105 protein-coding genes and 2 pseudogenes (1 of these 107 running past the window's edge) are annotated in these 114,497 nt (G+C 57.4%); 59 read left to right on the forward strand and 48 right to left on the reverse strand.

What is annotated here, in order from left to right; all coding sequences use genetic code 11:
• Positions 1–220: 220 nt before the first annotated feature.
• Both ACR0AZ_RS00005 and ACR0AZ_RS00010 read right to left on the reverse strand, forming a co-directional pair.
• Positions 221–1,168 carry a DMT family transporter gene (locus ACR0AZ_RS00005; protein ID WP_480666464.1) on the reverse strand — a complete coding sequence of 316 codons (948 nt, stop codon included), beginning with the start codon at positions 1,166–1,168 and terminating at the stop codon, positions 221–223.
• 592 nt (positions 1,169–1,760) lie between these two features.
• Positions 1,761–2,174 (reverse strand): ester cyclase, encoded by a 414-nt coding sequence (locus tag ACR0AZ_RS00010; RefSeq protein WP_480468876.1) that lies wholly within the window; start codon positions 2,172–2,174, stop codon positions 1,761–1,763.
• Positions 2,175–2,328: 154 nt separating this feature from the next.
• Between ACR0AZ_RS00010 and ACR0AZ_RS00015 the strand changes: the two genes are divergently transcribed.
• The 4 genes and pseudogenes from ACR0AZ_RS00015 (at position 2,329) to ACR0AZ_RS00030 (ending at position 7,489) form a co-directional block, all read left to right on the forward strand.
• Positions 2,329–4,917 (forward strand): GAF domain-containing protein, encoded by a 2,589-nt coding sequence (locus ACR0AZ_RS00015; protein WP_480468877.1) that lies wholly within the window; start codon positions 2,329–2,331, stop codon positions 4,915–4,917.
• Positions 4,918–5,546: 629 nt separating this feature from the next.
• A pseudogene (locus ACR0AZ_RS00020) lies at positions 5,547–5,900 on the forward strand (c-type cytochrome); the annotation flags it as partial.
• Between the two features lie 111 nt (positions 5,901–6,011).
• Positions 6,012–6,488, forward strand: coding sequence for a DUF411 domain-containing protein (locus ACR0AZ_RS00025; protein ID WP_480468878.1), 477 nt, complete (start codon positions 6,012–6,014; stop codon positions 6,486–6,488).
• 230 nt (positions 6,489–6,718) lie between these two features.
• Complete coding sequence (locus tag ACR0AZ_RS00030; RefSeq protein ID WP_480468879.1) at positions 6,719–7,489, forward strand: TIGR01458 family HAD-type hydrolase; 771 nt, start codon at positions 6,719–6,721, stop codon at positions 7,487–7,489.
• Positions 7,490–7,714: 225 nt separating this feature from the next.
• On the opposite strand, the pseudogene ACR0AZ_RS00035 reads toward ACR0AZ_RS00030, so the two are convergent.
• From ACR0AZ_RS00035 to aptA, 8 genes and pseudogenes are all read right to left on the reverse strand, one after another.
• Positions 7,715–7,822, reverse strand: a pseudogene (locus tag ACR0AZ_RS00035) (integrase); the annotation flags it as partial.
• A gap of 231 nt (positions 7,823–8,053) precedes the next feature.
• Positions 8,054–8,464, reverse strand: a complete 411-nt coding sequence (locus ACR0AZ_RS00040; RefSeq protein WP_480468880.1) for a universal stress protein — start codon at positions 8,462–8,464, stop codon at positions 8,054–8,056.
• A gap of 136 nt (positions 8,465–8,600) precedes the next feature.
• On the reverse strand, positions 8,601–9,893 hold the full coding sequence (locus ACR0AZ_RS00045; RefSeq protein WP_480468881.1) for a TRAP transporter large permease: 1,293 nt from the start codon (positions 9,891–9,893) through the stop codon (positions 8,601–8,603).
• The gene (locus ACR0AZ_RS00050; RefSeq protein WP_480666465.1) at positions 9,890–10,504 is read right to left on the reverse strand and encodes a TRAP transporter small permease; all 615 of its coding nucleotides are present in this window, start codon (positions 10,502–10,504) and stop codon (positions 9,890–9,892) included. Before ACR0AZ_RS00050 ends, ACR0AZ_RS00045 begins: the two co-directional genes overlap by 4 nt.
• Positions 10,505–10,576: 72 nt before the next feature.
• Positions 10,577–11,596 (reverse strand): TRAP transporter substrate-binding protein DctP, encoded by a 1,020-nt coding sequence (gene dctP / locus ACR0AZ_RS00055; RefSeq protein ID WP_480667131.1) that lies wholly within the window; start codon positions 11,594–11,596, stop codon positions 10,577–10,579.
• Positions 11,597–11,670: 74 nt separating this feature from the next.
• On the reverse strand, positions 11,671–12,780 hold the full coding sequence (gene ald / locus ACR0AZ_RS00060) for an alanine dehydrogenase (protein WP_480666466.1): 1,110 nt from the start codon (positions 12,778–12,780) through the stop codon (positions 11,671–11,673).
• A gap of 25 nt (positions 12,781–12,805) precedes the next feature.
• Entirely contained in the window at positions 12,806–14,317 is a 1,512-nt protein-coding gene (locus ACR0AZ_RS00065) for a CoA-acylating methylmalonate-semialdehyde dehydrogenase (protein ID WP_480468884.1), read from the reverse strand.
• A gap of 34 nt (positions 14,318–14,351) precedes the next feature.
• Complete coding sequence (gene aptA / locus ACR0AZ_RS00070; protein WP_480468885.1) at positions 14,352–15,674, reverse strand: omega-aminotransferase AptA; 1,323 nt, start codon at positions 15,672–15,674, stop codon at positions 14,352–14,354.
• Between the two features lie 155 nt (positions 15,675–15,829).
• On the opposite strand from aptA, the gene ACR0AZ_RS00075 reads away from it, so the two are divergent.
• The gene (locus ACR0AZ_RS00075) at positions 15,830–16,384 is read left to right on the forward strand and encodes a cupin domain-containing protein (RefSeq protein WP_480468886.1); all 555 of its coding nucleotides are present in this window, start codon (positions 15,830–15,832) and stop codon (positions 16,382–16,384) included.
• A gap of 423 nt (positions 16,385–16,807) precedes the next feature.
• Here the strand turns inward: ACR0AZ_RS00075 and ACR0AZ_RS00080 are convergent, their stop codons facing one another.
• Entirely contained in the window at positions 16,808–17,020 is a 213-nt protein-coding gene (locus tag ACR0AZ_RS00080) for a hypothetical protein (RefSeq protein ID WP_480468887.1), read from the reverse strand.
• Between the two features lie 86 nt (positions 17,021–17,106).
• Here ACR0AZ_RS00080 and ACR0AZ_RS00085 point away from each other — a divergent pair, with 86 nt between their 5' ends.
• The 3 genes from ACR0AZ_RS00085 to ACR0AZ_RS00095 all read left to right on the forward strand — a co-directional run bounded on the left by ACR0AZ_RS00085 (position 17,107) and on the right by ACR0AZ_RS00095 (position 18,451).
• A complete protein-coding gene (locus tag ACR0AZ_RS00085) occupies positions 17,107–17,328 on the forward strand; it encodes a helix-turn-helix domain-containing protein (RefSeq protein WP_480468888.1) in 222 nt (73 codons plus the stop codon).
• Between the two features lie 413 nt (positions 17,329–17,741).
• Positions 17,742–17,879, forward strand: a complete 138-nt coding sequence (locus tag ACR0AZ_RS00090) for a hypothetical protein (protein ID WP_480468889.1) — start codon at positions 17,742–17,744, stop codon at positions 17,877–17,879.
• 71 nt (positions 17,880–17,950) lie between these two features.
• Positions 17,951–18,451 carry a hypothetical protein gene (locus tag ACR0AZ_RS00095; RefSeq protein WP_480468890.1) on the forward strand — a complete coding sequence of 167 codons (501 nt, stop codon included), beginning with the start codon at positions 17,951–17,953 and terminating at the stop codon, positions 18,449–18,451.
• 534 nt (positions 18,452–18,985) lie between these two features.
• Here the strand turns inward: ACR0AZ_RS00095 and ACR0AZ_RS00100 are convergent.
• The gene (locus tag ACR0AZ_RS00100) at positions 18,986–19,627 is read right to left on the reverse strand and encodes a TetR family transcriptional regulator C-terminal domain-containing protein (RefSeq protein WP_480468891.1); all 642 of its coding nucleotides are present in this window, start codon (positions 19,625–19,627) and stop codon (positions 18,986–18,988) included.
• Between the two features lie 190 nt (positions 19,628–19,817).
• Here ACR0AZ_RS00100 and ACR0AZ_RS00105 point away from each other — a divergent pair, with 190 nt between their 5' ends.
• The 7 genes from ACR0AZ_RS00105 (at position 19,818) to ACR0AZ_RS00135 (ending at position 28,619) form a co-directional block, all read left to right on the forward strand.
• On the forward strand, positions 19,818–20,681 hold the full coding sequence (locus ACR0AZ_RS00105) for an ABC transporter permease (RefSeq protein WP_480468892.1): 864 nt from the start codon (positions 19,818–19,820) through the stop codon (positions 20,679–20,681).
• Positions 20,678–21,472 (forward strand): ABC transporter permease, encoded by a 795-nt coding sequence (locus tag ACR0AZ_RS00110; RefSeq protein WP_480468893.1) that lies wholly within the window; start codon positions 20,678–20,680, stop codon positions 21,470–21,472. Before ACR0AZ_RS00105 ends, ACR0AZ_RS00110 begins: the two co-directional genes overlap by 4 nt.
• Positions 21,473–21,492: 20 nt before the next feature.
• On the forward strand, positions 21,493–22,608 hold the full coding sequence (locus tag ACR0AZ_RS00115) for an ABC transporter ATP-binding protein (protein ID WP_480468894.1): 1,116 nt from the start codon (positions 21,493–21,495) through the stop codon (positions 22,606–22,608).
• A complete protein-coding gene (locus ACR0AZ_RS00120) occupies positions 22,605–23,660 on the forward strand; it encodes an ABC transporter substrate-binding protein (RefSeq protein ID WP_480468895.1) in 1,056 nt (351 codons plus the stop codon). Before ACR0AZ_RS00115 ends, ACR0AZ_RS00120 begins: the two co-directional genes overlap by 4 nt.
• Positions 23,661–23,752: 92 nt before the next feature.
• Positions 23,753–25,840: an FAD-dependent oxidoreductase gene (locus tag ACR0AZ_RS00125; protein ID WP_480468896.1), complete on the forward strand. Its 2,088-nt coding sequence runs from the start codon at positions 23,753–23,755 to the stop codon at positions 25,838–25,840.
• Positions 25,827–27,026 carry an aromatic ring-hydroxylating oxygenase subunit alpha gene (locus tag ACR0AZ_RS00130; protein ID WP_480468897.1) on the forward strand — a complete coding sequence of 400 codons (1,200 nt, stop codon included), beginning with the start codon at positions 25,827–25,829 and terminating at the stop codon, positions 27,024–27,026. Before ACR0AZ_RS00125 ends, ACR0AZ_RS00130 begins: the two co-directional genes overlap by 14 nt.
• A 24-nt stretch (positions 27,027–27,050) precedes the next feature.
• Positions 27,051–28,619, forward strand: coding sequence for a trimethylamine methyltransferase family protein (locus ACR0AZ_RS00135; protein ID WP_480468898.1), 1,569 nt, complete (start codon positions 27,051–27,053; stop codon positions 28,617–28,619).
• A 62-nt stretch (positions 28,620–28,681) separates the two neighbouring features.
• Here ACR0AZ_RS00135 and ACR0AZ_RS00140 read toward each other — a convergent pair whose 3' ends face one another.
• The gene (locus ACR0AZ_RS00140; protein ID WP_480468899.1) at positions 28,682–30,076 is read right to left on the reverse strand and encodes an aminotransferase; all 1,395 of its coding nucleotides are present in this window, start codon (positions 30,074–30,076) and stop codon (positions 28,682–28,684) included.
• Positions 30,077–30,155: 79 nt separating this feature from the next.
• Between ACR0AZ_RS00140 and ACR0AZ_RS00145 the strand changes: the two genes are divergently transcribed.
• Positions 30,156–30,851 (forward strand): TetR/AcrR family transcriptional regulator, encoded by a 696-nt coding sequence (locus ACR0AZ_RS00145; RefSeq protein ID WP_480468900.1) that lies wholly within the window; start codon positions 30,156–30,158, stop codon positions 30,849–30,851.
• A gap of 59 nt (positions 30,852–30,910) precedes the next feature.
• Here ACR0AZ_RS00145 and ACR0AZ_RS00150 read toward each other — a convergent pair whose 3' ends face one another.
• The 5 genes from ACR0AZ_RS00150 to ACR0AZ_RS00170 form a co-directional block, all read right to left on the reverse strand.
• Positions 30,911–31,897 carry a zinc-dependent alcohol dehydrogenase family protein gene (locus ACR0AZ_RS00150; RefSeq protein WP_480666468.1) on the reverse strand — a complete coding sequence of 329 codons (987 nt, stop codon included), beginning with the start codon at positions 31,895–31,897 and terminating at the stop codon, positions 30,911–30,913.
• Between the two features lie 76 nt (positions 31,898–31,973).
• Positions 31,974–32,819: an enoyl-CoA hydratase/isomerase family protein gene (locus tag ACR0AZ_RS00155; protein WP_480666470.1), complete on the reverse strand. Its 846-nt coding sequence runs from the start codon at positions 32,817–32,819 to the stop codon at positions 31,974–31,976.
• A gap of 91 nt (positions 32,820–32,910) precedes the next feature.
• Positions 32,911–33,699 (reverse strand): SDR family NAD(P)-dependent oxidoreductase, encoded by a 789-nt coding sequence (locus tag ACR0AZ_RS00160; RefSeq protein ID WP_480666471.1) that lies wholly within the window; start codon positions 33,697–33,699, stop codon positions 32,911–32,913.
• 13 nt (positions 33,700–33,712) lie between these two features.
• Positions 33,713–34,678 carry an LLM class oxidoreductase gene (locus tag ACR0AZ_RS00165; protein WP_480666472.1) on the reverse strand — a complete coding sequence of 322 codons (966 nt, stop codon included), beginning with the start codon at positions 34,676–34,678 and terminating at the stop codon, positions 33,713–33,715.
• A gap of 12 nt (positions 34,679–34,690) precedes the next feature.
• Positions 34,691–35,467 (reverse strand): CmcJ/NvfI family oxidoreductase, encoded by a 777-nt coding sequence (locus tag ACR0AZ_RS00170; protein ID WP_480666473.1) that lies wholly within the window; start codon positions 35,465–35,467, stop codon positions 34,691–34,693.
• A 107-nt stretch (positions 35,468–35,574) separates the two neighbouring features.
• Here ACR0AZ_RS00170 and ACR0AZ_RS00175 point away from each other — a divergent pair, with 107 nt between their 5' ends.
• Positions 35,575–36,486, forward strand: coding sequence for a LysR family transcriptional regulator (locus tag ACR0AZ_RS00175; protein WP_480468906.1), 912 nt, complete (start codon positions 35,575–35,577; stop codon positions 36,484–36,486).
• A gap of 463 nt (positions 36,487–36,949) precedes the next feature.
• On the opposite strand, the gene ACR0AZ_RS00180 is transcribed toward ACR0AZ_RS00175, so the two are convergent.
• Positions 36,950–38,098, reverse strand: a complete 1,149-nt coding sequence (locus tag ACR0AZ_RS00180; RefSeq protein WP_480666474.1) for an aromatic ring-hydroxylating oxygenase subunit alpha — start codon at positions 38,096–38,098, stop codon at positions 36,950–36,952.
• A 93-nt stretch (positions 38,099–38,191) separates the two neighbouring features.
• Between ACR0AZ_RS00180 and ACR0AZ_RS00185 the strand changes: the two genes are divergently transcribed.
• The gene (locus ACR0AZ_RS00185; RefSeq protein ID WP_480468908.1) at positions 38,192–38,803 is read left to right on the forward strand and encodes a TetR/AcrR family transcriptional regulator; all 612 of its coding nucleotides are present in this window, start codon (positions 38,192–38,194) and stop codon (positions 38,801–38,803) included.
• Positions 38,804–38,807: 4 nt separating this feature from the next.
• Here ACR0AZ_RS00185 and ACR0AZ_RS00190 read toward each other — a convergent pair whose 3' ends face one another.
• From ACR0AZ_RS00190 to ACR0AZ_RS00210, 5 genes are all read right to left on the reverse strand, one after another.
• Complete coding sequence (locus tag ACR0AZ_RS00190; protein ID WP_480468909.1) at positions 38,808–39,728, reverse strand: ion transporter; 921 nt, start codon at positions 39,726–39,728, stop codon at positions 38,808–38,810.
• 34 nt (positions 39,729–39,762) lie between these two features.
• Positions 39,763–40,968 carry a low temperature requirement protein A gene (locus ACR0AZ_RS00195; RefSeq protein ID WP_480666475.1) on the reverse strand — a complete coding sequence of 402 codons (1,206 nt, stop codon included), beginning with the start codon at positions 40,966–40,968 and terminating at the stop codon, positions 39,763–39,765.
• Positions 40,969–41,145: 177 nt separating this feature from the next.
• The gene (locus tag ACR0AZ_RS00200) at positions 41,146–41,799 is read right to left on the reverse strand and encodes a DsbA family oxidoreductase (RefSeq protein WP_480468911.1); all 654 of its coding nucleotides are present in this window, start codon (positions 41,797–41,799) and stop codon (positions 41,146–41,148) included.
• A 3-nt stretch (positions 41,800–41,802) separates the two neighbouring features.
• Positions 41,803–42,522, reverse strand: a complete 720-nt coding sequence (locus ACR0AZ_RS00205; protein ID WP_480468912.1) for a glutathione S-transferase family protein — start codon at positions 42,520–42,522, stop codon at positions 41,803–41,805.
• The gene (locus ACR0AZ_RS00210; RefSeq protein WP_480468913.1) at positions 42,509–43,117 is read right to left on the reverse strand and encodes an NAD(P)H-dependent oxidoreductase; all 609 of its coding nucleotides are present in this window, start codon (positions 43,115–43,117) and stop codon (positions 42,509–42,511) included. Before ACR0AZ_RS00210 ends, ACR0AZ_RS00205 begins: the two co-directional genes overlap by 14 nt.
• Before the next feature lie 130 nt (positions 43,118–43,247).
• Between ACR0AZ_RS00210 and ACR0AZ_RS00215 the strand changes: the two genes are divergently transcribed.
• The gene (locus ACR0AZ_RS00215) at positions 43,248–43,616 is read left to right on the forward strand and encodes a winged helix-turn-helix transcriptional regulator (RefSeq protein WP_480666476.1); all 369 of its coding nucleotides are present in this window, start codon (positions 43,248–43,250) and stop codon (positions 43,614–43,616) included.
• A 368-nt stretch (positions 43,617–43,984) separates the two neighbouring features.
• Here ACR0AZ_RS00215 and ACR0AZ_RS00220 read toward each other — a convergent pair whose 3' ends face one another.
• Positions 43,985–45,316 (reverse strand): sensor histidine kinase, encoded by a 1,332-nt coding sequence (locus ACR0AZ_RS00220; protein ID WP_480666477.1) that lies wholly within the window; start codon positions 45,314–45,316, stop codon positions 43,985–43,987.
• A 41-nt stretch (positions 45,317–45,357) separates the two neighbouring features.
• Positions 45,358–46,026, reverse strand: coding sequence for a response regulator transcription factor (locus ACR0AZ_RS00225; RefSeq protein WP_480468916.1), 669 nt, complete (start codon positions 46,024–46,026; stop codon positions 45,358–45,360).
• 139 nt (positions 46,027–46,165) lie between these two features.
• Here ACR0AZ_RS00225 and ACR0AZ_RS00230 point away from each other — a divergent pair, with 139 nt between their 5' ends.
• The 6 genes from ACR0AZ_RS00230 (at position 46,166) to ACR0AZ_RS00255 (ending at position 52,777) form a co-directional block, all read left to right on the forward strand.
• Positions 46,166–47,254, forward strand: coding sequence for a tricarboxylate transporter (locus ACR0AZ_RS00230; RefSeq protein WP_480468917.1), 1,089 nt, complete (start codon positions 46,166–46,168; stop codon positions 47,252–47,254).
• Between the two features lie 79 nt (positions 47,255–47,333).
• Positions 47,334–49,364 carry a tripartite tricarboxylate transporter permease gene (locus ACR0AZ_RS00235; RefSeq protein ID WP_480666478.1) on the forward strand — a complete coding sequence of 677 codons (2,031 nt, stop codon included), beginning with the start codon at positions 47,334–47,336 and terminating at the stop codon, positions 49,362–49,364.
• Positions 49,361–50,428 (forward strand): isocitrate/isopropylmalate dehydrogenase family protein, encoded by a 1,068-nt coding sequence (locus ACR0AZ_RS00240; RefSeq protein WP_480666479.1) that lies wholly within the window; start codon positions 49,361–49,363, stop codon positions 50,426–50,428. The genes ACR0AZ_RS00235 and ACR0AZ_RS00240 overlap by 4 nt, the downstream gene beginning before the upstream one ends.
• Positions 50,425–51,513 (forward strand): 4-oxalomesaconate tautomerase, encoded by a 1,089-nt coding sequence (locus tag ACR0AZ_RS00245; protein WP_480468920.1) that lies wholly within the window; start codon positions 50,425–50,427, stop codon positions 51,511–51,513. The genes ACR0AZ_RS00240 and ACR0AZ_RS00245 overlap by 4 nt, the downstream gene beginning before the upstream one ends.
• 50 nt (positions 51,514–51,563) lie before the next feature.
• Positions 51,564–51,800: a hypothetical protein gene (locus tag ACR0AZ_RS00250; protein ID WP_480468921.1), complete on the forward strand. Its 237-nt coding sequence runs from the start codon at positions 51,564–51,566 to the stop codon at positions 51,798–51,800.
• The gene (locus tag ACR0AZ_RS00255; RefSeq protein ID WP_480468922.1) at positions 51,797–52,777 is read left to right on the forward strand and encodes a D-2-hydroxyacid dehydrogenase family protein; all 981 of its coding nucleotides are present in this window, start codon (positions 51,797–51,799) and stop codon (positions 52,775–52,777) included. Before ACR0AZ_RS00250 ends, ACR0AZ_RS00255 begins: the two co-directional genes overlap by 4 nt.
• Here ACR0AZ_RS00255 and ACR0AZ_RS00260 read toward each other — a convergent pair.
• A complete protein-coding gene (locus ACR0AZ_RS00260; RefSeq protein ID WP_480468923.1) occupies positions 52,746–53,810 on the reverse strand; it encodes an AbrB family transcriptional regulator in 1,065 nt (354 codons plus the stop codon). The two genes, ACR0AZ_RS00255 and ACR0AZ_RS00260, sit on opposite strands and share 32 nt — an antisense overlap.
• A 78-nt stretch (positions 53,811–53,888) precedes the next feature.
• Between ACR0AZ_RS00260 and ACR0AZ_RS00265 the strand changes: the two genes are divergently transcribed.
• The 3 genes from ACR0AZ_RS00265 to tcuB are packed head-to-tail and all read left to right on the forward strand — an operon-like array spanning position 53,889 to position 57,032.
• The gene (locus tag ACR0AZ_RS00265; RefSeq protein ID WP_480666480.1) at positions 53,889–54,569 is read left to right on the forward strand and encodes a GntR family transcriptional regulator; all 681 of its coding nucleotides are present in this window, start codon (positions 53,889–53,891) and stop codon (positions 54,567–54,569) included.
• Positions 54,570–54,580: 11 nt separating this feature from the next.
• Positions 54,581–55,975: an FAD-dependent tricarballylate dehydrogenase TcuA gene (gene tcuA / locus ACR0AZ_RS00270; RefSeq protein WP_480666481.1), complete on the forward strand. Its 1,395-nt coding sequence runs from the start codon at positions 54,581–54,583 to the stop codon at positions 55,973–55,975.
• Entirely contained in the window at positions 55,965–57,032 is a 1,068-nt protein-coding gene (gene tcuB / locus ACR0AZ_RS00275; RefSeq protein WP_480656928.1) for a tricarballylate utilization 4Fe-4S protein TcuB, read from the forward strand. The genes tcuA and tcuB overlap by 11 nt, the downstream gene beginning before the upstream one ends.
• A 136-nt stretch (positions 57,033–57,168) precedes the next feature.
• Here the strand turns inward: tcuB and ACR0AZ_RS00280 are convergent, their stop codons facing one another.
• From ACR0AZ_RS00280 to ACR0AZ_RS00310, 7 genes are all read right to left on the reverse strand, one after another.
• Positions 57,169–58,680: a mannitol dehydrogenase family protein gene (locus tag ACR0AZ_RS00280; protein WP_480666482.1), complete on the reverse strand. Its 1,512-nt coding sequence runs from the start codon at positions 58,678–58,680 to the stop codon at positions 57,169–57,171.
• Positions 58,680–59,453 (reverse strand): L-iditol 2-dehydrogenase, encoded by a 774-nt coding sequence (locus ACR0AZ_RS00285; protein WP_480666483.1) that lies wholly within the window; start codon positions 59,451–59,453, stop codon positions 58,680–58,682. The genes ACR0AZ_RS00280 and ACR0AZ_RS00285 overlap by 1 nt, the downstream gene beginning before the upstream one ends.
• Positions 59,450–60,454, reverse strand: a complete 1,005-nt coding sequence (locus tag ACR0AZ_RS00290) for an ABC transporter ATP-binding protein (RefSeq protein WP_480468929.1) — start codon at positions 60,452–60,454, stop codon at positions 59,450–59,452. The genes ACR0AZ_RS00285 and ACR0AZ_RS00290 overlap by 4 nt, the downstream gene beginning before the upstream one ends.
• Positions 60,455–60,466: 12 nt before the next feature.
• The gene (locus tag ACR0AZ_RS00295) at positions 60,467–61,297 is read right to left on the reverse strand and encodes a carbohydrate ABC transporter permease (protein WP_480666484.1); all 831 of its coding nucleotides are present in this window, start codon (positions 61,295–61,297) and stop codon (positions 60,467–60,469) included.
• Positions 61,298–61,309: 12 nt separating this feature from the next.
• Positions 61,310–62,176 (reverse strand): carbohydrate ABC transporter permease, encoded by an 867-nt coding sequence (locus ACR0AZ_RS00300; RefSeq protein ID WP_480666485.1) that lies wholly within the window; start codon positions 62,174–62,176, stop codon positions 61,310–61,312.
• A gap of 108 nt (positions 62,177–62,284) precedes the next feature.
• Positions 62,285–63,586 (reverse strand): ABC transporter substrate-binding protein, encoded by a 1,302-nt coding sequence (locus tag ACR0AZ_RS00305; RefSeq protein WP_480468932.1) that lies wholly within the window; start codon positions 63,584–63,586, stop codon positions 62,285–62,287.
• 95 nt (positions 63,587–63,681) lie between these two features.
• Entirely contained in the window at positions 63,682–64,707 is a 1,026-nt protein-coding gene (locus ACR0AZ_RS00310; protein WP_480468933.1) for a LacI family DNA-binding transcriptional regulator, read from the reverse strand.
• Between the two features lie 120 nt (positions 64,708–64,827).
• Here ACR0AZ_RS00310 and xylB point away from each other — a divergent pair, with 120 nt between their 5' ends.
• The 8 genes from xylB (at position 64,828) to ACR0AZ_RS00350 (ending at position 73,274) form a co-directional block, all read left to right on the forward strand.
• Entirely contained in the window at positions 64,828–66,264 is a 1,437-nt protein-coding gene (xylB, locus tag ACR0AZ_RS00315) for a xylulokinase (RefSeq protein WP_480666486.1), read from the forward strand.
• A gap of 347 nt (positions 66,265–66,611) precedes the next feature.
• Positions 66,612–67,625: a GlxA family transcriptional regulator gene (locus ACR0AZ_RS00320; RefSeq protein ID WP_480666487.1), complete on the forward strand. Its 1,014-nt coding sequence runs from the start codon at positions 66,612–66,614 to the stop codon at positions 67,623–67,625.
• A gap of 135 nt (positions 67,626–67,760) precedes the next feature.
• Positions 67,761–68,900 (forward strand): aromatic ring-hydroxylating oxygenase subunit alpha, encoded by a 1,140-nt coding sequence (locus ACR0AZ_RS00325; RefSeq protein ID WP_480666488.1) that lies wholly within the window; start codon positions 67,761–67,763, stop codon positions 68,898–68,900.
• The gene (gene betC, locus ACR0AZ_RS00330; protein WP_480666489.1) at positions 68,897–70,432 is read left to right on the forward strand and encodes a choline-sulfatase; all 1,536 of its coding nucleotides are present in this window, start codon (positions 68,897–68,899) and stop codon (positions 70,430–70,432) included. The genes ACR0AZ_RS00325 and betC overlap by 4 nt, the downstream gene beginning before the upstream one ends.
• The gene (locus tag ACR0AZ_RS00335) at positions 70,429–71,223 is read left to right on the forward strand and encodes an SDR family NAD(P)-dependent oxidoreductase (protein ID WP_480468938.1); all 795 of its coding nucleotides are present in this window, start codon (positions 70,429–70,431) and stop codon (positions 71,221–71,223) included. The genes betC and ACR0AZ_RS00335 overlap by 4 nt, the downstream gene beginning before the upstream one ends.
• Before the next feature lie 13 nt (positions 71,224–71,236).
• Positions 71,237–71,608 carry an aldehyde dehydrogenase family protein gene (locus ACR0AZ_RS00340; RefSeq protein WP_480468939.1) on the forward strand — a complete coding sequence of 124 codons (372 nt, stop codon included), beginning with the start codon at positions 71,237–71,239 and terminating at the stop codon, positions 71,606–71,608.
• A 26-nt stretch (positions 71,609–71,634) separates the two neighbouring features.
• The gene (locus tag ACR0AZ_RS00345) at positions 71,635–72,348 is read left to right on the forward strand and encodes an SDR family NAD(P)-dependent oxidoreductase (protein WP_480666490.1); all 714 of its coding nucleotides are present in this window, start codon (positions 71,635–71,637) and stop codon (positions 72,346–72,348) included.
• Positions 72,348–73,274: a 3-hydroxyacyl-CoA dehydrogenase NAD-binding domain-containing protein gene (locus ACR0AZ_RS00350; protein WP_480468941.1), complete on the forward strand. Its 927-nt coding sequence runs from the start codon at positions 72,348–72,350 to the stop codon at positions 73,272–73,274. The genes ACR0AZ_RS00345 and ACR0AZ_RS00350 overlap by 1 nt, the downstream gene beginning before the upstream one ends.
• 7 nt (positions 73,275–73,281) lie before the next feature.
• Here ACR0AZ_RS00350 and ACR0AZ_RS00355 read toward each other — a convergent pair whose 3' ends face one another.
• Complete coding sequence (locus tag ACR0AZ_RS00355) at positions 73,282–74,382, reverse strand: Gfo/Idh/MocA family protein (protein WP_480666491.1); 1,101 nt, start codon at positions 74,380–74,382, stop codon at positions 73,282–73,284.
• Between the two features lie 12 nt (positions 74,383–74,394).
• The gene (locus ACR0AZ_RS00360) at positions 74,395–75,105 is read right to left on the reverse strand and encodes a GntR family transcriptional regulator (RefSeq protein WP_480666492.1); all 711 of its coding nucleotides are present in this window, start codon (positions 75,103–75,105) and stop codon (positions 74,395–74,397) included.
• Between the two features lie 106 nt (positions 75,106–75,211).
• Here ACR0AZ_RS00360 and ACR0AZ_RS00365 point away from each other — a divergent pair, with 106 nt between their 5' ends.
• The 6 genes from ACR0AZ_RS00365 to ACR0AZ_RS00390 are packed head-to-tail and all read left to right on the forward strand — an operon-like array spanning position 75,212 to position 80,789.
• Positions 75,212–76,366, forward strand: a complete 1,155-nt coding sequence (locus ACR0AZ_RS00365; protein WP_480666493.1) for an LLM class flavin-dependent oxidoreductase — start codon at positions 75,212–75,214, stop codon at positions 76,364–76,366.
• Complete coding sequence (locus ACR0AZ_RS00370) at positions 76,366–77,256, forward strand: aldo/keto reductase (RefSeq protein WP_480666495.1); 891 nt, start codon at positions 76,366–76,368, stop codon at positions 77,254–77,256. Before ACR0AZ_RS00365 ends, ACR0AZ_RS00370 begins: the two co-directional genes overlap by 1 nt.
• Before the next feature lie 20 nt (positions 77,257–77,276).
• Entirely contained in the window at positions 77,277–77,771 is a 495-nt protein-coding gene (locus ACR0AZ_RS00375) for a flavin reductase family protein (protein WP_480666497.1), read from the forward strand.
• Positions 77,772–77,824: 53 nt separating this feature from the next.
• A complete protein-coding gene (locus ACR0AZ_RS00380; RefSeq protein WP_480468946.1) occupies positions 77,825–78,412 on the forward strand; it encodes a TRAP transporter small permease in 588 nt (195 codons plus the stop codon).
• The gene (locus tag ACR0AZ_RS00385; RefSeq protein WP_039540899.1) at positions 78,413–79,702 is read left to right on the forward strand and encodes a TRAP transporter large permease; all 1,290 of its coding nucleotides are present in this window, start codon (positions 78,413–78,415) and stop codon (positions 79,700–79,702) included.
• 25 nt (positions 79,703–79,727) lie between these two features.
• Positions 79,728–80,789, forward strand: a complete 1,062-nt coding sequence (locus ACR0AZ_RS00390; RefSeq protein ID WP_480468947.1) for a TRAP transporter substrate-binding protein — start codon at positions 79,728–79,730, stop codon at positions 80,787–80,789.
• A 31-nt stretch (positions 80,790–80,820) separates the two neighbouring features.
• Here the strand turns inward: ACR0AZ_RS00390 and ACR0AZ_RS00395 are convergent, their stop codons facing one another.
• Positions 80,821–81,291 (reverse strand): tetratricopeptide repeat protein, encoded by a 471-nt coding sequence (locus ACR0AZ_RS00395; RefSeq protein ID WP_480468948.1) that lies wholly within the window; start codon positions 81,289–81,291, stop codon positions 80,821–80,823.
• Between the two features lie 84 nt (positions 81,292–81,375).
• Here ACR0AZ_RS00395 and ACR0AZ_RS00400 point away from each other — a divergent pair, with 84 nt between their 5' ends.
• From ACR0AZ_RS00400 to ACR0AZ_RS00410, 3 genes are all read left to right on the forward strand, one after another.
• Complete coding sequence (locus tag ACR0AZ_RS00400; RefSeq protein ID WP_480666499.1) at positions 81,376–82,575, forward strand: cytochrome-c peroxidase; 1,200 nt, start codon at positions 81,376–81,378, stop codon at positions 82,573–82,575.
• Positions 82,576–82,651: 76 nt separating this feature from the next.
• A complete protein-coding gene (locus ACR0AZ_RS00405; protein ID WP_480468950.1) occupies positions 82,652–84,037 on the forward strand; it encodes a bifunctional enoyl-CoA hydratase/phosphate acetyltransferase in 1,386 nt (461 codons plus the stop codon).
• Positions 84,037–85,212 carry an acetate/propionate family kinase gene (locus ACR0AZ_RS00410; protein WP_480666500.1) on the forward strand — a complete coding sequence of 392 codons (1,176 nt, stop codon included), beginning with the start codon at positions 84,037–84,039 and terminating at the stop codon, positions 85,210–85,212. Before ACR0AZ_RS00405 ends, ACR0AZ_RS00410 begins: the two co-directional genes overlap by 1 nt.
• Before the next feature lie 208 nt (positions 85,213–85,420).
• Here the strand turns inward: ACR0AZ_RS00410 and gph are convergent, their stop codons facing one another.
• Entirely contained in the window at positions 85,421–86,095 is a 675-nt protein-coding gene (gene gph, locus ACR0AZ_RS00415; RefSeq protein ID WP_480666502.1) for a phosphoglycolate phosphatase, read from the reverse strand.
• 224 nt (positions 86,096–86,319) lie between these two features.
• Here gph and hemP point away from each other — a divergent pair, with 224 nt between their 5' ends.
• Complete coding sequence (gene hemP / locus ACR0AZ_RS00420) at positions 86,320–86,487, forward strand: hemin uptake protein HemP (RefSeq protein WP_480666503.1); 168 nt, start codon at positions 86,320–86,322, stop codon at positions 86,485–86,487.
• Complete coding sequence (locus ACR0AZ_RS00425) at positions 86,484–86,960, forward strand: hypothetical protein (RefSeq protein WP_480666504.1); 477 nt, start codon at positions 86,484–86,486, stop codon at positions 86,958–86,960. Before hemP ends, ACR0AZ_RS00425 begins: the two co-directional genes overlap by 4 nt.
• A 44-nt stretch (positions 86,961–87,004) precedes the next feature.
• On the opposite strand, the gene ACR0AZ_RS00430 is transcribed toward ACR0AZ_RS00425, so the two are convergent.
• From ACR0AZ_RS00430 to ACR0AZ_RS00450, 5 genes are all read right to left on the reverse strand, one after another.
• Entirely contained in the window at positions 87,005–90,070 is a 3,066-nt protein-coding gene (locus tag ACR0AZ_RS00430) for an aminotransferase class III-fold pyridoxal phosphate-dependent enzyme (RefSeq protein ID WP_480666505.1), read from the reverse strand.
• Between the two features lie 110 nt (positions 90,071–90,180).
• A complete protein-coding gene (locus ACR0AZ_RS00435) occupies positions 90,181–91,053 on the reverse strand; it encodes an NAD(P)-dependent oxidoreductase (RefSeq protein ID WP_480468956.1) in 873 nt (290 codons plus the stop codon).
• 91 nt (positions 91,054–91,144) lie between these two features.
• Positions 91,145–91,534 (reverse strand): Cu(I)-responsive transcriptional regulator, encoded by a 390-nt coding sequence (gene cueR, locus ACR0AZ_RS00440; protein WP_480468957.1) that lies wholly within the window; start codon positions 91,532–91,534, stop codon positions 91,145–91,147.
• On the reverse strand, positions 91,531–94,005 hold the full coding sequence (locus ACR0AZ_RS00445) for a heavy metal translocating P-type ATPase (protein WP_480666506.1): 2,475 nt from the start codon (positions 94,003–94,005) through the stop codon (positions 91,531–91,533). Before ACR0AZ_RS00445 ends, cueR begins: the two co-directional genes overlap by 4 nt.
• Positions 94,006–94,111: 106 nt before the next feature.
• Positions 94,112–94,744, reverse strand: a complete 633-nt coding sequence (locus ACR0AZ_RS00450) for a pyridoxamine 5'-phosphate oxidase family protein (protein WP_480468959.1) — start codon at positions 94,742–94,744, stop codon at positions 94,112–94,114.
• Between the two features lie 204 nt (positions 94,745–94,948).
• Here ACR0AZ_RS00450 and ACR0AZ_RS00455 point away from each other — a divergent pair, with 204 nt between their 5' ends.
• Entirely contained in the window at positions 94,949–96,106 is a 1,158-nt protein-coding gene (locus tag ACR0AZ_RS00455; RefSeq protein WP_480468960.1) for an acyl-CoA dehydrogenase family protein, read from the forward strand.
• A 155-nt stretch (positions 96,107–96,261) separates the two neighbouring features.
• Positions 96,262–97,014 carry a nuclear transport factor 2 family protein gene (locus ACR0AZ_RS00460; RefSeq protein WP_480666507.1) on the forward strand — a complete coding sequence of 251 codons (753 nt, stop codon included), beginning with the start codon at positions 96,262–96,264 and terminating at the stop codon, positions 97,012–97,014.
• Position 97,015: 1 nt separating this feature from the next.
• On the opposite strand, the gene ACR0AZ_RS00465 is transcribed toward ACR0AZ_RS00460, so the two are convergent.
• Complete coding sequence (locus tag ACR0AZ_RS00465) at positions 97,016–97,906, reverse strand: LysR substrate-binding domain-containing protein (RefSeq protein WP_480666508.1); 891 nt, start codon at positions 97,904–97,906, stop codon at positions 97,016–97,018.
• 180 nt (positions 97,907–98,086) lie between these two features.
• Here ACR0AZ_RS00465 and ACR0AZ_RS00470 point away from each other — a divergent pair, with 180 nt between their 5' ends.
• Genes ACR0AZ_RS00470 through ACR0AZ_RS00480 form a run of 3 tightly spaced genes read left to right on the forward strand, consistent with a single transcriptional unit; the run spans position 98,087 to position 102,624 of the window.
• On the forward strand, positions 98,087–100,279 hold the full coding sequence (locus ACR0AZ_RS00470; protein WP_480666509.1) for a dehydrogenase E1 component subunit alpha/beta: 2,193 nt from the start codon (positions 98,087–98,089) through the stop codon (positions 100,277–100,279).
• Positions 100,276–101,310 carry an ACP S-malonyltransferase gene (locus ACR0AZ_RS00475; protein WP_480666510.1) on the forward strand — a complete coding sequence of 345 codons (1,035 nt, stop codon included), beginning with the start codon at positions 100,276–100,278 and terminating at the stop codon, positions 101,308–101,310. Before ACR0AZ_RS00470 ends, ACR0AZ_RS00475 begins: the two co-directional genes overlap by 4 nt.
• 42 nt (positions 101,311–101,352) lie before the next feature.
• Positions 101,353–102,624, forward strand: a complete 1,272-nt coding sequence (locus ACR0AZ_RS00480; protein WP_480666511.1) for an NAD(P)/FAD-dependent oxidoreductase — start codon at positions 101,353–101,355, stop codon at positions 102,622–102,624.
• A gap of 2 nt (positions 102,625–102,626) precedes the next feature.
• Here ACR0AZ_RS00480 and ACR0AZ_RS00485 read toward each other — a convergent pair whose 3' ends face one another.
• Positions 102,627–103,328, reverse strand: coding sequence for an SDR family oxidoreductase (locus ACR0AZ_RS00485; protein ID WP_480666512.1), 702 nt, complete (start codon positions 103,326–103,328; stop codon positions 102,627–102,629).
• 103 nt (positions 103,329–103,431) lie between these two features.
• Between ACR0AZ_RS00485 and ACR0AZ_RS00490 the strand changes: the two genes are divergently transcribed.
• Positions 103,432–104,283 carry a LysR substrate-binding domain-containing protein gene (locus tag ACR0AZ_RS00490; protein WP_480666513.1) on the forward strand — a complete coding sequence of 284 codons (852 nt, stop codon included), beginning with the start codon at positions 103,432–103,434 and terminating at the stop codon, positions 104,281–104,283.
• Here ACR0AZ_RS00490 and ACR0AZ_RS00495 read toward each other — a convergent pair.
• The gene (locus tag ACR0AZ_RS00495; RefSeq protein ID WP_480468968.1) at positions 104,274–105,176 is read right to left on the reverse strand and encodes a LysR family transcriptional regulator; all 903 of its coding nucleotides are present in this window, start codon (positions 105,174–105,176) and stop codon (positions 104,274–104,276) included. The genes ACR0AZ_RS00490 and ACR0AZ_RS00495 overlap by 10 nt on opposite strands.
• A 77-nt stretch (positions 105,177–105,253) precedes the next feature.
• On the opposite strand from ACR0AZ_RS00495, the gene ACR0AZ_RS00500 reads away from it, so the two are divergent.
• The 5 genes from ACR0AZ_RS00500 to ACR0AZ_RS00520 all read left to right on the forward strand — a co-directional run bounded on the left by ACR0AZ_RS00500 (position 105,254) and on the right by ACR0AZ_RS00520 (position 112,431).
• A complete protein-coding gene (locus ACR0AZ_RS00500; protein ID WP_480666514.1) occupies positions 105,254–108,466 on the forward strand; it encodes a reductive dehalogenase in 3,213 nt (1,070 codons plus the stop codon).
• 129 nt (positions 108,467–108,595) lie between these two features.
• Positions 108,596–109,462: an FAD binding domain-containing protein gene (locus ACR0AZ_RS00505; RefSeq protein ID WP_480666515.1), complete on the forward strand. Its 867-nt coding sequence runs from the start codon at positions 108,596–108,598 to the stop codon at positions 109,460–109,462.
• Complete coding sequence (locus tag ACR0AZ_RS00510; RefSeq protein ID WP_170408211.1) at positions 109,459–109,938, forward strand: (2Fe-2S)-binding protein; 480 nt, start codon at positions 109,459–109,461, stop codon at positions 109,936–109,938. Before ACR0AZ_RS00505 ends, ACR0AZ_RS00510 begins: the two co-directional genes overlap by 4 nt.
• A complete protein-coding gene (locus ACR0AZ_RS00515; RefSeq protein WP_480468971.1) occupies positions 109,938–112,193 on the forward strand; it encodes a xanthine dehydrogenase family protein molybdopterin-binding subunit in 2,256 nt (751 codons plus the stop codon). The genes ACR0AZ_RS00510 and ACR0AZ_RS00515 overlap by 1 nt, the downstream gene beginning before the upstream one ends.
• Positions 112,186–112,431, forward strand: a complete 246-nt coding sequence (locus ACR0AZ_RS00520) for a MoaD/ThiS family protein (protein WP_480468972.1) — start codon at positions 112,186–112,188, stop codon at positions 112,429–112,431. The genes ACR0AZ_RS00515 and ACR0AZ_RS00520 overlap by 8 nt, the downstream gene beginning before the upstream one ends.
• Here the strand turns inward: ACR0AZ_RS00520 and ACR0AZ_RS00525 are convergent.
• Together ACR0AZ_RS00525 and ACR0AZ_RS00530 are read right to left on the reverse strand one after the other, a co-directional pair.
• Complete coding sequence (locus tag ACR0AZ_RS00525; RefSeq protein WP_480666516.1) at positions 112,428–112,874, reverse strand: hypothetical protein; 447 nt, start codon at positions 112,872–112,874, stop codon at positions 112,428–112,430. The two genes, ACR0AZ_RS00520 and ACR0AZ_RS00525, sit on opposite strands and share 4 nt — an antisense overlap.
• Positions 112,875–113,002: 128 nt before the next feature.
• Entirely contained in the window at positions 113,003–113,875 is an 873-nt protein-coding gene (locus ACR0AZ_RS00530) for a LysR family transcriptional regulator (protein WP_480468974.1), read from the reverse strand.
• Between the two features lie 100 nt (positions 113,876–113,975).
• On the opposite strand from ACR0AZ_RS00530, the gene ACR0AZ_RS00535 reads away from it, so the two are divergent.
• A protein-coding gene (locus ACR0AZ_RS00535; RefSeq protein ID WP_480666517.1) for an aldehyde dehydrogenase family protein crosses the window boundary here: on the forward strand, positions 113,976–114,497 show its 5' portion. The gene runs 921 nt beyond the window's last position; the window shows 522 of its 1,443 coding nt (coding positions 1–522); its start codon is at positions 113,976–113,978; the stop codon falls past the right edge of the window.

The following is a 114,497-nucleotide window of genomic DNA, read 5'->3' on the forward strand; positions in this document are numbered from 1 at the left end:
GGATCGTTGCCTCGGTTCGATTGATAACAGCCGTCGAAGGTGACGATTTCGTCACCGTGGGTACGCTCACGATACCAGAAATCGGTGCCTTCCCGCTGGTTTGCGAAGGGCCGTAGCCGTCCGATAATGCGCAATGTTCGAAGATCAGCTCGGCGGAAGCGATCATCTTAGATTCTGCTTTGCTCAAAAGTCGTAAAATGGGCCGCGAGCGCGCGTAGCCTTAGATTGGAGGAGCTGCGCGCTCTGTGACCAACTGTCTGGCTGCGACCCTTTCGCGATGTATCATGTACAGCCCTGCACCGATGATGATGCCAATACCAATTAGGCTAAGCGTGTTAGGAAAGTCTTTGAAAACAAGATAACCGAACAAAGTCGCTACCGGCAGCTCAAAGTACTGAAGTGGGGCCAGTGTGGCAGAAGGCGCGAAGGAAAGAGCATATGTCATCATCATGTGGCTCACAGTCGCAAAAAAACCAGCCCCGAAAAGCCACAGAAACGCGATTTCTGTCGGCCAAACAAGATCAAAAAGCTCGGAGCCAGAACCCTGCGCAACCATTAAGGTCGGAATACAAAACAAACTGGCAATCAGGCCAGTGTGGAATTGTAGAGCCACGGGGTGCATCCGTCGCGACAATCCCCGCGTTATAAGAATGTAGAAAGCGAAAGCGAATGCCGTACCTAGCGGAATTAGTGCGACGCTGCCAAAGGCCGCGAAACTAGGTTGGATGACGAACAATACACCAACAAACCCCACAAGAGCTGCCCCGACACGACGAGGACCGACGTCTTCACCAAGATAAAACTTGCCGACCAACAGGACAATAAACGGGGCTACAAACACAATTGCCAACGCATCGGCAAGTGGCATTACTCGGATTGCCGCAATGAAGCAAAAGGTCGCGAACAGCAAAAGTAACGATCGGAATACAATTACCAACAACGCGCCGCGCGCCACACGCAGTGAAAGTCCCATTACCAAGACAAACGGAGCCATGAGCGCGCACTGCACTACAAAGCGAGCAGCCGTTATCTGCCCAACTGGCACACTGGCCGACGCGAGTTTTGCAGCAACATCCAGCAAAGGAGCAGTCAGGCAAAATCCAAGCATCAGCGCAACGCCAGCAAGGGTGCGATCCGTAGATTGAGTCATGGAATCAGCAGAGGTCATCCCACTATCTAGGAATGTCGCCAAACGCGTGTCTGTTCTCAATGCGACGCCAGGCAAAAGTCCCGCAATACGCGAGTTCTGGTAGGGTTTGAATTTTTTGCGCCCGCAGCGAACGGAAGGTTCAACGGGCCGCACAGCAGCATCAGATGGCCGGGTTCAAGGTCTGCTATGGGCCGTCACAATCGAAACGATTTGAGCCTCTCAAAACTAGTTTCGAACTGCAACAGAGACCCGCAGCGAGGCCAAGCTGATTAATACCGAGGGACGGCTGAACTTCAGCTTCAGCAGTACTCAGGTACTTCGCCTTTCTGGATCATTACATGCAACAAATGAGATCTGACGCCTGGCCAGTCTAAATGGTGATGATGAAGATCGTCAGCTCCTAGGCTGGTGATCACTGGTACCACCGAGTGTATCTAGTTGGCGCTGACGCCAGACACGGTGTGTTCGCAACTTTTGGAATCCGTTGTTCTTTTTACACGTCTATAAATCAACCAAAAGACAGGGCAGCTTGGGAAGCGCTCGTGGCAAGCGCTTCACTCATTTTAATAAGAATAATTCATGAGCTGATGTGATCACAAGCGCGAAATGTTCAACCCCAACCCAGTTGCTTTAGCGCGTTTGCGTCGTTCCAAACTTTGGTCATATGGGTGATCTTTCCGCCAGCGAACTCTAAGGCATAAACATAGTCGGAAGCGACAGTCGCGCCCGTTGGGGGCACAGGGCCACCTTCGCCGGATTGCGTTCCGTGAAAGACTGCAAAGGCCAATACGACGTCTCGTTCGTTATCTTGGGCGAAGCCTTTCAATTCGTATTTCCCGTCGGGGATTGGCGTCAGTAAGCCCTTCATCCATTCCGCATAGGCTTGAACCGTGTGAACATCCGCCAAGGCGTCTGACTGGCAGGAGAAGCTGGCATTAGTTTCGCAGTAAGGCGCGCAGCTATCCCAGCCCTGGCCTGTTTCGCAGGCTTCGAAGAATGCCTTAGCGTTTTTGGTCATACTCATCTGGTTGTCTCCTTTGTCTGAACGCCGAGAACGATCTCCGCGTCTTCGTAGACTAAACATGAACAACGACAGGCTCCGGCGATATCGTCCAGATGAACCACTTGATGCAGGAGGGATGTAGGGTATCCTCCTCCTACATTTGTACGGGGGTATAATGTCCGAACAGATCGAAGAGGTTGAAACGCTTTCCAAGCGAGAGCAAGAAGTCGCCGCTGCCTATGCTAATGGTGCAAGCTATAAGGAAATCGCTCGCGATCTCGGCATCTCACCCACCACCGTCAGATCTCATCTTCGCACCGTTTACAGCAAGCTGAATATCACATCGAAAATTGCGCTGGCAAAATTACTGGTCGATCCGGCGGGGCCAGTTGCAAATGCTGACGAGGTCGCGCTGAAGGCCGATCTGGCGCTTGAACTTGATGACGCAATGCGCCGCGAGCGAATGATGGCGGATGTTCTGAACCTTATCAACCGCCGCGACACCATATTGGAAGAAGTGCTTGATGCTCTTCTCGAGTACGCGCTCGACATTTGTGAAGCTGAATTTGGGGTCCTCTTTGAGCATCACGGCGATTTGGCCTTCAGCGAGATGCGCTCGCTCGGAATCACAAAGGGGTTCAGTGACTGGTTCGCCGAACAGGGCGTATTCACCCCTTCCTCCACCACTGTACTCGGACGGATGGCGGTCAGCCGCGAAGTTGTGAACGTTGTGGACGTTACGGCTGAAGATCCGGCCATTCAGAACACGCCCCTGAGAATCGCTACGAGAGAGCTGGGCAAAGCCCGGTCCTTCGCCGCAATCCCTATCATTTCGGGCGATCAGTTGATCGGTGCTTTCACAGTCTATCGAACCCGTTTGCATCCATTCAATGACCGAGCACTGGAGTTGGCCCAGGCCTTTGCCGATCAAGCCGCAGTTGCAATTGAAAACGCGCGCCAGATTAGCGCGATGGAGTCACGACTTGCTCAGGCCGCCGCAACCCGCGAAATCCTTGATGCGATCAGCAACGCCAGCGATGATGAAAGCCCCGTATTTGACGCTATTCTCAAAAATGCTCGAAAACTTTGCGAAGCACCGTTCGCGGCGCTGATCCTGGGTCGCGAAGCGGATGAGTTTCAGACCATGATCGCCCATCATGGAGCTATTCAAAGCACAGAGGACATCTACGCCCAAAAACGGGTTCCAATGGATCCCGAAAAATCTTTCGCAGCCCGTGCAATCATTGAAAAACGCCCGATCCACCTTCCTAATATGAAGGACACAGATGAATATCGGGCAGGCGTGCCAAATATTGTAGAGGTTTGCGATCTTCAGGGCATTCGCACAAATCTATTTGTGCCTCTGATCAAGGACGGCGAGGGGATCGGTTGCTTTATCATCTTCCGGCACGAAGTCCGTCCATATTCGGATGAACAAATCGCCTTGGTAGAAACTTTTGCCGCACAGGCGGTTATTGCCCTGGAAAATGTGCGCCAGTTTCGAGAACTTCGCGACAGGTTGGAACGTTCTTTTGCAACGCGCGAAATTATGGAAATGATGAGCCGTGTGCGAGAAGACGAACAACCGATCTTCGAGGCCATACTCGATAATGCGACCCGACTATGTGGGGCTCCGAATGCATCATTGATCCTGGGCCGAGAAGGCGATGCTGCGCAGGTTATGGCTGCGAACCGCGGCTCGACACCTGAGACGCTCGCCCACTATCATAGTGGCGCGGTTCCAATGGACCCGGCAGACTCATTGGTTGCGCAGGCGATAGTTGAGCAGCGCACGATCCTGATTGACGACATGCGAGAGACAGAAGGGTATCGTTCCGGCCATGACCGCTATGTCATGCTCGTTGAACGACAGGGCATCCGTACCAACCTCTTCGTTCCTCTTTTGAGTCCTGACGGTGGCGTCGGCTGCTTTATTCTCTGGAAGACAGAAAAGGAACCGTTCACTGCTAGCCAAATATCCCTGGTTGAGACATTCGCCGCACAGGCCGCCGTCGCGCTTGAAAATGTGCGTCAGTACAAGGCGCTCGAATCGCGCACCGCTGAGGTTCAATCTTTGAATACTTCGCTTGAGGCGAAGGTTGCGGAGCAGGTTGATGAGATCGCGCGGATCGGCCGACTAAAACAGTTCCTCTCTCCGGCCGTAGCCGAGACCTTTGTATCTTCGGGAAATGAACAAGGTCTATCCTCCCATCGTGCACTGATCGCCACGTTGTTCTGCGATATTCGAGGCTTTACGGCCTTTTGTGAGACTGCAGAACCGGAAGAAACCATTGAGGTCTTGCAAGCATATCACGAGCAAATGGGTGTGTTGATATCAGAATATGGCGGTGGCGTTGATAAACGAATGGGCGACGGGATTATGGTTATCTTTAACGATCCGCTGCCATGCGACGACCCCGCCGGAGATGCGGTCCGGCTCGCTATAGCTATGCGGGCGAAAATGCGCGAGCTCGCAGCGAAATGGAAGAAGCTTGGCCACCGGCTAGGGTTCGGAGTAGGAGTTTCAATGGGTTACGCGACGGTTGGCATGGTCGGCTCCGCCGGACGATTCGACTACACGGCGTCTGGAACCGCTGTGAACGCTGCCGCTCGCCTCTGCGATATCGCCAAAGATGGAGAGATTCTGATCTCACCACGCGCTTGGGCCGCAGTCGAAGATGACATTGAAGCGGAAAGCCGTGGCGCAGTTGAAATGAAAGGCATCCGCGAACCGATGGAAGTGTTCGCAGTTTCGGACCAGTGACCAACGCCACCTAGCATCACCACCGACCGCAAAAGCACTCATTTTCTCTCAGCAATGTTCGCCCAAGCCACTGTATGTCCAATCCTTGGTGGTTACGTTGAGCCAGAAACCGTATCTTATCAGATACCCGGCAGATCAGGAGTGAGATGCTGTTAGATTTTTCAACAATTGGCTCGTATTTATGAGAGGTTTAATCGCTGCCAGCGTTGGCGAAAGCGGTTGCTGACGCAATCAAGTTGAACGGTGGCATCAATACGCAGCCTGCGAGGCTGGGAGTAACCAAATTTCGCTACTGCAGCGAATGTTTCCTCCGACGGACCGCACCGCAGCGGCGATACTCGCTGTCCAATGGCGGGATTGGGCCGTCATCTTCAGCCCCGTTTCACCCCATCTACAATATGCTGCGCCCGCTCCGGGGTCGTCTTTGAGCCCTTCTATATCGACGCTACGCCTCGTATGGACGGCTATCGCGACCTATCTGATGAACGAACATGAAGGGAGATGAGGCAATGAAAACCAGAACAATCTGTGCATTTGCCTTGGTCGGTTTTGTCGTCATCGCTACTGCGGTCGCCTGACTCGCGCCTTCAGGCACACAGACTAAACCGCCAGAGCAACCGAAAGAGTTCGATGTTGAGGAAGGTTCGGTGCTTTATGTCGAGTTCTGCGCGTCCTGCCACGGTGCCGATCTGGAAGGGCAGCCCAACTGGCGTGCTCCGAATGATGACGGCACAATGCCTGCACCGCCGCGTGACGAGACCGGCCATACCTGGCACCACGGGGATGCGCTGTTGTTTGACTACACCAAACAGGGTGGTGATGCGGCGTTGGAAGCCCGCGGCGTGTCCGATTTTGCCAGTGGCATGCCGGGATTTGGCGATAGCCTGAGCGACCAGCAGATCTGGGACATCCTGGCATATATCAAATCCACCTGGCCTGAGCGCATCCGCGAGATGCAGGCGGTACGCACCGAAAGCGAATAGATGCTGGGCGGCTCATGATTGCCCGCTTGACACATATCATGACACTTGCCCGCGGTTTCGGTCACAAGATCCAAAGTCACACCGCAGCCGCGAACACGGAAAGGAATTGACATGACCACCCCGACACTCGACCGCCGCTTTTTCCTGGCTGGCCTTGGTGCCTCCGGCACTGCTCTGGTCACGCCGGCTTTGGCAACGACTAAACCGCTGGTGCAGGTCCTCAAGGATCCCACCTGCGGGTGCTGCGGCGCCTGGATTGACATCATGCAACGCGAAGGATTCGAGGTGGAGGTGCAGAACGCATCTTGGGAGACCTTGTCGCAATATAAAACCACCAAGGGTATCCCGGATGAGATGGCCTCCTGCCATACTGGCCTGGTCGAGGGATACGTCATCGAAGGCCATGTGCCGCCAACCGATATCCGGCGCCTTCTGGCCGAGCGCCCTGATGCAGTGGGGCTGTCCGTGCCCGGCATGCCCTACGGCTCGCCCGGTATGGGGCCGGAGAGCGAACGGGAGGCCTATTCGGTCTTCCTGATCCGCAAGGTTGGCGCAACAAAAGTGTTCAATCACTACGAGGCATCGTGATCGGCGATGTTTGTGTCAAACGCAAAATGAATTGCGTTCGTTTAGGTTACCTTTGCAGTCGCAGTGAATGGCAGCAATGTGGGTAGCGATTGCAGCAACTGAAGAGCGGGTACAAGGTCGGCTTTGGGCCATGGATACCATCGATGCGGAGACAATTTTCAACCGAGTTCGCGCTCGATTGGGTCTTCTGCTTGATTAAAGCAGAAGACCTGCACTAGCATTGAGGTATCATGGCTAATGGTCTTCTCCTTGATATATCGGGTGTTCTTTACAACGGAACGCAAGTGATCTCGGGTGCCAAGGAAGCAGTGGTTCGATGCAGAACGGAAGAGACCCCAATCCGTTTTCTCACAAACACCACTCGCAGACCCAAGCGGCTAATTGTCGAAAGACTGAATCAATTCGGCTTTGCGGTCGACACGAACGAAGTCATCACTCCTTCTCAGGTTGCATGTGACTGGTTGAATCAAAACGGGTATTCTCCTCACTTTTTGGTGCATCCAGATCTGAACGAAGACTTCGACAAAGTCGTTTCGGGAAAACCTGTCGCTGTGGTCGTAGCTGATGCGGGACCGTACTTTGACTTCGAAAGCCTAAATGCAGCGTTTCGCAATCTTGACCAAGGTGCCCCGTTCTTGGCGCTTGCAGCGAACCGCGTGTTTCGCGATGCCGACGGAGCACTTAGCCTTGATGCCGGAGCTTTCGTCCATGGCCTTGAATACGCGGCTCAAGTTGAAGCTCTTGTCCTTGGAAAGCCATCAGCAACGTTTTTCCAAGCAGCTTCAGACAGCATGGGACTGCCTCTCGCGGAAGTCATCATGATAGGCGATGACGCTGAAAACGACGTCGCTGGAGCGCTAAGAGCGGGTGTTGGCAAAGCCATTCTGGTACGCACCGGTAAGTATTGTCCTGGCGAGGAAAAGCGATACGACCCAGCACCTTCCTTCGTGGCAGATGACATATCCGAGGCAGTTGATTGGGTTATGGTGGGTGGGATTTAACGCCCTCTGAGTTGCGCGTTGCATGAGTTCCGCCAGCCTCCGATTTTCCGCTCGCAACAAACGGCAGGTTTGACGGGCCGCACCGCAGCTTCGAAGTTGCCCACTGGACGGCAGGATTGGGCCGTCCTAACCGAGGCCTGTCGTCAAAATATTTCACATGCAGCGCTTGGCCATATTGAAGAGAGCGAGGTCGCGATTGTTCTCTGCGAGCTATAATCTTACTCAAATTGCCCAGACGTGTTTGGGTTTTAACGGCCGTTTCTGACCGACGATGCGTCCCTTGTTCCAAGCTGGGCGAAGCGCGCGAAAGGCAGGTAAGTTTGGTGTTTCCATAACTGATCCTCCGATCCGCCATGCCCGCCCACAACGACAACCCGACGTTGACGAAAGAGGATATCACAAGATGCCGCGTTGCCGCCGAGGTCGGCGGTGAGCCCTACCTCTCAAATGTCGCAAAGTGAAATTCTGGTAGTTGCGTCAATAGCAGACCTTGGTCGCAGTGTGACGTGCTCATCACCGCAGATTTCAAAGGACAGAGTTACTGACACGCTGCGGGCGCCAGAGTCACAGACGGAGTACATGCACCGAACACTGAGCGTGTCGAACGACGAGAGCGGCTGTTGAACCCAAAAAGAACTCTTTCATCCCAGGTTTGTGCGAAGCAAGGACGATACAATCGATGCCATGTTTGTTTGCATACTCGGTGATCGCTCTCCCTGCCGATTGACTCTCTATCAAGACAGAAGAAATCTCAGTTTCGTTTTTTAAGCGCTCGGCTAAACGCGCCTTTGCTTTTTGGAGAGATTTTTCTGCGATCCCTTCATCCATATAGTACATTATCTGTCTGTTTGGGGGCTCATGGATGTGCGCGGCAGTGATTTTTCCACCTTCCGACACAAGGGCGTGTGCCGCTGAAAGTGCGTGATCACTGATGCCGTGTTCCAGAGACAGCGCGACTAGGATGTTTTTGTACATTTCGAACCTCTGTTTTTAGATTCCGGTTTTCTGCTGTGAACCAGTCTCTCCAACGTCTTCTTTGGGAGATCAGGCACCCCAACCGTAAGAATGGGGTGCGTACTGTTCCGTCTTGGGCTTTTGCGCTTTCCGTCCATTATCTGCTGAGCAGGAGGTCAGGTAGGAAGAGGGCCAACTCTGGTACAAAAGTTGTCAGCATCAGCGTCGGAAGCCAGGCAAAGACTATGAAGATTAAAGTCGGCCACAGCATGCGCGAAACCGGCTCATCACAGACCTGAGCTCCAAGGTAGAGTAGTGGCGCAGTTGGAGGGGTGATGTTCGCCATTCCCAGATTCACGCCAATCACGGCCGCAAAATGGATCGGATCCATGCCGGTGCTCTGTGCGATGGGCAGTAGGATCGGTGTCGCCAGAAGTAGGCCCGAGATATCATCCATCAACATCCCGATCAGGATCATCACCACGTTGATCATCAGAAGGATGACAATCGGGTTGTCCGACACGGAATAGACCAGATCCTTGGCCAACTGAGGGGCGCCTTGCGAGATTAGGTTGTCCGACACGATCAGAACCATGAAGATCATGACCATGACCACGCCAATCGTAACACCGGAATTCTGGATCGTGTGTGCCAGTGTTTTCCAAGTCAGACCGCGGTAGAAGTAGATCGCGATCGGGATCGAGTAGACCACGGCGATACCGGCGGCTTCGGTCGGTGTCATGATACCGCCATAGATACCACCCAGAATGATCAGCGGCATCATCAGCGCAGGTCCGGCCAAACGTGCCTGTACTCCAAAGGTCGGTAAAAACGGTTTAGGACGTTCCGTCAGATCGATGTCGTCATACTTCCGCAGCATGAACTGATTGACCACAATCAGAAGCGTAATCAGGATGATCGCGGGAATGACCGTAGACAAAAAGCACTTCAGCACGTGCTGCTGTGCAACCCAGCCATAAAGAATGTGAGACGAACTCGGTGGGATCAACAGACCCAAGGGGCTGGCCGCCACGATCAGAGCTGCCGATTGCCCACCCGGATAGTTGGCCTTTTTCAGGTGGGGCATCATGATGCCGCCGATACAGGTCAGCGTTGCATTGGCACTACCGGAAATGGAGCCGAACACACCGCAGGCCAGCACTCCAGCAGCGCTCAATCCTCCTTTGATATGGCCAATGAACATTTCAGCCAGAGAGACAAGGGGGGCGGCGATTTTGCCTTTTTCCATGATGCCACCGGCGATCATGAAGAGTGGGATCGCCAGAAGTACAAGTGATCGGATACCTGTAGAACCGGTGGGCAAGTAACCGGTGATGGATTGATCTCCGACAAGGGCGATGAAAATCAAAACCGATCCGAATGCCACATAAACGCTGACGCCCAACAGCAACATAAAGCAGACGATTAGGAGACTTCCTCCGATGATCATTGGGTTTCTCCTTTTTGCATTTCTGATCTCAAGGGAAGCCCGAGCCCCTTGCGGATGTGTACGTACAAGTATGCCGCCGTGAACGTCGCCATGAGGCCAAAGGCAATCATGATCGCTATCCGCCAGGTCACAAATGGAATGCGCAGCACCGGGGTTGCGCGCAGCCGGGGGAATGAGAAGTCATCAAGCAGCGAGACGTAACAGGCGTACATGAGGAAAAGGATCACAAGCACCTCGACTGTCAGCACGACAAAGCCGCGCCACCAAATCAACCGAGGGTTTTGGATCACAATGCCAAGAATGTCCGCGTTGATGTGCAGGTTACGGGCAGAGGCCAGAACAGCACCTGCAAAAAAGCCGATGATGCTGATACCCAAAAGCCATTCTTCGTAGGCAAACAGATCACCGCCAAATCCATACCGGATGACAACAACTGCCCCAAATGTGAACGCCATCAGGAAACCGGCAAACATAACTATCTGCCTCATGACAAAAGCCACTGCTTTCAGCGGATACCCGACAATAACCGGCAACTCGTCAGTGATTTTTTGCGAGCTCTTCTTTTCTGCGCTTTCGACGACCAATGGACGTTCAACTTCTGAATTAGACATCTTTCTCCCTCCCTTTGTTGAGCTAAAGACCAAAAAAGGGCCAACTGATTTGCTGGCCCTTTTTCTAAGTGTTTATTGCTGTTCTTTAGCTGCCAGCAGGCGGTCGATGATGTCCTGACCGACGTTTTGTGCCATCGCTGGCCAGACCGTTTCCTGGACATGAGCGGCCATCGCAGCTTGTTCTTCGTCGCTCAGGCGCAGGATGGTGTAGCCTTTGTCGAGCAATTTCTGGCCGAACACTTCGTCATTCTCACGGTTATAGGCGAAGAAGTCTTCGGACGCCTTGGTCATCGCGGCTTGCAGCGCGGCGCGCTGTTCGTCGTTCAGCTTGTCGAGTGTCCGCTGCGACGCGTAAAAAGTCGTCAGTTCTGAGATTGAGTTGTACTCCACAAAGTGGGTGCCAACATCTGATTTGGCGAAGATGGAATAGGTCGCGGTCTTGGTGCAGCAGATTGCTCCATCGACAATGCCGGCCTGAAGCGCGGGGAAAATGTCACCCCATGCCATGGTGGTCGCCTGGTAACCCAGTTCTTCCACCATCGACTTCACGACGCTGGATGACCAGACGCGAATGTTCATGCCCTTGTCGTCAAAAGTATTCCAGTTCTGGGGCTCTTGCGACGAAACGATGCCGATGAACCCTTCCGGATTCTGCGCCATGACGCGCACGCCATATTCGTCGGTGATCTCTTGCAGGATGGTGTTGAACTCGGAATCCATGTTCAGAAGCGTGCTTTCCATGTCATCCCAGCCGCCCAGCAGGAACGGCATTGACAAGAATTCCAGGCGTGGATCGGTATCGGCATAGATGAACGCCGATGCCAGGTCGATATTGCCGCGGGCAACATCTTCAAACAGAGCTTCACCAGAACCCAACTGGTTTGCCGGAAAGACTTCTACAGTCAGTCCGACATCCGCAGCTGCAACATCCGCTGCGACCTGTTCCATCATTTTTGTGCCTTGGTGATCGATCGGGAAGACACCTGCAAAACGCAGTGTCATGTCTTCCGCTGCAGCGGTTGTCGAAAGCGCGGTTGCCGCAAGCAAAGCGGCACCACCGATCGCGCCGAGGGCGCGGCGGTTAATCTTCATAATCATTAAGGTTTCCTCCTCAGTGGTGTGCGTCCCTCCGCATTGCGTGCGGCGGGACATTTCTTTGCTTCAGTTCAGCAAAGTTCCGGGGCGATGAACTCGTATCCAAGGTCATCGGCCACAGCCTTGTACGTCACCTTTCCGTGGGCCACGTTCAGGCCGTTCATCAGATGGCGATTGTCTGCGAGCGCCTGCTTCCAGCCGTTGTTGGCAATAGCCAGAGCGTGCGGCAGCGTGACGTTGTTCAGTGCATAGGTCGAGGTTCGGGCGACTGCGCCCGGCATATTGGCGACGCAGTAATGAACCACATCGTCGACAACGTAGGTGGGCTCTGCGTGAGTGGTAGCTTTGGACGTTTCAAAGCAGCCGCCCTGGTCAATCGCCACGTCCACGACGACCGCACCGGGTTTCATTTTCGAGATCAGCTCGCGTGTGACTAGCTTGGGTGCAGCAGCACCCGGGATCAGTACAGCACCGACAACCAGATCGGCATTGGTGACTTCTTCCTCCAATGCGGCTTTGGTCGAATAGACAACCTTGGCGGACGCCTCGAAATGGTTCTCCAGCTTCTCAAGCACTGCCGGATTGCGGTCCAGAATGGTCACGTCCGCGTGCAAACCGACGGCCATTTGAGCAGCGTTGAACCCAACAACACCGCCGCCGATAACCACGACTTTGCCGGGCTTCACGCCGGGCACGCCGCCCAGCAATACGCCCAGACCGCCCTTTGCTTTCTCCAAAGCGCTGGCACCGGCCTGGATAGACATGCGACCGGCAACCTGGCTCATCGGTTTCAGCAGGGGCAGACCGCCATTGTCGTCGGTGACGGTTTCATAAGCGATGCATACAGCGCCCGAGTCGACCAGATCTTTGGTCTGTTCCGGGTCGGGGGCCAGATGCAGATAGGTATAGAGGATTTGACCTTCGCGCAGCATAGTGCGTTCAACGGCCTGAGGTTCCTTCACCTTCACAATCATCTCCGCATTGGCGAAGATATCCGCTGCGGTTTCGGCAATCTCCGCGCCAGCGGCACGATAGGCATCATCATCAGCCCCAATGCCTGTGCCGGCGTTGGTCTCGACGATGACGTTGTGACCATGAGAAACCAGTTCGGCTACGCTTTCAGGGGTCAGGCCAACACGGTACTCGTGGTTCTTGATTTCCTTGGGAACACCAATGAACATATTCTTCACTCCTTGGAACGGATGATCATTTTGCGGTTGGCATGACGAACTCGGCACCTTCCGAGATACTTTCGGGCCAGCGCTGCATGATGGATTTCTGCTTGGTGTAGAAACGCACACCCTCCTCGCCATAGGCGTGCATGTCGCCGAACAGGCTCTTCTTCCAGCCGCCAAAACCGTGCCAGGCCATCGGAACCGGGATCGGAACATTGACGCCGACCATGCCGACCTGAACCTGCTTGCCAAACTCACGTGCAGCATTGCCGTCGCGGGTGAACAACGACACGCCGTTGCCAAACTCGTGGTCGTTGATCAGTTGCAGGCCTTCGGCGAAGTTCGAGACGCGGACGCAGGACAGAACCGGGCCAAAGATCTCTTCCTTGTAGATCTTCATGTCGGGGGTGACGTTGTCGAACAGGGTGCCGCCCAGGAAATAGCCTTGCTCGTGGCCTGCGACGGTAAAGTCGCGGCCATCGACCAGCAGGTCAGCACCTTCTGCAACGCCAGAGTCGATGTAGCCCTTGATCCGGTCGCGCGCAGCAGCCGTCACGATCGGTCCCATCTCGGCGTCCAGCTCTAGGCCATTCTTGACCTTCAGAGTTTCGGCGCGCTCTTTCAGGACCGGCATTAACTTATCGGCAGCATCACCAACCAGCAGAGCAACCGAGATCGCCATGCAGCGTTCGCCTGCCGAGCCAAAGGCTGCGCCGATCAGGGCGTCCGCAGCCTTGTTCATGTCGGCATCGGGCATAACCAGCATGTGGTTCTTTGCGCCACCCAGAGCCTGAACGCGTTTGCCGTGCCGCGCGCCAACTTCATAGATGTAGTTCGCAATCGGGGTCGAACCGACGAAGGACACGGCCTTGACGTCGTCGTTCTCCAACAACGCATCCACGGCGACCTTGTCACCTTGTAAGACGTTGAACACACCATCGGGGAAACCGGCTTTCTGCATCAGATCCGCATACAGCAGCGCTGCGGACGGATCGGTCGGCGACGGCTTCAGGATAAAGGTATTGCCCGCGGCGATGGCGATCGGGAACATCCACATCGGCACCATGACCGGGAAGTTAAACGGCGTGATCCCGGCGACAACGCCCAATGCCTGACGCGTGGTCCAGTTGTCCATGCCAGTGGAAACCTGCTCCGTGTAATCGCCCTTGAGGAGTTGCGGAATACCGCAGGCAAACTCGATGATATCAATACCGCGCTCGACTTCACCTTGGGCGTCCGTGAACACCTTGCCATGTTCGACGGTGATGGCACGCGCCAGATCGTCTTTGTGCTCGCGCACCAGAGCCAGAAAGTTGTTCATAAGACGGGCGCGGCGGATCGGCGGTGTGTTCGACCAGTTCGGGAACGCTGCTTTTGCCGCGGCCACTGCGTCGTCGACTGTCTGGACGTTCGCCAGCGACACTTCGCCGGTTTGCACACCGGTTGCGGGATTGAAAACCGGCTGCGTATTCTCACCAGATGGAGCGGTGATTTGGCCATTAATGTAGTGGCCGATCAAAGCGATCGGGGATGCATCTTTCATGATGTCAGTCCTTTTTGGGGTTAGAAGTCAGGGGTTATGGCAGGTCAGCCAATACCTCTCCAAGTGTTTGACAGAGTGTCGCTATTTCGGGTTCCGAGATGATCAGTGGTGGAGATAAGGCAATGATGTCTCCGGTGACGCGGATCATTATTCCGGCGTCCCAGGCCCGCTTCATCGCGTCATAGCCCCTAGCACCTGGTGCGCCTTGTCGCGGCGCAAGCTCAACCGCGCCCACCAATCCCAGATTGCGGATATCGATGACATTCGGCAGGTCTTTGAGGCTGTGAAGCTGATCCTCCCAGGGCTGAGCCAGTAGAGCTGCTCGGCGGAACAGGTCGTTCTGTTCATAGCTCCTCAGAGTTGCCAACGCGGCGGCACAAGACACCGGATTGGCAGAGTAGGTATAGCCGTGGAACAGCTCAATTGGTGCGTCTGCGTTTGCCATCGCCGAGTCATATATCTTGTCGGATACGATGACCGCTCCCATCGGAATAACACCGTTGGTCAGGCCTTTGGCCGTCGTGATGATGTCCGGCTTCACATCAAAATACTCCGATGCTGTCGCCGCACCCAAGCGACCAAAGGCGGTGATGACCTCATCGAAGATCAGCAGAATGCCATGGCGGTCGCAGATTTCCCGTAGCCGCTTCAGATATCCTTTCGGCGGCAGAAGCACACCAGTGGATCCGGCCATCGGCTCAACGATCACTGCTGCAATGGTCGATGCATCGTGAAGCGCGACCAATCGTTCCAGATCATCCGCCAGCTCCGCACCGTGCTCCGGGCAGCCGCGTGAAAAGGCATTTTTTTCTGGATCATGCGTGTGGCGCAGATGATCCACTCCTGTAAGGAGTGTTCCGAAATGCATCCGGTTCTTCACGATACCGCCGACCGAGATACCGCCGAAACCGGTACCGTGGTAGCCACGCTCACGCCCGATCAAACGCGTGCGCGCGCCGTCACCGCGCATCCGGTGGTAATGCAGCGCGATCTTCAGCGCCGTATCGACGGACTCGGAGCCAGAGTTGGTGAAGAAGGCGTGGTTCATTCCCTCAGGCATTATCGCAGTCAGCTTTGTCGACAACTCAAACGCCTGAGGGTGGGAGAACTGAAAGTTCGGTGCGTAATCCAGCTCGTGCACCTGTTTTTGCACCGCTTCAACGATCAACGGATCACGGTGACCTGCATTGACGCACCACAATCCGGCAGTACCATCCATAACCTTCCGACCATCAGAACTGGTGTAATACATCCCCTCGGCAGCTTGGATCATTCGGGGCTCGCGAAGGAAATCACGATTGGCTGAAAACGGCATCCAGAACGATGACATTGTGTTGGGTTGATCGAGCACGTTCATTCCTCGTGAAGCAGATTTTCATTTGATGACAAATCCTTGCAGAGTTCAGGTCTTCCGCACACCCGGCTTTATTTTAATCTGTAAGTTATTGAAAAAAATCGTTGCGCCCTTAGAATGCTTTCGATCCGAAGCAAGAAATCACCAGAGTAACGGTTTTGTCATCAGATCTCGAAACAGCACGTCGTCTAAAGTTGATTCGGACGACCAAGGGCCTCAGTCAACGCGAAATGGCCAAACGCGCGGGAGTGGGTAGCGGAACGATTTCTCAAATCGAAAGTGGTTCAACTCAGCCTTCCGTGGCGCTGCTCAAAAAGATCCTTGCTGCAGTAGACGTAAATTTGGGTTTTTTCTTCAGTTTTGAATTGCAAAACGAGGAGTCGTTTTTTTACCCGCATGAAAGAATGCGCGACCTTGGATCCCCCGGTGTTTCATATTTGCTTGTCGCAGGAGAGCGCCGAGACAGAAAACTCCAGATGCTCATAGAAGAGTACGATGTCGGTGCCGACTCGGGTCGATCTGAACTGTCGCACGAAGGAGAGGAATGTGCGGTTGTGATAGAGGGCCGTCTTGAAGTGACGGTAGATGGGCAGTCCAGGGTTCTGGGCCCCGGGGACGCATACTACTTCTCAAGCATATTGCCACACAGGTTTCGAAATGCCGGAGATACGCCCTGCAAAGTTATTAGCGCATGCACTCCTTCGTCGTTCTGAATAAATGAAAGAGCTCTTTTGTGGGCTTTCTCAATATTTCGCGGGACGGTCAAATTCGATAACCGACTCAGAATGCAGAAATGAAATCGAAATTCACGATCAAGAGCCAATTGTCGCTTTTCTCACGCGATCCCAGACGGCGGGCTTTTTTGTTCTCGCGATTGCAGCGAATGTCCGGAATGCGGGCGCGGTTGCAGAAATCCAACGTAGTACTCAAAGTCGGCTAAGGGCCGTTGGTGCTAAACGATACCAAATCGATGTCGTTCGGAATTTGGCAAACGACGGCCTGTTGTCGGATCGAACAGTTTCCCGGTTTCGGTATACATAATCCTGGCTTGTTCGTTGATTTCTTCGACGCTTCCCCGAGCTTGCTGTGACCTCGCATCCCGGCACATCTTCACCGGTTCTCCGCGTACCCGTACCTCAAACAGAGTTCCATCTCTGCGGATCGCCCAGCCAAAAAAATGAAAGCTGTGCATTCAGTCTGGAAAGCGCGAGGTGGCGTCTGAACTTTGAACCGAGACCGGCGCCGGGCATGCTGTTGATTGCGGCTAGGCGGGATTTGGCAATCCTGCGTATCTCCGCAAATTGTTCTGAGTTGGCTTCGATCTTGCTGTCAGGGTACGCATCAAACATGTGAACATCCTCAGAATAAAGCCTTTCCCACGAAATGATACGATAAGTCCGTAGACGATTAGACATCTTTCTTGCCGTTTCAGGGGATGAGAAATCGGTTCACAGCAAATGATTTCGGGAACAACCTGAGATCTGCCCGCAAGGCGCAAGGCTACTCGCAGGAGAGCTTTGCCCACGCAGTGGATCTGGACCGTATATATATTGGTGGTTTTGAGCGCGGAGAGAGAAATCCCGGTCTCAATACCGTCATCAAAATAGCCGACGCTCTGAATCTTGATGTCGCGGACCTCTTCCGGTTGAAAGAATAAGCCGCACCTTCCTGGAGCCTACATATCTACACCGGCTTCCAAATGTAAATCAGCTGTTGCCAACTCCTCTTTCCCAGCACCTCTCCTGGTCTCAAAGACAGTTCAGTGCGGCAGTCCCGTGTTGTGGCCGTCTGAGCTCACAACGCATCGATGGCGTGACCGCCGCAAGGCATTTCCCTCGTCTAGAAACGTCTGTTTCACTACTTAAGCTAATAACAGAATTGAACATTCACGTAGAGCGCTCCTAACGTAAGTTAATAATCAAAACTAACATCGGAAATCAAGCATTTACGGGGTGTTTGGAGTCGGATTGGCTCTTGATTGCCCGACGGAGATGCCCCTAGGATCGGGGGTGTTGGAACGTTCGTTTCAACACCGGCGTAAAAGCCAGTCCCGGACGGAGGCCACGAGCCATGGATGCCAACAAAATGCGCCAGCAGATTGTGAAACTGCATCTCGGGATGGTTCAGATAACAATCACCGAGCTCGCCGAGAGCATCGGGCACGCAGACTGCTTCTGTTCTGCGCAGGGACTCACGATTGAAATTTGACTCGGTATTGACGCGATGCACAAGGCCGATGACTGTGAAGAACAGTGTAGCGGTGACTGCTAGGATACTTAATGAACTGGGACGAATTAGAAGCGAAGATCGCAATGGGTGACCGAGATGCGATGGCTCAGTATCTTGCAGCATCACTTTCACAAAACTTAACAAAAGCGGAGCTTCGACGTCGTTATAGTTTGGTCTGGGAAGCCGATCACGGCAATGACACAATGGTTCTTCGCAACCTGGCTATTATTGCCGCAGCGGCAGGTGAATTCAAGAAAACTGCTGCTCTAGCGCAGGATCTACTGCTAGAGTCCTTTTTTGCTGATGCCCTTCATTCCGCACTGGCGTTGAGAAACTATGGTAAGGATGAACAGCGAAGCCAGGCCGATGAAATAATTTCGCGCCTAGCAAGCCTCGGGCACATTAGATCACAAGTTCTGGTGCGCTCATTTTCTTCAGCTGAACAGGGCATATTCAAGAAGTTTGGTTTCCAAGTTTTCAGAATTTTCAAGATCCTTTATGCAACGGCATTGTTTGCCAAGAACCCAAATGATCCCCGAATTTCAGTTTAACTGGCAGTGCTCCAATCTCAATTTTGCCAGATGTCGGCTGAGGCCTAGTGGAATTGCCCTCGCTCAATACGGGAGTCGATCTATTGATTGGTCAAGATCCTGGCTAGATCGCACCGCCTTGCGCGTGCGGCCCTAATTTCCAAAAGCCGCCGTTGGTGCACGCGCAGCGAATAGCCGGAACGTCCGCACTACCAACTTTTAAGAACGCTACGGCGAACGGCGGCTCGCCGGATCATTGATACGCCGCTTCTATTCAGATTGTTGGTTCGGACTCTAGCAAAACCTAGAGCAACCGAGTGACGATTTGCTGTTCAAGGAGGAGCGGCGAGGCCTTCGATCGCTTCACTAAATGAAAGTAATTCATTCTGAAATTTTTGATCAGTCTACCGCGCCAATGTGATAAGAGTGTGTTGATAAAAAAAGGTTTTTCATGTGCGGATAGGTAATGTCAGATGGAGCGCCACAGTTTGTGGAACTGTGGTGCGTCAGGCGACACGGCCATTATTGTCACCAAATGACCTCTAGCCGCAGATTTCATTCGAACATCAAGGCGCCGGTCAGGTCAAAGTGCTTGGGGAACATCGCTCGTAAAAATCGGAACACAATTCTCATTGCCTCGTTACGATCAAATGAATCCGGATGGAGCAGGTAGTCGGTCCACATACCTTCCAGCATTGCGAGTGTGCCATGAGTTGCGTCGCGTGCGACCTGATTGGGGTCTTCGAGTTCAGCTTCTTTCGCAATGCGAGCGAAAGCGTTGAAAACCAGATTTCGAAGCTTTGCATCGCGCGTATCTGAGAAGGCAGCGATTGCGGCTCTGTTTCGGGCCTCACCTCGAAATGCATACCAAATGGAGACATTCTTCTTGTTGAGGATGGTTTCGCTCAAATCACCCCGAACAATCATCTCGATATGTTCCTGGCCAGTTTGTCCGGTTGTTTCCAGCAAAGAGTTGATGCCACTGTAGTATTGTTCGGACGAGTGACGGGCAGCTGCATCCACGAGGTTGTCTTTGCCGCCGAAATGAAGGTGAATCATGCCGCGGGATAACTCGGCACGTTGAATGATTTCACTGACTGAGGTCTCGGAAATTCCCTTCTCGGCAACCGAGTCGAGTACTGCCTCGATCAGAGATAGGCGGTTCCGTTCACGAATTTCTTGGCGTCTTCCAGTCATTTGGTCAGGCGGTTCTGTTTGTTTTCAGTCTCTTGCGGTGCCTTCTAGCGGTTCATGCGAAATTGGCCAGCTCCGCTTGTGAAAATATCAGTTGACACAGCCAGTCCGAAAATTCCAGATTTAAATGGACGATTGTCCATTTTGTGATGAATGTCGTTGTGCCACCGAAAACAAAGTTCAGCAGGGAAGTATGGCCGGAGTCATAAGAAGTGAAACGGGCAAGGGCCTGGCACTGAGCGCACCTGCGACGCTCTATGTCGGCCTGCTTGTGGCCGTGCCTCTTTGTATTCTTGTCGCCTACAGCTTTTGGACCCAGACCTATGTCGAGATTGACCGGACACTGACCTGGGCGAATTACCAAGAGGCGTTCACTGACCCCTTGGTTCGGCACCTGATGATCCGGTCGGTTGCGATTGCGGGTGCGGTGACGCTGGCGACCGTCTGTCTGGCCTATCCGATTGCTTATTTCATCGCGTTTCGGACGCAAAAGAAGACGCTTTGGCTATTGCTGATCACCATTCCGTTTTGGAGCAGCTATCTGCTGCGGGTGTTCAGTTGGAAGCTGATCCTCGGCTTTAACGGTGTGATGAACTCGGCTTTGATTTCTCTGGGGCTGATACAGGAACCGCTGACATTTCTACTCTATAACGAATTCGCCGTTGTCTTGACGCTCGCCCACGCCTGGGCGCCATTTGCGATCCTGCCGATTTATGTGTCGCTGCAAAAGATCGACCGTAGCCTTTTGGAAGCCGCAACCGACCTTGGCTGCAGCAAACTCGAAAGGTTTGTCCGCGTGACTTTGCCCCTGACAGTGCCGGGGATCATCGCGGCTTGTCTGATTATTTTCATCCCTACGGTGGGGGATTACGTCACCCCGGCTCTGGTCGGCGGATCGCAGGGCAAAATGGTGGCCAATTTGATTCAGGTGCAATTCGGTGCCGCCAATAACTGGCCGTTGGGTGCAACGCTATCTCTGCTTGCCATGCTTTCGGTCGGCTGCGTCGCAATCCTGTTCGTGGTGGTCGTCACCGCACTGGGGCGGAGGATCCGATGAGCAAGGCATTTCGTATCCCTTGGCTGCTTGTCTATGCAGTCGCTTACCTGGTGTTTCTCTATCTGCCGGTTCTGCTTTTGCCGCTGTTTTCGTTTAACGACGGAACCATCGTGGCCTTCCCGCTCAAAGGGTTCACGCTGAAGTGGTACGCGCAGTTGGGTCAGCAGGACACGCTGCTACAGGCGATGGTGAATTCGCTGATCGTCGGGTGTGTGACCGCTCTGATGGCAACGTCTTTGGGGCTGTTCGCCGCGCGGGCCTATGTTCGATACCGTTTCGCGGGACGGGAAGTGTCCGAAGGGCTGGTCATGCTCCCGCTGGTCATCCCCGGCATCATTGTTGCAAGTTCGATGTTGGTTCTCTTCATAAGTATCGGGTTGAAACCATCGCTGACAACCGTGATCCTTGGCCATGTTTTTGTGGCGCTGCCCTTTGCAGTTTCGATCATGAAATCCGCTTTTGACGATTTTGACCAGTCTCTGGAAGAAGCTGCCTTCGACCTTGGCGAAAGCGTTGTGGGAACATTTCGGCGCGTGACCCTGCCAATTGTTGCACCCGGCATCATTGCCAGCCTGCTGGTGACATTCACCGTGTCTTTTGACGAGTTCGTGCTGGCCTTTTTCCTGTCCGGCAACAGCCCGACATTGCCGGTTTATATCTGGAGCCAGATCCGCTTCCCGGCAAAACTGCCCAACACACTGGCACTGGGGTCGCTGCTTTTGATGTCCTCAGTCCTGCTGTTGTTGATTGCTGAGTATTTCCGCCGCCGTTCCACACAATCCTCGGATTGAAGCCAAAGGAAACGAATATGATGAGCGAACAGAACATCATCGAAATTCAGGGCGTCGAAAAACGCTTTGGCTCCTTTGTGGCTGTGTCCGATCTGAACCTCACGTTGAAAGAGGGTGAGTTCTTTTCGCTGCTTGGTCCTTCGGGCTGCGGAAAGACAACGGCTTTGCGTATCATTGCAGGTTTTCAGGATCACGAAGAGGGCGAGATTCGGATCGATGGTCGGACGATGGGAGAGGTGCCTGCTAACAAACGTCCCACCAATATGGTGTTTCAAAGTTATGCAATCTTTCCGCACCTGAATGTTGGCGACAATGTCGGGTTCGGCTTGCGCAAGACAAAGCTCTCGCGCAAGGAAATCAACGAGCGCGTCGCCGAAGCGCTTGAGATGGTCGAGCTTGGCGGCTTGCAGGACCGCAAGGCTAATGAGCTGTCTGGCGGCCAGCGCCAGCGTGTGGCGCTCGCTCGTGCGCTGGTTATGCGGCCGAAGGTGCTGCTGTTGGATGAGCCCCTTTCCGCGTTGGACAAGAACCTGCGCGAAGCCATGCAGCTGGAAATGCGCCGCCTTCAGCAAAAGCTTGGAATTACCTTCGTGATGGTCACGCATGACCAGTACGAGGCGATGACCATGTCTGATCGGATCGGTGTCATGTTCGCCGGACAGCTCAAGCAGGTCGACAAGCCGGAGGTCCTGTATTCTCAGCCATGTAATCGCGAAGTGGCGTCTTTCATCGGCGGAATGAACTTTCTGAATGCTGAGGTGACGGCTGAGAATTCGGAAGCGTTGGAAGTAGATGTTCAGGGTTTTGGCCGGATGACGATCGGGGTGAACCCCAATGTTCAGGTGCATGACAAGGAACTGCTGGTCGGCGTTCGGCCCGAGCAATTGGAGATCAGCGCGAAACAGCCGGATGGGTATGACGCTTATGTACAGGGCGAGGTGTCGGACGTCGCCTTCTATGGTGAGAGCGTCCACTATTACGTGCGTATTGACGGAATGCCCGAAAGCATCGCCGTCGCAGTACCAAACTACTTTCACACAGTCGATCACACCCGAGGCGATACCGTCTGGCTTGGCGTTCAAAGCGCCTCGGTAATCGACTTAGGCAAACGAGAATCTTTGGGAGGAGACACATGAATAAAACAGCATCACTTACGGCAGCAGTCATTGCCACCTTTACCGCCAACCAAGCGCTGGCCAATGCAGCCGATCTGACCGTCTTTGACTGGTCCGGATATGAGGATCAGGGCTTCTACGGCGATTATGTCGAAAAATACGGCGGCGCACCCAGCTATACCTATTTCGGCAGCGTGGAAGAGGCGTTTACCAAGCTTCAATCCGGGTTTGAGGCTGATCTGGCCCATCCCTGCACAGACGCGCTGAGAAAGTGGGTTGCGGCAGATATGCTCAAACCGATCGACACCAGCAAGCTGGCAAACTGGGACAAGCTGATGCCCAAGATCAAAGAGGTCGACGGCATCACGATTGACGGGCAGACCTACATGGTGCCGTTCGAGTGGGGCAACACGGGTCTGATCTATCGCACCGATATGATTTCGGCGGATGATGTATCGCTGCAATTGCTGATGGACCCTGCCTATCAGGGCAAAGTTGCCATTCCGGACGCCGCCTCCAGCGCCTTTGCCATGGCCGCGCTGGCAACCGGTGCCTCCAGCTATACCGATATGAGCGACGAGGAATTCCAGAAAGCGGCGGATTACCTGCGTGCCATACACCCCAATATTCGCTTTTATTGGTCTGATGCGGGTCAGTTGGATCAGGCAATCGCCAGCGGAGAGGTTACGCTGGGTTGGGGTTGGAACCAATCAGAGCTGAACCTGATCTGGAATGAGACGCCCGCGGTCATGATGCGCGATGTGGATAAGGGCATTGCCACGTGGGTGTGTGGCTATGTGCATTTGAAGTCCTCCAAACAATCCGACGAGCAGGTCTATGACATGCTGAACGCGCTCAGCTCTGCTGCAAGCGGCAAATACATCATCGAAAGCTGGGGGTATGCCCATTCCAACGAGGACGCGTTTGCGCAGGCGGATCCAGCGCTGATCGAAACCTATGGGTTCTCGGACGTTGACAGCTTCTTTGACGGCAGCCTGTTCTTCGACGCGGTAAACCCCGAGCTTGAAGCCAAGATGTTGAAGGAGTTCGAACGCATCAAAGCAGGCTTCTAAAAACACCTTAACGACACAGCAGGGAATGGCAGGGCAAGCGGCCCTTCCATTCCGGCAGAAATATTTCCAATTTTTCTGGAGGAAGCGCGGCGATGTCAGGCGCTGACGGATACTCTGTTCTCTTCGAACCGGTTCAGATCGGGCCGGTGACAGCCCGAAACCGTTTCTACCAAGTGCCCCACTGCAATGGCATGGGGCATTTAAGACCGCAGGCCGAAGCCGCCATGCGGGCGATGAAGGCCGAAGGTGGTTGGGCTGTTGTGTCCAATCAGGAGACGGAAATTCACCCCACGTCTGATCTGTCCCCTTATGCCGAAAACCGGCTTTGGGACGAGCGGGATATTCCGGCGCTTCGCCTTATGACCGAAGCGGTGCATGACAAGGGTTCACTGGCGGCCATTGAGTTGGCGCATAACGGCCACCATGCGCAAAACCACCTGAGCCGGGCGCCCTTACTGGCGCCTTCAGAACTCTCCTTACAAACCGCCTACCCAAAGCAGGCACGGGCGATGGACAAGTCTGACATTCGCGAGTTTCGCAAATGGCACCGCGCGGCAGCACGGCGCTCGCGCGAGGCAGGCTTTGACGTTGTGTATGTGTATGCCGGGCATCACATGACCCTGCCGCACCACTTTTTGTTGCCGCAGTTCAATGACCGGACCGATGAATACGGCGGCTCGTTAGAGAACCGGGTGCGGCTAACACGAGAACTTCTGGAAGAGACCAAAGAAGAGGTTGGGGACGATTGCGCCATCGCCATCCGTTTCGCGGTTGATGAAATGCTCGGGTCCGATGGGATGCAAGCGCGGGAAGAAGGTCGTGCTGTTGTCGAGTTGCTGGCAGAGTTGCCGGATTTGTGGGACGTAAACGTTGCGGATTGGAGCAACGACTCTGCGACAACTCGCTTTGAGCCTCGAGACGGCTTTCAAACCTCATACATCGAATTCGTCAAACAGGTGACCTCCAAGCCCGTTGTAGGTGTCGGGCGACTTTCTTCCCCGGATTTGATGGTATCGCTGGTCAGGAGGGGCATTCTTGATTTTATCGGCGCAGCACGTCCATCGATTGCCGATCCATTTCTTCCCAACAAAATCAAAGAGGGTCGCGTCGAAGAAATTCGCGAGTGTATCGGCTGTAACATCTGCGTTTCATCCGATGCGCTGGGCGTTCCTATCCGGTGTACGCAAAACCCGACGATGGGCGAAGAGTGGCGGCGAAAATGGCATCCTGAGATCATAGAGCGCCGTGGAAAAGAGGAATCCGCGCTTGTTGTTGGCGGTGGGCCAGCCGGTCTTGAATGCGCCATGCAGCTGGCGCGCCGGGGCTACGAGGTCACCCTGGCCGAAGCGAAACAAGAGCTTGGTGGCCGCGTGTTGCAGGAGTCTGGCCTGACCGGGCTATCCGCCTGGAAACGCGTGACGGATCACAGAATCTACGACCTGCAGCAACGCGGAAATGTTCAGCTGTTTACCGACAGCCGCTTGTCAGCAAGTGAGGTTGTTGAACTGGGCATTCCGAATGTCTTTTTGGCAACCGGGGCAATATGGCGGCGCGATGGTCGCGGGAAATCCGCGTTTCAGGGCGTTTCAATAGGCGCAGGCTCTCAGGTTTTCACGCCGGACGACGTCATGTCCGGGATAATGCCGGCGGACGGCTCAATTATGGTCTACGATGATGATCAAGCTTATCTCGGCGGAGTGCTGGCGGATCACCTGGCTCAGGCCGGGCGAGAGATCGTCTTTGCAACGCCGGCCTCAATGGTTTCGCCGTTTACCGAGTTGACGCTGGAACAGACCAAAGTACAGCGCAGCCTACTGGAAAAAGGCGTTCGGCTGCTGTTGTCACAAACCTTGGCCAGCGTTGCGCCCGGTCAGGTGACATTGCGGTGCGCTTATACAGGGCGAGAACAATCCATCGAATGCGGTTCTGTGGTGTTGGTGACGCAGCGCGCGCGCGAAACCACCCTCTACGATGAGCTGCGAAGCTTGGCCGACAACCAGCTGACAAAGCTGGAACTGATTGGTGATGCCGCGAGCCCCGGATTGATAGCGGACGCCGTTTATTCTGGTCACATGGCAGCCCGAAACTTCGAACGTGATCCGGACCATATCGACCGTGAGTTTTTCCGTCGGGAGGTCGTTTCCCTTGAAACGAGTGAGGTGCGCTATGCCAAAGGATGACTTGCAAGTAATGCGCGACTTGATGGGCGCACAGCGGGAAGGGTTCGCGTTGCCGCGTCATTTCTATACGTCTCAGGCAGTATACGAAAACGATATCCGAACGTTCTGGAACCGCAACTGGATCTGGGTCGGCCATGTCAGTCAGATTGCCGAAGTCGGTGACTACTTCCTGTTCGACTATGGGCCCGAGTCCATCATTGTCGTTCGGGATCGCGAGGGCGAGGTGCGTGCGCATCTGAACGTTTGCCGCCACCGGGGATCGCGGGTTTGCATTGAACAAAAGGGCAAGGCGCGCAACTTCATATGCCCCTATCATGCGTGGACTTTTGACCTGAATGGTAAGCTACGAAACGGACGGTCAATGGGGTCAGATTTTGATCCGGATCAATATGGGTTGTTTCCGGTTCAGGTGAAGATCTTCCAAGGTCTGATTTTTGTCTGCACAGCAGAAGACGCCCCGTCGCTGGATACTGCGTTGGAGAGGTTGGCCCCTCTGTCAAATCCGTTCGATTTTGAGAATCTGAAAGTCGCCCATGAAGCCTCGTATCCGGTTCCTGCGAACTGGAAACTGGCCTTGGAGAATTATTTGGAATGTTATCACTGCGCGCCATCCCATCAGGACTATTCACGCAGCCATTCGCTGAAAGACCCCGCTCAGGTTCTGGAGTTCAGTGGGGCTCTTCATGAGCGGATGGAAGAAGCCGGAATTCCCTTGGAGGAGTTGGACGTGACCGGAGAAAACGCGGTCGCGCCGGGTGCAGATGTCTATTGGCGGCGCTACCCGCTATTCCCCGGCTATTTGACTGGCAGCAAGGACGGCGCCCCACTGGCACCACCCTTGGGTGAGTTAAAAACTCATGATGGCGGAGCCACCGATCTGGGGATTGGGACGCTGAACTACTTCCTCGTCTATGCAGATCACGTGGTTGGGTATCGGTTTGTCCCGCGTGCCTTGCAGGAAACTGATATTCAGATTGTCTGGTACGTGCGCGGCGATGCTGAAGAGGGTCGCGATTATGATAAGGATGCCCTGACATGGCTGTGGCATGTCACATCGCTCGATGACGAACGGATCATCCGTCACAATCAGGAAGGCGTAAACTCCCACCGCTTCGTGCCGGGACCGCTGTCCGAGATGGAATGGAGCATTCCCGGTTTCTATCACAACTATTTCAGCATGATCTGACACGCTCAGAATTCGGAGAAAACCATGACAGAGTTAACGCAGCGCAGATCAAGACGGCGCGGGGGCGGGCGTGAAGCGCGAGCCGCCGTGCGGACCAGCAATGCCGCCTCGCAGGCAATCTGGCCGGGCATTTCAGGTGGGCGATACAAACCACTGTCGGACGCCGATATGGCGCGTATTCACGAAGCTGCGCTCAGCATTCTGGAACGCACCGGGGTAGGGGACCCCACACGAGAGGTTCTCGATCTCGTGTTGCCCAAAGGGGCAACGGTGAACGCGCATGGCAGGCTGTGTTTTCCCCGCGCCCTGATGGAAGACATTTTGGCCAAGGCCGCCAGTGAATTCTATGTGCACGCGCGCGGATCGCGGGCGGGCAAGGACGACATGCACTGCACCAAGGACAAGGTGTATTACGCAAACTCCGGAACAGCGGTGACTACATTCGATGCGGACACGCGCAGTTACCGGCCATCAACGCTCAAGGATATTTACGATTTCACTCGCCTGGTCGACCGGCTCGACAACATTCACATGACCGGTGATACGGTTCTGGCAACGGATGTGCCGCAGGACTACGAGCACGATATGAGCATGCTCTACGCCATCTTGGCGGGTAGCGAGAAGCCATCTTGCCTGACGTTCCGTACGCGCGAGCATATTCAGGACGCGATCCATCTGTTCGATCTGGCATCGGGTGGCGAGGGCAAGTTTCTTGAAAAACCCTCGGTCATTTTTGGAGGCTGCCCCATCGTTTCGCCGCTAAGGTTCGGGCGGGAAAATCTGGAAATCCTGATCGATACAGCGAAGATGGGGTTGGTTTGCGACTTGGCTGTCCCGCCGCAGGCCGGGGCGACGTCGCCTGCGCCGCTGGCGGGCACCTTGGCGCAGGCTGTAGCCGAAACTCTATCCTGCGTCGCCATCGCAAACCTGATCAACCCGGGGACCCCAGTGGTCTTTGCGGCTTGGCCCTTCATCACCGATCTGCGCACCGGCTCCTTTACAGGCGGCAGCGGTGAGCAGGCACTGATTTCAGCTGCGGCCATCCAGATGGGTAACTTCTACAACCTGCCCACCAGTGTCGGATGTGGCATGACGGATTCCAAGATCCCCGATGCGCAATACGGTCTGGAAAAGGCGCTGACATTCGCTTTGGCGGCCCACGCCGGAGCCAACCGGCTCTGCGAGTTCGGCGGGATGGTTGGCAGCCTGATGGGATGTAGCTTTGAGTCCATGGTCATCGATAACGAGGCTGCGGGCATGATCTCGCGAACGCTTCGCGGGATTGAAGTGAGCGACGACACGCTTTCGATCGATGTCATCCATGAATGCGCAATCGACCCCGGTCATTTCCTCGGCAACGCGCAGACCTTGCAATACATGGAAACCGAGTATGTCTATCCGACCCTGATGGACCGGGAACTGACTGATACCTGGGAGAAAGCCGGTCGTCAGGACATGTTCGAGCGGAGTCGGTCGATAGTGGAGGATATCCTGTCCAATCACTATCCAAACTACTTTGGCAGCAAGGTGGATGAAGAGGTTCGATCCAAGTTCCCGATCAAATTGCCGCCCGAGGCGATGCGAGCGGGCTAAGCGCTGCTGAGGGCGACGAAGGCATCGCAAATCGTAATATTGCGATGCCACTCTGTTGTAATCTAAGCTCGAAAAGCACCCTGGTGCGTCAGGTCTTCCGTCGCCAGCCGGATACCCTTTTCGAGGATGTCGAACATCCGGTTCAATTCATCTTCCGTAATGATTAGCGGTGGAGAAAACACACACATGTTGATGATCGGCCGCAGGATCAGCCCATTCTCCTGACAATGCCGATCAATCAACGCGCCCACCGACTTATCGAGATCCAGCAGATTGTGGGCATTGGCGTCGGCAACACATTCGACGCAGCCAACCAACCCCATGCCGCGGGTGTCGCCAACGAGCGGTAAGTCTCCCAAAGTGCGAAGGCGTTCTTCAAACAAGGGTGATATCGCACGGACATGCTCCAGAACGCCGTCGCGTTCCATGATTTCGATTGTCTTCAGACCCGCTGCCGCACTCACCGGATGACCTGAATAGGTGAAGCCGTTCGAGAATGTCGCGTTTTGTGCGTTCTCACCGCTCACGTCTTTGATCAGTCGGTCAGAGATGATGCAGGCCCCCATGGGTACATATCCAGACGTCATGCCCTTGGCGCAGGTGATGATGTCGGGTTGAATCCCAAAGACATCTTTGGAAGCAAACCAATATCCCAGCCGCCCGAATCCGGTCACAACCTCGTCCGATATATACAGGACATCGTATTTCCGACAGATTTCCAGACAGCGCTTATGATACCCTTGCGGAGGAACAATGACTCCACCAGAACACAGGATCGGTTCTGCGATGAAAGCCGCGACCTTGTCTGCCCCGGTCTGCAGGATCATGTTTTCCAGATCAGCGATTTTTTCATCCAGAAAGTCTGCGATCGTCTGACCGGTGCGGCGGGTATACGGGTTCACGTTCGGCAGGAAGCGCGTCAGGTGAGAGGCTTGGTCCAGCCACCCTTTGTCGCGCTCTTTCCCGGATACCGAAGCCGCCAGGTAGGTCGATCCGTGATAGGCCTTCTGCCGCGATATAACGATTTTCTTTTCTGGTTTGCCCAACAGGTTGTTGCGAAACTGTACAAAACGCAGAGCGCTATCGACAGCCGTTGAGCCGCCGGTCGTGAAAAACACATGGTTCAGATCTCCCGGTGTTCTCTTGGCGATCTCATGTGCCAATTGGGCCGGAGCAGAGTTTGCGTTGTTGAATGGCGAAAAATACGCCATCTCTTTCGCCTGCTTGGCCATTGCATCAGCGATCTCGGTGTTTCCATAGCCCAGCTGAACGCACCACATCCCGGCAGGCCCATCTATCAGGCGCTTTCCGTCCTCTGTCACGACATGAACGCCAAGCCCACTTTCGGTGAAGGTCCGTTCATTTTGACCCAGATATGACATCCCCTCCCACGGGTGGAGGAAATGTTCGTTGTCCCAATCACGTATGGACGGAAAGCCGGAGTTCGATGGGATCATGTAGCACCAGGATGTAATATATATCACAAAATGAACAAATATTCATTCAATGTCAATTCTTGAACTTCTGCTCCACTAGATGCGAGAAAACAAAGAGCGAGCGCCCCAGCGAAGGACAAACAAGATTACTCTCGAACCAGATACCCCAACCAATGCTCGCGATCTGAGTAGGTTGCAGAACCGAAAGCAGCTGATCCAGGCGGCTGCGGACTCCATCCATAAGTACGGAATTCGCGGAACGACTTCGGCGAGAATTCAGGAATTGTCAGGCTTGTCGCGGGGAATGGTGAATCTGCACTTTGGCTCCAAAGAGAAGCTGCTTCTCGCTGTGGCCGAGGATTTGTCGGCGCGCTATGTGGGGCAGTGGAAGGCAATCGCAGACGATTCAGAGCTGGACGCTGCTGAAAAGCTGATTTCCATCATTAAGGCGGATTTCGACCCCTTGGTTCTTAATGCGAGGGACGTTGCGATCTGGTTCTCGTTTCGGGCTGAAGCGCTCTCGAACCCACACGTATTTCCCTTTATCGACTCACGAGACAAAAGTTTCCGAGCGGTGGTTCTGGCGCTGTTGGAGCAAATAAAGAACGATGGTGAATACGAGGACGTAGACGCCAAACTTGCAACAGACGCGTTGATTGCTTTGCTGGAAGGGCTGTGGACCGATTACCATTTGCACTCAGATATCTTCAAATCCGAGGAGGCCTTGAGGATCTGCTTGTTTATTCTGCAATCGATGTTTCCAAAACACTTTGCCGGTTCTGATCTGCTCCTCTGAAGAGCCCTCGTCTTGGCGCACACGATCATTGAGTGCGCACCAATCTCAGTTGGATCAAATTACAGCTCTACAACAACTTTCCCGACCGCATCCCCATTCGTCAGATGTGCATGAGCGGCGCCGACATCGGCCCACCCAAACTTCCGCTCGTCAACAATGGGTTTGAGCCCGCCTGCATCCGCCAGATCCGCCAGTGTCCGCAGGATGTCGCCATGGGTTTGCCGCCCGACATCATGCATCATTGGGATCAACATGAAGACGACATGTAGGGACAGGCCTTTGAAATGCGCAGGCGTTAGATCAATCTCGACCATCGCAACCGTTGAGGCGACATGGCCATTGAGCTTGGCTGCTTCAAATGAGTTCGTCATATTTGCCCCACCGACGCTGTCAAACACCACATCGAAGCCCGCGCCACCAGTGTGCGCGGCCACGTAGTCTTCGACCTTTTGCGTTGTGAAATCCAAGGGACGCGCACCCAGTCCTCCGATCAGGGCCAACTGATCAGCACCGCGACCTGTTGCGGACACGGTTGCGCCAAGGTGGCGGGCGATTTGCACGGCGACATGGCCAACATCACCAGCGCCGCCCTGAACCAGCACGGTTTGCCCCTCGCCAACACCGGCACGTGTCAGCCCTTCGTAGGCGGTGATGCCGACGAGAGGCAGAGCCGCGGTTTCTCGCATGCTCAGCGTCTTGGGTTTGTGGGCAATCAGGCGCGCATCTGCGTTAATGTACTCCGCCAAAGCGCCCGGGAAATCCATCAATCCACCAGCGCAACCATACACCTCATCGCCTATGGCAAAACTTGTCACACCGTCGCCAATCGCAACGACCGTGCCAGAGAAATCCATACCTAGCACAGCAGGCAGCCCGGGGGACAGAGGCAGCTCTGCGCCCATGCTTCGGATCATCGTGTCGACAGTGTTGACGCTGGTCGCAGCCACTTTGACGACCACATGTCCAGATGTCGCGACCGGGTCGGGCATCTCGGCAAGCTCGAACGGCGCGTCGGGTCCGTAGGATTTCAGAACCATTGCTTTCATTGGGATGTTCCTTTTCTGATGCCACGTCAGAAGATGCGTCGAAACCGGACGCCCTGACGTGATCAAGTCGTTGGGATTAGCTGATGTCCTGCACCTGCATCACCAGATCGCTCCATTTGCGCTGGTTTTCGATGTCGTGTTCCAAACCTTGTTCATCCGCGATGGTGAAGCGTTTGACAGCCGGGGTCTTGCTGGTGGCCTGATAGAGCCAATACGCTTCGGCTTTCAGCGCTTCATCAATGGGCTTGTCGATGGATTCATAGACCATCTGCTTGCAGGCATTGATCGCCTCGGCTGGGAATTTTGCGATCCGTTCGGCCAGCGCCGTCACATAGGGGCCAATCTCATCCGGCTCCAAAGCCTTGTTGATGGTGCCCAGACGCTCTGCATCATCCGCGTCATAGTCTTGCGCGCTCAAGATGATCTCAAGTGCTTTGCCAAGGCCGGTTTGGCGCGCCATGCGCGAGGCACCTCCGCCGCAGGGCAGGATGCCCATTCCGACCTCCATCTGCATGAACTTGTACTTTCCCCGCGCAGCAAAGCGCATGTCGAGCGCCAACGCCAACTCATGCCCGCCACCGCGTGCAAACCCTTCCAGCTTTGCGATGGTGGCTTGCGGCACCTTACTGATCCGTTCGCAAGCCGATTGCAGGTCCAGGAGCTGAGCGTCCTCGCGGGATACCGCCTCGGTCGACATGTCCTTGAGCAGGTCGGTATCGTAGTGGCAAACCCAGATTTCCGGGTTGGCGGATTGAAAGATTACAACCTTGGTATCGCGGTCGCGCTCCAACCGCATGGCCAGGCTGTTGAGGTCTGCCAGCATTTCCTGGCCTTGCACGTTCACGGAGCCAAAGTTGAATGTCACTGTGGCGATGCCGTTTTCGACGGCTACGTCAAAAGTTTGAAAATTCTCGTACTTCATCAGGCAGTCCTTTCTGGGGCCTCGACGCGGCACGCGTGAGGGAGAGGGAGAGGTAAAGATGGATGTGTTTGGCGCTAGCGCGCCGCTCGGGTCAGCTCGTCTGGTTGATCAAGCCTCTGATGGTGTTCATGACATCGGCAGCGTGACCTTTGTCGAGCGCTGCGGCATGTGGATCCGCGAAATCCCCACTGTCATTGTCAAAATAGGCACCTGAAGCGTCGGCGAACCGCGCACCCAGAGCCGCATCAATCAGAATAGCAGCGCCAGTGCTCATGTCGTTCCCGGCAACGCCAAAGCCCTCTTTCACCATCTTTGAGGCCAAAAGTGATCCGGGATTTACAGCAACCATCACCGGCGCATTGGATAGTGTTTTGACCCATTCCTGGGTCCAGATGGTGATCGCCAGCTTGCTTTGGGCATAGGCTTCCATGTCCGTCAGCAGGATATTGCCTTGCATGGCCTTGATGTTGACCGGGGCCTGTGCGGCCGATGACAGGTTCACGACGCGCCCGTCGGCGGGAATGATCGGCAGTAGCAATTCGGTCAGCAGATAAGGCGCAAGCGTGTTCACGACAAAGCGGATGTCCTGCCCATTCTCAAGCACGGTTTGCGGAGCCTTCAGCACGCCCGCGTTGTTGATCAACACATCCAGATTGTCATGTTTGGCACGCACATTTTCGGCCAGCTTTCGAACTGCGGACAGATCGCTCAGGTCAGCGGCATAGGTTTCGACGTCACCTCCGACTTCGGTGGCGGTGCTCTCCAATTTTGATGTGCTGCGTCCATGCAGGAGCACTTTATGTCCGTCGGAGGCCAGTTTCTTTGCCGTGAGCAGGCCAATGCCGTCGGTTGAACCTGTAATGAGAATAGTCTTGGTCATCGGGTCTGATCCTTTAGGAAAAGTCAGGCAGTACAGCGTCCGCCAGATGTTCGAGGGTTGTGTCGACGGGGGCTTGATTGAACCTTAGGTTCAGTGCGACGTGATTGACCCCGAGCGCTTCAATCTCGCGCAGATAACTGCGCAGAAAATCAGTTCCAGACTGAAACCCAAGGTGGATCGGGCGCGGAGGCGCAGCGGGATCGGCAACAACATCGACATAGAGTGATTGCATGACTGGTTTGTCTGGTTGGCCTGCAGCCTTCACGCGTCTTCTGTAATCCGCGATGACCTGGCCCTGAGCCGCCGCGTTCCGAGGATAGGTCATCCAACCGTCTCCGTTCTGCGCCACCCAATCAGGTGTTTGTTGGCTTCCGCCGGTGATTAGCATCGGCAGGCGGGTGCCATGCGGCTTTGGCAACAGATCAATACCGCCAGACAGAGTGCCCCGCGCGCTTTCATACTTGGGATAGGTCGATCCGACCGTGCGGATGTAGTCAATGCTGTCGCGGAAACGAGCCCCACGATCGTCATAGCTCTGGTTCATTGCCGGGTACTCCTCGGGCCGATCACCGGAAGCAACGCCCAACAGCAACCGCCCACCCGAGAGCATATCCGCTGACGCCGCTGCCTTGGCGACATGGGCGGAGTGACGCAATGGTAGGATCACGCTCGCCGTTCCAAGCGCAATCTGATCCGTCACCGTGGCGAGCGCACCCAGATAGACAAATGGATCGAAAACCTGCCCGGGATCCCCGAAGCTCGGAACATTGAAGGGCACGTCGCGCAGCCAAAGCGCGGCAAACCCAAGTTCCTCTGCCCTCTGAGCCGCTTCTAGATGTCTCCGCAGTTTCGGCTCGGCACCGACTGCGTATGCTTCGAGCGGCAGCACGAGGCCAATGCTCAACCGCCCGGGACGGAACACCCGGTTGTAGGCCACATTGATCTGGGCAAACTCGTTAGGCTGCATTTTATCCAACATCTTGCGGCCCTATTAATAGCGCACCAAGGTGCGACTCTCGATGCTTTTGCGAATGGTGGAGATGCTTGGATCTTCGACCATATCGAGCGCGCTATGCGCAATCGAAGGTAATCCTTGATTGTCATAGATGTTGAAAATCGCGACCTCATCCGGCGTCATCTTGGAGTGATAGATCCATTCATGCTTGGGGTTTCCCACCAGCCCCATGATTTGCCCTTCGCGGTCGGGATAGATCAGATCCAGCAGTATCCAGTCGAATGACTCAACCGATGACGGGAGGACAAAGCCAAGGGGTGCTGAATTGATCGGATGCTCCACAGGGCGCCACACATTGACAAAAGCGTAGTGACCTTGTGCCCATTCCGCAGCAGCCTGGGCGCCCAACAGGTCAACAAGCCGTTGCTCGGCTCCATCCTTGCTGTAGTCACTGTGGACGTTTCGTGCGGGCTTGCGCGTTGCCTCAGGGTCGTCCACCCGAACAGTATGATCAAAGATCACAACCTCCCGCGCGCCCAGCCTGTCCAAAAGCATCGCTGTCAGTTCCGCATCATATGTCTGTTTCCAGACGTCGCCTGCAAAGTCCCGGACGTGCGTTGAGAGCGATGTGAATTCAATGGAATCAGCTGCAAATGTGACAGATGTGGTCGTCGCGCGATTGTCTGCCAGCACAACGGATTTCGGGTCCAGCTCGGGGGAAATCAGGTTACCTGCGATCCCACCTGCATCAAGTTCAAAGGCTTGCCGATGGGGTTTGTGTACATGGTAGTTGACTGTGGCCATACGTGTCATTTGCGCCTCCTGCCTGAGCTATGCTGCGTCTAGGAAAAGGATTTAATGCCGATCAAATTGCATATAAACTGCTTACTTATAGATTGATAATTCGGGTTTTGAGTATAATGGGTCTTGATACAGACGCGCTACGATTGTTTGTAAGTGCTGCTGAAATGTTGAACATCAGCGCTGCGGGGCGCGCGTTGGGCATGGCCCCAGCCGTCTCCAGCGCAAAGCTCGCCAAGTTGGAGCAGAACTTGGGTTCCGAACTTTTGCACCGTACGACGCGCAAAGTGTCGCTGTCGGTCGAGGGTGCCGATTTCCTGCCTTTCGCGCGCGAGATCATCGCGCAGGAAGAGGCGGCACTGGCGGCGCTGGGCAAGCAGACGTCAGCGATCCAGGGCACATTGCGCTTCGCTGCGCCAAGCACCTTTGCGCAACTCTACATCGCACCGATCCTTCCAAAGTTCCTTCAACAGCACCCCGACCTCACGCTTGATCTACGCCTGTCGGATGTGCAGTTCGATCTGATCGAAGGGAGCTACGACCTTGCCCTCAGGAATGCGCCGCTTGTCGACACCAGTCTGAAAGGTCGAAAATTGGCCGATGACCGCCGCATTCTTTGCGCTGCTCCGCACTATCTCGATACCTACGGCATTCCCAAAACACCTGCGGATCTGGCAACCCACCACCTGATCGCCTTTCAAAATCGCCAACCGCGCCTGCTGACAGGGCCAGCAGGTGAGAAAGCCGTCTTCGACCCTGCATCGGCCAAAGGGCAATTGATTATCGACGACGGCCAAAGCCAGGTCCGTGCCACACTCGCGGGGGCCGGTATTTCCTTGAACGCTCTGTGGAGTGTACATGACAAACTGAAGTCAGGCCGATTGACACAGGTGTTGCCGAACTTTGAGGCCACAGAAGACAATGTCTTGTGGCTGATCTATCCCAAGTCCAACGTACTGTCCCCGAAAGTGCGAGTGTTCATCGACTTTCTGATCGCGGAGATTGGCGCAAAGCCACCTTGGGAAACATGACCCAAAAGGATGTCCTGCGCCTTGTAGGATATCCCAGCGCCAAGACCAGGAGTTAGGTGATAAACGGACCCGTCATGAATAGTCGCTAAAGGTTGGTCTCTCGCACATAAGTGGCATTGGGCACCGGCTTTCCAGCGCCCGATTTTGATCGGAACACAACAACCACTGAAAGCAAATAAGCGCCATAACAAACTGGCAACAACACCAAACAGGTTTCATGTGAAGCGACCCTTGGTCAAATGGTCAGCTCAACCGTCGACCAAAGGCACCATCTACTTCAATCCACCCGACAGCAGTCATTGATCTTGGTTTCAGGGAATGCCTGTGACGAGCCCAATGCAACCAATAGAATACCGGAACAGCGATTGCATTTTGAAACTTACCTTAACCGCAACCGAAGCGCCGTTGCAGGTTAGTGCATCAGTACGAAACCCAAAACCGCTAAGGCAAAGGTCTGAGGTCGTTAATTCGCAAGCATTTCTTCGATGCAGATATTAAACCTGTTTAGTGCCCCCTCGAAACGCCCGAATAGATGGCTTGGATTGCCGCGCGAGGCAAAGCCGGATTGGATTTCTTCGCCCAACTCGAAATCCTCCGTCAAGGCGATCACAGTGATCTTTTGGTTTCTATCCCAATGCGCCTGCATCTCCTCCGTATCTGGCGCGGATCTCGGAACCAACGTTGCCATGCGGACATGGGTCAAGTCATGGGCGATGGGTTCGAAATGGAACCACATAACATGATCCTGCTGCACCAGAAGCTGAGTGTTCGCCATCAGGGTAAACACCATATTGGCATCCCGCCGGATCTCCCATTTGTCTTCGGGTGTATCGCGCAGATCCGGCATCGAAATGCGAGGCAGAATTGCACGCATGTGAGGGCCGAACATCTGGTATGTCAGCAGGTTGTCAGGGAAATAGGGGCCTATTGTATTCTTGTGAGCAACCCGGAAATGATAAGCTTCCATCCCGCCTTCCATCAACAGCTTCCAATTTGCCTTGATGTCAATTTCCTGAATCGCTGCGATGCGGTGTTGATCTAAACCAATCCAGTCCAGATCGCGGCTAATACCCGCAAGCCAATTGTCCATATTGGGCATCTCTGCGGCATCGGGATTGGCGACTATCCAAATAAATCCGTGCATTTCGACACAGGGCAATCGGCGTAGGCCGCGTTCGGCGCGGGGCAGATCGGGAAATCCCTGTGCTTCTTGCGGCACGGCTCGCAACTCACCTTCGTTGGTCCAACTCCAGGCATGGTACGGGCAAGTGAAGACGCGCTTGCAGCCTTTGGCCTCTCGCTCCAACGTTGCACTGCGATGACGGCAGACATTGAGAAAGGCGCGGGCCATTCCATCTTCGTCACGTGTCAGCAGAACGGGTAAGTCAAAGAACCGTTTGGTGAGGAAAGCGCGGGGTCCTTCTAGCTCCGAGCTTTGCGCGACGATGACGGGGCGTCGCTGAAAGATCATAGCGCGCTCGCGCTCGAATCGTTCGGGGCTGGAATAGCGTGAAATCGGGGAATGCGCGATCGTGTCGTCAAGAAAAGCCGATTTCTGATCCGCGAGCCCGATGATCTCCTTTATCAGCCCGATTTCGGTTTGTCTGTCCATCGCTTGATCCTCCACTTACCAATCGGTAAGTTACTTACCACTTGGTAAGTTGCAGTGCATCTGATACTTAACGTCAGAAACGGAGTTCGATAGATGAACAGGCAGAATGATGCGAGGGCGGGCTATCTGGAAATTGCCTCGAAACAGTTTGCTGCGAACGGCTATCATGGCGTAAGCCTTGCTGCATTGGCGGGTGAAGCAGGTGTTTCAAAACAGGCGCTGCTACACTTCTTTGGGACAAAGCAACGGCTGTACTCCGAGGTTCTTTCTGGTCTCGCTGATCGGCAATTTGCCGAAGTTGAAGCGGCAAAGCACCCTGACCCGATGATGCACCTCAAAGCCTATTTCAATCGTTTTCTGGCGTCCAACTTGTCACGGCCTGATGACGCACGCCTGACCGTTCGGGCGTTGCTGGACGCCGATGAGAACGCAAAGGTTTGGCCTATGAAGGTCTATCTGGACAGGTTAGTGGAAATTTCTCGCAGTACTCCAGTTGGTCAGGATGCCAGTGAAACCGAACTGCGCACTCAAGTCTTTCAACTGATCGGAGCGGTACAGTATTTTGCCATTTCCCTGAACGCGATCAGCGGAATGTACGGAAAAGCCAACGCCAAAGAGCTGGCAGACAGTTTTTCCCAGCAAATCTCGGGCACCGTGGACAGCCTGTTTGGAGCGGACAAACCAACCGATACTGGAACCAAATGATCGCTCAGGTCTTAACCTTTTGCTCAGTCGGTTGACCGCAGGTAGGGCAGTGATCGGTTTCTGACAACGTTTCAGCATGCACACGATCCCGGATATGGTCTGCCGCGCGGCGAGACAGTCCCAACTGCTTGCGAACGGCATCGATGTCTGCCTCGTCCGCCTCACAGATGTCGCCGTCTTCCAGCGCCTTTCGGAACTCGTGCTCCAGGCTGGCGCGTCGGCGGTGCAACTGATCATTCAGACCGCTGGCGATGATCCCTGCGGGCAAAGCGGCCATACCAATGCCGATCACTGTGATCGCAGCGCCGAAAACCTTGCCCGCGACCGTTACGGGGGTCACGTCGCCATAGCCAACGGTCGTCAATGTCGCCATCGCCCACCACATCGCCGCGGGGATGGAACCGAACGCCTCGGGTTGCGCCTTATGCTCTGCCAGCCAAGCACCGCTCGCCGCAAAGATCAGCATCACCATCAGGATGAAGAAACCTGCAAAAAAAGCGCCAGCCTCCTCCTCGAACACGGCAAGCAACATGCCGAGTGCGGGCGAGTACCGCGTGAGTTTGAGTAGCCGCAACATACGGAAGGTCCGTAGCAGACGCAGGTCAACCGGGAAGAGCAGGTAGAGCAGCGCTGGCAATATCGCCAGCAAGTCGATGATGGCGATCGGAGAAACGGCCCAGGACGCACGCGTTTCATACTTGGGGTTCTCCGCCGCGACCCAGAGTCTGGCCACGTATTCGACCACGAATACGAACAGAGAAAGACCCTCGAACAGGTTAAGCGCGAAACCCCAGCGGTCGTAGATAGAGTCGACCGTCTCAAGGATGACAGCGGCCACGTTCAGAGTTATCAGGGCGATCAGAGCTATTTCCAGCAACCAAGGACCCTTGGCAGCCCGGTCCGGGCGTTCGAGCCACCAATACACTCGTCTTCTCAGCCCGCTTGAACCTGTCACAGCTTCACTCATGTCGAAACTTCGACCAGGCGCGCATCAACGGAAACGCGATTTGCGAGAGTAGGGCGATACCCCAGACCAGATTGCCAACCAATGAAGGGACATGTGGGACGATATAGAAACAGGCAATTGCCAGAATGATCCCGAACACCCGCACATCCCAGCGCCCGAAATCCGAGGCAAGGCGGTGTTCGATGACGTTCTGAAGCACCCAAAGCATGGCGATGTAACCGGCTAGGCCGAAACAGCCAAAGGCGGCATATTCAATTGGGTATGGCTCCCAGAACCCGACTTTGACCTCTGCAGCAAGGGCCACACCGACCATGACGCCGCAAAGCATCAATATCAGGTGCGCAAGCCACCAGATGACCAGGGTCGACACCTTTTTGTCCTTCGGTTTGGCGTTGCCGACAAAATCGAAATAGATCCAACACATCACGAACATCGAAACGCCGCCGATGATGAAGTTGACCAGCACATCGGGCGAGACTTTGTAGATGCCTTTTTCGGACAGGGTGACAACGAGTTTGAAGAACCCTTCGCCCAATACGATAAGTGTCAACAGGGCAAACCGTTCAGCCATATGACCAAGCCGCGGAACGAACCGCTCGAAACGCAGGACAGTGACACCGGGGATCATGTATAATGCCTGCGTGGCCACCATTGCGGCGGCGAATACCCAATAGGCAAGAGGTGTCGGCAGAAATGCAGTGATGGCAAAGATAACCGCAAAGATCGAGAAGTTGCGGATCTGCACGGACGACATCGACTCACCCGAGGAATTGACCCGTCGAGCCCGATAGTAAAGCGCTGCAATCATGGCCCGGTTCGCGGCAAAGCCCAAGGCGAAAAAGACCCAGCCCTTGCCGTCAATCGCAGGGATCGCCGCGGCCATGAACATCACCGTACAGATCATCACCGACATGATGAGACGGTGCCAGAAATCGGTGCTGATGTAGATCGAATTGAAAATGCTGAGCTCACCCCACGCATACCACAGCGTGATGAAAACCCCTGCGAACACAAGAAATCCGTGCAAATCAAGGTGGTGCGACAGGTAGTTGCCCAACAGGAAGATCGTCACGACATGGATCAGGTCATAGAACAGCTCGGCCCAGTGGACGTGGTCATGTGCATGGTCAAGGTCTTGGTGATGTTGAGGCCTTTGCCACATGGGGTGTTCGTGCAGGGCCATAAAGAATGAACTCATGAAGTTGATAGATTGAGGTGGCCGACATGCGGCCACCTTATGTCTGATTTTGGTATTGCACCAAGCTTGTCGCGCAGACTGGCACCATACAACCCCTGCGATGGCTGTTCGGCAAGGGCATGCCGGGCAAAAAGCATCTGTCATGGGGTGTTCGAACCGCGACGGGCTCTGCAGGCGTCACGCGGCCTGATCGTTTTGCAGTTGCTGCAAGATTCGGGTGTAGTTCTCTTCGCCTTGCGCGCCAGTCACGAGGTGACGTTGGTTGAACACCATTGCAGGGACGCCCTGAATGCCTTGACGGATCCAGAACTGCTCTTTCTGGCGCACGCTGTCAGCCCGTTCCCCGCTTTGCAGCATAATCAAAGCTTTAGCACGGTCCAATCCGATACTGGCAGCTGCATCAGACAGAACCTGCACGTCCGAGACGTCCTCGCGGCGCGTAAAGAACGCTGCAAACAGCGCCTGTTTCATGTCGTGCCCCTTGCCTTGTTCAGAGGCCCAGTCGATCAGTTGGTGTGCGCGAAACGTGTTATACATCCGCATGTCGTCCGCATAGTTGAAGGTAAACCCAAGCGCGGTTCCCAACTGCGTCAAGCGGGCACGCGCCTTGATCGATCCTTCCAGAGTTGTCCCGTATTTTGCAGCCAGATGCTCGCGCAGGTTCTCTCCGCCCTCGGCCATTTGGGGGTTCAGCTCGAACGGGTGCCATTGGATATCTAGTTCGATCCCGGCATCGTGCGCGGCCTTGGCCAGTTGGTGATAGCCAATCACGCACCACGGGCAGACAACGTCCGACACGATGTCGACACGGATGGAGAGAGCGTCTTGCACGGTTCAGGTTCCTTTCACATCGCCGGAAAAACGCGCGGCGTTCTCCTTGGCAAAGGCGCTGGCATCTGCGTCTGCATCCCAGAATTGAGGGTTTGCTTTGGGGATGGTCAGCGCTCGCTGCACGGCCGGCCGGGCATCAACGCGGTCGAACCATGCATTCAGATGCGGCAGGTCTGACACATCTACCCGTGCCCAGACATAAGCACGCGCCCACGGGTACAGCATCATGTCAGCGATGGTATATTCGTCTGCGGCGATCCACTCGCGCCCGTCCAGACGCGTGTTCATCACCTCCATCAAGCGGCGGCTTTCGTCCACGTAGCGACGGATTGAAAAGGGCTCTTCATGGCCATTGGGTGCGGCGATGTGTTGGAAGTACATCGCCTGCCCCATCATCGGGCCGACGTGGCCCACTTGGAAGAACATCCACTGCATCACCTCGGATCGTTTGACCGGGTCCGGCGGCAGGAATTTTCCATACTTTTCGGCCAGATGCCAAAGGATCGCGCCGGATTCGAAGATAGCGCGTCCTTCTGCACGATCTTCGATAGTCGGGATCTTACCGTTAGGGTTCAGCGCCAGATAGTCCGGCGCTTTCTGTTCCTGTTTGGAAAAGTTGATGTGAGTCAGGTCGTAGGGCACACCTACCTCTTCCAGAAAGATGACCGGCTTGTAGCCGTTCATCGTGCCGGCGGTATAAAGGTGGATATCAGGCCGGGACATGTTCGACCTCGGCAAATGCGGCCTTCAGGTGCGCATCAAAGCGGGTAAAATCGGCTTCGATCTCCGGGTTCTTCATAACATCGAACGCTGCAAAAGTTGGCAGGGGCTGCATGGCCAAGAACCTTGCGTTCAGGTGCATCGGGCGCAGCAGATCATCAACGCTGCCACCGGCAAAGAACGGCTCGGATGCGTCGTCGAAAGCCTCTCTTGGCGCATTGAACGTGACCGACAGCATGTATGTCTTGCTGCTTAGCGTGCCGCCTGTACCGTAGTTGGCCTTGGGCGCGTCCGTTGTACGGCCATCCCCTGCACTCAGACGACCATCCATCCCGACCGTGTAAACCTCATCTATGTATTTCTTGAAAATCCACGGGACGCCCATCCAGTTCACCGGGAACTGCATGATAACTGTATCGGCCCAAAGGTGCGCTTCGACCTCGGCATTCGCGTCGTAACCATCGGCAACGGTGGTCACGCGCACCTCGTGCCCCATGGCTGTCAGCGCCTCACGCGCATGGTCCGTCAGGCTGGCGTTCAACCGCCCGGGGGCGAATTCGTAGGGCTGGGTGCCGTTCACGATCAGGATTTTGCTCATGTCCATATCCTATAGGTACAATCTCTGAACCCTTGACTTGTCTTGGGTTCAGAGGGAACTTGAGGATGCAGGTTGCAGAAATCAACCAGTATACTTTTAGTAACCTAGTTTCCTGAGTGAAAGGACGACGATGCTGGCACGGATTAACGAGGATGCCAAAGGACGTCGACAGGTCTCGGAGGCCTGCCTGGAGCCATGTGCCATCGAGCGTGGAATGCGGATCATCGGCGGAAAATGGACCGGATCGATCCTGTGGCACCTCAGGGATGGTCCTGTGCGTTTCAATGATCTGTCCCGCATGATCGGAGGGGCCAGCAAGAAGATGATCACCGAGCGGTTGCGTCAGCTTGAGGAGCAGGGCCTGGTTACGCGGCAAGTGATGAATACCGCTCCGGTGTCCGTTCAGTATTCCATCACCGAGTTTGGCCGCACAGCGCTCGGGTTTCTCGACGAGCTACGAAAGTGGAGTGAGGGGTTACCTAACGGTTTGAAGCGATAGATATAGTCCCTGTTTTCTATTCTTGTATTACGGTTTGGATTTCCAGTGGGCACTCTGAGAACGTAAAATCTCGCCAGTACAACGTATGAAGTGGTTTGAAAGACTCAGTGTTAGACATCAGTGAGCTCGATGCCCCAACGAAAGCAGTTCGGTGCTTGTGTCGGTGACCAACATGTATCGCCCCTCTATTTTTAAGCCGCTGGTGTGCAACGAGATCAATATGTATGCGTCGCTACCCAATCTTCTGTCACGTGAGCATTGAGTTTTCCGTGTTCTCGGTGCCCGAATTAGGCAGGCGGTTAACATGATCACACCGGAGCCGATCAACGCGTCATCAAGGCGAGAGAGTATTGCCTATTGACCAGCCGTTAAAGGTTACTTGCTTGATGCGGAAATGTGAGCGTAAGGCTTGCACCTTTGTTAGATGGATCGATCGAAACCTGCCCTCCGTGGCGTTGCGCCACGGCGGAGACGATTGATAATCCAAGACCACTTCCCTGTGAGTGTTCCAGCTGCGAAAATCGACCGAAAGCCGCTTCGCTTTGGTCGGGTGTAAGCCCGGCGCCGTCATCGGCTACCGTCAGCCTCACCGTGCTATCATCACGCTGTAATAATACTGAAATCCTGCTCAACGCCTCCCCACCGTGCTTGAGGGAATTGTCGAGCAGGTTCTTGATCGCTTCGCCCAAAAACACCTGATCGCCTGAAACCAAGACCACGTCATCAGGCATGGTGACCTCGAATTCGATCCCCTTCGCGAGGATATGAACACCCATTTCCGCACAGGAGTCTTCGACAACTGAGCGGAAATCAAACTCATCTGCCTTACCCAGATGCGTCGGGTGTCTGAGCCGTTCGAGCGACAACAATTGCTCGGCCACGGTTGCAGAGTTTTTCGCTGCGGTCACAAGTTCTGCGATGCGCTCTTCTTTATCGCCATCCGTTTTCGCGTCACGCAGAGCTTCGGCCATGGATTGGACCGCAGCTGCCGGATTTCGCAGCTGATGCGCTGCTTCTGAGATAAACACTTGATGGGCGTTGATGCTGTGTTCGACCTGCCCAAACAGTCGGTTCAGTGTTTGGACGATGCCATGCACTTCGACCGGGACCGGGCGTTTGATCTCACTGAGATCATCCGGCGAACGAAGGTCGATTGCGTCCTGCAGGTCCAGCAAAGGTCTGAGGCCGCGTGCGACGCCGAACCAGACAACAAGTGCCAGAGTGGCGAGAAGGATGCCCATGAGGATGATGGCGCGGATCGACAATTCATTGGCGAAGGCGTTGCGGTCAGCCATGAGTTGCCATGCCGTAACCGTCGCATCCCCCACAAGATTGTCCAGAGTGATCCGTTCAGTCATCCTGAGGACGCGGACAGGTTCGCCCCGGTAAATCGCTTCAAAAAAGAAGGGCTCATAGGGGTTTTGATCTTCAGGTCTTGCACTGGTTGGAGGGTAAGCATAGCCGGTCACATAAATTCCGCCGGGTCCTGTCACATGATAGAAGACCTCTCCGCCCGAGGCATCTCGGATCATGTTCCGCGTAGAGGGCAGCAGTGCATCGCCTTCAGAAATCGTGACATCGCGCGAAATCGCCAGGCCCGCAGATAGCAGGCTGTCGTCAAACAACTCCTGCGCAGTTTGCTGGGCTACCGTAAATCGCCAATATCCAAGCAGGATCGCGAGCAGGACTAGGGGTGTCAAAATGAGGACGAAAAGCCTTTGCCTGAGCGAACGGTGTCCAATCACTTTTCGACCTCAAGCAGATACCCAAGGCCGCGCGCTGTCTTTATCCTGATACCAAAATTCTGGAGACGTTTTCGCAGCCTCGATACATGAGGTTCAACGGCTGAGTCATCGACATCAGCCCCCACCCCATAGACATGGTCCGTCAGTTGGCTTTTGGGAACGATTCTGCCGCGTCGTTCCAGCAGACATTCCAGCACGGACATTTCCCGGCGCGGAATATCCAGAACTCCGCCATTTACGCTGACCTGTCGTGCAACGCGGTCGAATTCCAATTCGCCTATGGTCTCACGCGCGCCATAATCGAGCTGTTTGCGGCGAGACAGCGCCCGGATGCGTGCTTCCAGCTCGTCCATTTCGAACGGCTTCACCAGATAGTCGTCGGCGCCCATATCCAGACCCGAAACCCTGTCGCTGGTCTCGGCACGCGCTGTGAGCAGGATAACAGGAACTCCGTCGCCGCGATTGCGCAGAGATTTCAAGATATCCAACCCTGACTGACCCGGTAGATTAATATCAAGAACAATGAGGTCCGCGCCTTCTTGCTGAAGGTAAAGGGCCGCTTCATCGCCATCAGTCAGCACATCTGCGGCATGACCGCGATCACGCAGGCGGTAGGCAATAGCGTTGGCGAGGGTTTCATTGTCCTCGACGATGACGATCCGCATCGGGTCTCCTGCAAGTTTCACGCAAGGTTGGCGCTCCATGATTGCCAGATGGGAGGGGGAATCAACCCCACAGTTCTATTTGCGATCACGATGGCGCAGAGCGCGCCGACGTGGTTGTCTGGTCAACAGGGAGGAACCAATGGCCATTTCCAAATTCACCCGTCGTGCCGTCGTGGGGCTGATCGCCGCCGCCGGTATCGCAGCACCTGCCGCAGCCGAAGTTGATTTCTCGGGCAAGACCATCGAGTGGGTTATCCCGTTCTCGGAAACAGGCGGGTCTGCCAAATGGGCCAACTTCTTTGCCCCGCTTTTGTCCGAAGCGCTGCCGGGTCAACCGACGGTGGTCGTTAAATTCATGCCTGGTGCCGGTTCGACCAAGGGCGCGAACTGGTTTCAGGAGCAGAGCCACGATGATGGCACGCTGCTGTTTGGCACCTCGGGCTCGACTCAGTTCCCGTATCTGCTGAGCGATCCGCGCGTGCGTTATGAATACAACGATTGGATCCCGGTCATGGCATCCGGGACCGGTGGTGTGGCCTATCTGAACGCCGAGGACGGTGCCAAATTTGATGGCTCCGCAAATGCGCTGAAAGACACCAACTTCATCTATGGCTCGCAAGGCGCGACGCGTCTTGACCTTGTGCCGCTGCTGGCATGGCAGATGCTGGGTATGAATGTTGAGCCGGTTTTTGGCATCAAGGGTCGCGGCGATGGCCGTCTGATGTTCGAACGCGGTGAAGCCAACATCGATTATCAGACCTCATCCGGATATCTGGGTGGTTCGGCTCCGTTGGTTGAGGCCGGTCAGGCTGTTCCAATGATGACCTGGGGTGCGCTGGATGCCGATGGGAACATCGTTCGTGACCCGACCTTTCCTGATATTCCGACCTTCAAAGAAGTTTGCGAAGCAACAGATGGCTGTGAAACCAGTGGTGAGGCGTGGGACGCTTGGAAAGCGTTCTTTGTCGCAGGTTTCCCGGTTCAGAAGCTGGCCTTCCTGCCCGGTGACACACCTCAGGAAGTTGTCGATGCATACACAGCAGCGTTCCAGGCTGTGACCGAGCGTGGAGACTTTGCTGACATTTCGTCCAAACGCGTTGGTAAGTACCCGGTATTTGTGGGCGACGGCTCCAAGTCGGCGCTGCAAACCGCGACAAACGTCGATGACAACGCCAAGGCCTATGTCCTGAACTGGCTCAAAGAAGCCTATGGTGTCGAGCTGAACTAAGCCCAAACACCACCGCGCGTGCCCCAATGTCGGGCGCGCGCTTTTCCAAACACAAGACAATTTATGAAAGGCGGCCGCTATGGAGGTTTTCGCCACAGCTCTTCCTGCGCTCAGTGACGCGTGGGGTCTGATCCTGCAACCTATTGTTCTGGGGTACCTTGTTCTCGGTGTCGTCATGGGGCTGGCCGTAGGTGTTTTCCCGGGGCTTGGCGGTATCGCTGGTCTGTCCTTGTTGCTGCCTTTCATGTTCGGGATGGACCCGATCCTTGGTCTGGCCCTGATGATCGGGATGGTCGCCGTTGTTCCGACTTCTGACACCTTCGCATCGGTTCTTATGGGGATCCCCGGAAGCTCAGCCTCGCAAGCTACGGTGTTGGACGGCTTCCCAATGGCGAAAAAGGGTGAGGCCGCGCGGGCATTGTCAGCGGCCTTTGCTTCATCACTGTTTGGTGGTCTGGTCGGCGCAACGTTCCTGACCATGTTCATCCTGGTCGCGCGGCCCATCGTTCTGGCATTCGGTCTGCCCGAGATGCTGATGATTACCATTCTTGGCTTGTCGATGGTCGCCATTCTCGCCGGGCGTATCCCGCTAAAAGGCGTTGCCGCCGCAGGGTTGGGCCTGATGGTCGGTACGATTGGCGAGGCGGACGCAGGCGGTTCGCTACGTATGGCGACCTATGACATTCCCTATCTGACGGATGGTCTGAAGTTAGTCATTGTAGGTTTGGGCATTTTTGCGGTACCCGAAATCGTCTCGCTGTTGCGACAAGACCGGTCCATTGCCAAGGGCGCTTCGCTAGGGGCTGGTTGGCTGGATGGCGTCAAAGACTGGGCGGCGAATATCTGGCTGTCGGTCCGCTGTTCTATCATTGGCGTGGTTGTCGGTGTCATCCCCGGCCTCGGAGGCTCGGTGGTAGACTGGATCGCTTATGGCCATTCGGTTCAATCGACCAAAGACAAAAGCAACTTCGGCAAAGGCGAAGTGCGTGGCGTCATCGGGCCGGAAAGCTCGAACAACGCCAAGGAGGGCGGGGGGCTTGTCCCAACGCTGCTGTTTGGTATCCCCGGCTCGGGTTCCATGGCAATCTTTATCGGCGCTGTTGCACTGTTGGGATCCGGCGATATCGAGGTCGGTCCGAGCATGCTCAAGGATAATCTCGACATCACCTATTCGATTGTCTGGCTGCTGGCTCTCGCCAACGTGGTGGGCACCATCCTGTGTATCGCAGCCTCGGGCGGGATCGCCAAGCTGACGACGATCCGCTTCACCTATCTGGCGCCGTTTCTGTTCATGCTGATCAGCTTCGCGGCATTCCAGTCCGGTCAGAACTTCGAAGATCTGCTGGCCCTGTTCGTCATCGGCCTGATCGGCATCTTCCTGCGCCGTTTCGACTGGTCACGCCCGGCCTTTCTGATCGGGTTCGTTTTGTCCAACCCGGTTGAGAAGTTCACCAATCAGGCATTTCAGATTGCCTCGTTCCGCTTCCGCAAAAGCTTTGGCGAAGGCATGGAGTACGTCTTCAGCCCGATCGTGATCGTCCTGATCGTGATCACTGTAGCTTCGGTCATTCTGGGCATCCGTCAGGCCAAGATGATCATGGCCGAGGGTGAGGTTCAATCCGGCAGCAAGCGCGCACCGTTGGTCTTCCTGCTGGTGATTATGGCCTATCTGATCGTGGCATTGGTCAACGCCAACATGATCCCCGACTACAACATGACCGACAAGATCATCCCGTTGGTGATCGGCAGCGTCTCTTTGTTCTGCTGCGTGATCTTGTTGATCCAGATGATGCGGCGACCTGAGGGGGATGCGATCTTTGCCGACAAGGAGATCGCCGGCGAAGATGCCAGCGCCCCCCACGGCCTCTGGTCAACGCTGGCGTGGTTCGGCTCTCTTATCGCGGCCACATGGGTTGTGGGCTTCATCCTCGCCCTGATCGGGTTCCTGATCGCATTCTTCCGCATTCGCGCCGGTTCAAGCTGGCAGATGACGCTAATCCTGACGGCTTGCGGAATCGGCTTCATGTGCTTCATGGCAGGGGCGCTGAACCGGGATTTCCCGCCGGGTCTGTTGCAGGACATGGTGAGCCTGCCATGGCCGCTGAAATGAGCGATTATTTAGAGTTGCTGTGCCTAGAAGGGGACGGCATCGGGCCAGAGATCATGGCCGCAACGCTGGCGGTTCTTCGTGCCGCCAGCCCATCCTTTAGGCGAGAAATCAGGTTTGAACATAAGGATATCGGATTTGTCGCGTTAAAGGCGGAAGGATCAACGATCCCGCACGCGGTAACTGAGGCCGCGAAGCGCGCTGACGGTGTCATCCTCGGACCGGTTTCGCACAACAGCTATCCGCCTGTCGATCAGGGCGGACGCAACCCGTCAGGAGTTCTGCGCAAGGAACTGGAGCTGTTCGCCAACCACCGCCCGGCCAGAACTTGGCCGGGATTGGATGCCCCGTCCCGCAAGGCGTTCGATCTGGTTGTGATGCGCGAAAACCTCGAAGGGTTCTACGCCGATCGCAACATGTTCGCCGGGGGCGGAGAGTTCATGCCCGAGCCCGATATCGCGCTGGCGTTCCGGAAGGTAACGCGTTCGGCCAGCATGGATATCGCACGGGCTGGATTTGAACTGGCCGCGTCACGCCCAGCCAAACACGTGACAGTCATTCACAAGGCCAACGTTATGCGTATGACGGACGGCTTGTTCCTCGACTGCACCAGAGCTGTGGCCGAGGAATTTCCGGGTGTCACTTATGACGAAATGCTCGTCGATGCAGCGGCGGCGCATCTGGTGCGCGATCCCTCGCGCTTCGACGTTTTGATCACCACAAACATGTTCGGCGACATTCTAAGTGACCTAGCCTCTGAACTGGCAGGGGGGCTGGGGTTGGCCGGGTCCCTGAATTTTGGTGTTCGTCACTCTGTCGCTCAGGCCCAGCACGGTTCTGCCCCTGATATCGCTGGCAAGGACATGGCCAATCCGGTCTCGCTGATTTTGTCCTCCGAAATGCTGCTGCGGCATCTCGGAGAAACGGAGGCTGCTGACCTGATCCGCGCGTCCGTGTGCACGGCACTCGCGTTACCCGAAACCCGAACGCGAGACCTGCAAGGCGCGCTCGGCACCCGCGAATTCACCGAAGTTCTGACAAGCATTGTTGAGGAGGGCCTGAGATGACTCAAACGGCAATTCCGTATGTCTTCATGCGTGGAGGCACGTCACGCGGCCCGTATTTCCGCCGATGTGATCTGCCAGAGGATCTGGATACTCTGGCTGACGTCCTGATCTCCGCGGTCGGAGCTGGTCATCCATTGAACATCGATGGGATCGGGGGTGGCGCTGCAGTCACGACCAAAGTCGCTATGCTGTCGGTCAGCGAAGATGATTGGGCAGATATCGATTACTTCTTCGCTCAGGTCTCGGTCGAAGAAAAACTGGTGGATTTTAAGCCGACCTGCGGGAACATCCTGTCCGGGGTCGGACCTGCCGCAATCGAAATGGGTTTGATCGAACCCGCCGGAGACGAAACGGAAATCCGAATTCTGGCCGTCAACACAGGGGCACGGGTTGTCGCCAAGATGCAAACACCCGATGGCCGATTGACCTATGACGGAGATACCGAGATTGCCGGTGTGCCCGGTTGTGCTGCGCCTGTGCAACTGAAATTCATGGGGGTCGTCGGCTCGTCAACCGGGGCCTTTCTACCCACGGGCAATCTGCGTGACACGGTTCAGGGGATTGAGCTGACCTGCATGGATGTTGCGATGCCGATGGCCATCGCCCGTGCTTCGGATTTTGGTTTGACTGGGTATGAAAGTGCTGAAGACCTGGATGCCAACCGCGCGTTTTTTGATTGCATGGAGGCCGTGCGAATCGAAGCGGGAAAGCTGATGGGTATGGGCGATGTTTCTCAATCCGTGACGCCGAAGTTCGGGATCGTGTCACCTGCCCGCGATGGCGGGACGATTTCCGTCCGGTATTTCATGCCATGGAAGACGCACCCTTCGATGGCAGTTACAGGTGCACAATGCATGGCATCCTGCGCGCTGACGCCGGGAACCGTTGCGGATGGGTTGCTTGAGCGACCGGAAACCAGCCCGGCCGATGTTGTGCTGGAACACGCGTCAGGGAAAATCGACGTGCTGGTAGATTTCTCGTCTGAGGAGGGGTTCGACTTGAAGGCGGCGGGTTTGGTGCGAACGGCGCGTAAGCTGGCGGATGGCCATGTCTATGTTCCGCAAAGCGTCTGGAAGGGGAGTTGATTGCGGATTGTCCAATTGGTATACTATGGTATACATAAAGGAGTGCTGCGATGGACGACTATTGCGAATGCCTGGAAATCGCATGTCAGGAACTCAAACTGGCGCAAATGGTTTTGCGCCGCGACATTGCCGAATATCCGACGCCGGTCGCCGGTTGTGATGAGCAATTCAATCATTTGCTCGACCAACGCGAACGTGTTCGGAACGCACTGGCCGCGCTTGAGGCCCCGCACTTTGTTCCGACCCCGAGGCGACTGGAAACCGGTCAAGGTGTTGAAAGCCGATGAAAGTTCACATTCTGGATGACTGGTTTGACACGCTGCGCAGCCTGCCGTGTTTTGCGAAGCTCGCCGAACACGACGTAACAGTGTGGACGGATCATGTCGAAGATACTGGCGAATTGGCCTCTCGCTTACAGGATGCAGAGGCGTTGGTCTTGTTTCGGGAGCGCACCAAAGTCACTCGCGCTTTGCTTGAGAAATTGCCCAATCTGAAACTCATCAGCCAACGCAGCGTATATCCGCATGTGGATGTGCAAGCCTGTTCCGATCACGGCGTGCTGCTTTGCTCGAACATGCACGGGGGCACGCCGTCTTATGCCGCGGCTGAGCTTACCTGGGCCTTGATAATGGCTGGCATGCGGGATCTGCCTGCACAGATGGCTTCGGCCAAGGCGGGACATTGGCAAGCCGGAGTGGGCAAGACATTGCGCGGTCGTCAGCTCGGCCTCTACGGTTATGGGCGCATAGCCCGCGCCGTTGCCGGATACGCAGAAGCCTTTGGAATGCACGTTACCTGGTGGTCGTCCAGCGATGGCCGCGCGCGTGCCACGGCCGATGGCGCGCATGTTGCATCCAGTCGAGACGCATTCTTTGGTGACAGCGATGTGGTTTCAGTGCATGTCCGCCTCAAACCGGATACCAAAGGAATTATCACACCAGCCGATTTCGCCGCGATGCAACCGGGATCGTTGTTCGTAAACACTTCGCGTGCCGGGCTTATACAACCCGGTGCCCTGCTGGAAGCTCTGAACGCCGGTCGCCCCGGAAAAGCAGCGATTGATGTGTTTGATACTGAACCGTTGACTGACCCGAATGACCCGTTGCTGGCGCATCCAAACCTGATTGCGACGCCACATATTGGTTTTGTGACCGAAGACGAGTTCGACCTACAGTTCTCAGACATTTTCGATCAGGTGGACGCTTTTGGCGGCGGCGCCCCGATCCACATGATCAATCCCGAGGTCTGGACCAGCGCAAAATAAGATTGGCCGCTATGGGCGCGCCGATAATCACCAGCACGATCCTTGTCAGATGGTGCGTTATGACAAAGCCCAGATCCGCACCCGAGACGATGGCTAGAACTGTCATTTCAGCTTGTCCGCCGGGGGCGAAAGCCAGGAAAGCCTCGACTGGGCGACCGAAGCCCAAGGTGGTGACAACGGCGGTGAAAGCGGCTGCCAGGATGGCAAGGACAATGACATAGGTGAAGCCTGCTGCCACGACCCGGCGCAATTCGACCCATGTAACGCCGACGAATTTCACACCGATCCCGCATCCGATAAAGAACTGTGCTGCCAGGATGGCCTCGCGCGGCGGTCGGGTATGGATGAAATCCCCCAAGGATAAGGCAGCCGTCAGGATCATCGGGCCGAGGATGGACGCTCCGAACAGGCCGATGCGCTCACCGCCTTTCCAGCCGATAAGGGCAGCCAGAACCATCAGTGCCAATTCATGTATCGGCAGGTCGCGCGCGGGCTCTCCGATCGGGTTGGTGAGCTGGGCATCGTAAAACACCGTCAGAAACAGCGGGGCCAGCGTTACGATGATCAGAACGCGCGTACCATGGATCAGGGACAGGGTGCGCGGGTTGGCGCCAGCCTCAGTGCCGAAGATGATCATGTCCTGCAACCCACCCGGCATGGCCGCGTAGAAAGCAGTGGTGGAGTCAAAGCCCCAGACTTTGCGGAAGAATGGCACTCCAACCAGCGCAATCAGCAGAATGAAGAACGGGATCAGCGCAATCGATGCTGCCATCTTTGGCAGTTCTGCGAACAGGGCCGGGGTAATCGAAGCCCCCACTGCCACGCCCAGTATGGTGCGGGCCGCAACCGAAACCTGCCCGAATCCTTTCATGGGGGCATGAGCCAAGGCTGCAATCAAACATGCGCTCATCGGGCCGAACAGAAAGGGCAGCGGCAGATTGAGCGCCCAGAAAACTCCGGTGCCCAGAAGTGCAAGACCCAGCGTAACGGCCCGTTTTTTCAGAAGAGAAGGTGTTTTGTTCTGGGCGGGCAAGGCGTGGGTTCCGGTAATGTTGACTCGCTATGTATCCAAATGTATACAAATGGACGCAAGAAGACAAGTGAGCCCGTAATGACTATCCAAGACGACCCTTTACAGCCCGGCCCGCAAGGCAATTCCGCGTATCAGCGTCTGCTGGACGAGATTCGCGAGGGCACCCTTCTGCCCGGTGAACGTCTGCGCGAGATCGAGCTGTCGGAACGGCTGGGCGTCAGCCGCACCCCGGTGCGTGAAGCGATCCGGCAACTGGAAGCCGACGGATTGGTCACCCATGTTCCTCGGCAGGGCGCGACCGTTCGCAGCCTGGATTACGCCGAGGTGATGGAGCTTTATGAGATGCGTGCTGTGCTTGAAGGTACCGCAGCACGCCTAGCTGCAAGGGCAGCGTCAGATGTCGAGCTGGATGAGTTGGACGTGTTGAATGATCGGTTGGCCGAGGCGGGCACAGGCCCGGATGCGGCTCGGATCAACCGGATTTTCCACGCAACACTTTTGGATGCAGCCAAGAACCGGTTTCTCGCGAAATCCATGTTGTCCTTGCAAAAGGCGCTGCTGATCCTGGGGCCATCGCAACTGCTGGATGGTGACCGGGCTGAGACGGCAGTCTCTGAGCACCGCCGCATCATGGCTGCGCTGAAAGCCCGAGATGGTGCGGCGGCCGAAACAGAGATGCGCGCGCATATTCAGGCCGCACAACGGATGCGCATCCGGGCGTTACAGGAACGCGATCGAACAACCGACGAAAATCAGTAGGTAGACAGGACATGGCCACCCAAAAGGAAGCTTACGATATCGCTGTGATTGGTGGCGGCAACGCCGCTCTTTGCGCTGCGATGACTGCCGCTGAGGCAGGGGCCCGCGTTTTGATCCTCGAAACGGCTCCGAAACCTTACCGTGGCGGTAACTCGCGCCACACGCGCAATTTTCGCTGCATGCACAAATCTCCGCTGGGTCCGCTGATTGAGGAATACAGAGAGGACGAATACCTGTCGGACCTGCTGAAAGTCACCGGAGGTAAAACCGACGAACATTTGGCGCGTCTGGCGATCCGCACCTCGGAAGAATGTCTGCCGTGGATGGAAGAGCACGGGGTTCGGTTTCAACCATCGCTTTCAGGGACGCTATCGCTGGCGCGAACCAATGCCTTCTTCATGGGAGGCGGTAAGTCTTTGGTGAATGCGTATTATCGGACAGCCGCAGCTCTGGGCGTTGATGTGCTATATGAGGCTGCGGTTACGCATCTGGAACTGAATGGCGAGCAGATCGAGTGGATTGACTATACCTATGAAGGTCAATCTCATCGCATTGCGCCCAAGGCGGTCATCGTGGCCTCGGGCGGGTTTCAGGCCGACACGGATTGGCTGACCCGCGCTTGGGGTGAGCCTGCAAAGAACTTCCTGATCCGGGGCACGCCGTATAATCGGGGCGTGGTGCTGGCCGACCTTCTGGACCAAGGCGTCGAGAGCGTCGGGGACCCAACCCAATGCCACGCCGTCGCCATCGATGGGCGTGCGCCGAAATTTGACGGTGGCATTGTCACCCGTCTGGACTGTGTGCCGTTCTCTATCGTCGTGAACAAAGATGCCGAGCGGTTCTATGACGAGGGCGAAGACGTCTGGCCCAAACGCTATGCGATCTGGGGCCGTCTGGTGGCTGCGCAGCCGGATCAGGTTGGCTATGTTATCATCGATGCCAAATCGCTGAACCTGTTCATGCCGTCGGTTTTCCCGCCGCTGAAGGCGGACACGTTGGAAGAACTGGCTGAAATGATGGGTCTGCCCGCCGACAAGCTGCAGGCTACCGTCACTGAATTCAACGCAGCCTGCGGTGATACCAGTGGATTTCATCCGACTGAATTGGACGGTGTTACCACCTCGGGTTTGACCCCGCCCAAGACCAACTGGGCGCGCCCGATTACCGAGCCGCCGTTCTATGGTTACTCGCTGCGAACCGGTGTGACTTTCACCTATCTGGGCATAAAGGTCGACGATACGGCTCAATGTTCGACCGCCAACGGAAAGATCAAGAACCTTTGGGCGTCCGGCGAGACCATGGCCGGGTCGATATTAGGGCAGGGGTATCTGGCAGGATTTGGCATGACCATCGGAACCGTTTTTGGACGCATCGCAGGACGTGAGGCCGCAGCCTATGCTAACTGAACTGATACAAGAAGCCCGCCGTCAGGCCGAAATTTGCAACGCTTGCCGGTATTGCGAGGGGTATTGCTCGGTCTTCCCGTCACTACATGCCAAACGCGCGTTTTTGGACGGTGACATCACGCAACTGGCCAACCTCTGCCACAACTGCCGGGGTTGTTACTATGCCTGTCAGTACACGGCACCTCACGAGTTCGACCTGAACCTGCCAAAAGCTTTGGCCGAGGTTCGCCGAGACAGCTGGGAAAGCTTCGCCTGGCCGCAACCTCTGGCGCGTCGGTTCCACACACATGGCGGAGCCATAGCCTTGGCGCTTGTGATTGGGTTTGCCCTGCTGTTCTGGGCTATTCGCGCCATTGGATCGAGCGGAGGGGAGGGCTTTTACGCCGTTTTATCCCACAATGCGATGGTCGCGATCTTTGCGCCCGCATTTTTATTGCCGCTGTTTAGCATAGCGATCAGCCTAAGGCGCTATTGGACTGAGGTGGGCGGGAAACCCATTCAGTTTCGCGACGTGACAGCCGCCTTCAAACGCGCCGCAAAAATGCAGGACCTGGCCGCAGGGCATGGCGAGGGCTGTAATTTCGAGGACGAAGACCGCTTCAGCCAGGGTCGTCGCCACATTCATCAGGCCATCATGTATGGCTTCCTGTTGTGCTTTGCGTCGACTTCGATAGCGACTGTCATGCACTATGGTTTCGGAATGCACGCGCCATACGAATTCTGGTCTTTACCTAAACTGTTCGGCATTTCCGGCGGTGTGTTGCTGACCGTGGGTTGCGGCGCAATGGCTTTGCTCAAGCAAAAGTCTGACCGCGAACTCGGTGATCCTTCAGCATGGGGAGGCGATATCGGCTTCATCCTGTTGCTGGGCTTTGTGGGCTTCAGCGGGTTGGTGCTTTATGCCCTTGGCTCAACAGCCCTGATGCCCGTGCTTCTTGCAATTCACCTTGGATCAGTGCTGACGTTCTTCCTGCTGACACCCTTTACCAAGATGGCGCATGGGTTTTACCGGCTTGCGGCTCTTATCCGGGATGCGCAGAGGCAAGCTAGACTTTAGACGCTTTCTGAGAGCCTGTGGTTGTTGAACCCAACCTTAGAGAATTGTGCTTTGCAAATTGACTGCGGATTCGTCAAGCCAAGGTGCTCAAGTTGAAAAGTGTTTTTCGCGACCGGTCTGGCATTGCTGCGTTTGGCTAGTACAACATTGAATCACGGGCAACATAGTCGGCTATGGCTGTTCGGCTACCTCGTCGCCAGATCGTGGTCAGCCAGGTGACAAAGGCTTCTGAAAATTGCGTGTCGTGGCCAAAGTCGCCATAATACTGGCGTTGTTCGATCCAAAGCTCTGGATCGGCTTTTGACGCCAGAGCGGTTTTTTGCAAGTTCTCCCACTGAGGATCATTGGGGGCGATTTCGGAGCCATCTTCGCGAATGCCGGCGCACATCCGGCACCAGAAAGCTTCGGCCAGCGCGAGCCCGTTCGTCGGAGACCCAGACGCGAGGCCATCGCGCAACGATGGCAGCAGGAACCCTGGATGACGTGCCGAACCGTCAAACGCGACCCGGCGCGTCGTGTCGTGAATCGCGGTGTTGGAAAATCGCCTCTCAACTAGTCCAAGATACTCTTTTGCTGTGGTTTCGGGGACGGCTTCAACATGGGGCAAAATATCTTCAGCCTGAACTTTCTCAAAAAACGCCAGGATGTCCGGATCCTGCATGCAGTCTGAAATCGTCGGGATGCTCAGAATTTCCCCGACATTTGCGAGCAGTTGATGGCCTCCGTTCAAGATGCGCAGCTTCATCGTCTCATAGCTGTGAACATCGTGGGTCAGTGTCACACCGACCTGTTCGAGCGGCGGCCGTCCGGCGCAGAACTCGTCCTCGATCACCCATTGGCGAAAGTTTTCGTGCGACACCGGTGCGCCGTCATCGACACCAAGTGCGCGGCATCGCGTTACTACTTGGTCGGTCGTCGCGGGCACGATGCAATCAACCATCGAATTAGGGAACGCGCCGTTCTGGTCGATCCAGTTGGCCAGATCAGGGTCGGACATACGCGCCAGATCAACAACGCAGTTTCGCAGGATTCCCCCGTTGCCCTGAAGGTTATCGCAGCTTAGCGCGGTGAAGGGTTTTAGATCATTCTCCCGCCGCCACCTGAGCGCCGAAACAATGGCACCAAAGACCGTGCAAGGCCGGTCGGGGTTATTCGCATCATGGCGAATGTCTTCATGATCCGAGTTGAAGGCACCGGTATTGGCATCCAGATAATACCCGCCCTCGGTTACCGTCAGCGATACAATCCGGGTGGATGGATCGGCCATCTTCAGGATCAGTGCGGCGTTGCCTGCCTCAATCGGCAGGTAGTCGATCATCGGACCGGTCACTTCGGTAGATATCCCATTCGGGTCCAGTTCGATCAACGTTGTCAGGCAGTCCTGTGCCAGCAGACGCTGTCGCATGTCGGCATCGTAGCTTCGCACACCGGCGCCGATGATCGCCCAGTCATGGGCCTGACCCTGCTGCATCAATTGGTGAATATACCAGGCTTGATGAGCGCGGTGAAAATTGCCGACTCCGATATGAACAATGCCCGGCGTCAGGTCCGAAGGCTTATATGCTGGCGTCCTGACGTTTGTGGGCAAGCCGTCAAAGTTGTCGCGCCGCAGAGACACCGGGTGTTTTTCATGCGCCACAGGGTCCATCAGCTCATCCAGTTTCCGCCATCGACATTGTATGTTTGTGCAACGATGTATTCTGCCCCGTCGGAGGCCAAAAACACCGCCATTCCGACCAGGTCTTCGACCCGCCCCATCCGGCCATAAGGAACGGCCGCCGCAACTTCGCGTTTCTTTTGACCGGGGGCTTTGCCTTCGTGTTTTGCGAAAAACGCGTCAACACCATCCCAATGCTCGCCATCCACCACGCCGGGGGCGATGGCGTTCACGTTTATCCCATGGCTGATCAGGTTCAGGCCTGCGGATTGAGTCAGGGATATGATCGCGGCCTTGCTGGCGCAGTACACGGCAACCAAAGGCTCACCCCGTCGCCCGGCTTGCGACGCCATGTTGATGATCCGACCTTTGGTTCCGTGTTCGATCATGTGGCGTGCGACGGCCTGCATTGTGAACAAAGCTCCTGAGACGTTGATGTCGAAAACGCGGTCGAAGTCGGCACGCTCGATCTCAACAATTGGTGCAGCAGTGAAGATGGCCGCGTTATTGATCAGAATGTCGATGGGGCCGAAATGAGCTGCTGTTTTTGCCACAGCCTTATCTATGCTCTGCTGTTTGGTCACATCCATCTCGATGGCAAACGCATCCTCGCCGATCTCGGCCGTTGCATCCTGGGCGCGCTGGATGTCGATGTCGGCGATGGCAACGCGCACACCCTCTGCCACATAGGCCTTGGCAATGGCCAACCCGATGCCGCGCGCGGCCCCGGTGATCAGAGCGGTTTTGCCTGCCAGACGCGTCATTCGATCCGCAAGCCTTTCGTGTCAAAGCGGTGAATCACATCTGCCCGCGGTGTCAGGTGAATGCGATCCCCATGGCGGAAGCCGACCTCGCCGTCTGCACGGACAGTGATTGTCTCGGCCAGACCGGTTTCATGGACGTGGAAAAAGGTGTCCGAGCCTAGATGCTCAGAGACGCTCACAACCCCGGACCATTCGCCCTCGGTTTCCGAAACGGCGATGTGCTCGGGGCGGATGCCAATGGTATGGGCACCGTGTTTCGCGGCCTCTTCGCCCTCGATGAAGTTCATCTTGGGCGAGCCGATGAAACCCGCGACAAACAGGTTGCGTGGCGTCCGGTAGAGTTCCAGCGGGCTGCCAACCTGCTCGATGACACCGGCTTGAAGCACCACGATCTTGTCGGCCATGGTCATGGCTTCAACCTGATCGTGAGTCACGTAGATCATCGTGGTCGCCAGACGTTCGTGCAATTCACTGATCTCAAGCCGCATGCCGACACGCAGGGCAGCGTCGAGGTTGGAGAGCGGCTCGTCAAACAGAAACGCTGCCGGTTCGCGGACAATGGCGCGGCCAATGGCGACGCGCTGGCGTTGGCCGCCGGACAATTGGCCGGGACGGCGATCCAGATAGTCGGTCAGGTTCAGGACGCTGGCGGCACCTTCGACGCGCTTATCGATCTCGGCCTGATCCAGCTTGGCCATCCGCAAGGGAAAGGCGATGTTCTTGCGGACGGTCATATGCGGATAGAGCGCATAAGATTGGAACACCATCGCCAGACCCCGCTTGGCGGGCGGCACGTCGGTGGCGTCGGACCCGTCAATGTCGATTGACCCCGAGGTGATATCCTCCAGCCCTGCAATCAAGCGTAGCAGGGTGGATTTACCGCAGCCGGATGGACCGACGAAGACTGTGAACTCACCATCCTCGATAGTCAGGTCCAGCGGGGGAATGACCTGTACGTCGCCGAAGCTTTTGGTCACGGACTTGAGTTGAATGCGTCCCATGAGGAGTGCTCCTTATTTCACAGCGCCGAAGGTCAGGCCGCGGACAAGTTGTTTCTGGCTGAACCAGCCAAGGATGAGGATTGGCGCAATCGCCATGGTCGAGGCCGCACTGAGCTTGGCAAAGAACAGACCCTCGGGGCTGGAATAGCTGGCGATAAAAGCTGTCAGTGGGGCCGCGTCGACGGCGGTCAGATTGAGCGTCCAAAACGCCTCATTCCAGGCCAGGATGAAGTTCAGCAGAACGGTCGAGGCGATGCCGGGGATGGCCATGGGCGTCAGGACATAGAGGATTTCCTCTTTCAGGGTCGCTCCGTCCATCCGCGCGGCCTCCAGAATTTCCCCTGGAATTTCGCGGAAATAGGTGTACAGCATCCAGACGATGATCGGCAGGTTGATCAGCATTAGCACCACGACCAGTCCACCGCGTGTGTCCAGCAGCCCCAGACGGATGAATAGCAGGTAGATCGGGTAAAGCACACCAACCGCAGGCAGCATCTTGGTGGACAGCATCCACAGCAGAATATCCTTAGTGCGTTTCGAGGGCACAAAGGCCATCGCCCATGCAGCCGGCACGGCAATGATCACGCCCAGAATGGTTGATCCACCTGCGATGATCACCGAATTCCAAAGGAACCGCATATAGTCCGAACGCTCTTGCACGATGGCATAGTTCTCAAGCGTCCAATCGAAGTTCAGGAACAAGGGCGGGCTGGCAATCGCCTGCGCCTCTGTCTTGAAACTGGTCAGGATCGTCCAGAGGATTGGAAAGAAGATCAGCAAACCGATAGCCCACGCTATTGCTGTGTTCAGTGATTTGCGGCGGGTTGTGACGGCGCGGGCCATGATCTTACCTCCTCACGCGTCCAGGTTTTTGCCGACGATGCGCATCAGGAAGATGGCAACAATGTTGGCTAAGATGATTGCGTAGACACCTCCGGCTGATCCAAGGCCAACATTCTGGCTTTCCAGCACCCGCTGGAAGATCAGGTAGGTGAGTGTACGGGTGCCGAATGCGCCGCCGGTGGTCACGAATATCTCAGCGAAGATCGACAAAAGAAAGATTGTCTGGATCAGGATCACGATCGTAATCGCTCGGCTCAGGTGCGGCAGAACGATGTGATAGAACCGCTTCAGAACTGGCGCTCCATCCATTTCAGCCGCTTCCAGCTGTTCACTGTCCAGAGACTGGATCGCAGTCAGCAGGATCAGGGTCGCGAAGGGCAGCCACTGCCATGAGACAATCATGATGATCGAAGTCATCGAGGCCTCGGACAGCCATGAGATCGGCTCGGCCCCGAAAAAGCGCCATAGATGGGCGAGCAGACCGTTCACCGGGTCCATGAACATGTTCTTCCAAACCAGCGCAGATACGGTCGGCATGACAAAGAACGGTGCGATCACGAGGATGCGGACGACACCTTGCCCCCACATGGGTTGGTCCAGCAGCATCGCCAGAACGATGCCCAGCACCACCGTGATCACCAGTACACCACCGACAATCATCAGCGTCGCCTGGACAGCGGGCCAGAAAGAGCTGGACGAAACGAACCGGACGTAGTTGTCGAAACCGACCCAGCCCAGATCACCTCCACGCAGCGGCAGGTATTTCTTGAAGGAAAAATACAGCGTCATCGTCAGAGGCACGAGCATCCAGCCAAGCAGCAGGACCACTGCGGGTGCCATCATCAGGCGCGCAACGGATCGGGAATGTTGAGTTGCCATAACGCAAACCCTCTCTGTTCAGGCGTTAGCGTAGCCTGCGAGAAAAACGCGAGTTGTGAAAGTAGGGAGCGGGGGGCAGATCTCTGCCCGCCCGCCGGGGAGTGTGCCTCAGTAGCCTGCGGCTTCCATCTCTTCTGCGGTGAAGGCCTGCGCTTTCTCCAGCGCTTCTTCGACCGTTTGCTGCCCGGCATAGACCGCCGAGAATTCCTGACTTACCTGTGTTGCGATGCCCGCGAATTCCGGGATCGCTGCAAACTGGATGCCGACATATGGCACCGGTTTCACCGTCGGGTTGTTCGGATCAGCCGACAGGATCGAATCCAGTGTCATCTTGGCGAACGGAACCTTCTGGTATTCAGGGTTTTCGTACAAAGAAACGCGCGCGCCTGGCGGAACATTGGCCCAGCCTTCGCTTTCAGCCACCAGTTCGATGTAATCTTTTGACGTAGCCCATTCGATGAACTGCTTGGCCGCATCTTCCTGCTGTGTTCCGGCTGGAATGGCGAGCGCCCAGGCCCAGAGCCAGTTGGACCGCTTGCCCAGACCGGTGTCAGGCGCGAGCGCAAATCCAACCTTATCCGCAACTGTGGAATCGTCAGGGTTGGTCACGAAAGACGCCGCAACAGTTGCGTCGATCCACATGCCGCACTTTCCCTGTTGGAACAGGGACAGATTTTCGTTGAAACCATTGGTGGCATAACCGGCAGGGCCAGATTCCGTCATCATTTCAACATAGAAGTTCAGCGTGTCGGCCCATTCCGGCTGATCGAACTGAGGCTTCCAGTCTTCGTCGAACCAGCGCGCGCCGAACGAGTTGGACATGGCAGTGATAAAAGCACCGCCTTCACCCCAACCAGCTTTGCCGCGCAGGCAGATTCCGTTGATGTCAGCGTCGCGATCGGTCATTGCCGCCGCTGCTTCCTTAATGAACTCCCAGGACGGAGCTTCGGGCATCTCAAGCCCCGCTTTTTCCATCAGGTCCGCGCGGTACATGATCATGGAACTTTCGCCATAGAAAGGTGCCGCATACAGCGTACCCTCATGGCTCAGACCGCCAGCCATGGCTGGCAGGATGTCACCAACGTCATATTCGTCGGACAGGCCGTCCAACGGAACCAACCAGCCATTTGCGCCCCAGATGGGCGTCTCGTACATGCCGATGGTCATGATATCGAACTGACCACCCTTGGTAGTGATGTCGGTGGTTACGCGCTGACGCAGCACGTTTTCCTCCAGCGTCACCCACTCGACATCGATGCCGGTCGCTTCGGTGAATTTATCGGTGTAGCCCTGCATCCGGATCATGTCGCCGTTGTTCACGGTGGCGATCGTTATGGATTGCGCGTGGGCTGCTGCCGTGGCGACGAAAGTCAAAGCAGTCGCCGCACGAAGTGCGTGTTTCAGATACATCCCTGTCCTCCCTGAGCTTGGATGTCATACAGAGAACGTAGAGTGTAAATTGTCGCGACGTCAATAAAAACTTTACGCGCGTTAAGAATTGTGAGTTATGCAGAATCCCTCAATACAAGCCGCGCAGGGAAAAGCGTTTCGGCTCGAGTATCGAATTTCCCCCCGCTTTCAATGAGTTCGAACAAAGTTTCGACACTTCGTCCGGCTACGTTGTCGTAGTCATGCGCTGCTGTGGTCAGAGACGGGCACGTAAATTTTGCGAATGGATGATCGTCATTCGAGGCGACGCGCAGCGTGCAATCTTCCTTCCGACCGACCCGAATCCCCCGCTCGAAACAGGCTGCGAGAAAGCCGATGGCAAGCCGATCATTGCTGCACAAAACAGAATCCGTCTTCAATCCACGCTCTTCCAGAACTTTCAGCGCGCCCCTGTGCCCGATTTCTTCGAACGCCCAGCCTGTGCCGTCAACTTTGATGATATGCGGCTCGAACCCGAGGCGTTCCATCACCTCAATGTAGGCTTTTCGCCGTTTATTGGCGTTGGGGTTCGCAGGTGTACGCATTTCAAAGAAGGATGGAGGCTCACCCGTCCGGGTCATGTATTCCACAGTCTGCGACACAAAACTGAAATTGTCCGACCCAATAAACGCGGCCCCCAGACCATCAAGGTTACTGTCGAACAGAACAGTCGGCACATTGGAACAGAATTTTTCGATCGCTGATCGGTCCGAAATTCGCCCCAACGGTGCCAACAGAACCCCCGCGGGTTTCATGGACTGCAGGCCGTCCAGAATTTCGGTTTCCAGCTTTTGCTCGCCATGTGAACTGAACAAGGATGGGCGATACCCTGCTGCAATACAGCTTTGTTCCAGATAGCGCGCGATTTCGGCAAAGAACGGATCAGCCAGATAGGGCACGACGATGCCGATATTCTTGGTCAGCTTCCGGTTCTGGTTCACAGCATAGATATTCGGACGATAGTCAAACCGTTCGAGCGCCTCCTCAATGCGCGCCCGTGTCGTTGGTCGAACGCTATCGGGATCGTGGAAGTACTTAGAAACCGTGGGTCGCGAGATGCCGCTGAGGGCCGCGAACTCTTCCATGTTCTTAATTTTGGTCATGCCAGTCTGCCTGCGGATCTTCGCCGCCTTGATCTTATCCTAACTTTACATATTCTTTGCGCGCGATAAAAAATCAAGAGTCAGGCAAGTTCCGGGCTTTGACGCGGGCAAGGGGTTTCAATGTATTTGGGGATCGATATCGGAACGTCAGCAGTCAAGCTTGTCTGCACGGATGCTGATCGGATTGTGGCGACGTCTTCTGTGGGGCTCAAGACAACATCTCCGCAACCTGGCTGGTCAGAGCAGCACCCGGATCTTTGGTGGCAAGCGACACGCGACGCATTAAATCTGCTTGCCGGGAAAATCGCGTTATCTGAGGTGAAAGCCATCGGATTGTCCGGCCAAATGCATGGCGCCGTGTTACTGGATCGCGATCTGCGCCCGATCCGCCCAGCAATCTTGTGGAATGACAGCAGGGCAGCGCATGAATGCGATGAACTGCGAGCCGCCGAACCGCAGATCGGGCAGATTGCGGGTGTTCTACCCTTACCGGGTTTTACTGCGCCCAAGATTGCGTGGCTGAAACAACATGAACCGGAATGCTATGGCCAAATTGCCCATATCCTGCTGCCCAAGGATTACATCGGCTTATGCCTGCACGGAGAGCTGGCAACCGACACGTCCGATGCCGCCGGAACCATGTGGCTCGATCAGGCGTCGCGCAAATGGCATGTCGGAATAGCCGAAGTCACCGGAGTAGCCCTCGATTGGTTGCCTCCGGTTCACGACGGGCACACGGTTGTTGGAACAGTGACAGCGCGAGCTGCGGCAGAGACCGGGTTGAAGCCCGGGACTCCTGTGGTCGCCGGGGGAGGGGACGCGGCAACCGGGGCGGTATCGTTGGGCGCTACCGAACCGGGGCGTGGCTTCATCTCTCTCGGAACGTCGGGCCAGTTATTTGTGGCGGATCGCTCATATAAGCCCAACCCCGAACGCTATGTGCATGCATATGCGCATACTCTGCCCGACCGCTGGTATCAAATGGCGGCGATGTTGAACGGGGCGAGGCCAATTTCATGGATTGGTGATCAATTGGGGGTGTCCGCCGCCGAAGTTGTTGCGCTCGCTGAAACGGTCAGCGGTGAACGCGTGCCGATTTTCCTACCGTATCTGACAGGTGAGCGCAGCCCACTTGGGGATCCGCATATCCGGGCCGGTTTCTTTGGTCTTGAAGATTCGACAACACGCGCAGACATCTGTCGTTCCGTGGTGGAGGCTATAGCTTTTTGCTTTGCCGATGCCGCGCAGAGTTTCGGCGATACAGTAGATAGCCTGCCGGAGCTTGCCGCGATCGGAGGTGGCAGCCGATCAGATCTGTTATTGAGTCTCATTGCGACGGTAATCGGGAAACCCATTGTGCGCTCAGACGGAGCAACTTCCGGTCCAGCCTATGGCGCGGCCCGTCTGGCGGCTTTTGGTGATCGTGCATTGGGCAGAGCCGATCTTGCAGAACAGCCCACGGCAACGGACAGGTTTGAGCCCGATGATTTAGTGGCACTTTCACGGCGATTGGCACGATTTCGTCAGCTTTATGCGGCAGTTAAAAACGTAAATTAGTCTCGGTCTAATTGACCTCAGCAATTCTGCCTCTGTCTTTTGTAGATCGGCTTTACGGGATCCGCACCAGCCAGCTTCTGTTCAGACATGGGCGAAGCTTTTCTAAGTTGGAGTTCTCTAAGCATGAAAGGCCTCGGGCGTTGCACAATGCGATGCTTGTCATCTGACGGAAATGAGATCCGGGCCCGGCGGATATAATAAAACACGCCTTGGTTAGATCCCGCATCGCGTCAACAATTCCCCAAGGGCTTGTCGGTTGTCAGCAGCGGGATTAGAGAATTCTTATGTATGTCGAGGTGGATATCCCGCACGCTACAACGTTCCGCGCTATGTGAGGTGATCGGGTGATGACACAATCCGCAGTCTCGCAGACCCGTATCTTGTTGCTGGTGACCCCAAACTTCAACATGTCGGCCACGATGGGGTTTATCGATCCGTTCCGGGCGGCAAACTATCTGGACGGCAAGCCACACTTCACGTGGGATTTCGTGTCTGAGGCTGGCGGCTATTGCGTTTCAAGCAACGGGGCCGGGACGGAGACAGCAGGATTGAACAGCTTTGACGCTCAGCCAGCGGATATTCTGATCGTCTCTTCCAGCTGGAACCCTGAACGGCACCTGACGGCAAAGATCAGTTCCGCGTTACACCAATGGGCACGCACAGGGGTGCTGCTTGGGGCGCTAGATACAGGGGCGTTCATGTTGGCGCAGGCCGGGTTGTTGAACGGGCGACGGGCGACTGTGCATTACGAACATATCGATGCCTTTCAGGAGCTTTATCCGGATGTCGAAGTGACGGAGAATCTGTATGTCCTCGACGGCAACCGGGCGACCTGCTGCGGAGGAGGGGCGTCGGTGGATTTTGCTCTGCACCTTTTGCAAGGTATCCACGGGATTGCGCTGGCGAATGCCGCCGCCCGCTATATCTTTCACGACCGGTTTCGGGGGCCATCGGCGCTGCAGCAGCCCGAGGGCAATGAGCCCTTGGGCACGATTATTCCCGCGACATTGAAAACGGCGATCCAGATTATGGAGGCGCATCTGGAAGATCCGCTGCCGATCCCTGCGATATGCAAACAGGCCAATATTTCGCACCGGCAACTCGACCGGTTGTTTGCCACTCATATCCGAAAGACCCCGGCCCTCTACTATCGCGATATCCGGCTGGACCGGGCGAGGGGGCTTGTCACCCAGACCGATATGCCAATCGCCGAGGTTGCCATGGCATCCGGTTTTGCCAGTCAGGTACATTTCAGCCGTTCGTATAAGGAACGGTTTGGCCTGCCGCCCAGTCAGGATCGGGTCGAGGGCCGCGTGCCGTTCGAATACAGGGCTTGGCCCATGCATCGCAAACCGGGCTGAGGGATGCACACCAATGGCTGAAAAAATTAAGAATATGGCGAAAAAAGTTTAGACGAAACTTCGATTTCAGAAGATCATATGCGGCGAAAGCCAGTAGCCCGGTGCTCTGACAAGCCCCGAATTGTGGAGACGCATATGAGCGAGCTGCCGTCCAAAGAACAGTTCCAACGCATTTCCGACGGGTACAGTTCCGACCCGTTCAACACCAGTTCATTGAAAGCCGAGGCATATGTCGACCCGGCGTGGCATCAGGTCGATCTGAATGAGATCCTTGCCAAAACCTGGCAATGGGTCTGCCACGTCGAAAAGCTGCGCGCGCCGGGATCGTATGTAACGGTCGAGATTGCAGGCCGCCCCATTGCCATTGTTCGCGACCGCGAGGGCGTCTTGCGCGCTTTCTACAATGTCTGCAAACACCGCGCCCACCACCTGCTGTCGGGTGAAGGCGAGACGACGCGGATCATGTGCCCTTATCACGCGTGGGTCTATAAACTGGACGGCCAGCTTGTTCGCGCGCCCGAGACGGAAAATCTGAGCGATTTCAGCACCAAGGATATCTGTCTGGATCGGGTTCAGGTCGAGGAATTCGCGGGATTCATCTATGTCAATCTCGACCCGGAGGCTGGGCCTCTGCATCAGGTGTCGGGCAATCTGGAGACGGAAATCCGCCACTGGGCACCAGATATCGAGAACCTGACTTTCGGTCACCGCCTGACTTATGACATCAAGTCGAACTGGAAGAATGTCGTCGACAATTTCCTCGAATGCTATCACTGCCCGACGGCGCATAAGGATTTCTGCGATCTGGTCGATATGGACACCTACAAGGTGACCACATATGGCATCTATTCCAGCCACATGGCCGAAGCAGGCAAGGGCGCGAACACCGCCTATGACGTGTCGAATGCCACGGTGCGGACCCATGCAGTCTGGTGGCTGTGGCCGACGACCTGCCTGATGCGGTATCCCGGCCGGTCCTCGATGATCGTGCTAAACATCATTCCGATTGGCCCTGACCGGACGCTGGAGACTTATGATTTCTTCCTCGAAACACCCGAACCCGATGAGATGGAACTGGAAGCGATCCGCTATCTCGACGAGGTTCTGCAGCGCGAAGATATCGATATTGTCGAAAGCGTGCAGCGCGGGATGAGCACACCCGCCTTTACTCAGGGCCGGATCGTCCACGATCCCAATGGCTCGGGCAAATCGGAACATGCGGTGCATCACTTCCACGGGCTGGTTCTGGACGCCTACGCAAAGGCTGCTCCGTGAGGCGGCCCAATATCGTTGTGGTGATGGCCGACCAGTTGGCACCGCATTTCTGCGGCGCTTATGGGCACCCGACCGTCAAGACGCCGCATATCGATGCGTTGGCTTCAAGGGGCATGCGGTTTGACGCGGCCTATTGCAACTCACCGCTCTGCGCGCCATCGCGCTTTGCCTTTATGTCCGGCCAGTTGATCAGCCGGATTGCCGCCTACGACAATGCCAGTGAATTCCGCGCCTCGGTTCCCACCTTTGCGCATTACCTGACGGCGCTGGGCTATCGCACCTGCCTGTCGGGCAAGATGCATTTCGTGGGCCCCGATCAGAAACACGGGTTTCAGGACCGGGTCACCACCGATATCTACCCGGCCGATTTCGCCTGGACCCCGGATTGGGAAGCCCCGGACGAGCGGATCGACAAGTGGTATCACAACATGCAAACGGTCAAGGAAAGCGGTGAGGCGATTGCCACATTCCAGACCGACTATGACGATGAGGTTGAATTCGCCGCCCGCCGCTGGCTGATCGACCGGGGGCGGGATCGGGCGGCTGGGGATGAAGCTCCGTTCTGCCTCGTGGCCAGCTTTATCCACCCGCATGATCCGTATGTCGCCAAGCCGGAATGGTGGAACCTCTACTCCAACGCCGATGTTCCACTGCCGGAATTCACCCTGACATCTGACGAACAAGACCCGTTCTCGCGACGGGTTATGGACGGGATCGAGGCCAGCTACGTGCCGCTCAGCGAGGCCGAGGTATTGCGTGCGCGGCGGGCCTATCTGGCGAATGTCAGCTATTTCGACAGCAAACTCGGCGCTATGGTGAAAGCGCTGGAAGAGATTGGAGAGCTGGACAACACCATCGTTATCGTCACCGCCGATCACGGCGATATGCTGGGCGAGCGGGGGTTGTGGTACAAGATGAACTTCTTCGAACACTCGGCCCGCGTACCTCTTGTGATGGCCGGGCCCGGCGTCGCGCAGGGCTCTGCCGCCAATGCGTGTTCGCTGGTCGATATGCTGCCCACCTTCGTCGATATCGCCGGGGGTTCGAACGATATGTTCGGCGAGCCGGTGGATGGCCGCTCGCTGATGCTATTGGCACGGGGAGACGCCGATGCGATTGATGAAGCGATTGGTGAATACTGCGCCGAGATGACGCCTTATCCGGTTTTCATGATCCGTCGCGGTACATTGAAATACATCCATTGCGATCCCGATCCCCCGCAGCTTTACGATCTGTCGTGCGACCCGTTGGAGAAGGTGAATCTGGCCGAAAATCCGACCTATGCGGCGCAATCGTCGCACTTCGCTGATGAAGTCGCCAAACGCTGGAACAGCGAGAAGTTGCGCGCTGACGTGATCGCCACCCAGAAGTCCCGTCGCGCGTTGCACGCAGCGATGGAGGCCGGGGCGGGCGAGCCTTGGGATTACAATCCGCCTTCGGATGCCAGCCAGCAATATGTGCGCAATCACATGGACTGGACCGTGGCAGCCACCCGCTATCGCTATCCGCCTTTGAAGGAGACCAAATCATGATGCTGGACGGCAAAACCGCGCTGGTCACCGGCGGGCGAGGCGGGATCGGGCGAGCTATCGTTGCCCGATTTCTGCGCGAAGGCGCGCGCGTCTACGCGGCTGATTTGACGCCTGAGGGATCGTTGGACGCCCATGACGATGATGGCAGCCATTTCGTCAAGCTGGATGTCACGCAGGAAGCGGACGCAGTTGCCGCAATGGCGCAGGTCGACCGCGAAGCAGGTCAGTTGGATATTCTGGTCAACGCCGCGGGGATCGAGATCGAAAAGACTATCGAAGACACCTCGCTTGAGGAATGGAACCTTTCCTTTGCGGTTAATGTCACGGGGACGTTTCTGACCTCGAAACATGCGTTGCCGCTGATGCGCAAGGCGGCCTCATCAGGTCCTTCCGCTTCGATCATCAATTTCGGCAGCTATGATGGCTTCATCGCCGATCCCGGGCTGGCCGCCTATTGCGCCACCAAAGGTGCGGTACACGCACTGACCAAGGCGATGGCCTGCGACCATGGCCCCGATGGCATTCGGGTCAATGCGATCTGCCCGGGTTACGTGGATACACCGATGTTGCAGAGCTTTTTTACCGGCGATGGCTCGGGTGGTGGCGGCAAAACCATCGACCAGTTACAGCAGGCAGTGCGCGATGTGCATCCGATGCGGACATATGGAACGCCTCAGGATATCGCCAATCTGGTCAACTGGCTGGCCTCGGATGAGGCGCGCTATGCCAGCGGTCAGCTTTGGGTGCTGGACGGCGGCTTGTCAGCGCAAGTGCAGCAGATGCGACTTTAGGTGAGGGATGGATATGCAAACAGATATGCTGATCAATGGTGAGCGCGTTGTCGGGCTGGGAGAGCCTTTACCGGTTCTCGACCCGTCCGCCGATGAAGCGATTGTCGAGATCCCTGAAGCAACGCCCGAACAGATCAAAGCCGCGGCGCAGGCGGCGCATGAGGCGTTTGAAAGCTACCACCTGACCCCACCGGCTGAGCGCGCCGGATACATTCTCGCCATCGCTGATGTGGTCGAGACGCATATTGGTGAACTGCCCGACCTGGGTACCCTCGACGTTGGCAAGCCGTGGCCTGCGATGAAAGGCTCGGGCATTGGCTGCGATATGTCGGTCTATGCGCTGGACGCCTATATGTCCGTGCGCCACGTGATGGTGGCCCAGTGATGCGGTTGGCAGGGAAAACAGCGTTGGTGACCGGCGGCCGACGAGGTATCGGTCGCGGGATTGTCGGAGCTTTCGTACGGGAAGGCGGCAAAGTAGCGACGTGCGGGCGCGGTGACAGGCCCGAGGGGCTGCCTGATGCAATCGACTGGTACAATCTGGACGTCACCGATGCAGCAGCGGTCGATGCCCTGGCGCAAGAAATGGACGGCCTCGACATTTTGGTCAACAACGCTGGGGTTCAGGTCGAAAAGACAGTGCCGGACAGTTCGGATGCTGATTGGGAGATGGTGATTGGCACCAATTGCCGGGGCGTGTTCAACCTCTGCCGTGCTTTCATCCCGCGCATGGCCGAAGGTGGCTCCATCATCAATATCGGCTCAATCTCAGGAACGGCCGCAGACCCGTCGATGGCGCTTTATAACGCGTCCAAGGCTTTTGTGCATGGGCTGACACGCTCAATCGCTATCGATCATGGCCCCCACATCCGGTGCAACGCAATCTGCCCCGGCTGGATCGAGACCGGAATGCTCGATGCAGCGTTCGATCTGGCCGCTGACCCTCGGGCGGCCCGAAGCGATGCCTTGGCGCGACACGCGACACGGCGGTTTGGCAAGCCTGAGGATATTGCCAGCATGGCGGTCTGGCTGGCCTCGGATGAGGCAGGTTTTGCAACCGGGCAATTATTCACGGTGGATGGCGGCATGACCGCGGCGTCTCCGCTCAATCCGGGATTGTTCTGATGGAAATTCAACATACCGCCTGCTTGGGCGGTGGCGTGATCGGGGCCAGTTGGGCGTCGCTGTTTCTGGCATCAGGTCGCTCGGTGGCGCTGTTCGATCCCGACCCAAAGGTTGCGGACAATGTGCGCCGTTACATCGATACCGCATGGCCCGCGATGACTGAGCTTGGTCTGACCGAAAACGGCACCCCCGATGCGATCCGCTTTTTTCCCGGTGCGGCTGAGGCGGTCGAAGGGGCCGGATTCGTGCAGGAAAACGTCCCGGAACGGCTGGAGATCAAACATGCCACGTTCCGCGCCATCGAACCTGCCTTGTCGCCAGAGGCTGTTGTCGCAAGCTCGGCCTCGGGGCTGACCCTCGGCCAGATGCAGCCGGGCTGGAATGATCCTGCGCGGTTTGTGCTGGGGCATCCGTTCAACCCTCCGCACCTGATCCCGCTGGTCGAGGTATTGGGCAATGACCGCACTGCCGATGGTGTCGTCGAACAGGCACAGGCATTCTATCAGTCGGTCGGCAAGACCACGATCCGTCTGCACAAAGAGGTGCCCGGCCATGTCGCCAATCGCCTGCAGGCCGCGATCTGGCGCGAGGCGATCCACCTTGTCACCTCTGGCGTGGCTTCGGTCGAAGATGTCGACAAGGCCGTCTGGGCCGGTCCCGGCCTCAGATGGGCGGCAATGGGGCCGACGATGCTGTTCAACCTCGGCGCAGGTGAGGGCGGATTGCAGGCGTTCTGTGACCACTTTACCGACACGTTCAACGGGTGGTGGGATGATCTGGGCGAGGTCCGCCTGACCGAAGATGTAACCCGCACACTGGTCGAGGGCGTCACTGCGGAGGCCAAGGGCGAGGCACCCGCCGCGCTGTCGCAGCAGCGGGATGCGTTGATCGTGGCGTTGCAGAAAGCGGTCGCGGGTCTGCGCTGAGCGGCTGTTACCGTGAAAGGGTTACAGTCTCTCCGCGCTCTGCCGCTTGTTGCGCGGCAAGCCCGACGCGCACCGCCCAGATGCCATCGCGCAAGGATACCTCCGGGGCTGTGCGCTCTCCACGCACCAGTTCCAGAAAGCCCTTGTGTTGGTAGTAGGTTGACCCGTTGTGATCCCCGGCGGCCAGTAACTCGGGGTCAACCGGAATATCGCGTGCAACCGGGCCTTTGGGATCGCGGGGGCTGACGATCAGTTGCGGTACCGGAGCCTCGCCCAGATGATCAGGCCAGAAACGACCCGGTCCGGGGATCAGGGCCTCGACCTTGGTGGCGGGGCCGATGGCGCAGATCTCCTCCTGATAGCTGGACCCTTCGGCGAACATGCACAGTTCCAGCATTGCTCGTGCGCCCGAAGCGAAATCGACGATGACGTAACCATTGTCCAGAATGTCCGGCGTCTCGCCCGCATAGGTCTCGTCCAGGTGATTGACCGATTGCCCGCCGCTTGCCGAGACCCGCACCGGGTCCGATTGCAGGATCAGGCGCATGAGGTCGAAGAAATGGCAGCATTTTTCGACAAATGTACCGCCTGTGTTGCGGTTGAACCGGTTCCAGTTGCCGACCTTCTCAAGGAACGGAAAGCGATGCTCGCGGATCGACAGCATCCTGATCCCGCCGCTGGTGGCTTCGGCTTCATCGATCAGCGCCGCGATGGGCGGCATATAGCGATACTCCATCGCGACCCAGATCGGGTGCGGGTAGTCGCGTTCCAGCTGCTCAAGCCGGTCGAGATCGGCAGGATTGGTAAATAACGGCTTCTCGACCAGCAGGGGCAGGGGGCGGGTCTGGGCGATTTCGATCAACTGTTCGACATGCAGGTGGTTGGGGCTGGCGATGACAAGGCAATCCAGATCACTGATCGCCAGCAGGTCCTGTATCGACGTGGCCATCTGCGCATCCGGCGCGATGGCCTGCGCGTTTTGCGCCATCTCCGGATCAGGTTCGAATATTGCGGCGACGCGCGTACCGTCAAGCAGAGCTATATTGTGCAGGTGCTCCTGCCCCATCATGCCGCATCCGATCAGCCCGTAATTGATGGTCCGGGTCATGCGCAGTTCCTTTTACTTCAGGCGTTGGACATAGGTGGCCCGATCCGGATCGAACCATGTTTTTGAAAACTCGACAGGTTCGGCCTTCTCTGACCAGCTGAACCGCTCGATATACCCCACGATCTGGCCGGCGGGCTTGGTGAAACCACTGGGCGTCCAGTCGGGCAGGGCACCGACCGAGACACGATCCTCGGCCCGCGTGATCCAGAAGCCAAGCTGCTGCTGGTAGTAGCGATAAAGCGAGTCAGACAGCAGGCTCTGATCGATTGTCCCGGCCGATTCGTCCAGCCAGATTTCCTCGACCGCGATGATTGTGTCATTCAGATAGCGCATCCGGCGGACCCGCGATCCGAATTTCGACTGGCCGAATTCCGGCAAATCTGAGGGTTTTTTAAGATGATCGACCGATAGGACATCCGCGCGCGGCAACCCGCCGCCTTCGGGCAGCTCCAGCCGGAACATGGCATAGACGCTGTTCTGCGTTCCTGTCTCGCGGATGTAATTGCCCGAGCCCTGAATACGCTCCAACATGCCTTTTTTCTCAAGCTCGGCGAGGGATTTTCGCAAGGTCCCGACCGAAACATTCAGGTTGGCGGCCATATCCCTTTCAGGCGGCAGACGCTCGCCATCCATCAGGCGGCCTGCCGCGATATCGCGGATCAGCAGCTCTGAGATCTGGACATAGATCGGCAGGGCGTTGGGATTACGGCTGTTTGTGGTCACTTGCGCGCGCTTCACTCGGTCGCAGGAAAAATTGATACACTATTGATCTACATCAATGCGCTTGCTACGCAAGAGGAAAGTCAAAGATGTACGGAGCGTGAATCAAATGAGCATCGTCCCCATCACATCCCCTAATCTGGATGCGGCCGAGGTTTCGTGGTTCGCAGCGCTGTGTTCGGATGACTACCAGTTCCTCGGTGTGCCCGACGGTGATCTGCGATCCAGTTGGGAGCATTGTTCGGGCATCGTGAAAGAAGCCGAGGCGCAAGGCTTTCGCAACATTCTGTGCCCGTCGTCCTATCAGGTCGGTCAGGATACGCTGAGTTTCGTCGCAGGTTGCGCGCCGATCACCGAAAAGATCAACCTACTGGCCGCCGTGCGCTGTGGTGAGATGCAGCCCATTATGCTGGCCCGCACCATCGCGACGCTCGATCACATGCTTAAGGGGCGGTTGACGGTCAACATCATCTCTTCCGACTTCCCTGGCGAGAAAGCCGACAGTGCGTTCCGTTATCAGCGCTCGCGCGAAGTCGTAGAAATCCTGAAACAGGCCTGGACCCAGGACGAGATCAACCATGCCGGTGAGGTCTATAACTTCTCGGGCCTGACTACGGACCCGGCCCGGCCCTATCAGACCGGCGGTCCGCTGCTGTATTTCGGCGGCTACTCCCCATCCGCGTTGGACCTGTGTGGCGAGCATTGCGATGTCTATCTGATGTGGCCTGAGACGAAGGACCAACTGGCCGAACGGATGAAGGCCGTTCACGCTGTGGCTGAGAATTACAACCGCACTCTAGATTACGGCCTGCGCGTCCACATGATTGTTCGCGATACCGAGGCTGAGGCGCAGGAATATGCGGATTACATCGTCTCGAAACTAGATGACGAATATGGCCGCGCGATCCGGGAACGGGCGCTGGACTCGACCTCTCTGGGTGTGGCGCATCAGGCGAAGAACCGCGATCTGGCGGATGAATACGGTTATGTCGAACCGGGCTTGTGGACAGGCGTCGGACGCGCGCGGTCGGGCTGTGGCGCGGCGCTGGTCGGGTCAACCGATCAGGTCATGTCCAAGATCGAAGAATATCAGAAGATGGGCATCCGCGCCTTCATCTTCTCGGGCTACCCGCACATGGATGAGGCCAAGCATTTTGGCGCCCGTGTGATGCCCAACCTGAAAACCTGCTCGCTTCCCGAAGCCTACGGGCGCGTGCCTGCAACCACCCCGGCGACTCCGCTGGGCAACGGAGTTCGTCGTTGATGCAACGTGTGAAACTATCTGACACGCTGGAAATGAGCCGCCTTGTCTATGGCATGTGGCGTTTGGGTGATGACAGCGACACGTCGACCGCACATGTCGAGGCCAAGATTCAGGCTTGTCTGGATCAGGGGATTACCACCTTCGATCAGGCCGACATTTATGGCGGATACGCGGCCGAGGCCGTTCTGGGCAATGCCTTGCGCGCCAATCCCAGCCTGCGCCAGAAGATGGAGATCGTCACCAAATGTGACATCGTCGCTCCGGTTGGCCGCTATGCTGAGGCCAAGGTCAAATACTACGACACGTCGCGCGCGCATATTCTGAAATCGGTGGAGGCGTCGCTGTCCGAAATGGCGATCGATCACATCGATCTGCTGTTGATCCATCGCCCTGATCCAATGATGGACCACCATGAAACCGGTGCAGCGTTGGATGAGGTAGTCGCCAGTGGCAAGGTCGGCGCGGTTGGCGTGTCCAACTTCCGTCCGTGGGATTGGTCCTTGCTGCAGTCGGCGATGAAAACCCAGTTGGTCACCAATCAGATTGAAATCTCGCTTGGGGAGATCAGCCCGTTTACCAATGGCGATCTGGCGTTCCACCAACAACACGGTCATCCGTTGATGGCGTGGTCCCCGCTGGGTGGGGGCTTGCTGATGGCCGGTAACCCACCGGTCGGTGTTGTTGCGGATGAGATCGCCGCAGAATTCGGTGTGGACCGAGCTGCCGTTGCGGTTGCCTTCCTGCTGGCGCATCCGGCAAACATCCTGCCGGTGCTGGGCACCAACAATCTGGACCGCATCAAGCGCGTCTCGGACGCCTTGAAGGTCAAGCTGGACCGTGAAAGCTGGTACCGTCTCTATGAGGCGGCGCTGGGACATGAGGTGCCCTGATGAATGCAATCTCACGTGATATGAACCATACATTCGTCCCGCATAAGGACGACACGCGAACCCTGCGCGATGCTTTTGGCCGTTTTGCCACGGGTGTTACGGTAGTGACCTGCGACAGCGAGGATGGGCCGATTTGCATCACGGCCAACAGCTTTTCGTCCCTGTCGCTGGACCCACCGCTGGTGATGTGGGCGGGTGACCGCAATTCGCGCCGGTTCCGTTATTTTCACGCTGCGCGCCACTTCAGCGTGCATGTCCTGTCTGCTGAACAGGCCGAGCTGTGCTTTGGCTGTTCAAAAGACGCCCATGCCCTGCGTGATATCGAACATGATCGGTGTGTAAACGGCACCCCGCTCTTGCCGGGCAGTCTTGCCCGGTTCGAATGTGAGCAGCACGCCTATCACGATGCGGGCGATCATGTGATCGTGGTGGGCAAAGTTCTGAAAGTCAGCATGGCGGATGGAGACGCGCTGACATTCTTTGCCGGAAAACTCGGCCAATTCGCGCAGAACTAAGCGCGATATGACGACTGCGGGGCGAACCCGCGGCTGAACAAGGGAGGATCCGCATGGGCGGACTGGCATCGGCGTTAGCGCCGATTGCATTCGTGAACGAAACCGTGCTGCGACTGGGCCGCGCGGTTGGTGTCGTTGCGATTGCAGTCATGGTAGTCGCAATCCTGATCCAGGTGTTCTTTCGATACGTTCTTGGAAACGCTCTGCCATGGCCGGACGAGGCTGCGCGGTTCTGTATGCTCTGGATGACGGGCCTGATGGCGCCCACAGCCTTCCGACGCGGAGGTTTTGTCGCCATCGACATGCTGCAGCGCTTTCTGCCGCGCGTGCTTGGCCTATCGCTCAATCTGTTTCTGCTTTTGATTTCACTGGCTGTCCTTCTGGTTGCCGTGAACATTGGATGGTCCGAAGTTACCGGCTTTGGTGGCCGGTTCGCCACTGCGGCTCTGTATCTGCCCACTTCTTTCGGGTTTGATGAATGGTATCGCATCCCGCGCAGTTGGATGATGGCGTCACTGCTGGTGGGGATCATCCTTCTGATCTCAGTCAATATCGAGCTGATCCTGCGGTCCATCGTGACCATGCTGGGCGGAGGGCATCTTCTGCCTGAGATTCCCGAAGCTGCGGTGGGGGCTGAATAAATGCTGATTTGGTTCCTGCCCACATTCCTGATTTTCCTGCTGATCGGCCTGCCGGTCTTTTTTGCATTGCTGGCCGCTCCGGGTATTTTGCTGTGGCTCAGCGGTCAGACCAACGACATCACGCTGCTTTATCGCAATGTTTATAACGGCATGGACAGCTTCCCGCTGATGGCCATTCCGTTTTTCATGCTGGCTGGAGAGTTGATGAACCGCGGCGGCATCACCATCCGTCTCGTCGAGTTCAGTCAGGCCCTGATGGGCCACCTGCGGGGCGGCCTTGCACATGTGAACGTGCTGAGCTCGATCCTGTTCGCTGGCCTTTCGGGCTCTGCCGTGGCTGACACCTCGGCGCTTGGATCTATGTTGATCCCGGCGATGGAGAAGCAGGGCTATACCCGCAAATTCGCCGCCGCGATCACGGCGGCCAGTTCGGTGATCGGGCCAATCATCCCGCCTTCGGGTATTATGATCATCTATGCCTATGTCATGGGTGAAAGTGTGGCGGCGCTGTTCCTTGCTGGTATCGTACCCGGTGTGATGGTTGGCGTTGGCTTGATGCTTATGATCAAGGTCATGGCCGATCGGTATGACTTCCCAGTCGCCAGCCGCAAATACACTTGGCCCGAACGCCGTCAGGCCAGTCTGAAAGCGTTCTTTCCGCTGATGACACCAGTGATCATTCTGGGTGGTATTCTTGGCGGTATATTCACCCCAACCGAGGCCGCCGCCGTGGCCGTGGGATATGCCTTCATCATCGGTTTCTTTGTTCTGCGCACCCTTACTTTGAAGGAAGTTCCCGAAATACTTAGCAATGCAGGCATGACTTCGGCGGTCGTCCTGTTGCTGGTCGGCGCGGCGATGGCGTTCAAGACGGTCGTTAGTCTCAGCCATGCGCCGGAACAATTGGCCTCGCTGATCCTCAGCCTGTCGGAAAACCCGCTGATCCTGCTGTTCCTGATCAACCTGCTGCTGTTCATCGTCGGCATGTTTCTGGACGCAGGCCCCGCGATCATCATCCTTGGCCCGATCCTTGGTCCGATCTTCACCAGCCTCGGCGTAGACCCGATCCATTTCGCCATCATCATGAGCGTCAACCTGACCGTCGGTCTGGCCACACCGCCCATGGGGTTGGTTCTATTTGTGGCTGCCGCAGTTTCACGCGAACGGGTTGAGACCATCGCCAAGGCAATCCTGCCGTTTCTGGCAGTCGAAATTATCGTGATCTTTCTGATCACTTATATCCCCGCACTATCCATGACGATCCCGAGGATAACGGGATTTGCAAACTGAACTGAGTATCACAGGGAGGAAACGCATGCTCAGAAGATTTATGAAAACCGCAGCGGTGGCCACATCGCTGGTGGCCGCGTCCGCCATGGTCGCGACCGCTGCCGACTATACGCTGCGCGCCACTGCCAACTCGAACGAAAATGACGAAGACTATGACGGGCTGGTCGTCTTCAAGAACTATGTCGAGGCTGCCTCGAACGGCGCCATCGAGGTTGAGCTGTTCATCGGCACGCAGCTGTGTTCGAACGGTGCTGAGTGCCTGCAGGGCGTGGCCGATGGCACCATCGACATCTATATCTCCACCTCGGGCGGGGCCTCGGGCATCTTTCCTTATGTGCAGGTTCTGGACCTGCCTTACCTGATGGCCGATGACCGCATTGCCGAGCATGTCCTTTCCGGCGATTTCACCCGCACCATGCGTGACATGGCGCTTGAGGATTCCGGCGGCGCGATCCGACTGATGACCATCGGCAACACCGGCGGCTGGCGCAACTTCGCCAACACCCAGCGCCGTATTGCTGAGCCCGCCGACATGGAGGGCTTGAAGATCCGCACCGTGGTCGCCGACCTGCCGCAGGAACTGGTGAAGGCGCTGGGTGCATCACCCACCCCGATCCCGTGGCCGGAACTGTTCACCAGCTTCCAGACTGGCGTTGTTGAAGGGTCCAAGAACGGTATCACTGACATCATGGGCATGAAATTCCCTGACGCGGGCCTGCAATATGTCACGCTGGACGGCCACGCCTATATGGGCGCGTTGTGGTGGATGAACAACGCCAAGTTCCAGGAGATGCCCGAGGATATGCGCCGTGTCGTCGTGGACGGCTTCTATGCTCTGCAGCAGGCGACCTTTGCCTCGCCCAAGCGCAAGTCGATTCAGGCTTATGAGGATTTTGTCGCCGGTGGCGGTGACCTTTATGTCCTGACACCCGACCAGAAGGCTGCGTTCAAAGAGGCTGCAACCCCGGTCTATGACTGGTTCCAGTCCAATGTGACACGTGGCGATGAGATCTTTGTAGCGTTGACGGACGCTGTGGCAGCAGCCGAGGCGGACGTGAACGCCTCACGCGATGCGGACCTGAACTGAGATATTGGGTCGGGCCCTCGTGGCCCGGCCTTCACCGAAACGGGTACATCCACCCTTTGTAGTCGTTGACCAGAACATGCGCCCTTTCGATCTGCTCCGGCGTCATTTTCTTGACCACTTCCTCAAGGCTGATCGCTGCATCGGGATCGCCGCCAATCGCGCTGAGTGTGTACCACATATAGGCCCGCACCAGATCAGGCGCGGGCATGCCGAGACCCAGCTCATAATACCAGCCGATGCCGGATTGCGCCCCCGGATGCCCCTTCATCGATGCGCGCAGATACCATTCAAACGCCCGCTCATAGTCCTGTTTGACCCCAAGCCCCAACCCGTACATCACACCGATCAATTCCTCGGCTTCGGCATTTCCGGACCGAGCGGCGGGCAGCAGTTCCTCGCGCGCTGCTTCAAACTCTCCGGCCTCCATCAGATTGCGTGCCTGTTCCAACTCAGCCAGCGCTGGGGTCGCGAGAAGGCAAAGGGCAAATACAAGCTGACGCATGGGATTGCTTTCCTTTTGGCAGGGGCTGCGGCTGCTCAGGATTTGCCGCGTCCGCTGACGGATGATGATTTCCTCCCCTTTGATATGAAACAGGCCGCCATTGGTCATCAACTGTTTTACGACCCGATCCTGTCGGGCAACCAGAACATCAGTTGCGCTCATTGCCACCACCCGGATTTCGGCACCTCGGACGGGTTGTCGCTGGGCATCGGCGAGGGCGGGCAGGGCCTGGGGCCAGATCGCACGCCGGGCATCGGTGCAGACAAGATCCGCAAGCGCATTCCGCGCAATTCACCAGGTTTGTGGAACCTTGGGGCCAAGGACATCCATACTGTTTTTCATGATGGCCGCCTGAGTATTTCGGATGTCTACGGCAACGGCTTCAACTCGCCCGCGCAGGAATGGCTGCCGGAAGGGCTGAATTCGCTGCTGGCCGCGCAGGCGCTTTTTCCGCTGACCTCTCAGTTTGAAATGGCCGGGAATGTGGCGGAAAATCAGGTCACCGGCGCGGTGCATGACCGTATCGACAAGGGCTGGCCGATTCTCGCCAAACGCGTGCGCACCGATCCGCGCTATGGCCCTGCTTTGGTTGAGGCGTTCGACGAAATCGATACGACCGAAGACATAACGATCACCCAAGTCGCCAACGCGCTGGCGGCATTCATGGCGCTGGAATGGCGCAGCATGGACAGCCCGTTCGATCAATACCTGGCAGGGGATCACACGGCTTTAACGCCGCAGCAGCACGACGGCATGACCCTGTTCTTTGGCGAGGCGGGATGCGCAAACTGCCACTCGGGACCTTTGCTGTCGGATCAGAAATTCCACGCGCTGGGCCTGCCGCCTTTCGGTCCAGGCAAGACCCGCCAATGGGACCCCTATGCCCGCGATGTGGGTCGCATGGGGGAAAGCGACCGGCTTGAGGACGCCTATCGCTTTCGCACCCCGATGCTGCGCAACGTGACCGAGACAGCGCCCTACGGCCATAATGGCGCCTTTCCCGATCTGGAAGGCATCATCCGTCACCACCTGAATCCATCGCAGAGCCTTGAGGCCTGGACCCCTGAAATGGCTGGGTTGCCGGATGTACCGTGGCTGGCCAAGGTGGATTTCATCGTTTGGCAGGACCGGTTTGAGATGGACCGCCAGCGCCAGAAGATCGATATTGAGCCGTTGGAGCTGACCGACTCCCAGATCGCCGATTTGGTGGCATTCTTGGGCGCGTTGAAAGGCACAACGCTGGATACGCCGCTCTTCGGCGTGCCAGATGGTTTTGAGCCCTAGAAAACTCCGCGAACGTCATTGGATATTTACCTGAAATCTCATAATGCTCGGTACAAATCAGCCGTCGAGAGTATCCATGCAGTACCACAACAAGCCCTACGATCAGCTACAGATTGGCGATACGGCCGAGTTAAGACGGATTTGCACCGAGGATGATTTTTATGTCTTCGCGTCGAACTCCGGTAATCATAACCCCCTGCATCTGGCGGCCGAGGATGGAGATGGCGACAACATAGATGAGGCGATTGCGCCCGCGATGTTTGTCGGGGCTCTGATATCGGCCGTGCTGGGGAATATCCTGCCGGGTGCTGGGACGCTCTATAAGTCGCAAAGCTTCGATTTCAGCACTCGCGCCCATGCGGGCGAGGAACTGATGGCGCGCGTTACGGTCGTCGAAAAGCGCGAGAACCGAGAGGTGGTTCTGGAAACTCAGGTGATCCGACCCAGCGATGATGCGGTGATCGTCTCTGGCACGGCAGTGGTTACCGCGCCGGAAAAAGAGATGTCATTTCATGAGATCGAAGTGCCCGGTCTTGTGGTGCAGCGGCACCGGCATTTCGACGCGTTGCTGGATCGGTCGCGCCCGTTGCCCCCGATCCCCACTGCCGTGATCGCCCCGGAAGAGCCAAACTCGCTCGGCGGGGCGCTTCTGGCGGCGCGCGAGACCATTATCGAACCGATCCTGATCGGTGATCCCGACAAGATACTGGCAGCCTCCAAAGAGATTGATCTGCCGTTGGGCGAGACCGAGATTATCCCTGTTGCGGGCCATTTCGATGCCGCCAACACGGCAGTCGATCTGGTGATGGATGGTCGTGCCGAGGCCCTGATGAAGGGCCATCTGCACACGGATGACCTGCTGCGCGCCGCGCTCCGGCGTGACAGGGGTTTGAAAGTCGGGCGACGCTTTACCCATGTGTTTGTGATGGATGTACCCGGGCAGCCTCATCCGCTGCTGGTGACCGATGCGGCCATCAATATCGAGCCTGATCTGGAAACGAAGATCGACATCACCCAGAATGCCATCGATCTGGCGATTTCAATCGGTATCGGCGCGCCGAAGGTTGGTGTTCTGTCGGCGGTCGAGACGGTGAACCCCGCGATCCGCTCCTCTATCGACGCGGCTCTTTTGTCCAAGATGGCCGAGCGTGGGCAGATCAAGGGCGGTCTGGTCGATGGTCCTCTGGCCATGGACAACGCGGTTAGCCTTGCGGCAGCACGCACCAAAGGGATTGTTTCGGAAGTGGCGGGCCGCGCCGACATTCTGGTCGTACCCAATCTGGACGCTGGCAATATGCTGGCTAAACAGTTGACCTATATTGCCCATGCCGAAGGCGCCGGAGTGGTGCTAGGGGCGCGGGTGCCGATCATTCTGAACAGCCGTGCGGATGATGACAAGGCGCGCCTTGCCTCTTGCGCCGTGGCGGCGCTGCATGCGGCGCGGTTGTCTGGAAAGGTTTGATGGATCATATCGTTACGCTGAATGCTGGTTCCTCGTCGCTGAAATTCGGGCTGTTCGCTCGGGGCGACGGCGATCCCAGCCCGGTCTGCACTGGAATGGTCGACAGGATCGGCAGCCCGGGGGCGTCGGTCAGCCTGCGTGGGGCGGATGGCAGCAGACTGATCGACGAGGTTTCGGATGCAATCCGCGATCACGACAGCGCGTTGGATCGGGTTCTCAGCCTGCTGCAGACCCAGTTTCCCGCAGCCCGGGTCGCTGCGGTGGGGCACCGCATCGTGCACGGAGGTCCGGATAACGACCGGCCCGCTACCATTACCCCCGATGTCCTGAGCGCACTGGAGACGCTGGAACCCTTCGCGCCGCTGCACCAGCCCTATAACTTAGCCGGTGCGCGGGCTGCGATGGCGCGCTTTCCCGAGGCCACTCAGGTGGCCTGTTTCGACACGGCCTTTCACCGTCATCACCCGTGGGTGAACGATACCTTCGCGCTGCCGACTGAATATTATGACATGGGCGTCCGTCGCTATGGCTTCCATGGGCTCAGCTATGACTACATCTCGGGTCATCTGGCCCAGACTGCGCCAGAGGTGCACTCCGGGCGGGTGATCGTGGCGCATCTGGGCAATGGCGCATCAATGTGCGCCATTCACGGCGGTCGGTCGGTGGGCTCGACCATGGGCTTTTCAGCGCTGGATGGTTTGCCGATGGGCACGCGCTGCGGTCAGCTTGATCCGGGCGTGATGCTGTATCTGATGCAGCAGAAGGGCATGGGTGCTGAAGAGATATCAGACCTGCTCTATCGCAAGTCGGGTCTGCTGGGGTTGTCTGGCCTGTCCAACGATATGCGCACACTGGAACAGTCGGATACGCCCGAGGCCAAGCGGGCAATCGAGTATTTCACCTTCCGCGCCCGCCGGGAACTGGGATCGCTTACAGCGGTGCTTGGTGGTCTGGACGCTGTAGTGTTCACCGGTGGGATCGGAGAGAACTCGGTTTTGATCCGCTCCGAGATTTGCTCGGATCTAGGGTGGCTCGGGGCTGAGCTTGACGAGAAATCCAATGCCGGCAGTGCACGTGTGATCTCGACCGAGTCGTCCGCCGTGAAACTGATGGTCATACCCACCAACGAAGAACTTGTGATTGCCCGCGCAGCCGCCGGAATGTCTGCCGGATAGGTCGCAAAACGCACCCGGATGGACGTTATTTTGCTGGGGTTTTGACAAAAAAGCGCTGCTCTACGGGAATCCCCCAATTTCGGCGCTTGGGTAGATACGTTAATTATTCATTAACACCGGGCAGAACGCCCGTACCACTTTCACAAATTTCCCCCGATGAGGGGCTGGCTTCTTACCCCCTTGGCCGGCCCCTCTCTCTTTTTTGGGGTCATGAGTGCTGTGGCGTGTCCCCGAGGATCTGGCTCACCAGATCGGGCAATTCCGCGCTGTCGGCATAGCTGAGCGTATGGTGCATCTCGGTGATCGGTGATTTGCGATAGCCTTCGGTGAACAACAGGAATGGTACCTGCGCCCTGTGCGCGGTTTCAGCGTCGACTTCGCTGTCTCCGACAAATATGCGGGGGCCGGTATCAGGCAGAGCCTCGAAGCTGGCGTGTAGATGCGCAGGGTCGGGTTTGCGGGTGTTCAGGCTGTCGCCACCAAAGACCACGTCGAAATACTGTGACAGATTCAGTGCGTCCAAGACATGACGCGCCGGTTCTTCGGGCTTGTTGGTACATACGCCCAGAGTGCAGCCCATGGCACGCAGTTGTTCAAGAGCCTCGAGGACGCCGGGATAGACGGCGGTCTGATCACAGGCGGCGGCATTGTAATGGTGTAGAGTGAGCTGTGTCAGCTCCGGGTGTAGATCCCGGTCGATACCGCAATGATCGATGACCCGCTCGACCAGTTTAGGCAAGCCGTTGCCGACGAAGCTTCGGATCGTATCCTGGGGCAGGGGGGTGAGGCCCTGATCTGTCAGCATCCGGTTCGCAGCATTTGCGATGTCGGCGATGCTGTCCACCAGAGTCCCGTCCAGATCAAATACTACAACTGCCACCATGTTCGATTCCGCCTCTTTCCAAGTACGCCCAAGGCCTAAGGCGCAGCGGCGATCTGTGCAACAGGAAGCGGTTGAAACACCTAAAAAACCAAGGGTTGACAAATCTTACTATTTTTATCAGATTAAGGATTGAGAACAGCCAGCCAACCCGAGATCGGGTCAGCCAGATCAAGCGAACCACGAACAGATAAGGCCAAGTGCCAAAACGCTCTGGAGATGCCCCGATGAACGCGCAGACCCCCAATCCGACCCAAAGCTATGCTATCTCGATGCTGCCCGCCCATAGGGCGGAAGATCTGACCGCAGGCGGGAACCTGGCTCATATCGAGCTTGGTGATCAGCTTTACACCCTGCGCATCACCCGCGCGGGCAAACTGATCCTGACGAAATGAGCAGGCCTGCATCGCGCGGCGGTGCCGCTGTCGGACGACTGTCCGATCTGACCCCGGTTGAGGCAGGTGCTGTGATGTACCTGCGTCTTTGGGGCGATGGTGAAACCGGTCGTGCCAATGCGGCCAGCGATTTCGACATAGCGCTGGGCGTGGATCATGGTCGAGCCGCGATGCTGACGCTGGATCGGTTGTGTGCGCTCTGTGCTCATCACGGGCGGAGACCACTGGTTCGGCACGGGCTCGGATGTGCCTGTCTGGGCGCCGATGAGAACTGCTTTGCCCAGATGATTGCCGCCGCCTCCGAAGGCGCGCGCGAAGATGCGATGATGATGGCCTCTTTGATCGTGCGCCCGGATTTCGCCCCCGCTCTGGCGTCGTTGTCAGAAGAACTTGGTCTGGCCTTGCGCCGCATGACCGCCTCAATCCCCCTGCCGACGACAGGGCACCACCCCCCAAGTTCGGTGCTCCACTGATCGGTAAACTCAAAACCCCGGCCATTTTGCCGGGGTTTTGTCTTTTAGCAGCAGCCGCAGCCAGCGTGATGATGATCATGATCGCAAGAAGGCTCTGGCGTGTAATCGCCCACCACGGACAACACATCGCGCAGGGCCCAGAGGATCATATCCACATCCTCGGCTTCGATCGTCAGCGGGGGGCGGATCTTCAGGATGTTGTCCTTCGGCCCCTCACTGCCGATCAGAATGCGATAATCCCGCATCCGGTTTTTGACATAGCTGCAGATCTCGCTGGCCTCTGAACCATCGGGATTGATCAGCTCGACACCCAGAAACAGACCCATGCCGCGCACATCGCCGACCTGTGGGAAATCGGTTTCGATCTGCCGCAGCCCTTCCATCAGGCGGGCTCCCATAACGCGGGCATTGTCCTGCAGACCTTCGTCATCAACGATATCCAGCACCTCTTTACCGATGCGGCAGGACAGGGTTGACCCGCCGAAGGTCGAGAAGAACTCGATCCCGTTATCAAAGCTTTGTGCGATCTCTTTGGTCGTGACCAGCACACCCAGAGGATGCCCGTTGCCGATGGGTTTGCCCATCACCACGATATCCGGCAGCGCGCCCTGATGTTCGAAGCCGAAATAATGCTCTCCAAGACGACCAAGCCCGGTCTGCACTTCGTCGGCGATGCAAACACCACCCGCAGCGCGGATTTTTTCATAGACGGCAGGCAGATAGCCTTTGGGCGGAATGATCTGCCCTCCGACCGACGGGAAAGTTTCTGCGATGAATCCAGCGACACCGTGGCCGCGTTCCTGCAAAGCGGCAATCGCGGGATCGACAAAATTCGCGAATTTTGTGGCGCGGTCGGGATCGTCCCGCTTGAACGCGCCGCGATAATCATCCGCGACCTCAACCAGCTCCACCCAATCCGCCTTGCCGACGCCGCCCGGCTTGTTGAACTTGTAGGCCGAGATCGCCACCGCCGCGTTGGTATTGCCATGATACCCGTGATCCGGCGTCACGATCCCCTTCGCCCCGGTATGCGCCCGCGCCAGACGCAAGGCCAGCTCATTGGCCTCGGTGCCGGAGTTGACGAAGAAGCAGACCTCTAACCGGTCGGGGAGTTTTGACAAGACCTTCTCAGCAAAGGCGGTCTGTGCAGGGTGCAGATAGCGGGTGTTCGAGTTCATCCGCTTCAGCTGATCCGCTGCGACCGCCTGAATCCGCGGATGCGCGTGCCCCACGTGGGGCACGTTGTTATAGGCGTCCAGATAGGGGCGACCCCATTCATCGAACAGATGGTGCTTCCAACCGCGCACCAGCATGACCGGATCATCGTATGTCAGGCTGAGGTTGCCCCCGAAGTGATTGTGCCGCCCCTGCAGAATCTTCTGCTTGTCCGTCGGGCGATACGCGACCTTATCGTCCGGCAGGTTCAACAGCGCAGCCGGGTTGGGGCAGACAGCATTCCACAGCTCCAACTCATCCGGATCGGCCACGCCGGGCCAGTCGGCTTGCATGCCTCGTGTGGTCAACGCCAGTTGGAAATGCACATGCGGCGCCCAACCGCCGTTTTGCGTGGCGTCCCCCAGTTGCGCAAAAGCCGCGCCCTGCGTCACCGGATCTCCCGGTTTCAAACGGTCGCAGACCTCGGGGTCAAGATGGCCGTAAAGCGTATAGAATGCATCGCCATCCGGCGTCTCATGATGCAGGATCACCACCCCGCCATAGTCCAGATGCGCATCGCGGTTTTCTACCGCTTCGACCCGACCACTGAGCGGCGCATGCAGAACGGTCCCCGCAGGCGCAAACACATCCACAGCCAGATGCACCGTCCGCCGATCCGAGGCCTTCCACGGCCCCTTGCGGAAACCCGGCTCGGCATAGATCAGGCGGGGCTCGTTGTAATATCCCAGCCAAAGGCCTTCACCGAACTCCTCCCCCACGCGCGCTGCCTCTTCAAGGGGCATGTGGAACGGGTTCTGAGGCCAGGTCGAATTTTCAACCGAAAGCGAGCCCATGGGCGTTGCGCTCAAATCCTGCCCGAACATTTGCGCGAACTGCCCGCGATGGTTGGCCAGATAGGCATGTATGCGCTCCGCTCCGTCCACCACCGGCAAACCACAGGCCGTGCGCAGCCGCGCCGACATCAAATGGCCATTGAGCGATGTGTTCTCAAGAAATCGCCACGCCGGGGCCTGACTGACCGTCACATAAGGGTCATCCGGGTTTTCCGCTGCCATAAGGGTCGAGTTCACAACGGACACCGCAAGCCGCATCTGCAACAGAGGCCAGATCAAATCGACCTCATCTGCGCGCAACCGGTTGGCGGCATGATAGCCGCGCACCAGCGCTGCCAGCGCGCGTTCGGGCTTGGGATGATCCAGCACCACATAGGCTCCGGCAATCGCAAGATCGCATATCCGCGGTGCGGCGCACATATCTCCAAGATCAATCAGGCCCGAGACGCTGCGGCGTTCGCTCAATTCACCCTCGACCAGAATGTTGTAGTCATTTGCATCATTGTGAATGGCCTGTTTGGGCAGATCATCCAGCTGGCTGCGAATGGCATCAAAGCCAGCCACAACATCCTGCAACAGGGCACGCCGCACAGTGTCCTCAATTGCTTCCAACTGATCGGCAATCCAACCCGCCTGCATCAGGTCCCACTTGAACCCCTCACGATGCAGACCCGCATGATCGAACCCTTCCAGCGCCCGATCTGTCGCGCCTAGCACGCGACCCAGCTTCAGGATCAGATCCTCTGTCTTGGGCGCGCTGCGCGCATAACACTCACCCGGCAACCGCTCCAGCAACCAAACCAACCGTTCCGTTCCGCTTTCATCTTCAATTGCGGGCAACATCGCTTCCGAGAGATCGGGGAAGACCTTTGGAAAAGGCAGCCCGGGCGCTGCCGAAGCGATATGTTCCAAGGCTTTGATCTGCAAATCGACCAATCCGGGCTCACACCCCGCCCGCATGACCTTCAGCACATAATCCTGACCGTTGGTCGCCTGCACCAGAAAGTTGAGGTCATATTCCCCATCCAACCGCGTCAACCGAGCATCCAGCCCCCAGCGTTGGCGTAGCTTCCCGGCCCAATATGCGTTCAAATCGCTCATGCGACACCCCTTAGCTCTCCCCAAAGGGGATCCTCTTCATCTGGCCAAAAATATCTTCGGGGGGAATCGCGCCGACAGGCGCGATGGGGGGCAGACAGCCCCCTCTTCGATCACCCCAACGCGCGCAACCGCTTGAACAGAGAGGACGTATCCCAACGCCCCCCGCCCAGCTTCTGCACATCCTTGTAAAACTGATCGACCAGAGCAGTCACCGGCAAGGACGCCCCGGTTTCATCTGCAGTTTCCAGACAAATCCCCAGATCCTTGCGCATCCAATCCACGGCAAAGCCATGCTCAAAATGATCATCCAGCATGGTCTCATAGCGGTTCGCCATCTGCCAACTGCCTGCGGCGCCTTGACTGATCACCTCCACCACAGCGCGGCCATCCAGCCCGGCTTTCTCGGCAAAGTGCAACGCTTCGCTCAGGCCCTGCACCAGCCCGGCGATGGCGATCTGGTTGCACATCTTGGTCATCTGACCCGCGCCGCTGTCACCAATCCTGCGGCAGATCTTCGAATAGACCTGCATCATAGGCTCGGCCTTGTCGTAAGCCGCCTGATCCCCACCGCACATGATCGACAACACGCCATTCTCAGCGCCCGCCTGTCCGCCCGAGATCGGCGCGTCGACAAAAGCAATACCCTTCGCTTGACCGGCCGCATAAAGCTCGCGCGTCACTTTCGCTGAAACGGTGGTGTGATCCACAAAGATCGCACCCTCCGCCATCCCGTGAAAGGCACCTTCCTCACCAGAGCAAACCATGCGCAGATCGTCATCATTCCCGACGCAGGCCATCACGAAATCCGCACCCTCCGCCGCTGCGCGCGGCGTGGTCGCCATCGCGCCACCATGCTGTGCAACCCAGGTCTCGGCCTTGCTTGCGGTGCGATTGTAAACCGTGACCTCATGCCCTGCAGCCTGCAGGTGCCCCGCCATCGGATAGCCCATGACACCCAGGCCAAGGAACGCGACTTTTGCCATTTTTGAGATCCCCTCCGCTGTCCGGCGCGCGCATCGCGCCGGAATGTTCAGCGAAGACAAAGCAAAGCTGAGCCCAAAGGGCAACCCCGCGTCACGCTTTGTGGCCCAGGTCTTTCAGAATCGGACAATCCGGGCGGTCATCTCCGGCGCAGGCGTCGACAAGATGGCTGAGCGTATCGCGCATGCCCTTCAGATCGACGATCTTCGCATCGATCCGGGCCAGATGATCGCGCGCCACGCGTTTCACATCAGCGCTGGCACGGGATTCGTCTTCGTAGAGCGCCAACAGAGTGCGACAATCCTCGATCGTGAACCCCAGGGCGCGGGCGCGGCCCAGAAAGTTCAGCTTGTGAATGTCCTGATCCCGAAAACGCCGATATCCGTTGTCGTCGCGCAGCGGTTTGATCAGGTTGATGTCCTCGTAATACCGAATTGTCTTGGCAGGCAGGCCGGTGCGGGTCGAGACGTCTCCGATATTCATGCCGCCACCTCTCTTTGGCTCGTATTGGTCTGCGCCTCCGGCAGGCTGGCTCTTACACGCCGCAGGCGCAGCGCGTTTGAAACGACGAAGACGCTCGAGAGCGCCATCGCTCCTGCGGCCAGAGCCGGCGATAACAGATGCCCGCCAAACGGATACAACACCCCGGCAGCAACCGGGATCAGAAGCGTGTTGTAGCCAAAGGCCCAGCCAAGGTTCTGCCGGATGTTGCGCATGGTCCGGCGGCTGATCTCGACCGCATTGGCCACGCCGCGCAGATCGCCTGACATCAGTACGACGTCTGCAGTTTCAATCGCCACATCGGTGCCGGTGCCAATCGCAACACCGATATCCGCCGTTGCCAGCGCCGGAGCATCATTAATTCCGTCGCCCACAAAAGCGAGTGCACCGAACTGCTGCTGCAGGGCTGAGATCGCGGCGACCTTGCCATCGGGCAACACCTCGGCTGTGACATGATCGATGCCCAAACGGTCGGCCAAAGCCTGAGCCGTCTGTGCATTGTCGCCGGTGATCATCGCCAGCGTTACGCCCATATCATGCAAGCGGGTCAGCGCCTCGGTCGTACCCGGTTTGATCGGATCGGATACGGCCAAAGCTGCTGCGGCCTGACCGTCGATGGCGACATAGATCGGTGTCGCACCTTGTGCAGCGCGCTTTTGCGCCTCGGTCTGCAGTTCGCCCAGATCAATGTCATTCTGGGCCATCAGCCGATCTGCGCCAACCAGCACGTCGCGCCCTTCGATCTGAGCGCGCAGGCCGAGGCCAGTCAGGGACTCGAACGCTTCGATATCGGGCAAGGCTTCTGGCCCCGCGCGGGTGATCGCTGTGGCGATCGGGTGCTCGGACCGGGCCTCGGCAGCGGCGGCGAGGCGCAGAACCTCGGCGCGGTCAAATCCGTTGGTGATGATGACCTCTTCCAGTTCCGGTCGGCCCAGTGTCAGCGTCCCTGTTTTGTCCAGCGCGATGACCTTGGCCTGTTGCAATTGTTGCAACGCGTCGCCCTTGCGGAACAGTACGCCCAACTCGGCCGCGCGGCCCGTGCCCACCATGATCGAGGTCGGCGTCGCCAGACCCATCGCGCAGGGGCAGGCAATGATCAGGACCGATACCCCGGCGACCAAAGCCAATGGCAAGGCCGGGGCAGGGCCAAAGATCAACCACACCGCTACCGTCAGCACAGCAATCGCCATAACGGCAGGGACGAAATAATAGGTAATCCGGTCGACAAGCCCCTGAATGGGCAGCTTTGCCCCCTGCGCCTGCTCGACCATCCCGATGACCTGCGCCAGGACCGTATCCGCGCCCACATGCGTCGCCTGAATGCGCAGAGACCCGGTGCCGTTAACTGTCCCGCCAACAACAGGGTCACCGATGGCTTTGCCAACGGGCACGGGCTCGCCCGTAATCATGCTCTCATCGATATAAGAATTGCCGTCCAGCACGGTACCATCCACAGGCACGCGCTCTCCGGGTCGGATTTGAACGATGTCACGGACCACTATCTCGGCGATGGGGCGGTCGATCAGCTGACCATCTTTTTTGACACGTGCAGTTTTGGGCTGCAGCCTAACCAGTTTGCGTATGGCGGCCCCGGTCCGCCCTTTGGCACGGGCCTCCAGCAAACGGCCTAGCAGGATCAGTACGACAATGACGGCTGCGGCCTCGAAATACACATTGGCGGTGCCTTGCGGCAGCACCTGCGGTACAAAGGTTGCAATCACCGAATAAAGATACGCAGCCCCGGTACCCAGCGCGACGAGCGCATTCATGTCCGGCGCGCCGCGCAGAAGCGAGGGGATACCTTTGGCATAAAACACGCGCCCGGGACCGATCAGCAATATCGTGGTCAGGGCGAATTGGATCACATGACTGGTCTGTGCCCCAATTGTGGCCATCATCCATTGATGAAAGGCCGGGATCATATGCCCGCCCATCTCAAGGACGAACACCGGCACGGCCAGCGCCGCCGCGATCAGTGTCGTACGGTGCAAACCGGCAAGTTCTTCGGCTTTCTCATTCTGATCCTCTGCGCCCGTATCGGCGGGTCTGGCTGGGTATCCGGCCTCGGACACGCGTTTTGCCAGCGATGCCGGATCGGTCAAGCCGTCGGCATAGTCGATCACGGCGCTTGCATTGGCGAGGTTGACCGATGCCTCCGTCACACCGGGGATGGCATGCAGAGTACGCTCGATCCTGGAGACACAGGACGCGCAGCTCATCCCATCGATCTTCAAACGTGCCTGACGTGTCGCCGCAGGGTAGCCCGCGGTATCCAACGCAGTCAGAATATCCGAAAGCGCGGTGTCATGAGTCACATCCGCCGTGCCGGTCGCAAAGTTCACCGCGGCCTCTCTGACGCCGGGCAACGCACCCAACGCGGCCTCAACCCGGCCGACGCAGGAGGCGCAGTTCATGCCCGTAATCTTGATCTGATCGTGTTGTGATGCCGACATCCGAGTCGTCCCAAAAGTGACTTTCGCCCCTGACATAAGGGTTCCAGTCACGGGAAGGTCAAGGGTTGAGCCATCATTTCCCTGGCCCGCGTCGGTTTGGCGCGGGTTAGGTGGTTGCAGACTTCAATGCGGCCAGTTCCTGACGCAGTCTTTGATTTTCGGCCTGCAGCTCAGCCAATTGCTGACCCAGCGCGTTCATGTGCGGCCTCAATTGGGCCTCAGTAAAGCGGGGCGTGATGTGGCGCGGGCAGTTCCAGTCCAGCGCTTCGACATGGAGGATCGCGGCGCGCTCAGCCTTGGCTTCGGCACCCTCTGGAAAGAGGTGGGCAGCAGCATTTGCCCCTTCGGTGAAAGCCATCCGCCCAAGTATCTTAAGGCGGCGGCTGTTTGCGTAATCCATCAGGATCAGCGCAACCCGGTCGTTGCCGTCCAGATTGCCGCGCGAAATATACTGCTGATTGCCTGAGAAATCCGCATAGCCGATGGTTCGGTCGTCCAGAACCCTGAGAAATCCAATCGGTCCGCCACGGTACTGCACATAAGGCCAGCCTGTCTCGGACACGGTGGCCTGATAGAACCCGTCCCGGGCCTGAATAAACTCTTGCTCAGCCGGACCAATCCGGTGGCCTTGCTGCGGCCCACCTTCGATGAATTTTGCATAACCGTCCGCCGAACCCATGCGCTCTTGGTGGGCGCGCACGGCGGGTGTGAAGGTCAGTTCGGAAAAGGCACGCGGCATGGGTTTTCTCTCGTCGATATGGTTGGCAAGGATAAAAGCCGCTTGGGATGGGCTTGTCACCCGGTGGAACTCAGATGTGATCCCAAGAGGTTGGCGCACAAAGGGACGTTGCGTAGCGAACTGCGCGGACGCAACGTCACATGGATTGGAAGGAATCGCGTGCAAGGATAGCGTTGAACAAACACTTGATCTGGAGAGCTTTTGATGTCGCTTTTTACCAGCACCGCCGCCTGGGTTACTGACGAACACCGGATGTTTGCCGATATGGCGGGCCGGTTCATGGATGATGCACTGGTGCCCAACGCCGAAACCTGGATCGAAAACGGTGTCGTGGATCGCGCGTTCTGGCTGCAGGCCGGGCAGGCGGGCCTGATGGCGGGCTCGATTGCCGAGGAGTATGGCGGCGTGGGTGGCGGCATGGGATTTGATTCCGTGACGCTCTATGAGCAGACCGCACGCGGGGACGCCGGTTGGGGGTACGGGATCCAATCCATCGTAACCCACTATATCACTGCCTATGGCAGCGAGGATCAGAAACAGCGATGGCTGCCGAAACTTGCGTCGGGTGAGATGATCGGTGCGCTGGCTATGACCGAACCGGGCACCGGGTCGGACGTGCAGGCGGTCAAGACCAGCGCCGAAAAGGATGGCAATTCCTATCGGCTGAACGGGTCCAAGATTTTCATCACCAACGGTCAGTCCGCCGATCTCGTGATCGTCGCGGCCAAAACCGATAAATCGCTGGGCGCCAAGGGGGTGTCGCTGATCGCGGTCGAAACGGAAGGGGCCGAGGGGTTCCGACGCGGGCGTAACCTGAAGAAGCTGGGGATGAAGGGCAACGATACGGCTGAGCTGTTCTTTGAAGACGTCAAAGTGCCCATGACCAACCTGCTGGGCCCGGAAGAGGGGCAGGGGTTCTATCAACTGATGAAACAGCTGCCATGGGAGCGGTTGACCATTGGCATCATGGCGCTGGGCGCGATTGACTTCGCCATCGCCGAGACGGTGAAATACGTGCAGGAGCGCAAGGCCTTTGGTCAGAGGGTAATGGATTTCCAGAACACCCGTTTCAAACTGGCCGAATGCAAAACCAAGGCCGAAGTGCTGCGCAGTTTCGTCAACGATTGCATCGGCAAGCTTGAGGCAGGTGAGTTGGATGCGGCCACCGCCTCGATGGTGAAATACTGGGGCTCTGAAGTGCAGAACGAGATCATGCACGAATGTCTGCAACTTTTCGGCGGCTATGGGTTCATGATGGAATACCCGATCGCGCGGCTCTATGCGGATGCGCGGGTTCAGATGATCTATGGCGGCACCAATGAGGTCATGAAAGAACTCATCGCCCGTTCGCTGGACGTCTGAGGCAAAGCGCTCCCGCCCGCGCCTGCCTGGCCCTCCTGCCGTCCGCAGGACGCAAGGCCGAAGGTCGCGCAGCCTTTGACGCGCACCGACATTGCCGATGCGCAATCCGCCTGCCATGATTGCTACAAGTTGGTTCGGCAAAAAGGAACGTGCTCATGGCGGCGTCGAACAAATCCCGCATCTGCGCCTTGCTCAAAAGCATCGAATCCGGTGATCCCGGCCCGATCTCGGTGGTGAACGAGGCGCGCTACATCCAGCATAACCCGCAGACCCATGAAGGCAGCGAGGGGCTGGCTGCGTTGTTCAAGCGTCTGTCCGAGACCTCTCCGCGCGTCAACATCGTCCGGGCGTTCGAGGATGGGGCGTTTGTTTTTGCCCATACCGAGTATGATTTCTCGCGTCGCAATATCGGGTTCGAGGTGTTCCGTTTTGCAGATGGGCAGGCGGTGGAGCATTGGGACAACATACAGGCCCGCCAAGGCCCCAATGCGTCGGGTCACAGTATGGTTGATGGGTCGACTGAGGTTGGTGATCCTGCATTGACCGAACAGAACCGGGCTTTCGTTCGATCCTTTGTTGAGGCGGCTCTGATTGGCGGTGATTTGGAGCAACTCGCCTCTTGCATCGATGCGGCTGCCTACATGGAACACAACCCGCGCCTGACCGATGACATTGCCGTGTTGCGGGCTGAACTCTCAGACCCAGACAGGGTGAATTATCGGCACCTGCATCGGGTTTTGGCTGAGGGCGATTTTGTTCTGACCGTCTGCGAGGGTGAGTTTCAGGGGAAGCATAGCGCGTTCTATGATCTCTTCCGCATCGCGGATGGCAAGATCGTCGAACACTGGGACACCGTCGAAGCCATTGCGCCACGTGAGCAATGGAAAAATGGCAACGGCAAGTTCTGACTTATTCCGAAGCCAGTTGATCCCTTAGCCAATCCTGAAAGGATTTCAGCGGTTCGGGCGTGGCACGGTCATTGGGCCAGACGAGATAATAGTCGCCCAAACTGACAGGAGGTCCTTCCCAAGCGGGCACCAGACGCCCGGCTTCCAGATCGTCCTGCACCAGATATGCAGGTAATAGACCGACGCCCAATCCATGTATCGTGGCCTGTATCATGGTCGAGAACTGATCAAACAGCATCCCTCGTAAGCCGGTGACGGAATGGCCCTGCATTTCAAACCATTTCTCCCAGGCGTCCGGACGTGATTCCAGATGCAGTAATGGGGTGGTGCGAAGGGCCTCCAACGTGTCGGCGGTGGTTCCGATCAACCCCGGTGCGCAGACCGGCAGCACCTCTTCTCGCATGATCGGCAGATAGTGGACCCCGGCCCAGTCTCTCTGGCCGAAATGAATGGCTGCATCGAAGGGTTCAGAGGCAAAATCGAACGGCTTCAGCCGGGTGCCCAGATTGACCGTGACCTCAGGGTGGCGGCGGGCAAAGCCCTGCAGCCGGGGGGCAAGCCAATGCATGCCAAAAGCGGGCAGGATCGAAAGGTCCAGTGAACCGCCCGCCGGGTTTGCCTTCAGCTTCAGCGCCGCCTGCGCCAGTTCCTGCAGCGCGGACCTTGCGGTTTGCACATAGTCTTTGGCCGCAGGTGTCAGATGCAGACGCATCTGGCTGCGCTCGATCAGTTGCACGCCCAGCTGATCTTCCATCGTCTTCAGCTGACGGCTGATTGCGCTTTGTGTCAAAGACAACTCTTCCGCTGCGGCTGATGCGCTGCCCAGCCTGTCGACGGCCTCCAATGCCAGCAGAGACGAAACGGAGGGAAGAAACCGGCGTGGTGCAATCATATGATGAAACCTCATACCTTTTGGATGCAATAGCACTGGTTTTTTCCCGCTGCCAGAGCGATGAGTTTAAAATGACCCCTACGCTCGCCAGAGCGTTGAGCTTGAAATCCCCGGCAGAGCGCGGGACAAATTAGCCAGTGGCCGACGGGCCGATGACACCGACCAGACAAGGCAAGACCCATGGACCGTGCCCAGATCGTACATGAGAACTTCCTGACCCGCGTTGCACAGCGCGACCTGCCCGAAGGTGCGCCTCCGCGACCTGGGCTCAGCCCGACCGATGCCGTGTCGCTGTTTCGGTCACAGGTGCTCAGCCGCGCCTTGGATCGGACCAGTCGCGCCATGCAGAAGACGGGGCAGGGGTTCTATACGATCGGGTCTTCAGGACATGAGGGGATGGCAGCGGTTGCCCAAGCGTTGAGGCCGACGGATATCGCGTTCCTGCATTACCGCGATGCCGCGTTCCAGATCGCCCGCGCCGAACAGGTGCCGGGCCAGCAGATCGCCTGGGACATGCTGTTGAGTTTTGCCTGTTCCAAAGAAGACCCCACCTCGGGCGGGCGGCATAAGGTTCTGGGCTCCAAGGCTCTGACGATCCCGCCGCAGACCTCTACGATTGCCAGCCACCTGCCCAAAGCTGTCGGCACGGCCTATAGCTTGGGTGCGGCGCGGCGGCATGATCCGGAGCATCGGAATCTTCCTGAAGACGGGATTGCGATGTGTTCCTTCGGCGATGCCTCAGCCAACCATTCGACCGCGCAGGGGGCGATCAACACCGCGGGCTGGACCAGCGTGCAATCGACCCCACTGCCGCTGCTGTTTGTCTGCGAAGACAACGGGATCGGAATTTCGGTTAAGACTCCCAAGGGTTGGATTCAGGCCTCGATGGAGCATCGGCCCGGGATCAAGTACTTTCAGGCCAATGGCCTCGACATATACGAGACATTCGCCGTGGCGCTGGAGGCTGCCGACTATGTCCGCACCCGGCGCAAGCCCGCGTTCCTGCATCTGAAAACCGTGCGTCTTTATGGCCATGCCGGTGCGGATGTGCCTACGACCTACCTGCCGAAAGCCGAGGTTGAGGCGGATGAGGCCAACGACCCTCTGTTGCATTCCGTGCGCCTGCTGGATCAGGCGGGGGCATTGTCCCCGGATCAGGCGCTGAAAATCTACGAAGAGACTTGCGCTCGCACCGACCGCGTGGCGGCGGAGGCTGCCTCACGCCCCCATCTGGCCAATGCGGCCGAGGTCATGGCCAGCCTGATCCCGCCCAAGCGCCCATGTAAACCGACCAACGGCCCCAGCGCCGAGGCGCGGGCCAAAGCCTTCGGCGGGGACATGCGCGCGATGGATGAGCCCCAACCGCTGAGCCGCCTGATCAACTGGGCGCTGACCGATCAGATGCTGGAACATGCCGAGATCGTTTGCATGGGCGAAGATGTGGGCCGCAAAGGTGGCGTCTATGGCGTGACACAGAAGCTGCAGCAACGCTTTGGTCCGGACCGGGTGATTGATACGCTGCTGGATGAACAATCCATTCTGGGTCTTGCGATCGGTATGGGCCACAATGGTTTCATCCCGATCCCCGAGGTCCAGTTTCTGGCCTATCTGCACAATGCCGAGGACCAGATCAGGGGCGAAGCTGCAACCTTGCCGTTCTTCTCGAACGGGCAGTTCACCAACCCGATGGTGCTGCGGATTGCGGGGCTCGGATACCAGAAGGGCTTTGGCGGGCATTTCCACAACGACAATTCACTGGCCGTTTTGCGGGATATCCCCGGTGTAATTATCGCCTGCCCTTCGACCGGGGCGGATGCGGTGCAGATGCTGCGCGAGTGCGTGCGATTGGCGCGTGAAGAACAACGCGTGGTGGTGTTTCTTGAGCCGATTGCACTTTATCCCATGCGTGATCTGCACGGGGCGCAGGATGGCGGATGGATGACCACCTATCCTGCGCGGGATCAAATAATTGCGCTGGGCGAGGTGGGCGTACATGGGGATGGCACCAATCTCGCCATCGTGACCTATGGCAACGGGCATTACCTGTCGCAACAGGCTTTGCCCGAAATTGAGGCGGCGGGTCTGAAAACCCGGATTGTCGACATGCGTTGGCTGGCTCCTCTGCCGGTCGAAGCTTTGCGTGAAGCCACCAAAACATGCGCGCATGTTTTGATCGTTGACGAATGCCGCAAGACCGGCAGCCAGTCCGAGGCGCTGATGACTTTCTTCGCCGAAGAAAGTCCCTCCACCCCAACCGCCCGCGTGGTGGCCGAGGATTGTTTCATCGCTACTGGTCCTTCCTATGCTGCGCCTCTGCCCTCAAAAGACGATATCGTCGCGGCAGCGTTGAATCTGACCGGAGGCGCATCATGACCCGCACCGCCGTTGTGATCTGTCCCGGTCGAGGGACCTATAACAAGCTTGAACTGGGCTATCTGCACCGTCACCACGCCGACCGGATGCAGATGTTCCGCGACTTTGACACCATCCGCGTCGAGGCCGGGCAGGAGGCCGTCACCGCTCTGGACGGTGCGGACCGCGACACCGTCAATGTATACTCGCGCGGAGATGTGGCGTCCCCGCTGATCTATGCTGCGTCGCTGGCTGATGCACAAACGCTGGCCGAGGACATCGAAGTGGTGGCCGTCACGGGCAATTCAATGGGATGGTACATCGCACTGGCCGCCGGCGGTGCCCTGTCGCCCGAGAACGGCTTTCGTGTGGTGAACACCATGGGCACACTGATGCAGGAGCATCTGATCGGCGGGCAACTCGTTTATCCCTTCACAGACGATAGCTGGGCCAATGACCTCACCCGCAAGGCTGACCTTTTGGCCGACGTGGCGCGTATCAACCAGATCGAAGGCCACACATTGGCTTTGTCGATTGATCTCGGCGGCATGCTGGTTCTTGCAGGCAACGAGGACGGCCTGAAAGCGTTCGAGGCTTCTCAGCCAACGGTACAGGAACGCTTTCCCATGCGATTGGCGAACCACGCCGCGTTCCACACGGCGTTGCAAGCGCCGGTTGCGGCCGAAGGTCGGGCGCGGCTGGGGGCGGACCTTTTCGGCCAGCCGGATCGCCCCCTGATCGACGGGCGCGGTAAAATCTGGTGGCCGGGGGCGACGGATACGCAGGCGCTGTGGGATTACACTCTGGGCCATCAGGTGACCGAACCTTACGATTTCACGCGCGCGATCCAGACTGCGGCCCGTGAATTTGCTCCCGATCTGTTCATTGTCACCGGACCCGGAACCACCTTGGGCGGCGCAGTTGCGCAGTCGCTGGTTCTGTCTGATTGGCGTGGCATGGGTGACAAAGCCGCGTTCCAGGCGCGGCAAGAGGCGCAGCCCTTCCTGATCGCCATGGGTCGTGACGATCAAAGGACGCTTGCAACCGGCTGATCCTGCGCCCTAATGGACCCGTAATACTGCAAGGAGCGCGATGTGAGCGATCATGATCAGTCCCTTTGGTCAGAGACCTGCCGCGAGCACGTGGAAAGCCAACCTCTGACCTGCGACATCACCGTCGATCTTGCGGTCATTGGCGGTGGGTATACCGGCTGTTCGGCCGCTCTGACAGCCGCGCAGGCGGGGGCCTCGGTCTGTGTGTTTGAGGCGCAGGGGATCGGGCATGGAGGCTCCGGTCGCAATGTTGGGTTTGCCAATGCGGGCCTGTGGTTGCCGCCTGAAGAGATACGCAAATATCTGGGCACGGAAGCCGGGAACCGCCTGATCGATCTTCTGGGTGCGGCTCCATCCGAGGTGTTCGACCTGATCGAAGCACATGGGATCGATTGCGACCCGGTCCGCAATGGCACCCTGCATTGCGCGCATTCGGCGGCCGGTTTGCGCGACCTGCAATCCCGCTACGCGCAACTGAGCGCGACAGGTGCTCCGGTCGAGTTGCTTTCTTCGGATCAGGCCACGAACCGCACCGGTAGCGAGGCGTTTCAAGGAGCGTTATTTGACCCGCGTGCAGGTACGATCCAGCCACTGGGATATGTGCGCGGTCTGGCGCGCGCGGCGCAGGAGGCCGGCGCGCAGATCTTTGTACAAAGCCCGGTGCGGTCGACGCGGCATGATGGCGATGTCTGGATATTGACGACGCCACAAGGCACCGTTCGGGCAAAGTCGGTGATCCAGGCGACCAACGCGTATCACCAGAATCTGGCCGACTCTGCACCGGCTTATGTGCCGGTCTATTATTTCCAATACGCCACGGCACCTCTGTCTGACAATCTGCGGGCCAGCATTCTGCCGGGCGGTGAGGGGGCGTGGGATACCGGCCTGATCATGACCTCGCTCCGGATGGATCACGAGGGGCGCTTCATCCTCGGTGCGATGGGCGATCTTGCCCATGCGGGAAGCGCGACACATACCGCGTGGGCCAAGCGTAAATTGGCCGAGCTTTATCCGCAACTGGCCGATCAACCCTTGGAACAAGGCTGGCACGGGCGCATTGCCATGACCTCGGACCATATCCCCAAGATCACCCGGATCGGACCGAACGCGCTTGCCATCCACGGATATTCGGGTCGCGGTATCGGTCCCGGCACCGTGTTTGGCCGCCTGACCGCGCAGAGCCTGTTGCAGGACGACCCCGTGCTTTTGCCGGTGCCTGCGGTGTCCGATTACAGCGAGCGCTGGACCGGCCTGCGCCGCGCCTATTTCGAAACCGGCGCGGCGCTGACGCATCTCATCAAGGCCCGGTTCTGACGTCAGACAGACCGGGTGATTCCACCGTCGACGCGAATGTTTTGTCCAGTGATGTAGCCTCCGCCTTCGGAGGCGAGCATGGCCACGACCGAGGCGATCTCATCATAGCTGCGCCCATAGCGGCCCAGTGGAATGCGCGCGCGGAACTCTTCCTTCTCGGGCAGGCTGTCGATGAAACCGGGTAAGACGTTGTTCATGCGGATGTTGTCCGCGGCGTATTGGTCCGAGAACAGCTTGGTAAATGCCGCCAGCCCCGCTCGGAATACGCCAGAGGTCGGAAACACCGGATCAGGCTCGAAGGCGGCAAAGGTCGATATGTTGATGATCGACCCACCGCCCTGCGCCTGCATGATCGGGGTTACCAATCGTGTGGGCCGTACGGCGTTCATGAAATAGACATCCATGCCGGTGTGCCAATCCTCATCCGTCAGTTCCAGTACCGGCGCGCGAGGGCCGTGACCTGCCGAGTTGACCAGCACATCGATCCGCCCCCAATGGGCTATCGCGGCATCGATCAGCTTCTGCAGATCGTCATTTGATTGGTTCGAGCCGGTGATGCCCACGCCGCCCAACTCATTCGCCAGCGCCTCACCCTTGCCCGAGGAAGACAGGATGCCGACCTTGAATCCGTCCGCTGCCAATCTGCGCGCACTGTCTGCGCCCATGCCGCTGCCGCCTGCGGTGATCAAAGCTACTTTTTCCATCTACACGCTCCTATGCCTTGTTTCGCAAGACGATGGCGCAGCAAGATCAATTTGACCAATCAGTTCTGTTGCGCATTGGCAGTAGAAAATCTACAGTCAGGGAATGCCCGCTCTTCCACCTCTCAACGCGATGCGCGCCTTTGAAGCATCGGCGCGTCACCTGAATTTTCGCCTTGCCGCGGAAGAAATCGGCGTAACCCAAGGGGCGGTTGCGCAACAGGTGCGCGGGCTTGAGGCACGACTGGGGACGGCGCTGTTCGAACGCCTTCCACGAGGATTGCGCCTGACCGAAGCGGGGCGTCGGTTCCACGCACCGCTGCGCCGGGCGTTTCGGCTGATCGAAGAGGCTGTAGATGATTTGGCCGATCAGCGGCAGATCACGATCTCGGTCACGCCCAGCTTTGCCTCAAAATGGCTGGTGCCGCGTCTGAGTGATTTTGTGACCCGATATCCCGACATCTCGGTGCAGGTCGACGCGCGCGAGCGGTTGGCGGATTTCAGGTCGGACGGAGTCGACATCGCAGTGCGTCAAAGCCGAATGCCGATTGCACAGGGCTTGCAGGCGACGCCCCTGTTTTCGACCGAGTTCGTGGTGGTTGGCAGCTCGGAGCTTGCCGCGCAAATCTCTGGTCCAGACGATCTGATGCAGCACGTTCTGCTCAGCGATTCCCATGGGCTGTGGCCCCTGTTTCTGGAACGCGCCGGGGTCGATGGGCGACCCCGGATGATGAGTTTCAGCCAGACAAGCCTGGCGATAGATGCCGCAATCTCTGGGCAGGGGTTTGCGCTGGCCAACGCACCGCTTGTGTCGGCAGAACTGGCCTCGGGTCGGTTGGTGCAGCCGCTCTCCGAGGTGCTGGTTGATGACCTGAGCTTTTTCATCGTCACCCCGCAGAAACCGCGTCAACCAGAGTTGGTGAGACAGATGCGCGACTGGTTGCTGTCTCAGGTCTGAAGAGTTGTGGCAATGGCCTCAATCCGTTCGCGTAACCAACGATGTGCCGGGTCGTTGGCCGAGCGTTGGTGCCAGACCATATAGATCGACACCGGCTCGCATTTGAACGGCAGCGGCGCGCAGTCCAGCGCTGCAAGCGGACCGCGTTTCATCAACGCCGTATCGGTCGAGATCAGGTCGCTGCCTTTCACGAAGGGCGGGATCGCGTTGAAATGCGGCAAGGTCACGACGGGCGGTCTGATCTGGCTCTGATCCACGCCACGCATAACAGCGCGGGCGTTTCGCCCATCGGCAAAGCGCACCTCGACATGGTCGCTGTTGCAATAGGCCTGCCAATCCTTGGGCGGATCGCGACGGGAGGCGTCGTAGAATACTATCAGCGGGCTGGTAATCAGCCGTTTCTGAAAGATATCCGGCCCATCCGGCGGCAGAGGGGTCAGCATCAACTGACACCGATCGCTACGCAGCAGGTCCGGGTCGGGAACGCCCGAGGGGATGAACTCCAGCCGCAACCGGACGCCTTCTTCACGCGTTTCCCGCAACAGATCGGGAAATATAAGCTCGCGCGGCATATCATTTGTGGCGATCTGAACGTCCATCTGCTCGGACAGCGGATCAAACGGGCGGCCTTCGGTCAGCGCGCGCATGCTGTCCAACACCTGCTGTACCGGCTCTTTCAGAGACAAAGCGCGCTCGGTTGGGGTCAGTCCCTGACCGGACCTGACAAACAGCGGATCGCCCAGCACCTGCCGCAACTTACCGAGCGTATGGCTGATAGCCGATTGCGTTACGCCCAGCCGGTCCGCGGCTTTCGAGACCGAGCTTTCTTCGAGTATCGTCAGGAACACCCGCAGGACCTTGCCGTCGAGATCTGTGAAATCAATTCTGCTCATACCATCTATGATTATTCATGAATGGTTTTGGTGTCCATGCCGGGGTAGGGGAGTGGGCAGCAAGCAGGAGGCGCGCAATGGGGATCCGCTTTTTCTCGGACAAGAACAGACCTGTTCACATGGGTCCGTTCCCGCTGGAACGGCTGGCGCGGCAGGATCGGATGCCTGATCTGGCGCTGGTCGAACCGATGCGCGCACTCAGCTTTCACAGGCCCGAGCAGCCCGAAAGCATCGTGAATGCGATGTGCGAATTTCAGGCGATGATGGACGCGATCCGGGATGGGTTCGTGAATCCGGTTGCCTCGGAGATTCCTGCCAACCCTGTGGATCGTGCCAACCATCTGAAAGCATTCGGCTATTTCAATGATGCGTCGATGATGGGCTGCGGGCCGCTGCCTGCGGAGGCGATGCTGGCTGAGCCGCGGCGCAACCCGGATATCGACCGGCTGGCCCATGCGCTCAAAACGCGGCAGACCAAGACACTTGCCTCGGGCATCGACGTGATCATGGCGGACCTGAAAGAAAGCATGGAGGCCGCGCCGAAACCCATCGACTCTCATCGTCATGCGATTGTGTTCCTCTATGAGTTCAACCGCGACCCTGAGCCGTCAGAGCCGGGTACAGACTGGATCGGCGATGCGCAGGATCATCGTGCGTGCCTGCTGGCGACCGAGAATGCGGTGGTCATTGCCAATTACATCCGCCTGCTGGGCTTCGATGCGCGTGCGCATACGGCAATGTCGTCCGAGGTCGATCTGGGCAAGCTGGCGGTTGCGGCGGGACTGGCCTCGGTCGAGGACGGCGCGGTTGTGGTGCCGTGGCTAGGCAAGCGGTTCGGTTTGGCCGCCGTGACCACCGAGATGGAGATCGCGCATGACCGCCCACTGCGCCCGATGGCCGACCAGCCTTGGTTCCGCACGCAAGGACCCGCTTGGTGGCTGGGTGCGGGCTTTGCAAAGAACGCGCTGAACCGGGATGCCTATGCCAAGCGGCGTTATGTGGACGGGGCGCATCCGTTTGAGAACCTCAAACGGGTCGACACTCCGACCACCTATATCGACGAGGAAAACGTAGCCCGCGTGCCCAAGCGCGCGGATATGTTCGCACGGGCCCAGTTCGGTGACATGGGTAAATCGCTGCAGGATGCGACCAAGGGCGGGCACTACGTGCGCAAATCCGCCCCCAGCTTTGCCCAACGTCGCGCGCTGGGCGCGTTTGTTCTGCTGCAGGACGGTGACAGAGCCGAAGCGGCGCGGCCAACAGATGCCGAAAGAAATGCCCAGAATATCAAGGCCGCGACCTATTTCCTTGGGGTCGATGCGGTCGGCCTCAGCCGGTGCCCCGAGTGGAGCTGGTATTCCCACGACGCCACCGGGGAAGAGATCGTTCCGCCCCACGATCAGGCCATCAGCATGATCATCGATCAAGGCTATGAGACGATGGAAGGTGCCAGTGGTGACGATTGGATCAGCGTCGCCCAATCGATGCGCGCCTATCTGCGGTTCTCGCTGCTCGGGGGCGTGATCGCGCAGCAAATTCGCAATCTCGGCTACAAGGCCAAAGCGCATACGGTGATGGATGGTGAGGTGCTGCAACCGCCGCTGCTGCTGCTGTCGGGATTGGGAGAGGTCAGCCGGATCGGCGAAGTCATCCTGAACCCCTATCTCGGCCCACGCCTGAAATCTGGTGTGGTGACCACTGACATGCCGATGGCGCATGACAAACCTATCGATTTCGGCCTGCAGACCTTTTGCGAGTCTTGCAACAAATGTGCCCGCGAATGCCCCTCGGGTGCCATCACCGCCGGTCCGAAGCTGATGTTCAACGGCTATGAAATCTGGAAATCTGATAGCCAGAAATGCGCCACTTATCGCATTACCACGCCGGGCGGCGCGATGTGCGGGCGCTGTATGAAAACCTGCCCGTGGAATCTGGAGGGGATCTTCAAGGAACGTCCCTTCCGATGGGCCGCGATGAACATCCCGCAGGCCGCGCCTGCCTTGGCCAAACTGGATGATGCCGTCGGCAACGGGGGTCTAAATGACATCAAGAAATGGTGGTGGGACATCGAACTGGAACCCGACGGGGCCTATCGCCCATCCCAGCATTCTTTGAACCGGCGGGATCTGCAAAAAGACCTCGATCTGAAATACGAGGATCAGACGCTCGCCGTTTACCCCGCGCCCTTGGCACCGCATCCTTGGCCATACCCGTTCAACATGGACCGCGAAGCCGGGATTGCCGCCTATGAGGCGATGGTCACCGCCGAAGACTACAAGACGCGCAAAGCGGCGGGCGACATGTCGGTCATCCATCGCTATCAGGTCGCCGGGGACGCCCCGGTGATGCGGGTCGAACTGACCAAGGTCGATAAGATGACTGCGGACGTCACCAAGTACGAATTCTCGACCCTCGACGGCGCGCCTTTGCCCCAATGGACCGCTGGGGCGCATCTGGATGTGCTGGTCTCGCCTGAATTCCTGCGGCAATATTCGATGTCGGGCGACCCTTCGGACCGCACAATCTACCAGATCGGTGTGCTGCGCGAGGATGAAGGGCGCGGAGGCTCGGCCTTGCTGCATCGTATCTTCAATGAAGGGCGCAAGGTCTTCATCTCGAAGCCGATCAACCACTTTGAGCTGGATGAGACCGCGACCAGAACCTTCCTGATGGGCGGCGGTATCGGTATCACGCCGATGATTGCCTTTGCCCATCGCCTGTACGGGTTGGGCAAGCCCTTCGAGCTGCATTATTCCGCCAGCACCCGCGCCGGTGCCGGATATCTGGACGATCTGGCAGCTATGCCATGGGCCGATCATGTACACTATCATTTCTCGGATGAAGGCACGCGCGCCGATCTGGAGGCTGTTCTGGGCGGATATCAGGACGGCTGGCACGTTTATACCTGCGGCCCGGACCGCTATATGGACGGTGTTATACAGGCTGCCGAGGCGCAGGGTTTCCCCGAAGAAGCGCGGCATCTGGAGTATTTCTCGGTCCCCGAACAGCCCGAATATGAAAATAACCCGTTCACTCTGAGGCTGGCGAAATCGGGCCGGGACCTGACCGTTCCGGCAGACAAGGATGCTGCTCAGGTGTTGAACGAAGCGGGTTTCCACGTCGATGTGAAGTGCTCCGACGGCATTTGCGGTGTCTGCAAATGCGGCGTGATATCCGGCGAGATCGAACATCGCGACTTTGTCCTGTCCAACAAACAAAGAGAAGGCGCGATCATCCTATGCCAAAGCCGAGCAGCCGCACCAGACGGGGTGATCGAGATCGATCTGTGATCATTGGTGAAAAAACGACATTTTGAATTAGAAAAATTGGTCGATCCAGCCATGGACGCCGCCGATTTGCTGGACTAACGTCCCCGGCGAACCCCAGTCTATCCTGATCAACAGGTGCGAGGTATTTTCATGGATTATCACAGCCCCGCCAGCTTTGCCGAGGCGTCGGCTCTGGCCGCAAATGCAACGGGCATCACTCGGTTTCTGGCAGGCGGCACCGATGTGCTGGTGCAGTTGCGCTCGGAATTGGTGACGCCCGATACGCTGATCGACATCAAGAAGATCGACGGCGTTAGCGAAATTACCTGCAATGCCGATGGCAGCTGGACGCTGGGCGTCGCCGCGACCGGTGCCGAGATGAGCGAACACGCCGAGTTGGGGCGCGACTGGCCGGGTGTGGTCGAGGCGATGGACCTGATCGGTTCGACTCAGGTGCAGGGGCGGGCCACTCTGACGGGCAACCTGTGCAATGGTTCCCCGGCGGCGGATTCGGTGCCTGCGATGGTTGCAGCGGGCGTTACGGTCACTGTGACCGGCCCGGACGGCGCCCGCGAGGTTGCGGTTGAGGACATTCCGACCGGCCCGGGCAGGACATCACTGGCCAAAGGCGAACTGATCTCGGCGGTGAACATTCCTGCGCGCGGAGAAAATGGCGGTGATGCTTATCTGCGCTTTATCCCGCGCACCGAGATGGATATCGCGGTGGTTGGTGTGGGCGTTAACGTGCGTCTGGATGGCGATACCATCACCGAGGCGCGTGTCTCGCTGGGCGCTGTCGCGCCGACCGTACTGCTGGTCGAAGACTGTGCGAAAGCGATAATCGGCAGCACCTTGGACGATGCAGCGCTGGACGCTCTCGCTGCAGCGGCCTCGGCTGCCTGCAACCCCATCGATGACAAACGCGGCACCATCGCGTTCCGCACCGAAGTGGCTGGCGTTCTGGCTAAACGCGCCGCGAAAATCGCCTATGCCCGCGCGAAGGGAGAACAAGCATGAGCAAGTTCCACGTATCCACCACTGTGAACGGGGACGCGGTCGAATATCTCTGCGACCCGCGCGAAACCCTGCTGGACTGTCTGCGCGACAAGCTGAACCTGACCGGCGCGAAAGAGGGCTGTGGCACCGGCGATTGCGGCGCGTGTTCGGTCAGCGTCGATGGCCGTCTTGTGTGCTCGTGCCTGATGTTGGGCGTCGAGGCCGAGGGCAAGCAGATCGAAACGGTTGAAGGAATCGCGGACGGCGACGTGCTGCACCCACTGCAGAAGAAGATGATCGAATACGCCGCCCTGCAATGCGGCATCTGCACCCCGGGCATTCTGGTGGCGGCCAAGTCGCTGCTGGAAAAGAACCCCAACCCCACCGAAGAGGAAACCCGGTACTGGCTGGCAGGCAACCTCTGCCGCTGCACCGGCTATGACAAGATCATTCGCGCCGTGATGGATACGGCGGCTGAAATGCGGGAGGCGTCATAATGGCTCTGGACGATCGCAAATCTGATTTCACCTTTGTCGGCACCCGCCCTGACCGCCCCGACGGTCTGGACAAGGTGACGGGCCGCGCCAAGTTCGGTGCAGATATCTCGGCCCCCGGCATGCTGCACGGCGCCATCCTGCGCTCGCCTCATGCGCATGCGCGGATCGTGAAGATCGACGCCTCCAAGGCCGAGGCCCACAAGGATGTCAAAGCCGTCGTGACCCGCGCCGATTTCGCCGATGTCCCGTTCAAACCGGGGCTTGAAGGCGAATTCTGGAACGTGCTGGAAAACGTCATGGCGGGTGAAAAGGCGCTCTATGACGGCCACGCGGTGGCGGCAGTTGCAGCGACATCGGCCCTGGCGGCACGCGATGCGCTGAAGCTGATCGAGGTCGAATATGAGGTCCTGCCTCATGTCACCGACGTGGACAAGGCGATGGCCCCCGACGCACCCGTCATCCGCGAAGGTGCGGCGGATTATTCTGTGCCTGAGGGCATGCACCCCAACGTAGTGCGCTATCACGAAAGCGGCCATGGTGATGTCGAAGCCGGATTTGCCGAGGCCGATCTGGTCGTCGAAGACAGCTTTGTCACCGAGGCCACCCATCAGGGTTATATCGAACCGCATGCCTGCATGGGCTCCTTGGGCATGGATGGCAAGGGTGAGCTGTGGTGCACCACCCAAGGTCACTGGATCGCGCAGAAAACCTGCGCCGCGCTGCTGGGGATCGAAACTTCGCAATTGCGCGTGACCGCGTCCGAGATCGGCGGCGGCTTTGGCGGCAAGACCACAGTGTTCATCGAGCCGGTCGCGCTGGCGCTCAGCCGCAAGGCAAACCGCCCGGTCAAGCTGGTGATGACCCGGTCCGAGGTGTTCCGCGCTACGGGTCCGACCTCATCCGCGTCGATGGATATCAAGATCGGCATGAAGAAAGACGGCACCATCACGGCGGCTCAGGGCATTTTCCGCCTGCAAGGTGGAGCCTTCCCGGGTGCGCCCGGCGACATGACCGCCATGTGCGCCTTTGCACCCTACAACCTGACCAATGTGCGTCAGGTCGGCTATGACGTGATGGCCAACCGCCCGAAACAGGCCGCCTATCGTGCACCGGGCGCTCCGATGGGCGCGTTTGCCGTTGAATCCGTTCTGGATGAGCTGTGCAACAAACTGGGCCTCGACCCGTTGGATGTGCGTCTGAAAAACGCGGCTCATGAGGGCACCAAGGCCAGCTATGGCCCGACCTATGAGCGCATCGGCCTAGTCGAAACGCTGGAAGCTGCGAAAGCGCATCCACATTACGCAGCCCCGCTGAAGCCGGGGCAGGGGCGCGGGATCTCCTGCGGATTCTGGTTCAACCATGGCGGCGAAACCTCGGTCTCTCTGGCCCTGTCCGAGGACGGCTCGGCCCAAGTCATGGTCGGTACGCCGGATATCGGCGGCTCGCGCGCGTCAATGGCGCTGATGGCGGCCGAGGTTCTGGGTATTCCCTACGAGAATATCCGCGTGACCGTCGCCGATACGGCAACGCTGGGTTACAATGATGTAAGCCACGGCAGCCGCGTGACCTATGCCTCGGGCTTGGCGACCATCAAGGCGGCCCGCCATGCGGTCGAGCAGCTATGCGCCCGTGCCGCAGCCAGCTGGGGTATTCCGGTTGATGCGGTGAAGTGGGAGAACGGCTGTGCTGTGCCCTCAGGCCCCAACGCCGGTGACTTCGACCCTCGCCCGCTGGCCGATATCACCGCCCATATGGGCGCGACCGGCGGCCCGATCTCGGGCCATTTCGAGGCCACGCCTGAAGGCGCGGGTGTATCCTTCGGCACCCATATCGTCGACGCTGAGGTTGATCCGGAAACCGGCAAGACCAGCATCACCCGCTACACGGTCATTCAGGATGCGGGCAAGGCGATCCACCCGACCTATGTCGAAGGCCAGTATCAGGGCGGAGCCGCGCAGGGCATCGGCTGGGCGCTGAACGAGGAATATATCTATGGCGACGACGGTCGTCTGCAGAACTCGATCTTCCTCGACTACCGCATCCCCGTTGCCAGCGACCTGCCGATGATCGACACGGTGATCGTCGAAGTGCCCAACCCCGGCCACCCGTTCGGTGTGCGTGGTGTGGGCGAGACCGGCATCGTTCCACCTCTGGCCGCAATCGCCAATGCTGTGTCCAACGCAGCGGGCGTGCGGCTGAAGCAACTGCCGATGTCCCCGCCGCGCATTCTGGCCGCGCTCAAGGACAATGGTTGAGGTCCACCTCTGGTCCAGCCTCCGGTCTCTGACCGGGGGTTGCGAGGTGGTCGAGGTCGAGGCCAAAACCACCGGAGAGCTGCTGCGCGAACTGGTGCGCGCGCATCCGCAGCTTCAGGCCCCGATTGATGCGGGCGTGTCGATTGCCATAGACGGGCGCGTCATCGCCAGTGGCTTGACCGAACCAATCCCCGAAGGCAGCGAAGTCTATCTCATGCAACGCCTGCGCGGCGGCTAGTGCCGCCGATACCGCTTGGGGGCATAGCGGTAATGCGGCGCGCGATAGGCTCTGGACCGCAGATGCAGCCTCTGCGCCCGGTATCTGGGATGATTATACGCCGGGTGCCGATAATTAGGGCGCTTGTATGCCGGGTGATGATACAGCTGCTTTTGCTTCGGCTGCTTGTATATTTTCACCTTGGGTTTCTTGTGTATCTTCAGCTTGATCTTGGGTTTGTGCACGTTGATTTTCACAACCGGAAAGTCAACCTGCGCCGGGTTCACAGCAAGCGTGTGATACCGCGTAATACGCGGCTCCGCCGTGCCATGAAAAGCGGCATCCGATGCCGAGACGCGCTTGTATCCCGATGGGCCATGCACCGCGATCTCCTGCGCAGCCACAGCTTGCCCGGCCAGCAAAACAACGAGTGCGGGCAGATATGTCGTGATGGACTTTTTCATCATCTCTCCTATCTCTGACACCACTTGTGGGCCTGATAGAAAGATGTGGTTGCCCTTGGTTTCTGCCCAATAAACCTTGCTCACAGCATGGCGAGAGAATGTGCAGAGCGGTGTCTGACGTTTCCCGGTCAGGAAAATCCGTGCGACAGGATAAACTGACTGCAGGCCCTTGTCAGAGAGGGGAAGCGGGTCCTCTCACGAAGATAAAGATAGACCTGCCGCTTGTCGTGCAGATTCGCGATGGGGCAGAAGGCGACCTCCGAGGGCAGGAACTCGGTCACCGTCTTGGGTAGGACGGTGATCCATCTTCCGGACCGGACCATCGTGATCAGGGAATGGGTGTTGTGGATGGTGACCTCGGCTGTCTCGGCCACGGCTGCAAAGTCCGGAGTCTGGATCAGGTCACACAACGCGTTGCGTATGAAGGGAGCATTCTGCAAATCCACGATGGTCGGCGGCGTCTTTTGTGTGATCAGCGGATGATCCGAAGCCGCTACAAGGCCAAATGCATCCTCGAACAGGGGAACGGCTTTGACCCCGTTCAACGCATGCAGCCCCGAGGCGATGCCGATATCCGCCTGATCACCGGTCAGCGCGTCCAGCACCTGCTGGGTGTCGGTGTCGCGCAGCTCAATCTGTACACCGGGGTACTGTCTGCTCATATGCTCCAGAAGGTTCGGAAAGATCAGCGCGCCGACAGACGGGACCGACACGATGCGGATCAGGCCTTGCTCGGCATGGGCTGCAGCTTCGATATTCTGGACTGTCTGATCGAACTGCCGAACCTGTTGCAGCGCCAGATCGAACACTTGCTCTCCCAGTGCGGAGAGTTGATTTTTACGTTCACCTTCAAACAGCTTCTTGCCCAGATGATCCTCAAGCTGTTTCAGGGTCATCGACAGGGCCGATTGGGTGCGGCCCAACCGGTCTGCAGCCTCGACCAGATTGCCGGTTTGGGCAACGGTACAGAAACAGCGCAGCATTTCGATCTTCAGTGTCAAATTTCAATTTTCCTGAACTTAACTTCAATTGTTTGAGTTTGACTGATGTCGCCCGAAGAATCCATCCTATGGAGAACAAATTCTGACTCTGGGGCGCAACGTGACCAAACTGAACCTGATCGCTGGCGAATGGCTGGCGGGCGAAAGCGAAATTGAAAACCGCAATCCATCGGACCTGAGCGATCTGGTCGGCATGTTTGCTCAGGCCAGCGCCGATCAGCTTGAGGCGACGCTGGATCAGGCGCGTATCGCACAGGCCGAGTGGGCGGCTTACGGGCTGGAGCGCAAACAGGCTGTGCTGAACGCCATCGGCACTGAACTGATGGCCCGCGCCGAAGAGCTGGGCACGCTGCTGGCCCGCGAAGAAGGCAAACCGCTGGCCGAGGGCAAAGGCGAAGTGTTCCGCGCCGGTCAGTTCTTCACCTACTATGCCGCCGAATGCCTGCGCCAGATCGGCGAGAACGCCGATTCCGTCCGTCCCGATATCGAGATTGACGTGCGGCGCGAAGCGGTTGGCGTGGTCGCCATCATCAGCCCGTGGAACTTCCCCACCGCGACGGCGTCGTGGAAGATTGCACCTGCTCTCTGCTATGGCAACGCAGTGGTCTGGAAGCCTGCCAAC

Source organism: Ruegeria sp. BE3 (assembly GCF_056538865.1).

Coding starts and splice junctions, on each gene's coding strand:
- ACR0AZ_RS00005 (WP_480666464.1), bottom strand. CDS start 1,168: ATGACCTCTGCTGATTCCATGACTCAATCTACGGATCGCACCCTTGCT.
- ACR0AZ_RS00010 (WP_480468876.1), bottom strand. CDS start 2,174: ATGAGTATGACCAAAAACGCTAAGGCATTCTTCGAAGCCTGCGAAACA.
- ACR0AZ_RS00015 (WP_480468877.1), top strand. CDS start 2,329: ATGTCCGAACAGATCGAAGAGGTTGAAACGCTTTCCAAGCGAGAGCAA.
- ACR0AZ_RS00025 (WP_480468878.1), top strand. CDS start 6,012: ATGACCACCCCGACACTCGACCGCCGCTTTTTCCTGGCTGGCCTTGGT.
- ACR0AZ_RS00030 (WP_480468879.1), top strand. CDS start 6,719: ATGGCTAATGGTCTTCTCCTTGATATATCGGGTGTTCTTTACAACGGA.
- ACR0AZ_RS00040 (WP_480468880.1), bottom strand. CDS start 8,464: ATGTACAAAAACATCCTAGTCGCGCTGTCTCTGGAACACGGCATCAGT.
- ACR0AZ_RS00045 (WP_480468881.1), bottom strand. CDS start 9,893: ATGATCATCGGAGGAAGTCTCCTAATCGTCTGCTTTATGTTGCTGTTG.
- ACR0AZ_RS00050 (WP_480666465.1), bottom strand. CDS start 10,504: ATGTCTAATTCAGAAGTTGAACGTCCATTGGTCGTCGAAAGCGCAGAA.
- dctP (WP_480667131.1), bottom strand. CDS start 11,596: ATGAAGATTAACCGCCGCGCCCTCGGCGCGATCGGTGGTGCCGCTTTG.
- ald (WP_480666466.1), bottom strand. CDS start 12,780: ATGTTCATTGGTGTTCCCAAGGAAATCAAGAACCACGAGTACCGTGTT.
- ACR0AZ_RS00065 (WP_480468884.1), bottom strand. CDS start 14,317: ATGAAAGATGCATCCCCGATCGCTTTGATCGGCCACTACATTAATGGC.
- aptA (WP_480468885.1), bottom strand. CDS start 15,674: ATGAACGTGCTCGATCAACCCAACACAATGTCATCGTTCTGGATGCCG.
- ACR0AZ_RS00080 (WP_480468887.1), bottom strand. CDS start 17,020: ATGTTTGATGCGTACCCTGACAGCAAGATCGAAGCCAACTCAGAACAA.
- ACR0AZ_RS00085 (WP_480468888.1), top strand. CDS start 17,107: ATGAGAAATCGGTTCACAGCAAATGATTTCGGGAACAACCTGAGATCT.
- ACR0AZ_RS00090 (WP_480468889.1), top strand. CDS start 17,742: ATGGATGCCAACAAAATGCGCCAGCAGATTGTGAAACTGCATCTCGGG.
- ACR0AZ_RS00095 (WP_480468890.1), top strand. CDS start 17,951: ATGAACTGGGACGAATTAGAAGCGAAGATCGCAATGGGTGACCGAGAT.
- ACR0AZ_RS00100 (WP_480468891.1), bottom strand. CDS start 19,627: ATGACTGGAAGACGCCAAGAAATTCGTGAACGGAACCGCCTATCTCTG.
- ACR0AZ_RS00105 (WP_480468892.1), top strand. CDS start 19,818: ATGGCCGGAGTCATAAGAAGTGAAACGGGCAAGGGCCTGGCACTGAGC.
- ACR0AZ_RS00110 (WP_480468893.1), top strand. CDS start 20,678: ATGAGCAAGGCATTTCGTATCCCTTGGCTGCTTGTCTATGCAGTCGCT.
- ACR0AZ_RS00115 (WP_480468894.1), top strand. CDS start 21,493: ATGAGCGAACAGAACATCATCGAAATTCAGGGCGTCGAAAAACGCTTT.
- ACR0AZ_RS00120 (WP_480468895.1), top strand. CDS start 22,605: ATGAATAAAACAGCATCACTTACGGCAGCAGTCATTGCCACCTTTACC.
- ACR0AZ_RS00125 (WP_480468896.1), top strand. CDS start 23,753: ATGTCAGGCGCTGACGGATACTCTGTTCTCTTCGAACCGGTTCAGATC.
- ACR0AZ_RS00130 (WP_480468897.1), top strand. CDS start 25,827: ATGCCAAAGGATGACTTGCAAGTAATGCGCGACTTGATGGGCGCACAG.
- ACR0AZ_RS00135 (WP_480468898.1), top strand. CDS start 27,051: ATGACAGAGTTAACGCAGCGCAGATCAAGACGGCGCGGGGGCGGGCGT.
- ACR0AZ_RS00140 (WP_480468899.1), bottom strand. CDS start 30,076: ATGATCCCATCGAACTCCGGCTTTCCGTCCATACGTGATTGGGACAAC.
- ACR0AZ_RS00145 (WP_480468900.1), top strand. CDS start 30,156: ATGCGAGAAAACAAAGAGCGAGCGCCCCAGCGAAGGACAAACAAGATT.
- ACR0AZ_RS00150 (WP_480666468.1), bottom strand. CDS start 31,897: ATGAAAGCAATGGTTCTGAAATCCTACGGACCCGACGCGCCGTTCGAG.
- ACR0AZ_RS00155 (WP_480666470.1), bottom strand. CDS start 32,819: ATGAAGTACGAGAATTTTCAAACTTTTGACGTAGCCGTCGAAAACGGC.
- ACR0AZ_RS00160 (WP_480666471.1), bottom strand. CDS start 33,699: ATGACCAAGACTATTCTCATTACAGGTTCAACCGACGGCATTGGCCTG.
- ACR0AZ_RS00165 (WP_480666472.1), bottom strand. CDS start 34,678: ATGTTGGATAAAATGCAGCCTAACGAGTTTGCCCAGATCAATGTGGCC.
- ACR0AZ_RS00170 (WP_480666473.1), bottom strand. CDS start 35,467: ATGACACGTATGGCCACAGTCAACTACCATGTACACAAACCCCATCGG.
- ACR0AZ_RS00175 (WP_480468906.1), top strand. CDS start 35,575: ATGGGTCTTGATACAGACGCGCTACGATTGTTTGTAAGTGCTGCTGAA.
- ACR0AZ_RS00180 (WP_480666474.1), bottom strand. CDS start 38,098: ATGGACAGACAAACCGAAATCGGGCTGATAAAGGAGATCATCGGGCTC.
- ACR0AZ_RS00185 (WP_480468908.1), top strand. CDS start 38,192: ATGAACAGGCAGAATGATGCGAGGGCGGGCTATCTGGAAATTGCCTCG.
- ACR0AZ_RS00195 (WP_480666475.1), bottom strand. CDS start 40,968: ATGAGTTCATTCTTTATGGCCCTGCACGAACACCCCATGTGGCAAAGG.
- ACR0AZ_RS00205 (WP_480468912.1), bottom strand. CDS start 42,522: ATGTCCCGGCCTGATATCCACCTTTATACCGCCGGCACGATGAACGGC.
- ACR0AZ_RS00210 (WP_480468913.1), bottom strand. CDS start 43,117: ATGAGCAAAATCCTGATCGTGAACGGCACCCAGCCCTACGAATTCGCC.
- ACR0AZ_RS00215 (WP_480666476.1), top strand. CDS start 43,248: ATGCTGGCACGGATTAACGAGGATGCCAAAGGACGTCGACAGGTCTCG.
- ACR0AZ_RS00225 (WP_480468916.1), bottom strand. CDS start 46,026: ATGCGGATCGTCATCGTCGAGGACAATGAAACCCTCGCCAACGCTATT.
- ACR0AZ_RS00230 (WP_480468917.1), top strand. CDS start 46,166: ATGGCCATTTCCAAATTCACCCGTCGTGCCGTCGTGGGGCTGATCGCC.
- ACR0AZ_RS00235 (WP_480666478.1), top strand. CDS start 47,334: ATGGAGGTTTTCGCCACAGCTCTTCCTGCGCTCAGTGACGCGTGGGGT.
- ACR0AZ_RS00240 (WP_480666479.1), top strand. CDS start 49,361: ATGAGCGATTATTTAGAGTTGCTGTGCCTAGAAGGGGACGGCATCGGG.
- ACR0AZ_RS00245 (WP_480468920.1), top strand. CDS start 50,425: ATGACTCAAACGGCAATTCCGTATGTCTTCATGCGTGGAGGCACGTCA.
- ACR0AZ_RS00250 (WP_480468921.1), top strand. CDS start 51,564: ATGGACGACTATTGCGAATGCCTGGAAATCGCATGTCAGGAACTCAAA.
- ACR0AZ_RS00255 (WP_480468922.1), top strand. CDS start 51,797: ATGAAAGTTCACATTCTGGATGACTGGTTTGACACGCTGCGCAGCCTG.
- ACR0AZ_RS00265 (WP_480666480.1), top strand. CDS start 53,889: ATGACTATCCAAGACGACCCTTTACAGCCCGGCCCGCAAGGCAATTCC.
- tcuA (WP_480666481.1), top strand. CDS start 54,581: ATGGCCACCCAAAAGGAAGCTTACGATATCGCTGTGATTGGTGGCGGC.
- tcuB (WP_480656928.1), top strand. CDS start 55,965: ATGCTAACTGAACTGATACAAGAAGCCCGCCGTCAGGCCGAAATTTGC.
- ACR0AZ_RS00280 (WP_480666482.1), bottom strand. CDS start 58,680: ATGGACCCTGTGGCGCATGAAAAACACCCGGTGTCTCTGCGGCGCGAC.
- ACR0AZ_RS00285 (WP_480666483.1), bottom strand. CDS start 59,453: ATGACGCGTCTGGCAGGCAAAACCGCTCTGATCACCGGGGCCGCGCGC.
- ACR0AZ_RS00290 (WP_480468929.1), bottom strand. CDS start 60,454: ATGGGACGCATTCAACTCAAGTCCGTGACCAAAAGCTTCGGCGACGTA.
- ACR0AZ_RS00295 (WP_480666484.1), bottom strand. CDS start 61,297: ATGGCCCGCGCCGTCACAACCCGCCGCAAATCACTGAACACAGCAATA.
- ACR0AZ_RS00300 (WP_480666485.1), bottom strand. CDS start 62,176: ATGGCAACTCAACATTCCCGATCCGTTGCGCGCCTGATGATGGCACCC.
- ACR0AZ_RS00305 (WP_480468932.1), bottom strand. CDS start 63,586: ATGTATCTGAAACACGCACTTCGTGCGGCGACTGCTTTGACTTTCGTC.
- ACR0AZ_RS00310 (WP_480468933.1), bottom strand. CDS start 64,707: ATGACCAAAATTAAGAACATGGAAGAGTTCGCGGCCCTCAGCGGCATC.
- xylB (WP_480666486.1), top strand. CDS start 64,828: ATGTATTTGGGGATCGATATCGGAACGTCAGCAGTCAAGCTTGTCTGC.
- ACR0AZ_RS00320 (WP_480666487.1), top strand. CDS start 66,612: ATGACACAATCCGCAGTCTCGCAGACCCGTATCTTGTTGCTGGTGACC.
- ACR0AZ_RS00325 (WP_480666488.1), top strand. CDS start 67,761: ATGAGCGAGCTGCCGTCCAAAGAACAGTTCCAACGCATTTCCGACGGG.
- ACR0AZ_RS00335 (WP_480468938.1), top strand. CDS start 70,429: ATGATGCTGGACGGCAAAACCGCGCTGGTCACCGGCGGGCGAGGCGGG.
- ACR0AZ_RS00340 (WP_480468939.1), top strand. CDS start 71,237: ATGCAAACAGATATGCTGATCAATGGTGAGCGCGTTGTCGGGCTGGGA.
- ACR0AZ_RS00350 (WP_480468941.1), top strand. CDS start 72,348: ATGGAAATTCAACATACCGCCTGCTTGGGCGGTGGCGTGATCGGGGCC.
- ACR0AZ_RS00355 (WP_480666491.1), bottom strand. CDS start 74,382: ATGACCCGGACCATCAATTACGGGCTGATCGGATGCGGCATGATGGGG.
- ACR0AZ_RS00365 (WP_480666493.1), top strand. CDS start 75,212: ATGAGCATCGTCCCCATCACATCCCCTAATCTGGATGCGGCCGAGGTT.
- ACR0AZ_RS00370 (WP_480666495.1), top strand. CDS start 76,366: ATGCAACGTGTGAAACTATCTGACACGCTGGAAATGAGCCGCCTTGTC.
- ACR0AZ_RS00375 (WP_480666497.1), top strand. CDS start 77,277: ATGAACCATACATTCGTCCCGCATAAGGACGACACGCGAACCCTGCGC.
- ACR0AZ_RS00380 (WP_480468946.1), top strand. CDS start 77,825: ATGGGCGGACTGGCATCGGCGTTAGCGCCGATTGCATTCGTGAACGAA.
- ACR0AZ_RS00385 (WP_039540899.1), top strand. CDS start 78,413: ATGCTGATTTGGTTCCTGCCCACATTCCTGATTTTCCTGCTGATCGGC.
- ACR0AZ_RS00390 (WP_480468947.1), top strand. CDS start 79,728: ATGCTCAGAAGATTTATGAAAACCGCAGCGGTGGCCACATCGCTGGTG.
- ACR0AZ_RS00395 (WP_480468948.1), bottom strand. CDS start 81,291: ATGCGTCAGCTTGTATTTGCCCTTTGCCTTCTCGCGACCCCAGCGCTG.
- ACR0AZ_RS00400 (WP_480666499.1), top strand. CDS start 81,376: ATGAAACAGGCCGCCATTGGTCATCAACTGTTTTACGACCCGATCCTG.
- ACR0AZ_RS00405 (WP_480468950.1), top strand. CDS start 82,652: ATGCAGTACCACAACAAGCCCTACGATCAGCTACAGATTGGCGATACG.
- ACR0AZ_RS00410 (WP_480666500.1), top strand. CDS start 84,037: ATGGATCATATCGTTACGCTGAATGCTGGTTCCTCGTCGCTGAAATTC.
- gph (WP_480666502.1), bottom strand. CDS start 86,095: ATGGTGGCAGTTGTAGTATTTGATCTGGACGGGACTCTGGTGGACAGC.
- hemP (WP_480666503.1), top strand. CDS start 86,320: ATGAACGCGCAGACCCCCAATCCGACCCAAAGCTATGCTATCTCGATG.
- ACR0AZ_RS00425 (WP_480666504.1), top strand. CDS start 86,484: ATGAGCAGGCCTGCATCGCGCGGCGGTGCCGCTGTCGGACGACTGTCC.
- ACR0AZ_RS00430 (WP_480666505.1), bottom strand. CDS start 90,070: ATGAGCGATTTGAACGCATATTGGGCCGGGAAGCTACGCCAACGCTGG.
- ACR0AZ_RS00435 (WP_480468956.1), bottom strand. CDS start 91,053: ATGGCAAAAGTCGCGTTCCTTGGCCTGGGTGTCATGGGCTATCCGATG.
- cueR (WP_480468957.1), bottom strand. CDS start 91,534: ATGAATATCGGAGACGTCTCGACCCGCACCGGCCTGCCTGCCAAGACA.
- ACR0AZ_RS00445 (WP_480666506.1), bottom strand. CDS start 94,005: ATGTCGGCATCACAACACGATCAGATCAAGATTACGGGCATGAACTGC.
- ACR0AZ_RS00450 (WP_480468959.1), bottom strand. CDS start 94,744: ATGCCGCGTGCCTTTTCCGAACTGACCTTCACACCCGCCGTGCGCGCC.
- ACR0AZ_RS00455 (WP_480468960.1), top strand. CDS start 94,949: ATGTCGCTTTTTACCAGCACCGCCGCCTGGGTTACTGACGAACACCGG.
- ACR0AZ_RS00460 (WP_480666507.1), top strand. CDS start 96,262: ATGGCGGCGTCGAACAAATCCCGCATCTGCGCCTTGCTCAAAAGCATC.
- ACR0AZ_RS00465 (WP_480666508.1), bottom strand. CDS start 97,906: ATGATTGCACCACGCCGGTTTCTTCCCTCCGTTTCGTCTCTGCTGGCA.
- ACR0AZ_RS00470 (WP_480666509.1), top strand. CDS start 98,087: ATGGACCGTGCCCAGATCGTACATGAGAACTTCCTGACCCGCGTTGCA.
- ACR0AZ_RS00475 (WP_480666510.1), top strand. CDS start 100,276: ATGACCCGCACCGCCGTTGTGATCTGTCCCGGTCGAGGGACCTATAAC.
- ACR0AZ_RS00485 (WP_480666512.1), bottom strand. CDS start 103,328: ATGGAAAAAGTAGCTTTGATCACCGCAGGCGGCAGCGGCATGGGCGCA.
- ACR0AZ_RS00490 (WP_480666513.1), top strand. CDS start 103,432: ATGCCCGCTCTTCCACCTCTCAACGCGATGCGCGCCTTTGAAGCATCG.
- ACR0AZ_RS00495 (WP_480468968.1), bottom strand. CDS start 105,176: ATGAGCAGAATTGATTTCACAGATCTCGACGGCAAGGTCCTGCGGGTG.
- ACR0AZ_RS00500 (WP_480666514.1), top strand. CDS start 105,254: ATGGGGATCCGCTTTTTCTCGGACAAGAACAGACCTGTTCACATGGGT.
- ACR0AZ_RS00505 (WP_480666515.1), top strand. CDS start 108,596: ATGGATTATCACAGCCCCGCCAGCTTTGCCGAGGCGTCGGCTCTGGCC.
- ACR0AZ_RS00510 (WP_170408211.1), top strand. CDS start 109,459: ATGAGCAAGTTCCACGTATCCACCACTGTGAACGGGGACGCGGTCGAA.
- ACR0AZ_RS00515 (WP_480468971.1), top strand. CDS start 109,938: ATGGCTCTGGACGATCGCAAATCTGATTTCACCTTTGTCGGCACCCGC.
- ACR0AZ_RS00520 (WP_480468972.1), top strand. CDS start 112,186: ATGGTTGAGGTCCACCTCTGGTCCAGCCTCCGGTCTCTGACCGGGGGT.
- ACR0AZ_RS00525 (WP_480666516.1), bottom strand. CDS start 112,874: ATGAAAAAGTCCATCACGACATATCTGCCCGCACTCGTTGTTTTGCTG.